General features: G+C 46.9%; 107 protein-coding genes and 4 pseudogenes (1 of these 111 running past the window's edge). 75 read left to right on the forward strand and 36 right to left on the reverse strand.

Annotated features, from left to right (window positions below; genetic code table 11):
* The first annotated feature begins 91 nt into the window (after window positions 1-91).
* The 4 genes from P364_RS36790 to P364_RS0108210 all read left to right on the forward strand — a co-directional run bounded on the left by P364_RS36790 (window position 92) and on the right by P364_RS0108210 (window position 2,311).
* Window positions 92-262, forward strand: a complete 171-nt coding sequence (locus P364_RS36790; RefSeq protein ID WP_081717937.1) for an aspartyl-phosphate phosphatase Spo0E family protein — start codon at window positions 92-94, stop codon at window positions 260-262.
* A gap of 98 nt (window positions 263-360) precedes the next feature.
* Window positions 361-741: a GntR family transcriptional regulator gene (locus P364_RS0108200; protein WP_024629656.1), complete on the forward strand. Its 381-nt coding sequence runs from the start codon at window positions 361-363 to the stop codon at window positions 739-741.
* Window positions 738-1,613, forward strand: coding sequence for an ATP-binding cassette domain-containing protein (locus P364_RS0108205; RefSeq protein ID WP_024629657.1), 876 nt, complete (start codon window positions 738-740; stop codon window positions 1,611-1,613). The genes P364_RS0108200 and P364_RS0108205 overlap by 4 nt, the downstream gene beginning before the upstream one ends.
* Window positions 1,610-2,311 (forward strand): hypothetical protein, encoded by a 702-nt coding sequence (locus P364_RS0108210; RefSeq protein WP_024629658.1) that lies wholly within the window; start codon window positions 1,610-1,612, stop codon window positions 2,309-2,311. Before P364_RS0108205 ends, P364_RS0108210 begins: the two co-directional genes overlap by 4 nt.
* 95 nt (window positions 2,312-2,406) lie before the next feature.
* On the opposite strand, the gene P364_RS0108215 is transcribed toward P364_RS0108210, so the two are convergent.
* The 4 genes from P364_RS0108215 to P364_RS0108230 form a co-directional block, all read right to left on the reverse strand.
* Window positions 2,407-2,922, reverse strand: a complete 516-nt coding sequence (locus tag P364_RS0108215; protein ID WP_024629659.1) for a hypothetical protein — start codon at window positions 2,920-2,922, stop codon at window positions 2,407-2,409.
* A gap of 32 nt (window positions 2,923-2,954) precedes the next feature.
* A complete protein-coding gene (locus tag P364_RS0108220) occupies window positions 2,955-3,734 on the reverse strand; it encodes an isocitrate lyase/PEP mutase family protein (protein WP_024629660.1) in 780 nt (259 codons plus the stop codon).
* Window positions 3,735-3,819: 85 nt separating this feature from the next.
* Window positions 3,820-4,866, reverse strand: a complete 1,047-nt coding sequence (locus tag P364_RS0108225; RefSeq protein WP_024629661.1) for a bifunctional transcriptional activator/DNA repair enzyme AdaA — start codon at window positions 4,864-4,866, stop codon at window positions 3,820-3,822.
* A gap of 114 nt (window positions 4,867-4,980) precedes the next feature.
* Window positions 4,981-5,856, reverse strand: a complete 876-nt coding sequence (locus tag P364_RS0108230) for a DMT family transporter (RefSeq protein WP_024629662.1) — start codon at window positions 5,854-5,856, stop codon at window positions 4,981-4,983.
* Between the two features lie 231 nt (window positions 5,857-6,087).
* On the opposite strand from P364_RS0108230, the gene P364_RS0108235 reads away from it, so the two are divergent.
* Window positions 6,088-6,669, forward strand: a complete 582-nt coding sequence (locus P364_RS0108235) for a hypothetical protein (RefSeq protein WP_024629663.1) — start codon at window positions 6,088-6,090, stop codon at window positions 6,667-6,669.
* A gap of 203 nt (window positions 6,670-6,872) precedes the next feature.
* On the opposite strand, the gene P364_RS0108240 is transcribed toward P364_RS0108235, so the two are convergent.
* The gene (locus P364_RS0108240; RefSeq protein ID WP_024629664.1) at window positions 6,873-7,790 is read right to left on the reverse strand and encodes a phosphatidate cytidylyltransferase; all 918 of its coding nucleotides are present in this window, start codon (window positions 7,788-7,790) and stop codon (window positions 6,873-6,875) included.
* Window positions 7,791-7,887: 97 nt separating this feature from the next.
* On the opposite strand from P364_RS0108240, the gene P364_RS0108245 reads away from it, so the two are divergent.
* The 3 genes from P364_RS0108245 (at window position 7,888) to P364_RS0108255 (ending at window position 11,275) form a co-directional block, all read left to right on the forward strand.
* Window positions 7,888-8,448 (forward strand): hypothetical protein, encoded by a 561-nt coding sequence (locus P364_RS0108245; protein WP_024629665.1) that lies wholly within the window; start codon window positions 7,888-7,890, stop codon window positions 8,446-8,448.
* Between the two features lie 359 nt (window positions 8,449-8,807).
* A complete protein-coding gene (locus tag P364_RS0108250) occupies window positions 8,808-10,103 on the forward strand; it encodes a GntP family permease (protein WP_024629666.1) in 1,296 nt (431 codons plus the stop codon).
* 23 nt (window positions 10,104-10,126) lie between these two features.
* A complete protein-coding gene (locus tag P364_RS0108255; RefSeq protein WP_024629667.1) occupies window positions 10,127-11,275 on the forward strand; it encodes a glycerate kinase family protein in 1,149 nt (382 codons plus the stop codon).
* 107 nt (window positions 11,276-11,382) lie between these two features.
* On the opposite strand, the gene P364_RS0108260 is transcribed toward P364_RS0108255, so the two are convergent.
* Both P364_RS0108260 and P364_RS0108265 read right to left on the reverse strand, forming a co-directional pair.
* Window positions 11,383-12,429: a CdaR family transcriptional regulator gene (locus P364_RS0108260; RefSeq protein WP_024629668.1), complete on the reverse strand. Its 1,047-nt coding sequence runs from the start codon at window positions 12,427-12,429 to the stop codon at window positions 11,383-11,385.
* A gap of 181 nt (window positions 12,430-12,610) precedes the next feature.
* Window positions 12,611-12,988, reverse strand: a complete 378-nt coding sequence (locus P364_RS0108265) for a winged helix-turn-helix transcriptional regulator (RefSeq protein ID WP_024629669.1) — start codon at window positions 12,986-12,988, stop codon at window positions 12,611-12,613.
* Between the two features lie 237 nt (window positions 12,989-13,225).
* On the opposite strand from P364_RS0108265, the gene P364_RS0108270 reads away from it, so the two are divergent.
* The gene (locus tag P364_RS0108270) at window positions 13,226-13,969 is read left to right on the forward strand and encodes an SDR family oxidoreductase (RefSeq protein WP_024629670.1); all 744 of its coding nucleotides are present in this window, start codon (window positions 13,226-13,228) and stop codon (window positions 13,967-13,969) included.
* Between the two features lie 270 nt (window positions 13,970-14,239).
* The gene (locus P364_RS36090; RefSeq protein ID WP_024629671.1) at window positions 14,240-17,830 is read left to right on the forward strand and encodes an S-layer homology domain-containing protein; all 3,591 of its coding nucleotides are present in this window, start codon (window positions 14,240-14,242) and stop codon (window positions 17,828-17,830) included.
* 239 nt (window positions 17,831-18,069) lie between these two features.
* Here the strand turns inward: P364_RS36090 and P364_RS0108280 are convergent, their stop codons facing one another.
* Complete coding sequence (locus P364_RS0108280; protein WP_024629672.1) at window positions 18,070-18,636, reverse strand: GbsR/MarR family transcriptional regulator; 567 nt, start codon at window positions 18,634-18,636, stop codon at window positions 18,070-18,072.
* A 194-nt stretch (window positions 18,637-18,830) separates the two neighbouring features.
* On the opposite strand from P364_RS0108280, the gene P364_RS0108285 reads away from it, so the two are divergent.
* The 7 genes from P364_RS0108285 (at window position 18,831) to P364_RS0108315 (ending at window position 26,044) form a co-directional block, all read left to right on the forward strand.
* Window positions 18,831-19,706 carry a carbohydrate ABC transporter permease gene (locus P364_RS0108285; RefSeq protein WP_024629673.1) on the forward strand — a complete coding sequence of 292 codons (876 nt, stop codon included), beginning with the start codon at window positions 18,831-18,833 and terminating at the stop codon, window positions 19,704-19,706.
* Complete coding sequence (locus P364_RS0108290) at window positions 19,706-20,620, forward strand: carbohydrate ABC transporter permease (protein ID WP_024629674.1); 915 nt, start codon at window positions 19,706-19,708, stop codon at window positions 20,618-20,620. The genes P364_RS0108285 and P364_RS0108290 overlap by 1 nt, the downstream gene beginning before the upstream one ends.
* Window positions 20,621-20,654: 34 nt before the next feature.
* Window positions 20,655-22,034: an ABC transporter substrate-binding protein gene (locus P364_RS0108295; RefSeq protein WP_024629675.1), complete on the forward strand. Its 1,380-nt coding sequence runs from the start codon at window positions 20,655-20,657 to the stop codon at window positions 22,032-22,034.
* An 87-nt stretch (window positions 22,035-22,121) separates the two neighbouring features.
* Complete coding sequence (locus P364_RS0108300) at window positions 22,122-22,889, forward strand: HAD family hydrolase (protein ID WP_024629676.1); 768 nt, start codon at window positions 22,122-22,124, stop codon at window positions 22,887-22,889.
* Window positions 22,886-23,221, forward strand: coding sequence for a DMT family transporter (locus P364_RS0108305; RefSeq protein ID WP_024629677.1), 336 nt, complete (start codon window positions 22,886-22,888; stop codon window positions 23,219-23,221). The genes P364_RS0108300 and P364_RS0108305 overlap by 4 nt, the downstream gene beginning before the upstream one ends.
* Window positions 23,221-24,228, forward strand: coding sequence for a metallophosphoesterase family protein (locus tag P364_RS0108310; RefSeq protein WP_024629678.1), 1,008 nt, complete (start codon window positions 23,221-23,223; stop codon window positions 24,226-24,228). The genes P364_RS0108305 and P364_RS0108310 overlap by 1 nt, the downstream gene beginning before the upstream one ends.
* Before the next feature lie 355 nt (window positions 24,229-24,583).
* A complete protein-coding gene (locus P364_RS0108315) occupies window positions 24,584-26,044 on the forward strand; it encodes a carboxylesterase/lipase family protein (RefSeq protein ID WP_024629679.1) in 1,461 nt (486 codons plus the stop codon).
* Window positions 26,045-26,217: 173 nt separating this feature from the next.
* Here P364_RS0108315 and P364_RS0108320 read toward each other — a convergent pair whose 3' ends face one another.
* Window positions 26,218-27,372 (reverse strand): VanZ family protein, encoded by a 1,155-nt coding sequence (locus P364_RS0108320; protein ID WP_024629680.1) that lies wholly within the window; start codon window positions 27,370-27,372, stop codon window positions 26,218-26,220.
* Between the two features lie 261 nt (window positions 27,373-27,633).
* Between P364_RS0108320 and P364_RS0108325 the strand changes: the two genes are divergently transcribed.
* From P364_RS0108325 to P364_RS0108350, 5 genes are all read left to right on the forward strand, one after another.
* Window positions 27,634-27,975, forward strand: coding sequence for a zinc ribbon domain-containing protein YjdM (locus tag P364_RS0108325; RefSeq protein ID WP_024629681.1), 342 nt, complete (start codon window positions 27,634-27,636; stop codon window positions 27,973-27,975).
* Window positions 27,976-28,159: 184 nt separating this feature from the next.
* The gene (locus tag P364_RS0108330; protein ID WP_024629682.1) at window positions 28,160-28,435 is read left to right on the forward strand and encodes a type II toxin-antitoxin system Phd/YefM family antitoxin; all 276 of its coding nucleotides are present in this window, start codon (window positions 28,160-28,162) and stop codon (window positions 28,433-28,435) included.
* Window positions 28,416-28,742 carry a type II toxin-antitoxin system RelE/ParE family toxin gene (locus P364_RS0108335; protein ID WP_024629683.1) on the forward strand — a complete coding sequence of 109 codons (327 nt, stop codon included), beginning with the start codon at window positions 28,416-28,418 and terminating at the stop codon, window positions 28,740-28,742. The genes P364_RS0108330 and P364_RS0108335 overlap by 20 nt, the downstream gene beginning before the upstream one ends.
* Before the next feature lie 428 nt (window positions 28,743-29,170).
* Window positions 29,171-29,983: a class I SAM-dependent methyltransferase gene (locus P364_RS0108345; protein ID WP_024629684.1), complete on the forward strand. Its 813-nt coding sequence runs from the start codon at window positions 29,171-29,173 to the stop codon at window positions 29,981-29,983.
* A 174-nt stretch (window positions 29,984-30,157) separates the two neighbouring features.
* Window positions 30,158-31,210: an LLM class flavin-dependent oxidoreductase gene (locus P364_RS0108350; protein WP_024629685.1), complete on the forward strand. Its 1,053-nt coding sequence runs from the start codon at window positions 30,158-30,160 to the stop codon at window positions 31,208-31,210.
* Window positions 31,211-31,334: 124 nt separating this feature from the next.
* Here the strand turns inward: P364_RS0108350 and P364_RS0108355 are convergent, their stop codons facing one another.
* A complete protein-coding gene (locus tag P364_RS0108355) occupies window positions 31,335-31,991 on the reverse strand; it encodes a TetR/AcrR family transcriptional regulator (protein ID WP_024629686.1) in 657 nt (218 codons plus the stop codon).
* Between the two features lie 193 nt (window positions 31,992-32,184).
* Here P364_RS0108355 and P364_RS0108360 point away from each other — a divergent pair, with 193 nt between their 5' ends.
* On the forward strand, window positions 32,185-33,000 hold the full coding sequence (locus P364_RS0108360; protein WP_024629687.1) for an SDR family NAD(P)-dependent oxidoreductase: 816 nt from the start codon (window positions 32,185-32,187) through the stop codon (window positions 32,998-33,000).
* A 107-nt stretch (window positions 33,001-33,107) separates the two neighbouring features.
* On the opposite strand, the gene P364_RS35175 is transcribed toward P364_RS0108360, so the two are convergent.
* Window positions 33,108-33,635 (reverse strand): VWA domain-containing protein, encoded by a 528-nt coding sequence (locus P364_RS35175; RefSeq protein WP_081717939.1) that lies wholly within the window; start codon window positions 33,633-33,635, stop codon window positions 33,108-33,110.
* 357 nt (window positions 33,636-33,992) lie between these two features.
* Window positions 33,993-34,658 (reverse strand): hypothetical protein, encoded by a 666-nt coding sequence (locus P364_RS0108370; RefSeq protein WP_024629689.1) that lies wholly within the window; start codon window positions 34,656-34,658, stop codon window positions 33,993-33,995.
* 87 nt (window positions 34,659-34,745) lie between these two features.
* Between P364_RS0108370 and P364_RS0108375 the strand changes: the two genes are divergently transcribed.
* From P364_RS0108375 to P364_RS0108395, 5 genes and pseudogenes are all read left to right on the forward strand, one after another.
* The gene (locus P364_RS0108375; protein ID WP_024629690.1) at window positions 34,746-35,693 is read left to right on the forward strand and encodes a hypothetical protein; all 948 of its coding nucleotides are present in this window, start codon (window positions 34,746-34,748) and stop codon (window positions 35,691-35,693) included.
* Between the two features lie 16 nt (window positions 35,694-35,709).
* Entirely contained in the window at window positions 35,710-36,354 is a 645-nt protein-coding gene (locus P364_RS0108380; protein ID WP_024629691.1) for a hypothetical protein, read from the forward strand.
* A 420-nt stretch (window positions 36,355-36,774) separates the two neighbouring features.
* Window positions 36,775-37,074: pseudogene (locus P364_RS35180) on the forward strand (transposase); the annotation flags it as partial.
* Between the two features lie 241 nt (window positions 37,075-37,315).
* Window positions 37,316-38,389, forward strand: a complete 1,074-nt coding sequence (locus tag P364_RS0108390; RefSeq protein WP_024629692.1) for a YrpD family protein — start codon at window positions 37,316-37,318, stop codon at window positions 38,387-38,389.
* A 139-nt stretch (window positions 38,390-38,528) separates the two neighbouring features.
* Window positions 38,529-39,680, forward strand: coding sequence for a copper amine oxidase N-terminal domain-containing protein (locus tag P364_RS0108395; protein ID WP_024629693.1), 1,152 nt, complete (start codon window positions 38,529-38,531; stop codon window positions 39,678-39,680).
* A 520-nt stretch (window positions 39,681-40,200) separates the two neighbouring features.
* On the opposite strand, the pseudogene P364_RS36795 reads toward P364_RS0108395, so the two are convergent.
* Window positions 40,201-40,371 (reverse strand): annotated as a pseudogene (locus tag P364_RS36795) (DUF4385 family protein); the annotation flags it as partial.
* 117 nt (window positions 40,372-40,488) lie between these two features.
* Here P364_RS36795 and P364_RS0108405 point away from each other — a divergent pair.
* The 4 genes from P364_RS0108405 to P364_RS0108420 all read left to right on the forward strand — a co-directional run bounded on the left by P364_RS0108405 (window position 40,489) and on the right by P364_RS0108420 (window position 44,093).
* Window positions 40,489-40,956, forward strand: coding sequence for a YfbM family protein (locus P364_RS0108405; protein WP_024629694.1), 468 nt, complete (start codon window positions 40,489-40,491; stop codon window positions 40,954-40,956).
* A 100-nt stretch (window positions 40,957-41,056) separates the two neighbouring features.
* Window positions 41,057-41,194: a hypothetical protein gene (locus P364_RS37525; protein ID WP_161634225.1), complete on the forward strand. Its 138-nt coding sequence runs from the start codon at window positions 41,057-41,059 to the stop codon at window positions 41,192-41,194.
* Window positions 41,195-41,411: 217 nt separating this feature from the next.
* Window positions 41,412-42,917, forward strand: a complete 1,506-nt coding sequence (locus P364_RS0108415; protein ID WP_024629695.1) for a copper amine oxidase N-terminal domain-containing protein — start codon at window positions 41,412-41,414, stop codon at window positions 42,915-42,917.
* A gap of 243 nt (window positions 42,918-43,160) precedes the next feature.
* Window positions 43,161-44,093: a GNAT family N-acetyltransferase gene (locus P364_RS0108420; RefSeq protein WP_024629696.1), complete on the forward strand. Its 933-nt coding sequence runs from the start codon at window positions 43,161-43,163 to the stop codon at window positions 44,091-44,093.
* A 107-nt stretch (window positions 44,094-44,200) separates the two neighbouring features.
* Here P364_RS0108420 and P364_RS0108425 read toward each other — a convergent pair whose 3' ends face one another.
* The 3 genes from P364_RS0108425 to pdxR are packed head-to-tail and all read right to left on the reverse strand — an operon-like array spanning window position 44,201 to window position 47,039.
* Window positions 44,201-44,659, reverse strand: a complete 459-nt coding sequence (locus P364_RS0108425; RefSeq protein ID WP_029880836.1) for a GNAT family N-acetyltransferase — start codon at window positions 44,657-44,659, stop codon at window positions 44,201-44,203.
* A complete protein-coding gene (locus tag P364_RS0108430) occupies window positions 44,656-45,576 on the reverse strand; it encodes a D-alanine--D-alanine ligase (protein WP_024629698.1) in 921 nt (306 codons plus the stop codon). Before P364_RS0108430 ends, P364_RS0108425 begins: the two co-directional genes overlap by 4 nt.
* A gap of 11 nt (window positions 45,577-45,587) precedes the next feature.
* Window positions 45,588-47,039 carry a MocR-like pyridoxine biosynthesis transcription factor PdxR gene (pdxR, locus tag P364_RS0108435; RefSeq protein WP_024629699.1) on the reverse strand — a complete coding sequence of 484 codons (1,452 nt, stop codon included), beginning with the start codon at window positions 47,037-47,039 and terminating at the stop codon, window positions 45,588-45,590.
* Window positions 47,040-47,712: 673 nt separating this feature from the next.
* On the opposite strand from pdxR, the gene P364_RS0108440 reads away from it, so the two are divergent.
* The 12 genes from P364_RS0108440 to P364_RS37740 all read left to right on the forward strand — a co-directional run bounded on the left by P364_RS0108440 (window position 47,713) and on the right by P364_RS37740 (window position 65,543).
* Complete coding sequence (locus P364_RS0108440; RefSeq protein ID WP_024629700.1) at window positions 47,713-48,069, forward strand: nucleotide excision repair endonuclease; 357 nt, start codon at window positions 47,713-47,715, stop codon at window positions 48,067-48,069.
* Window positions 48,070-48,331: 262 nt separating this feature from the next.
* Window positions 48,332-49,081, forward strand: coding sequence for a Bax inhibitor-1/YccA family protein (locus tag P364_RS0108445; RefSeq protein ID WP_024629701.1), 750 nt, complete (start codon window positions 48,332-48,334; stop codon window positions 49,079-49,081).
* 268 nt (window positions 49,082-49,349) lie between these two features.
* Complete coding sequence (locus tag P364_RS0108450; protein ID WP_024629702.1) at window positions 49,350-50,567, forward strand: AraC family transcriptional regulator; 1,218 nt, start codon at window positions 49,350-49,352, stop codon at window positions 50,565-50,567.
* Window positions 50,568-50,616: 49 nt separating this feature from the next.
* Window positions 50,617-51,663: an ABC transporter substrate-binding protein gene (locus P364_RS0108455; RefSeq protein WP_024629703.1), complete on the forward strand. Its 1,047-nt coding sequence runs from the start codon at window positions 50,617-50,619 to the stop codon at window positions 51,661-51,663.
* Between the two features lie 306 nt (window positions 51,664-51,969).
* Window positions 51,970-52,830, forward strand: a complete 861-nt coding sequence (locus P364_RS0108460; protein ID WP_024629704.1) for an alpha/beta hydrolase — start codon at window positions 51,970-51,972, stop codon at window positions 52,828-52,830.
* A 161-nt stretch (window positions 52,831-52,991) separates the two neighbouring features.
* Complete coding sequence (locus P364_RS0108465; protein WP_024629705.1) at window positions 52,992-53,777, forward strand: 2,3-dihydro-2,3-dihydroxybenzoate dehydrogenase; 786 nt, start codon at window positions 52,992-52,994, stop codon at window positions 53,775-53,777.
* 23 nt (window positions 53,778-53,800) lie between these two features.
* The gene (gene dhbC, locus P364_RS0108470; protein WP_024629706.1) at window positions 53,801-55,135 is read left to right on the forward strand and encodes an isochorismate synthase DhbC; all 1,335 of its coding nucleotides are present in this window, start codon (window positions 53,801-53,803) and stop codon (window positions 55,133-55,135) included.
* A 3-nt stretch (window positions 55,136-55,138) separates the two neighbouring features.
* Window positions 55,139-56,752, forward strand: coding sequence for a (2,3-dihydroxybenzoyl)adenylate synthase (locus tag P364_RS0108475; RefSeq protein WP_024629707.1), 1,614 nt, complete (start codon window positions 55,139-55,141; stop codon window positions 56,750-56,752).
* 78 nt (window positions 56,753-56,830) lie between these two features.
* Window positions 56,831-57,880, forward strand: coding sequence for an isochorismatase family protein (locus P364_RS0108480; RefSeq protein WP_024629708.1), 1,050 nt, complete (start codon window positions 56,831-56,833; stop codon window positions 57,878-57,880).
* A complete protein-coding gene (locus tag P364_RS0108485) occupies window positions 57,877-65,115 on the forward strand; it encodes an amino acid adenylation domain-containing protein (RefSeq protein WP_024629709.1) in 7,239 nt (2,412 codons plus the stop codon). The genes P364_RS0108480 and P364_RS0108485 overlap by 4 nt, the downstream gene beginning before the upstream one ends.
* Before the next feature lie 12 nt (window positions 65,116-65,127).
* Window positions 65,128-65,364: an MbtH family protein gene (locus P364_RS0108490; protein WP_024629710.1), complete on the forward strand. Its 237-nt coding sequence runs from the start codon at window positions 65,128-65,130 to the stop codon at window positions 65,362-65,364.
* Window positions 65,361-65,543 carry a hypothetical protein gene (locus P364_RS37740; RefSeq protein WP_024629711.1) on the forward strand — a complete coding sequence of 61 codons (183 nt, stop codon included), beginning with the start codon at window positions 65,361-65,363 and terminating at the stop codon, window positions 65,541-65,543. The genes P364_RS0108490 and P364_RS37740 overlap by 4 nt, the downstream gene beginning before the upstream one ends.
* Before the next feature lie 127 nt (window positions 65,544-65,670).
* Here the strand turns inward: P364_RS37740 and P364_RS0108500 are convergent, their stop codons facing one another.
* The 3 genes from P364_RS0108500 to P364_RS0108510 form a co-directional block, all read right to left on the reverse strand.
* Window positions 65,671-65,985, reverse strand: coding sequence for a hypothetical protein (locus P364_RS0108500; protein ID WP_024629712.1), 315 nt, complete (start codon window positions 65,983-65,985; stop codon window positions 65,671-65,673).
* A gap of 240 nt (window positions 65,986-66,225) precedes the next feature.
* Window positions 66,226-66,912, reverse strand: coding sequence for a 4'-phosphopantetheinyl transferase family protein (locus P364_RS35185; RefSeq protein ID WP_081717943.1), 687 nt, complete (start codon window positions 66,910-66,912; stop codon window positions 66,226-66,228).
* A gap of 80 nt (window positions 66,913-66,992) precedes the next feature.
* Complete coding sequence (locus P364_RS0108510) at window positions 66,993-67,865, reverse strand: arylamine N-acetyltransferase family protein (RefSeq protein ID WP_024629714.1); 873 nt, start codon at window positions 67,863-67,865, stop codon at window positions 66,993-66,995.
* Between the two features lie 242 nt (window positions 67,866-68,107).
* Here P364_RS0108510 and greA point away from each other — a divergent pair, with 242 nt between their 5' ends.
* Entirely contained in the window at window positions 68,108-68,584 is a 477-nt protein-coding gene (gene greA, locus P364_RS0108515; RefSeq protein ID WP_024629715.1) for a transcription elongation factor GreA, read from the forward strand.
* A 75-nt stretch (window positions 68,585-68,659) separates the two neighbouring features.
* Here greA and P364_RS0108520 read toward each other — a convergent pair whose 3' ends face one another.
* Entirely contained in the window at window positions 68,660-70,009 is a 1,350-nt protein-coding gene (locus tag P364_RS0108520; protein WP_024629716.1) for a hypothetical protein, read from the reverse strand.
* Window positions 70,010-70,290: 281 nt separating this feature from the next.
* The gene (locus P364_RS0108525) at window positions 70,291-70,545 is read right to left on the reverse strand and encodes a hypothetical protein (RefSeq protein WP_024629717.1); all 255 of its coding nucleotides are present in this window, start codon (window positions 70,543-70,545) and stop codon (window positions 70,291-70,293) included.
* 190 nt (window positions 70,546-70,735) lie between these two features.
* Here P364_RS0108525 and P364_RS0108530 point away from each other — a divergent pair, with 190 nt between their 5' ends.
* The 10 genes from P364_RS0108530 to rlmN all read left to right on the forward strand — a co-directional run bounded on the left by P364_RS0108530 (window position 70,736) and on the right by rlmN (window position 81,340).
* Entirely contained in the window at window positions 70,736-71,392 is a 657-nt protein-coding gene (locus tag P364_RS0108530) for a response regulator transcription factor (protein ID WP_024629718.1), read from the forward strand.
* Window positions 71,393-71,395: 3 nt separating this feature from the next.
* Window positions 71,396-72,838 carry a sensor histidine kinase gene (locus P364_RS0108535; RefSeq protein ID WP_024629719.1) on the forward strand — a complete coding sequence of 481 codons (1,443 nt, stop codon included), beginning with the start codon at window positions 71,396-71,398 and terminating at the stop codon, window positions 72,836-72,838.
* Complete coding sequence (locus P364_RS0108540) at window positions 72,835-73,581, forward strand: hypothetical protein (RefSeq protein WP_024629720.1); 747 nt, start codon at window positions 72,835-72,837, stop codon at window positions 73,579-73,581. The genes P364_RS0108535 and P364_RS0108540 overlap by 4 nt, the downstream gene beginning before the upstream one ends.
* Window positions 73,582-73,898: 317 nt before the next feature.
* Window positions 73,899-75,323: an ABC transporter substrate-binding protein gene (locus P364_RS0108545; protein WP_024629721.1), complete on the forward strand. Its 1,425-nt coding sequence runs from the start codon at window positions 73,899-73,901 to the stop codon at window positions 75,321-75,323.
* A 24-nt stretch (window positions 75,324-75,347) separates the two neighbouring features.
* The gene (locus tag P364_RS0108550; protein WP_024629722.1) at window positions 75,348-76,250 is read left to right on the forward strand and encodes a carbohydrate ABC transporter permease; all 903 of its coding nucleotides are present in this window, start codon (window positions 75,348-75,350) and stop codon (window positions 76,248-76,250) included.
* Between the two features lie 18 nt (window positions 76,251-76,268).
* A complete protein-coding gene (locus tag P364_RS0108555; RefSeq protein ID WP_029880841.1) occupies window positions 76,269-77,138 on the forward strand; it encodes a carbohydrate ABC transporter permease in 870 nt (289 codons plus the stop codon).
* Window positions 77,139-77,165: 27 nt separating this feature from the next.
* Entirely contained in the window at window positions 77,166-78,278 is a 1,113-nt protein-coding gene (locus P364_RS0108560) for an efflux RND transporter periplasmic adaptor subunit (RefSeq protein ID WP_236642138.1), read from the forward strand.
* Between the two features lie 200 nt (window positions 78,279-78,478).
* Window positions 78,479-78,613 carry an ATP-binding protein gene (locus P364_RS38590; RefSeq protein ID WP_328285953.1) on the forward strand — a complete coding sequence of 45 codons (135 nt, stop codon included), beginning with the start codon at window positions 78,479-78,481 and terminating at the stop codon, window positions 78,611-78,613.
* 88 nt (window positions 78,614-78,701) lie between these two features.
* A complete protein-coding gene (locus P364_RS0108565; protein ID WP_024629725.1) occupies window positions 78,702-80,066 on the forward strand; it encodes a sodium-dependent transporter in 1,365 nt (454 codons plus the stop codon).
* Window positions 80,067-80,245: 179 nt separating this feature from the next.
* A complete protein-coding gene (gene rlmN / locus P364_RS0108570) occupies window positions 80,246-81,340 on the forward strand; it encodes a 23S rRNA (adenine(2503)-C(2))-methyltransferase RlmN (protein WP_024629726.1) in 1,095 nt (364 codons plus the stop codon).
* A gap of 342 nt (window positions 81,341-81,682) precedes the next feature.
* Here rlmN and P364_RS0108575 read toward each other — a convergent pair whose 3' ends face one another.
* Window positions 81,683-82,123, reverse strand: a complete 441-nt coding sequence (locus tag P364_RS0108575; RefSeq protein ID WP_024629727.1) for a GNAT family N-acetyltransferase — start codon at window positions 82,121-82,123, stop codon at window positions 81,683-81,685.
* A 208-nt stretch (window positions 82,124-82,331) separates the two neighbouring features.
* Between P364_RS0108575 and P364_RS0108580 the strand changes: the two genes are divergently transcribed.
* The 3 genes from P364_RS0108580 (at window position 82,332) to P364_RS0108590 (ending at window position 84,396) form a co-directional block, all read left to right on the forward strand.
* On the forward strand, window positions 82,332-82,772 hold the full coding sequence (locus P364_RS0108580) for a MarR family winged helix-turn-helix transcriptional regulator (RefSeq protein ID WP_029880842.1): 441 nt from the start codon (window positions 82,332-82,334) through the stop codon (window positions 82,770-82,772).
* Window positions 82,773-82,953: 181 nt separating this feature from the next.
* Window positions 82,954-83,502, forward strand: a complete 549-nt coding sequence (locus tag P364_RS0108585; protein WP_024629729.1) for a hypothetical protein — start codon at window positions 82,954-82,956, stop codon at window positions 83,500-83,502.
* Window positions 83,503-83,667: 165 nt separating this feature from the next.
* Complete coding sequence (locus P364_RS0108590) at window positions 83,668-84,396, forward strand: class I SAM-dependent DNA methyltransferase (protein ID WP_024629730.1); 729 nt, start codon at window positions 83,668-83,670, stop codon at window positions 84,394-84,396.
* A gap of 307 nt (window positions 84,397-84,703) precedes the next feature.
* Here the strand turns inward: P364_RS0108590 and P364_RS0108595 are convergent, their stop codons facing one another.
* Both P364_RS0108595 and P364_RS0108600 read right to left on the reverse strand, forming a co-directional pair.
* On the reverse strand, window positions 84,704-85,483 hold the full coding sequence (locus tag P364_RS0108595) for an ABC transporter ATP-binding protein (protein ID WP_024629731.1): 780 nt from the start codon (window positions 85,481-85,483) through the stop codon (window positions 84,704-84,706).
* Window positions 85,484-85,566: 83 nt separating this feature from the next.
* Window positions 85,567-86,793, reverse strand: coding sequence for an MFS transporter (locus P364_RS0108600; protein WP_024629732.1), 1,227 nt, complete (start codon window positions 86,791-86,793; stop codon window positions 85,567-85,569).
* Between the two features lie 118 nt (window positions 86,794-86,911).
* On the opposite strand from P364_RS0108600, the gene P364_RS0108605 reads away from it, so the two are divergent.
* The 5 genes from P364_RS0108605 to P364_RS0108625 all read left to right on the forward strand — a co-directional run bounded on the left by P364_RS0108605 (window position 86,912) and on the right by P364_RS0108625 (window position 93,159).
* On the forward strand, window positions 86,912-87,805 hold the full coding sequence (locus tag P364_RS0108605) for a helix-turn-helix domain-containing protein (protein ID WP_024629733.1): 894 nt from the start codon (window positions 86,912-86,914) through the stop codon (window positions 87,803-87,805).
* An 83-nt stretch (window positions 87,806-87,888) separates the two neighbouring features.
* Window positions 87,889-88,041 (forward strand): hypothetical protein, encoded by a 153-nt coding sequence (locus P364_RS37300; protein WP_442952275.1) that lies wholly within the window; start codon window positions 87,889-87,891, stop codon window positions 88,039-88,041.
* Window positions 88,038-89,117 (forward strand): pectinesterase family protein, encoded by a 1,080-nt coding sequence (locus P364_RS0108615; RefSeq protein ID WP_024629734.1) that lies wholly within the window; start codon window positions 88,038-88,040, stop codon window positions 89,115-89,117. Before P364_RS37300 ends, P364_RS0108615 begins: the two co-directional genes overlap by 4 nt.
* 370 nt (window positions 89,118-89,487) lie before the next feature.
* Window positions 89,488-91,059 carry a chitinase gene (locus P364_RS0108620; RefSeq protein WP_024629735.1) on the forward strand — a complete coding sequence of 524 codons (1,572 nt, stop codon included), beginning with the start codon at window positions 89,488-89,490 and terminating at the stop codon, window positions 91,057-91,059.
* Window positions 91,060-93,159 (forward strand): glycosyl hydrolase family 18 protein, encoded by a 2,100-nt coding sequence (locus P364_RS0108625; RefSeq protein ID WP_029880844.1) that lies wholly within the window; start codon window positions 91,060-91,062, stop codon window positions 93,157-93,159. It abuts the gene before it with no gap.
* A 219-nt stretch (window positions 93,160-93,378) separates the two neighbouring features.
* Here P364_RS0108625 and P364_RS0108630 read toward each other — a convergent pair whose 3' ends face one another.
* Together P364_RS0108630 and P364_RS0108635 are read right to left on the reverse strand one after the other, a co-directional pair.
* Complete coding sequence (locus tag P364_RS0108630) at window positions 93,379-94,224, reverse strand: aldo/keto reductase (protein WP_024629737.1); 846 nt, start codon at window positions 94,222-94,224, stop codon at window positions 93,379-93,381.
* Window positions 94,225-94,427: 203 nt separating this feature from the next.
* Window positions 94,428-95,627: an MFS transporter gene (locus P364_RS0108635; protein WP_024629738.1), complete on the reverse strand. Its 1,200-nt coding sequence runs from the start codon at window positions 95,625-95,627 to the stop codon at window positions 94,428-94,430.
* A 162-nt stretch (window positions 95,628-95,789) separates the two neighbouring features.
* Between P364_RS0108635 and P364_RS0108640 the strand changes: the two genes are divergently transcribed.
* The 3 genes from P364_RS0108640 (at window position 95,790) to P364_RS0108650 (ending at window position 97,419) form a co-directional block, all read left to right on the forward strand.
* On the forward strand, window positions 95,790-96,185 hold the full coding sequence (locus P364_RS0108640) for a winged helix-turn-helix transcriptional regulator (RefSeq protein WP_024629739.1): 396 nt from the start codon (window positions 95,790-95,792) through the stop codon (window positions 96,183-96,185).
* The gene (locus tag P364_RS0108645; RefSeq protein ID WP_024629740.1) at window positions 96,182-96,859 is read left to right on the forward strand and encodes a TIGR00266 family protein; all 678 of its coding nucleotides are present in this window, start codon (window positions 96,182-96,184) and stop codon (window positions 96,857-96,859) included. Before P364_RS0108640 ends, P364_RS0108645 begins: the two co-directional genes overlap by 4 nt.
* Before the next feature lie 98 nt (window positions 96,860-96,957).
* Window positions 96,958-97,419, forward strand: coding sequence for a MarR family winged helix-turn-helix transcriptional regulator (locus P364_RS0108650; protein ID WP_024629741.1), 462 nt, complete (start codon window positions 96,958-96,960; stop codon window positions 97,417-97,419).
* A 151-nt stretch (window positions 97,420-97,570) separates the two neighbouring features.
* Here the strand turns inward: P364_RS0108650 and P364_RS0108655 are convergent, their stop codons facing one another.
* On the reverse strand, window positions 97,571-98,545 hold the full coding sequence (locus tag P364_RS0108655; protein WP_024629742.1) for an aldo/keto reductase: 975 nt from the start codon (window positions 98,543-98,545) through the stop codon (window positions 97,571-97,573).
* Window positions 98,546-98,655: 110 nt separating this feature from the next.
* Here P364_RS0108655 and P364_RS0108660 point away from each other — a divergent pair, with 110 nt between their 5' ends.
* From P364_RS0108660 to P364_RS38595, 4 genes and pseudogenes are all read left to right on the forward strand, one after another.
* Window positions 98,656-99,690 carry an LCP family protein gene (locus tag P364_RS0108660; protein ID WP_328285954.1) on the forward strand — a complete coding sequence of 345 codons (1,035 nt, stop codon included), beginning with the start codon at window positions 98,656-98,658 and terminating at the stop codon, window positions 99,688-99,690.
* A 193-nt stretch (window positions 99,691-99,883) separates the two neighbouring features.
* Window positions 99,884-102,472 carry a DUF2339 domain-containing protein gene (locus P364_RS0108665; protein WP_024629744.1) on the forward strand — a complete coding sequence of 863 codons (2,589 nt, stop codon included), beginning with the start codon at window positions 99,884-99,886 and terminating at the stop codon, window positions 102,470-102,472.
* Window positions 102,473-102,677: 205 nt separating this feature from the next.
* Window positions 102,678-102,824: pseudogene (locus P364_RS38680) on the forward strand (peptidoglycan DD-metalloendopeptidase family protein); the annotation flags it as partial.
* Window positions 102,825-103,403: 579 nt separating this feature from the next.
* Window positions 103,404-103,560, forward strand: a pseudogene (locus P364_RS38595) (maturase); the annotation flags it as partial.
* On the opposite strand, the gene P364_RS0108675 reads toward P364_RS38595, so the two are convergent.
* Window positions 103,535-103,840: a hypothetical protein gene (locus P364_RS0108675; RefSeq protein WP_024629745.1), complete on the reverse strand. Its 306-nt coding sequence runs from the start codon at window positions 103,838-103,840 to the stop codon at window positions 103,535-103,537. The pseudogene P364_RS38595 and the gene P364_RS0108675 overlap by 26 nt on opposite strands.
* Before the next feature lie 92 nt (window positions 103,841-103,932).
* Entirely contained in the window at window positions 103,933-104,301 is a 369-nt protein-coding gene (locus P364_RS0108680) for a hypothetical protein (RefSeq protein ID WP_024629746.1), read from the reverse strand.
* Between the two features lie 615 nt (window positions 104,302-104,916).
* Here P364_RS0108680 and P364_RS0108690 point away from each other — a divergent pair.
* Window positions 104,917-105,261, forward strand: a complete 345-nt coding sequence (locus P364_RS0108690; protein ID WP_024629747.1) for a DUF3221 domain-containing protein — start codon at window positions 104,917-104,919, stop codon at window positions 105,259-105,261.
* A gap of 60 nt (window positions 105,262-105,321) precedes the next feature.
* Here the strand turns inward: P364_RS0108690 and P364_RS0108695 are convergent, their stop codons facing one another.
* From P364_RS0108695 to P364_RS37530, 3 genes are all read right to left on the reverse strand, one after another.
* The gene (locus P364_RS0108695; protein WP_024634549.1) at window positions 105,322-106,371 is read right to left on the reverse strand and encodes a hypothetical protein; all 1,050 of its coding nucleotides are present in this window, start codon (window positions 106,369-106,371) and stop codon (window positions 105,322-105,324) included.
* Window positions 106,372-106,478: 107 nt separating this feature from the next.
* Window positions 106,479-106,877: a hypothetical protein gene (locus P364_RS0108700; protein WP_152532685.1), complete on the reverse strand. Its 399-nt coding sequence runs from the start codon at window positions 106,875-106,877 to the stop codon at window positions 106,479-106,481.
* A gap of 169 nt (window positions 106,878-107,046) precedes the next feature.
* Window positions 107,047-107,202: a hypothetical protein gene (locus tag P364_RS37530; RefSeq protein ID WP_161634226.1), complete on the reverse strand. Its 156-nt coding sequence runs from the start codon at window positions 107,200-107,202 to the stop codon at window positions 107,047-107,049.
* 221 nt (window positions 107,203-107,423) lie between these two features.
* On the opposite strand from P364_RS37530, the gene P364_RS0108710 reads away from it, so the two are divergent.
* Together P364_RS0108710 and P364_RS0108715 are read left to right on the forward strand one after the other, a co-directional pair.
* Window positions 107,424-108,095 (forward strand): FHA domain-containing protein, encoded by a 672-nt coding sequence (locus P364_RS0108710; protein ID WP_024629750.1) that lies wholly within the window; start codon window positions 107,424-107,426, stop codon window positions 108,093-108,095.
* Window positions 108,096-108,252: 157 nt separating this feature from the next.
* Window positions 108,253-108,831 (forward strand): class I SAM-dependent methyltransferase, encoded by a 579-nt coding sequence (locus tag P364_RS0108715; protein ID WP_024629751.1) that lies wholly within the window; start codon window positions 108,253-108,255, stop codon window positions 108,829-108,831.
* Window positions 108,832-108,876: 45 nt separating this feature from the next.
* Here the strand turns inward: P364_RS0108715 and P364_RS0108720 are convergent, their stop codons facing one another.
* The gene (locus P364_RS0108720; RefSeq protein WP_024629752.1) at window positions 108,877-109,422 is read right to left on the reverse strand and encodes a TetR/AcrR family transcriptional regulator; all 546 of its coding nucleotides are present in this window, start codon (window positions 109,420-109,422) and stop codon (window positions 108,877-108,879) included.
* Between the two features lie 223 nt (window positions 109,423-109,645).
* Here P364_RS0108720 and P364_RS0108725 point away from each other — a divergent pair, with 223 nt between their 5' ends.
* Window positions 109,646-110,551, forward strand: a complete 906-nt coding sequence (locus P364_RS0108725) for an alpha/beta hydrolase (RefSeq protein WP_024629753.1) — start codon at window positions 109,646-109,648, stop codon at window positions 110,549-110,551.
* A gap of 86 nt (window positions 110,552-110,637) precedes the next feature.
* On the opposite strand, the gene P364_RS0108730 is transcribed toward P364_RS0108725, so the two are convergent.
* From P364_RS0108730 to P364_RS0108740, 3 genes are read right to left on the reverse strand one after another with little or no spacing between them, the layout of a single operon-like run.
* Window positions 110,638-112,965 carry a carbohydrate-binding domain-containing protein gene (locus tag P364_RS0108730; RefSeq protein ID WP_024629754.1) on the reverse strand — a complete coding sequence of 776 codons (2,328 nt, stop codon included), beginning with the start codon at window positions 112,963-112,965 and terminating at the stop codon, window positions 110,638-110,640.
* 22 nt (window positions 112,966-112,987) lie between these two features.
* A complete protein-coding gene (locus P364_RS0108735; protein ID WP_024629755.1) occupies window positions 112,988-113,671 on the reverse strand; it encodes a DUF4956 domain-containing protein in 684 nt (227 codons plus the stop codon).
* Window positions 113,664-114,482, reverse strand: a complete 819-nt coding sequence (locus P364_RS0108740; RefSeq protein WP_024629756.1) for a polyphosphate polymerase domain-containing protein — start codon at window positions 114,480-114,482, stop codon at window positions 113,664-113,666. Before P364_RS0108740 ends, P364_RS0108735 begins: the two co-directional genes overlap by 8 nt.
* Window positions 114,483-114,737: 255 nt before the next feature.
* On the opposite strand from P364_RS0108740, the gene P364_RS0108745 reads away from it, so the two are divergent.
* Window positions 114,738-115,343, forward strand: partial view of a response regulator transcription factor gene (locus P364_RS0108745; RefSeq protein WP_024629757.1) — the 5' portion only. Its footprint extends 72 nt past the window's final position; only the first 606 of its 678 coding nucleotides appear in the window; it begins with the start codon at window positions 114,738-114,740; the stop codon falls past the right edge of the window.

Raw genomic sequence — 115,343 nt, forward strand, 5'->3', positions numbered from 1 at the left:
TTTGCGTCTAGTGGAAGAATAAGTATGTCGTACCCCTTGCGGCCTATCGATTGGCATAATAAACTAAAATATGACAAAAAGGAGGGGTACTATGGATTGCCTGGAGTTAATGTCACAGATCGAAGAAGCCAGACAACAGCTTCACCGCTTGCAGTCGGAATACGGCAGTCTGCTTCATCCTGAAGTCATCCAGCAATCTGTAGTTCTCGACGGTCTTATTAATCAATACAATCGAGCCAAAATGAAAAAAATGATCAATTAGGGGTGCGCCTATTTACATATTGGTTTCCATGCACTATAGTTAGTCACATGAGTAACTAACCGACTAACTAATTAACGATGAATGAAAGTTGGAATCGCATGAAATCGAATTTGGATGAATCTCAGCCCATTTTTCATCAGATATCTATGATGATTATGGATGACATTGTAGACGGCAGATTGAAGGTGGAGGAACAGGTCCCTTCAACCAATGAGCTCTCTCGCTTTTACAATATTAATCCAGCCACGGCACGCAAAGGGCTTCAAACGCTCGTGGACAAAGGCATCATTTACAAACAACGAGGTGTTGGCATGTTTGTTGCAAAGGGAGCCCGGGAAGCATTGCTTGTTGAACGAAAGCAGCATTTCTACGAAGAATATATCAAGCCTTTACTTGAAGAGGCCAGACGGATTCACATGAATGAGGACATGATTATTAATTTGATCCGAGGCAAGAAGGATAAGGAGAGTGAGTTATGATTCAGATTGAACAGGTAACCTACAGCTATCAAGAGACGCCCGTGCTTAACAATGTGACTTTACATGAGAGTGAGCCGACCATTAGTGCAATGTGGGGAAGAAACGGTGCCGGCAAAACAACCCTGATGAGTCTGCTCGCAGGCCATAACCGACCTGATGCTGGGACCATCCAAGTGATGGGCCAGGACCCATACAACAATTTGGCTGCGCAGGAGAACCTGTGTTATATCCAGGAGAATCATCCCCTGGGTAGAAATTGGACGATCAACGACATGGTTCGATTCGGTCAATACTTCCATCCTCAGTGGGATCAGACCTTTGCGGAGCAATTAATTGATATGTTCGAATTACCCGTGAAGAAGAAGATCACCAAATTCTCAAAAGGCATGAAGACCGCTGCCCAGATGATATTGGGTCTTTCCAGTAATGCAAGAGTAACGATTCTTGATGAGCCCACCAATGGACTTGATGCTGAGAAACGTAAATACTTCTACAATGCTTTACTGGAGACTTATGAAGATAACCCGCGGCTAATTCTAATATCAAGCCATCATATTGAGGAGATTCAGCCTTTATGTGAGTCCCTCATCGTTCTACAAGCGGGAAAAGTGTTACTTAATCAGCCCATGGAAGAGATGCGTGAAAAAGGAGTTCTTCTAACAGGGGGAATGGATGACATCAAACGTGTCACAGCTGACGTGGAGGTTATAGAATCTTCCCAGATGGGATCGACCATGAGAGTGATGATTGATGAGCCGTACTCCAAAGTGTGGAAGGACATTGCTCATGAACAAGGGTTTTCCATTGAGAAGGCGACACTACAAGATTATTTGATTAACAGGACCCGTAATCAAGAGGGGGTTAAGCGATGAACGCAACGAAAGGTACGAACCGGCTGATTCTGGATGATATGCGCTGGTATTTAATGATTTTCTCGTCGATTACACTCATGCTTACAGTCGTCTATTTAGCTATTGGATTCATATTTGATGTGACATATACGACGCAATTATTTGGTCCAATGTATGGAGGGATCTGTGCTTTTGCAATCGCGGGGATCATCACGTTGTTTCCGGTTGCGATAGGTATGGGCAGTACACGAATTCAGTTCATGAAATCCTTCTATATCATTTCGGTATGGATGGTCGTAGGAACAATTACGATACTGAATGTCATCTATTTCATCATGCATCTTCTCCATGAATATGGAACGCTTGGCGTAACCTTTTATCAACCAGGCATGCTGTATTCAAGTGAGTATCATTTTTTTTCCTATCTATGGCTTGATCTGATGATTGGTTTCCTGGTGTTGGGATTATCCATCTTTTCAACTGTCTGTTGGATTAGATTGGGGATGCGTAATTTTTTCGTCCTGTTCTTTGGGGTTAGCTTAATCGTCACGCTGGTAATTGTTCTATCAGATCTGAGCGTCTGGTTCCAGTGGTTTGCGAATGTCAATCTCATCGCATTGTTCACTGCTCTGGGGGTCATTGGAGGTGCTTTGCTTCTGAGCACATACCCCATGATGAAGAATGCCCCGCTTACAATGAAAGGCAGAAAAGAAGGATAAGAGACGCTTTTGATGAAGGGAAATCCAGGCTGACTATCCATTGAAATCAAAGAAACACGAGTGAGTATAACACGCCTCGTGTTTTTTTGTATAAGTTAAGCTTGAGCTTGTGGTTTAAATCCTTCGTCTTTGAGATACTCGCCAGCTTCGCTACGAGATTCAAAAGCCATATCCAGATTAAGACCGGAATACACATACCACATGTCATCTTCATATTTTAAGGTAAGTGTATGTCCATCTTCATCGACCCATGTTCCGCCACCAACAGAGGTTGTAGCCAATGTAGGAGCAGCTTTTACTTGTTCTGGTTCTTTGTATTCTTCTGCGTTGGGGTTGTAAGACATCGCTTTGATCGTTTCATCTAACAATGTGCGTAGGTCTGCTTCGGAGTAATCACGAATATTGACGAATCCTTTATCATCGGTCTCATAGTTGGGCAGTAGCCCTGCATAGATATAACCGTTACCGTTAGGATGAATATGGAAAGCAACAATCTTTTTATCATACGCGCTATCTTCGTAGTGAAAATTAACACGACCGAGAGAAACATCTTTGCGTTGCAGTTGGGGATACGATTGTAGCACTTCAAGCTTTTGTTCAACGTTAAGCATATTTTCCTCCTGTTAGTGTTGGGTAGTGGTGATTATAACATAGTTCCTAATAGAATACTTTGCCCCAGTTCTTTCAGGTGTTCCATCGCTTGCAGATAAGGATAAGGACCATAGCTTACGCGCGCCACACCCAGCACGCCAAGTTGTTTTGGTGAAGGCTCATGTGATGTAACCATCACGTTGACCGGAAGCGACGAACGCTCACATAATTCCTGAATCAGTTGTTGATTCTGTAAGCCTGGAACAAACAGGCCGCTGGCCCCTGCTTCTGCATAAGCTTTGGAACGAATAAGCGCTTCTTCCAGGAGAGTGTGATTGTGTCGTTCAGGTGCATTTTGCAAAAAGATATCTGTGCGGGCGTTAATGAACAGTGGGATGCATGCCTGCTCCGCAGCCTCCCGGGCGGCCGATAGTCTTAGACATTGCTCCTCCACATCGTAAAGTCCTGCGCCATCCGGAAGTTGATCTTCGATATTTATTCCTACCGCACCGTAATGGATCACGTGGCTCACATTTTCCTTCACTTCTGACGTGAACCTGCCATACCCTCCCTCAATATCGAGCGTTACAGGCAGTTCGACGCTCTTGGTGATTCGCGCCAGATTGGCGAGTACCAGTTGGAAGGGCATTGCTTCTCCATCTGGTTCACCATGGGCGGCAGCTACAGACCAGCTTCCGGTAGCGATTGCTGTGGCGCCGGTGGACTGGATGGCTTGTGCGCTTCCGGCATCCCACACATTGACCAGCACCAATGGATTGCCTTTCACATGGGCTTGGTGGAATATCGCTGCTTTTTCTTGTAGGGTATTCATATGGTTTCGCTCCTCGTTATATTGCTGTAAACCGCTTCACAATACTTGCGTCCGTTCTTTTTTTTGCTTCTTGGGAACTAGATGCTCAAATCTCTTGCTTCTCATGAGTTAAAAGCCAGTTTTTGCGCGTCAGCCCACCGCCGTATCCGCCGAGTTCACCACTGGCATTGATCACACGGTGACAGGGAATAACGATAGCTAGCTGATTGGCTCCGTTAGCCTGTGCTACCGCTCGACATGCTGTTGGTTTACCCAGTGCATTCGCGATATCCTGATATGACCTCGTCTCTCCCGCCGGAATTGCAATCAATTGCTCCCATACACTCTTTTGGAATGGTGTTCCTAACCAGAACAACGGGGTGAGGAATACATTTAATGTGCCTTCGAAATACTGCCCAAGTTCCCGTTCAATGGAACGAATCGGCTCTGTTATTCCGGGTACAATGGCTGACTTCGTTCGTTTGCGTAATCGTTCCACTTCACGCTCCAGACCTCTGCGGTCTACAAATTCAAGCAGATATAATGCTTTCTCATCGGCTACAGCCATCATGGGTCCTAGACGTGTGTCGATCCAGGACGCCTTCAATACATGCTCTTCATCCACTTGTGTAGGCGCTGCGCCCATGATTCGCGAGAAGGCATCCCGGAACCCGCTGCCGGATTCGTAACCGGTGGACAGCTGGGCATCAATGACGGTGCGACCGGAGCGAATATTTTTCAGGGCCAGCCCCATGCGACGGGCGCGGGCATACTCCACAAAGGTCATACCAAATCGCTTCTTGAACTGACGTCTGGCCGTGGATTCATCGATGGATAATGCCTTGAAGTCCTGACCTTTCCAGCGTTTCTCCGGGTGGTTTTCTACGGCTTCCACCAAAACACGCACGACATCCGACACCTGATTGGGATGGGATAACGGACGGCAGCGCTGGCAGGGGCGATACGAAGCAAGCAATGCCTGCTGCGCCGTCTCGTAGAATTCACAGTTTTCGAACTTCGGCTTTCGTGCAGGACACGTAGGGCGACAGAATACACCCGTGGTCTTGACCCCGACATAGAATAATCCTTCGTATTCCGAATCCTTGGCAACCAGGGCCTGATAGTATTGTTCTTTCAGTTCAGCAGAAATCATTGGGCGCGCGTCCTTACTTCAGTAGAGTTAACCTTACCGATATTATAAAAAAACGATGCACAGGGCATCGCCGAAAATCAGGCATGAATATTTTTATTTTAGTATGAAGCATGCTCATATGGATGATGTTTTCTTTTGATTTTTCCGTCCACTCCAGTTTACCAAAAAGATCCCCAGGAATATGCATAGTCCACCGATATATACGTAATTCTGAATGACTTCGCCCAGAAGCAGCCAGCCGGATAAGACACCGAAGAATGGCGCGAGAAACAGAAATGCACTTGTCTTGCCCGGATCGCCCTTGCTTAACAGGTAATACCACGTAGCGAACTGCACGATGGAACCGAGGATCGCCAGATACAGAATCACCCCTATGGACGTGGCATTCAAGATGAGTTTTGTTGATTCCAAGGTGAAACTGAGCAATAACAGCGTCACCCCGCCGAATAACATCTGATATGCCGTTAACACCCAAGTGCTGAAGCGTGATCCCCATTGTTTGACCAAGAGGGTAGCGATGGCCCATGACAAGGCGGAGCCTATACCCAGCAGCGTTCCTTCCGAGAATTGAAGATGGAATCCAAGCGTGATGAAGACCCCCGTTATTCCGATAAGTACCCCAAGCCACTGATATGCCCGATATCTGAGACCCACAAAGACACTTCCAAGAAGAACTACCAATAGCGGATTCGTAAACGTGAGAATGGATGTCTGCCCGGACGGAATGGTACGCATGCTTAGGAAAATACAGGCCATCACGCCAGTCGTCTGAAATAGACCGATGACGAATAACCGGAGCCAGTCAGGCACGGTGGTCGGAAGGTTTTTATTTCGCACCCATAGCGCCATTAGTCCTCCAGCCAGAGTAAATCGAATGCCGACCAGCAGAATGGGAGAAAGATAAGCCAGCCCAATTTTGCCCACAGCAAAGGATGAACCCATAAGCGAGGTGGCGAGTATAACGAGCATCATGAAAGCAAAACGATTCAACTTTTTTCCTCCCCCAATATAGCGTATTTTTTGACCCTTTCAGGGTATCACGCCAACGTTTCAGGGTTCATCGAAGTGTAATAACGAATAGGATTTATAACTCATTTACATAATATGGAGCTTAATGTGAGACGATATGGTGTAGTAATTACTATAGAAGGTGCTGATTGGAAAGTTCTCTTGGGATGAATGCATCGTGCTTGTTACTTTAGATAAATGGAGGGAGTTCCAATGATGAATATCAATAAAAATAAATCTATACTCTGGGTGTCTGCTCTGTGTATTCTGCTGCTGACCAGCGCATGTGGGGCCAAAAATAACAATGAATCCGTACAGGAACACGCCTATCCGCAATCGAAGCAGCCCATAGAAGATGCGGGAAAGAGTTCCGTTCCTAATATGGAGGCGAAGAATAACAACGGTCAAGCGAACGAAAGTGGGAATGAGGGCAAACCTACCGCCCAATCGGAATCCTCTGCTGATGCAAAAGGACAGGTCATGATCGTGATTGACCAGACGGACAAGCCTTCCGAAGGCAACAGCTTTGATTTTGCGATCAAACAAATTCCTGAGGGTTACGCTTTAACCGAGATGCGTTGGACGTCCAACACGGTAACGATTGTGAATTCTTATAAGGAAGCAATCGAACATGGCGCGAATGGGAAAGAAGGATTTTACATCAGTGGTGACGGGCAATTCTCCGGATTTATTTATTCGGATGAGATGAAGGGTGAACGCGGCAAAGCGACGTTTGTCTTTACCAATGATGAGGGGAAGGAAGTCACCTCGGAGAAGGAAATTAAATTAAAATAAGCAGACGAATTATTGCTGTGTGGCACTTCTACTTCTGTTGATTCAAATGGAGAATGGAACAGGCGCATTGTGCGTGCGTATTCAATTCAGCCCCTAAATATGTAAAGCAGCCTTCATGGCTGCTTTTTGGTGATTCCGTAATGTCATACCACATACTGGTCGATCGTGCGGCGTTCAACTTTGTGACTTAGCGGGTACTGCTCCTACATAAAGTCGAAGAAATAACGTACCACATGGAACATGACCGGAGAAGTGTACGTCAGGCTGTCGACCCGGCTCAGGTAGCTTTTTTTCAGCGCATCGAACTTATTGTCATCCCCGATTAACAAATCCCGTTTCAGAACAGAAACCGTCAGACTCCCGAAGAACCCAGCCAGAGCGATTAACACACCGATGAACAGCGCGAAACGTGCATCAAACGGGGTCAGGTAGGGATGAATGTAATAAGAGGCAGCGGTGGTGACAACGAATGCACAGGCGAACCCTTCCCATGTCAAAAAAGGATTGGCGGTCGGCACCACTTTGCGTTTGCCCAGATAGAGCGAGGCCAGATAATGCACGACATCATTCAACTGGGTTAACACGACCAGGAACAGGACCAGCTTTGCGCCATATTCCGGTGTTGCAAACGGAAAGTAGGCCAGATGACTAAGTCCAAATACCATCAGCATCAAGCCCCACTGCGTCGAGCTGACACTGCGAAGGAAACCGACCGTGCCTTTATTAATCAAGCGTGGCAGAGGTAGTACAAGGAAGACATATAGCGGAATAAACACGATAAACATCCCATACCATCCAATATAGATCCAGTAGAACTGGACCGGAATCGCCAGATATGCCCATAGAAACAGCCTGCGGTCTGCTTTGCGGGTGCTGCGGATCATGGAGAAGTACTCCTTCAGCGCGAAAAAGGTAAGTACCATAAGGGAAATCAGGGAGACAACCGGATTGAAGAGAGTGGCGAGACAGAAGATGACAAGCATGCCCCACCAGGTTTTGATTTTGTTGCCAATGCCCGAATAATCCTTGCCCGGCTGAAGCTTCGTAATAATTTTATATACGATATGTATGACCAGTAAGGCGATGAAAATCAGTGTTAAAGTAAAGAGCGAACTGCTCATGTACAGACCACCTGCTTATCTAGAAGTGAGATTCCAATATAGGGTACCTATGTTATTATGAAGGAATAGTGCGAACTTGATAAGGGGAAATTTCGTTATGACAGCTGAACGCTCGATCTACATCCTGCTTACGAACACAGGAACATTGTTTACCAAAGTTATTCAGAGTTACACCAGAGCGCCATACAATCATGCCTCCATCTCATTTGACCGGGAACTATCCGAGCTGTACAGCTTCGGTCGCAAGCATCCGAGTAATCCGCTGAACGGCGGGTTCGTGAAGGAAGATATTCAGACAGGTACATACAGTAAATACCCAAATACCACATGTGTCATTTATGAGCTTCAGGTGACGGAGCGTGAAGTGGAAAAAATGAAGCGGGTGCTGCATATCTTCATCCGCAGCCGCCAGAAATATATGTACAATCTGCTTGGTGTGATTGGCATTACATTGAAGGAGCCGGTGGAGTTCAGCAACTCCTACTTTTGCTCACAATTTGTTGCCGAGATTCTGCAACGCTCGGGCATCAAGCTGTGGAACAAGCTGCCTGCGCTGGTGACCCCGGATGATTTTCGTCAAAGTGAACAACTACAGCTGGTGTATGAAGGGAAGTTAAGTGCGTATAAGCCAGAAATTGAAGGGCAGAAAGAAGAGTAAAAGGGAGAGGCGTCTGAGACCTCTCTTGGCCCTGGTTTGGATTTCAAGAAATAAAACCATGAAACAGCCTGTTGCCCCGGATTCCGGGTTAGAGGCTGTTCCTTTTGTGTATTGTTAGATCGATGGTGTGGATGAACGGTCCAAATTAACCTCTTCCAGAAATTCGATTACTTCACCATTCGGACTATGCACTACCGCATTTCGAACCTGGAGCGGAGGCTCACCAAGTGAGATCCAATCGGGCTGAACATAAGGTTATGCATATGCACAATGAATTTCGTCTGTTCATCAATATTTATTTAGCTCGCCAGCAACTATAATGAAAGCGTGTTCAACAAGTGCATGGGGGGCAATGGACAATGGAACTTTTTACAATTAGCTGGATCGGCGCACTGGTAGGACTCGCAATTGCGATTATACTGATTCTGAAGAAGCTGAATCCGGTCTACTCTTTATTTCTGGGCGCAATTGTAGGCGCTTTAATTGGCGGAGCTAACCTGGAAGAGACCGTAAATATACTGGTGAACGGCACGCAAAGTGTCATGGGTACCGTGCTCCGCGTATTGGCTGCCGGGGTACTGGCTGGTGTCATGATGGAGTCGGGGGCGGCAGAGACAATTGCCCAGGCCATCGTACGAAAATTTGGCGGCAGCAAGGCCATTCTGGCTTTGGCGCTGGCAACGATGATTATTACAGCCGTTGGGGTATTTATTCCCGTGGCCGTCCTGATCGTAGCGCCAATTGCGTTGTCTGTCGGTAACAAAATGGGCATATCCAAGGTGGCTCTTTTATTAGCTTTATCAGGCGGAGGCAAGGCGGGCAATATTATTTCCCCGAATCCAAATACCATTGCTGCGGCGCGGGGGTTCGAGCTGGATCTCAGCAATGTCATGCTGGCTGGTGTGATTCCAGCCATCTGCGGATTAATTGTAACCGTTATCGTAGCTTCAATGCTCAAAAACAAGGGTGTAATGGTAACCGATCAGGAAGCAGAGCAGGGTGAAGTGGACACGTCACAATACCCACCACTGAAGAAGGCGATTGTGGCACCGTTGGTTGCGATCATCCTGCTGATGATTAATCCGATCGGCTCCATTACAGGTATCGAGGCATTGTCCACATTCAAAGTGGATGCGATGTATATTCTCCCGATTGCAGGTATTATCGGCATGCTGGCAATGGGCCAGGGCAAAAACATTGTGAAATACACAACTTCCGGATTAAATAAAATGACTGCCACCGTGCTTATTCTGATCGGTGCCGGAGGCATTGCAGGACTGATCTCTGCATCCGATCTGTCTGGTCAGGTTGTTGGACTTATTGAAGCGTCCGGGATATCCGGCACCTTCTTGGCACCTATTGCCGGGATTCTGATGGCAGCAGCGACGGCTTCCACCTCGACAGGGGTTATCCTTGCCACAGGTTCTTTCGGCGATGCAATTCTGAACATGGGGACTGCGCCACTCGCAGCGGCGGTCATGGTGCACACGGGTGCGACAGTTATCGATTCCCTGCCACAAGGCAACTACTTCCACGTTTCAGCAGATAGCATGAAGATGACGATCAAGCAGCGGATGGGCGTTATTCCTTATGAAGCGATTGTGGGTGGAACGATGGCAATTGTAGCAACGTTAATTTACGGATTTATCCTTTAATAACACGGATAGGGTGGGAGAAGATGAGAGAGACGACATTTGTACTGGCACCGGATTCATTTAAAGAGAGCATGACAGCGAAAGAAGTATGTGTGGCTATGGAAAAAGGATTACGCAAAATCTACCCTACCGCCAGCTATATTCATGTACCGATGGCAGACGGGGGCGAAGGTACAGTCCAGTCGCTGGTGGATGCTTCTGGCGGTGTGATTTACCAGAAAGAGGTGAGCGGTCCATTGGGTCAGCCTGTAACTGCGCAATATGGCATTCTGGGCGATGGGTTAACGGCGGCGATTGAGATGGCATCGGCGAGCGGCATTCATCTAGTGACGAGGGAGACCCGGGACCCGCTTCGCACGACAACCTATGGCACTGGAGAGCTGATTCGGGCGTGTCTGGATCAGGGCATTCGCAAAATCATAATCGGAATCGGCGGCAGCGCGACCAATGATGGGGGTACAGGCATGGCCGAGGCCCTTGGTGCGAAGTTTCTGGATGCAAACGGCCAACCGCTTGTGCGTGGAGGCGGAGCGCTTGATCAGTTGGCTCATATCGATGTCTCCGGCCTGGATGAACGATTGCAGGATGTAGAGCTCATTGTGGCCTGCGATGTAACGAATCCATTATGCGGAGAGCATGGCGCCTCACGGGTGTTTGGTCCTCAGAAGGGGGCAACACCGGAGACGGTGCAGCTACTGGATGCGAATCTGTTCCATTATTCGGATGTGGTGAAGCAGCAGCTGCACAAGGATATACGTGATGTGCCGGGGGCAGGTGCAGCAGGCGGTCTGGGCGCAGGGCTTTTGATTTTTACACAGGCTGTGTTGCGCAAAGGCATTGAAATTGTCATTGAATATACAGGTCTGCGTGACAAGCTTGAACATGCGGATGTGGTGTTTACAGGCGAAGGCGGAATTGATTTTCAGACGAAATTTGGCAAGACACCATACGGAGTGGCGAGGGCAGCCAAGGAAGCAGGCAAACCGGTTATCGCCATCGCGGGGTACGTTGGTGAAGGAATAGATACGTTGTACACAGAAGGCATTGATGCGGTGTTCGGGATTGTACCGGGTGCGGCTGAACTGGAACGACTTCTGGACGAAGGTCCACAGAATGTGGAACGTACAACCGAGAATATTGCAAGAGTGCTGAAATTGGGTCTGATTTCTTAAAATTTGGTTGATGCGATGATGAGGGAATTCGCAGCATAAAGAGACTGAGTGGGACGCCGTCCGCATGGATAGGGGCATTCCTGTGCAGTCTCTTTTTGTATTGGGGTCTACTGATATGATGCTAGTAGTCCGTGGGTAAGTTCAATGAGCTCCAGCCAATTGCGTGGGTCCTTGCTTGTAAGGGTTTGGATCCGTTTGAGCCGATATTGCAGCGTATTGCGATGGATGTTGAGCTCTTCAGCAGTCGTTGACATGCTGCCATTGTGTTGAATGAAGCTGCGAAGGGTGTCCAGCAGATCCGCTGTGTCCTCCAACTTACTGACGATGTTGTTATGACGGGTCAGGTTGGTACTGCTGAAGCGCACCAGAAACTGGACATCATCATAATGGATCAGTGGTGCAGCAGGGCGGAGCGCGAGCAAGATGTTCATCGCAGATCTCGCCTGTTCATAACAGACGGCAATGCTGGCTTCACGTTTGCTAACAGAGATGAAAGCTTGAGGCTGCTCCTGATGTACAAGCTGAGCTATTGAATTAACGTCCGATTCGCTCTGAATCAGAATGATCTGCGCAAGACCATCCTCCTCTACAGAGAAAGAAGGCAGCTGTAGTAATATCCGGCTGGTCTCCGGGCTAAATTCAGGGGATTCATGGGGAAAGCGGATGTATAGAAGAACCGTCGGCAGCTGCAGATCGATATGGTATTGCGCCGCTTCCTTCCTGATCTTCTGTGAATAGGAACCGGAGTGGGCAAGCAGCCGTTCCAAAAAGGCTTTTTTTCGAGAAGCCTCATGAGCCAGATTTTCCAATTGATTGCGTTGTTCGATCAGAAGAGATACGGTTGTGCGTACAATGTTGCAGAACGGACGGACTTCATCCGGATGCCCGGATATACCGATGACTCCGACATGCTGATGATTGATCCTGATCGGCTCGTTGGTGCCCATCTTCTCCAGTCTGCCATCCTGCCAGACTTCGACGCGGTCCCCGGTGGTCAGGGCACGGACTGCTCCCTGATGTACCGTACCTACGCGTTCTTTCTGTCCACTTCCAATGATAACGCCCTGCTCGTTCATGATGTTGATGTTGTAGGGAATGTCCTGCATCATTTTATCGACAATATCCTGTGCCTGTTTTTCCGAAAGCTGCAGCATTAGAGGTCCTCCTTCTTCGGCTGTCCCAACAAGGTGCAAGTATTTTGGTCTAATATGTCTGTTCAGTCTTGTCTATCCTATTGTGCATCTGAACGAAATTATAGCTGACGTGCTTGTCTTAAACAAGATTGTCCTCCGGTACGGAAGAAGATAGCCCAGTTATTTTTATCGTTTCTGCTGTTTATTTATGAAACTCCCCGGCTAATTTCTCGGCAGTATCTGTGTGCTTCGTTCCGTTTAAGTATTCCACATGTGCCTTCCCCCAGCCACACATGCCATCCAACAGCGTGGCAATGGTCTGCCCGTGTTCCGACAGGCTGTATTCCACCTTCGGTGGAACATCGCCATAGAGCGTGCGCACAATAATCTGATCCTGTTCCAGCTCCCGCAGTTGTTTTGTTAACGTGCCTTGCGCTACATCGGGAATCATACGTCTTAACTCGCCAAAACGCTTTGTGCCTTCCTTCAATAAAATAAACAGGATGAGTGGTTTCCATTTTCCGTTAATGGCTTCCAGCGTAACCAATACCCCTTGTAAACGTGGCTCCTGTAAATTCATAGTATTCACCTCGATTTATTCAACTATATGTAATTCCATCATACTTGATTTTTTCGCTTTTCGCTTGTTTGATCTATTGAAATTGGGCGGGGATAACCCTATCGTTGGGGTCCATTAGTACGAATTTTAGTACCTGGTACGATTCAATTGCGTACTGTTCAGCACCGTCCATTTCAATAATAATGAACAAAACGCTGGTACAACGAAAGTTCTGGCGATACGAGGGGAAGATGCAGAATGAGTCCATTTACATTAGAGAATCAACGTGTCGTTATCATAGGAGGAAGCTCAGGAATCGGACTTGCAACAGCCATACAGGCTGCGGAGGCAGGTGCACATGTGGTTATCGCTGGCCGATCGGAAATCAGACTGGAGGAAGCGAGGGAACAGATTGCTCATGTTGCAGGCAAAGGCAAGACTGGGGCGGTGTCCGTCGAAGTCCATGTGTTGGACAATCAGGATGAACAGCAAATTGAGCAATGTTTCAATCAGGTTGGCGAGTTCGATCATCTGTTCACCCCTGGTGCTGCATATACCCGTGGTCCGTTAGCCTCAGATCGGGCGACGGCCGAGAGCTGCTTCAAGGGCAAGTTCTGGCCACAGTACTTTGCTGCCAAATACGCGGCTACGTATCTGTCGACTTCGGGCTCGATTACATTAATGTCTGGGGGCTTCAGTCAGCGCCCGCTGGATGGTGGTGCTTCCTACGCTGCGTGTAACGGTGCAATCGAAAGTCTGGGCAAAGCACTTGCGGTGGAGCTGGCACCTGTTCGCGTGAATGTCGTATCACCCGGAACCATCTGGCGAGAGGGGCAGGAGGGCACACCTCGCGGTGAACATTTCAAAGACTACGAGAAACTCTCACTTTTGAAGCGTGTTGGTTACAATGAGGAAATTGCGCATACGGTCACGTATCTGATGACGAACACGTTCACGACAGGCAGCACGTTATTTGTGGATGGCGGATACACGATGATTTGATACGTCTATCTGTTGTTGTCCAAGGAGAACGGTGAAAGAGTGCAGCGAACGTACAGGTATCTATATTGAATTTTGTAAAATGTAGGTCTCTGTAATTACTCGTACATGTAAAATGATGAATTATGACGAAAAATATTTGAGATCCGGCCTGTTTTTCACCTACAGGAAGGGTCTTTTTCCATTTTATAGAGCGATTGTTCAGAATCCGTTCAGAGTTGCGTAATACACTAGGCCTATATTTCGAGAAGCGAGATGAGGGAGGAAAGATTAATGCAATACAGGAAATTAATTAGCATGTTGCTCATATTGGTGTTGGTAGGTCCTTGGTTGGCAGCACCAGCAGGAAAGGTAAATGCAGGGGCATCGTACCCAGTTCCAGGAAATAATGGTCTATTAACAATAAAGTATGTGGACGAGAAATCAGTTGAATTACAATGGAAGTACGCACAATCCGAATCTTCTACCCCACCTGATGTAAATTACCAGGTTTACATATCCAATGCTCCTGATATTGCAGACATGCAACAAATCAGCGGAACATCAGGTCATCCCTACAGTAATTGGATTAATAGTTCAGCTTCTACTACAAATGGGACATTTTCAGAAATAATCACGGATCTAATCGAAGGCGATACGTACTATTTCAATGTCGTTGTTAAAGATAGATATTTGGAAGCTGCGTATCAAATGCAATCTATTGAATTTACAGTGCAGCTGAGTGAGCTGGATCAGTTCAACGATATTAAAAAAAGAAATGATCGTGAGAATGCCAATTTCATACCAGCAGTGATTGAGTTGCTTCGTCATGAGCAATTCATAGCCGAGCCAGATTTCAAATCCTTGTCTGAAGAAGATCAGTCGGATATCGCATTTTATTTGCTGAGTATTGATCCACCGACTAACGATGGATACGAGAGCAAGGAGCAAGTTCAGTTTTTGGTGCAATTAGCTCTTAAAGCCCTTGAAGTGACTCGGCAAATCGGAGGACAGAATGCATTAGCTGCGCTTGATGACCTATATGCGAAGCAAGCAGAACGAGTGCCGTTATTTGAGTATCCTGCCGCTGGAAGTCAATTCTATCAATTGATTGATTTGTACCTTAGATCATCAGCAATTGAAAAACGAATGACGGCTTATTTATATGAGTTTAAACTAAAAAGAAGCCCTTCTATTTCACGTGTTCTGTCTTATATGGATACAGCAGTAATGGAAACACCTTTAATCAATAATAAGGTGGAGACGGCAGAAGAAATGTTGTCATCGTTGCAGGAGTTGCTTGAGCTTCAGAGGGATATCGAGTCATATAATACGGCTAACCCGGAAAACCCGATGGAGAGCTTGCCTCTGGATATAAGCAAAATGGATAACCTGACGTCAGATGAGCAGGAGCAATTGACAGATCATATGCTTAGTGAAAGACCGGTTAATGGATATGCAAGTTTTGAAGCGATCCAGATTGTATTCAATCAATTTTTTCCTGGTAATGAAACTGATGCGTTGGATGCCGTAAATGCTGCAAGGGTTAACAAAAATATAGACGCTATGCGTCTGGCTATGGAGAACCCTGATTTGGGTATTACTTTACCAAATGAATATGGTTCTGTATCTAAGCAGGTCAAAGAATACGTGGCTGAGTTCCTGATTGATAATATTAAAAGGAACTATGAAAATAAGAAACAAGTTCAATATATGATCGAGCTTGCTGTACAAGCTCAGTTGATCTGGGAGCAAAGAGAATTAGGCGTACTTCAGAGCAAGCTGGACCTATTTGCTCAGAAGCTGTCTGAAGGACCCAATTATTTTGATGCCCCCGAGACAGATATGCTTCGTCAAGTTGGGCTGCACCATCTGGAACTCAGCAAGGTGAACAAACCAATATTCGCATTTAAGTACCTGCATTTATTAGGGGTGGAACGAAATTCAAAACAGGCCGTAGTGGAGATCGCTGATCCACGCTTTGTCCTTGGACTCCTATCCATACCATTCGAACCTATTGAGAATGCAACCACTATAGACCAAATGAATCACTGGCTTGATACCACCATGATTGAGCAGTTCAATGGACACAATTTCTTTGATAATTACAAATTCAACCTTTCAGGTGAACTTGATTTATCCAAAAGAGCAGAACTCAGCCCGGAAGGCCGCAAGGAACTGGCTGAATGGGTGCTTAATGAACAAGACAGATATGAGGATGTTGGAAATCTACAATATGTAATCAACCAATTCTTCACGGCCCCGAATGTAACGGGAAATGATATCGCCAATACAATAACTGGCTTGGATGATACGATGGAGATCTCCTTTGATGGTAAACTGAACTGGCTTGATGTTGCCTCCATTCAGCGTCTTGATTTTAGCGGTGACAAAACGGTATGGGTTCGTTACAAAGCCATCAGTGATGAATTGCCAGGACGCGCCGTGAAGATTGTTTTTACAGCAAATGGCGATAGCAACAACGGCAATGGTTCAACTCCTAACCCGGGTGGAAGCACAGGTGGTGGATCGTCAGTGACGACACCTGTTACGACTACACCAACAACCAAGCAGGAACAAATCGTCGTGGATGTGAACGGGGTTAACGGAACTAATCTGACCAAAACGCCAATTACACGTACAACCGAGGCGAATGGTACGATTAAAGATCTGGTGAAGATGTCTGAGGCAATAGCCAAGGAATCGGTGGAAAAAGCAAAACAACTGGGTCTGAATACGGCACGTATTATCATCCCGGATGCTAAAGATGCCGTGTCAGAGACACGCATAGAATTGCCAAAAGCAGCGGTGAAACAACTGAATGATGGTGAGCTTAATCTTGAAATTTCTACAGAGAACGCCGTCATCTCGGTTCCAACGAAGTCGATTGCCGGATTCGACCAAGACTTGTACTTCCGCATCGTACCAATGAAGCAGGAGTCGGAGCGCAAGGAAGTGGAAGAACGTGCGAAGAAGGAGCAGCTGATCCAACAAATTGCTCCAAATACCAACGTAAAAGTACTGGCCCGTCCAGTTGAAATCGAAACAAATATGCAAAGCCATGAAGTCACACTGACATTGCCGCTGCGTGACAGCCTTCCAACCGATCCTGCTGCCCGCCAGCAAGCATTGGATAACTTGGCTGTTTACATTGAACACAGTGACGGCACAAAAGAGTTGATTCAAGGTAAACTCGTGAAGCTTACCGACTCCAGTGAAGGCATCGAGTTTACAGTCAACAAATTCAGCACGTTCACCCTGGTTGTGGTGGATGGACTGAAAGCATCGCAAAGCTCACACAACCCGTATATCAACGGCTTCGGTGCTGATTTCCGCCCGGATGCATTTGTAACCCGTGCGCAAATGGCAGCGATGCTGGCTCGTAATCTGACTGATGAAACGGGAGCCGCATCTGCGAACGCTGTAAACTACACTGATGTATCTGCTAGCCATTGGGCAGCAAGTGATATTCAAAAAGCGCAATCCGCAGGCATCATGAATGGCATGAGCGCCACTCAATTTGCACCTGAGGGTCCGATTACGCGAGCACAAATGTCAACCATTGCGTACCGCTGGATGCAGCAGCAAAGCGCAGACGTGACAAGCAACACATCGCAATCAACGGATGGTGCTGTATTTACTGATGTATCCGCAGATCAATGGGCTTCCGCTGCGATTGCCTACGTGCAATCCGCTGGTCTGATGACCGGATACAATGACGGAACGTTCAAACCGGACAGCAAACTAACTCGTGCTGAAGCCGTGAAAGTATTAAATGTACTATTCAAACGGACTCCGGCAACAGGCGTAACTACGCCATCTTTTACAGACGTACCTGCAACACATTGGGCATATGCAGACATTGAGGCAGCGGCACAGAAATAAGATAATAGTATCTATAACAACAAAGGGGAGCCCCAACCATGAAAACATGGTGGGGTTCCCCTTTTTGATCAAAGCCAGCATAAGTCCTGCAACTTTCGTCGCTCGCTGAGCTGGCTTTTTTAGTTTAACGAACGTAATGAATACTATTCATAATAAGACGTATATGATTCCCTAGCGAGCTGAACATAAGAATATAAGTGCTAAAGTGAAAATCCCTCTACAGTCCCCGCAAACGTGCATTAATCACTTTCATGTGGGGCGTCTTTGTAAAATACACCATCCCGCAGTTGGTTTACAAATCCCTGCAACCACTCGTAATACTGGTCGGCATGCTGAAGCTTATGCAGATCACGCAAAGCTTCCTCCCTCTCTTCAGGCGGAGTTGTTTTGGCAAGAATGATCTCCGATAACTCCGGAATGACCTCGCGAAGGCTTTCTTGCATCACATCAATCTCCCGTTGGAGCTTAGCCCCGAAGAAGTTCTGAAACGTAGTGAAAAAGTTGGTTTCTGCCAAATACAGATCCTGGCGTTCCCGCTTTTCCTCCAATTTATAAATCATCTGAGATTCGGTAAGAGAACGTACGGCGTAACTCATATTACTTTTGCTCATATTCATGGACGTTTTCATCTCTTCCAGCGTCATGGGTTGATCCTCGAAATACATAATGCCATACAGTTGGCCAAATGAATGATTGACCCCGTATAAGTCCATTGTATTGGCAATCGCGTCAATTACTTTCTCCCTCAGCTCAGGCCGATAGGACAACGAAGAATGATTTTGGTCCTCGGCAGCTTCTTTTCCCACAATCTCACCTCTAGTATATGGATGGGACTCCCTGTTTCATATTTTACATGACATCCCGTTATTTTAACATAACCCGGAATTAGTTTTTTCAAATGTATTATACAATCATTTTTGTACGGAAGCGAAAAACAAATAGATTTAAGGGGATTATGCAATATCGTTAAAAAAAAATTGAACAATGAGGAGTGTGCGAATTGCGTGTGAAACTATGGAGGGAGACAGAAGCAGTTCTGTTCACCCTACCTGCCCTTATCCCATTACTCATTTTCTGGTTGGGGCCCTTGGGATACATTGTATATCTGAGTTTTACGGATTGGGACTTCATGAGTCCTGACAAGTTGTTTGTTGGTTTGGACAACTACAGCTATCTGCTAACTAACTCGGAATTTTACCGTTCATTGAAAGTTACACTACTGTTCGGTCTTGGAAGTGTCGTGCCCACGATTGTTGGTGGATTGGCGCTGGCGCTGCTCATGAACAGCAAGATTAAATCGTCTGGTTTGTTTCGGACATTGCTGTTCTCACCATGGGTCACACCGACGGTTGCTGTCTCCATTGCATGGTCCTGGATTTTCGAGCCGGAAGTGGGGCTTGCCAATCTGTTTCTTGGCTGGGCTGGGATATCCCCGATTGGCTGGCTGAGAGATGCAAACTGGGCACTTGTGGCTGTTCTCATCGTTACGCTGTGGAAATCGATTGGCTGGTCCATGGTATTCTACCTGGTCGCCTTGCGCAACCTGCCATCCGACCTGCTTGAAGCAGCATCCATTGATGGTGCAGGCAGTTGGGACAAGTTCCGGAGTATTACGCTGCCGTTGATCTCACCAACCACGTTCTTCCTGTCCATTATTCTGACGATTCAGTCGCTTCAGGCCTATGACCAGATCAACGTGATGACCCAGGGGGGACCGGCTGGATCAACAAGGACGCTGCTCTATATGTATTATCAGTCAGCATTTGAATCCTTCAATGTGGGCGAGGCTTCTTCCATCGCCGTTGTTATTATTCTGATCTGCGTTCTGCTGTCAGGGGTATCCTTCCTGCTCGGCCGACGCCTGGTGCACTACTGATGAACATGACCGCTCTAAGTAAACAAACAAGAAAAGATAATAGTCGTGAGCAAGCACAAAAACGGAAGTTCCCTGGTGGAGGAAAAGGATTTGGTACCGCGCTCCGATATCTGCTGCTTGCCCTGATCAGTCTGACAATGGCATTTCCGTTCTACTGGATGGTTATCAGCGGTTTCAAGACCAATGACGAGATTTGGCAGTTTCCGCCAACCTTCTGGCCCGAAACGTTCCGATGGAGCAACTATGTGGATGCGTGGCAGTCTGCACCATTTTTCCGCTACATTTTGAACAGTTCAGGGGTAGCGGCAGCAATCTGTCTGATCCAGGTCATCAACTCCAGCATGATGGCTTATGCACTTACCCATATGCGTTTTCGTATGAAAGGGGTGCTCACCGGATTGATCCTGGTAGGCTACATGATTCCGAGTACCGCCGTTTATCTGCCCAGTTATTTGGTGCTCAGCGAGCTTAAATTACTGGATTCCTATACCGGACTAATCGTGTCCAACTGTGTCAGTGTGTTCTCCATCTTCCTGATCCGTCAGGCATTCATGCAGGTGTCTCACGAGCTGGTGGAGGCTGGGCAATTGGATGGAGCGTCACATTTCCGCATTCTGTGGACCATTATGACGCCGCTGGTTCGCTCATCTTTTGCCGTGATGGTGCTGATTACATTCATCGACCAGTACAACAACTATTTCTGGCCGATGCTCATTACCAAAGACCCGAATCTGCAATTGGTATCGGCAGGCCTGCGCAGCTTTTTCGTGGAAGGTGGAGCCTATGGTCTGGCATGGCCGCAGATTATGGCCGCCAGTGCATTTACCATCGCACCGCTGCTCATTCTATTCCTGTTTACGCAGAAGACAATTATGCAGAGTGTAAACATTACTGCAGGCGTAAACAAAAACTAATTTTTACAACACACTTTATATAGGAGGAATCAAAATGAAATTGAGTCAAGCGAGTATGAAATGGCGGAACAAATTAAAGCTCAGGTGGAGAGGCGGCATGTCACTGGTACTGGCCGCAAGTTTTGCCCTGATCACAGCGTGTGGTTCCTCAGCAGATAGCGGCTCAGGCACAGGTTCAGACGCAGCTGCAGCCAATGGATCTGGTTCTGCGCCAAGTAGTCCAGTGGAGATTGAATTCTGGTATGGCCTGGGTGGGAATCTGGGAGATAACATGAAGAAAACGATTGATGCCTTCAATGCATCCCAGAGCGAAGTCGTTGTGAAAGGCATTGTACAAGCCGATTACACGGAAACCGAACAGAAACTGCAGGCAGCCATTGCCTCGAAAAAAGTACCGGCCGCTGTACTAAGCTCCAATATCGACTGGGCGCGCAAAGGGTATTATGCACCGCTCGATGAGCTGATCGCTGGCGATCAGAGCTTTAACAAGGAAGATTACGTGCAGACCTTCCTGGAGCAGGGAAAAGTAGACGGCAAGCAGTATTTCTTGCCAATGTACGGAACAACTCAGATCATGTATTACCGTATGGATGCCCTGAAAGAGAATAATATTGATCCTGCCACTCTGACGACGTGGGAGGCACTTGCTGAAGCGGCAGCGAAGATGAGCAAGCAGGAAAACGGCAAAACAACCTTCTATGGCTGGGAGCCGATGTGGGGTAGCGATAACATGATCGACGCTGTGCTTGGTAAAGGCGGGAAGATCCTGAGCGATGATGGTAAGACCGTAACGATTGATTCACCGGAATGGGTAGAGACATGGGAATTGTTCCGCAAGTGGATTAATGAGGACAAGACCATGGGTATTCATTTTGGTGGTCAAGGCTGGGAGTACTGGTATAAAACAATTGATGATGTCATGAAAAATAAAGCAGCGGGATACACCGGTTCGAGCGGTGACCAGGGCGACCTGGACTTTAGTATTGTCGCAGCGATGCAACAGCCTGGTTGGGAAGGCGTCGGTGAAGGCAAACCTGTAGCGAGCGCAATTATGGCAGGTATCCCTGCTGAAGCAAGCCCGGAACAGCAACAGGCAGCCTATAAGTGGCTGACGTATTTCTCAGAAACTGCGAACACGGCAGCTTGGTCCATGAACACAGGTTACATTGCGGTTCGTCAATCTGCCCAGGAAGATCCTGCATTCAAAACGTTCAGTGAAGAGAACCCTCAGATCACGGTTCCACTGCAGCAGGCTTCCCATGCATCCGCTCCGTTCCAGGACCCTACTGGAGGCAAAATCAATGATGCGCTGAAGGATGCAGCCGATCAGGTACAGATTAATAACATTCCAGCGGCACAAGCGCTGAAAGAAGCTAAAGAAAAAGCCCAAAAAGAATTGGATCGCGTGAAATAACAAGTGAAACAAGCTGAACTTGGAGGAGCGGTGCAGTCATGTACCGCTTTTCTGACATAGTAATTCAGCAGACAAGGAGCGTAACCGATGCCTGAATTGAACCAAGGGAACCTGTCTACCCCGATAGAGGCTATTTTGTTCGATAAGGATGGAACTTTGCTTGATTTTACGGCCATGTGGGGTTTCTGGACCCATTGTGTGATGGATAATTTTCGGGAGGAGCTGACCGTCCGTGGCCTTCAGTTCAATGCCGCAGACATCCCTCATATCTGGGGAACATTCCATGATGAGCAGGGACGAATGAACGGCTATGATGTGCGGGGACCCCTCGCCATGGGGACGATGGAGGAAGTCTACGCCGTATTAACTTGGCATGGCTATCGTGCAGGATTAAGCTGGGCGGAAGCGAAAATTATCGTGAGGGAATGTTTGCTGCAGGCTGAGTACGCGATGAATAAGGAACGCCCAGCCCAGCCTCTTCCCGGCGTCCTTGCCTTTCTTGAGCAGTGTCGCAACAAGGGACTGAAAATGGGTGTCGTCACAGCGGATGAGACGGAAAATGCTCTAAGCCATCTAAAGTGGATGGGTATTGAATCCTTTTTCTCCGTAGTTGTAGGAACAGATCAGGTTGGAAGGGGAAAGCCGTTTCCTGACATGTTGTTGCTGGCGTGTGAGCGTCTGGGTGTACCTGCTGCAAGAGTTGTCGTGATCGGCGATACGGATGGTGATATGGAGATGGCTCGCGCTGCGGGGGCTGCCTGGAAGATTGCTGTCGGTGACCCTGCTCATATCAAGCTTGCGGACCTAACGGTGCGTTCGTTTCATGAATTGTTGGAAGTCGAGGTAACCCGATGACGAATCATTCGTATGCCGGATGGATATTGCTTGCCCTGGCGATTGGATTAGAGCTGAGCGGTACGATTCTGATGAGGGTGTCGGATGGTTTTACCCGATTGTGGCCTTCCCTTTTTATGTTTCTTTGTTATGGAGCGAGCTTTACCCTGTTGAATTTTGCTGTGAAGTATATGCCGCTGGGTGTTGCTTATGCCATCTGGTCGGGCGTAGGCATTACATTAATTGGTATCGTGGGACATTACTTTTTGGGAGAACGTCTGAAGGCGATGTCGATCGTCTGGATGGGCTTCATTCTGATTGGCATTATTGGACTGAAATGGAGTGATTCCTGATGCAAAATGAAAATAAATTTGAACAGCCGATAGTCAGCTTCCAGGTGATTACAGACACACATGTACGGGATCAGGCGGACCATATCCATAACCGTCATCTGGAGAAAGCGCTGGAAGACATGGCAACATATAGCCGTGGCAGCAGCGGAATCATGCATGTAGGCGATGTTACCGATCGTGGCCTTTCGCAAGAATATCAGGAGTTACAGCGTATATTGGAGGCTCAAGGCAATTCACTGCCTCAAATACGTTATACCGTAGGCAATCATGATATTGGAGCGATTCTATGGGGAGACCCGCCGTTGAACTTGACCACAATGACCCAGCATGAGGTGGGTGAGGTGCTAGGGTATTCAGATGAAGTAGGCCAAAGAGAAGCTCAAGATATCGAGAAGCAGGAATCAGTTTCAATTGAGGAGTTATGGCAGAAGCGGTTAAACGATTTTACAGCAATCACAGGTATGAGCGGATCGTACCACGATCACTGGATCAACGGTTATCATTATATCTTCCTGGGTACGGAGCAGCCTCATCCGAAAGATTGCGACATGTCTGCCGAACAACTGGATTGGTTGGAAACGAAACTGTCGGAACAAGCTTCTTCTGAGCAGCCCATTTTCGTCTTTCTCCATCAACCACTGATGGATACAGTGGCGGGTTCCATGAAGGAACAGGGCTGGTATGGCGTGAATCAGGACACCACATTAAAGGCTGTTCTGAGTCGTTATCCGCAGGCAATCCTCTTCTCCGGGCACACCCATTGGCAATTGGAGGCTCAGCGCACCATATACGAAGGTGGCGGGCAGATGCCAACGATGTTTAACGCCTCTTCCGTGGCTTATCTCTGGACAGACGAGGATGAGCATCTGGAGGGCAGTGAGAGTTTACATGTAGATGTGTACCGTGACCGCGTTGTCGTTAAGGGTCGTAATCATGTGACGGGCAGCTGGATTGAAGGGGCAGAATATACGGTTCATTATCCGGTAAAAGTAAACGGCGCTGATTGATCCTGACATCGGGAAAAGTATTGATGGGATACAGGGAGCAATGTCATCTTTTCTTTTCAGCGTTGGATATTTTATACACGGCAGAATAGTAGACTTCGCTCGTTAATTGAAGCGGAGTCTTTATTATGGCTGTAAAAGTTCCACGTGAAACGTAGCTGTGGCGGGTGAATTTGGACAAACTTGTAAATGGGTCTTGCTGGGATTTATACTCAAATAAGTGGAAACGCGCCTACCATTACGTAACAAAAAGGCGTTGAAGCAGTACAAGTTATTTTTCGTGAAAGTTACATTCGGATCTGAGCAACACCAGTCGTAAGCTGGAACTATCGATCAGTAGAGAGGATGTATAGAACGCATGAGAGAACTTCAAGTGAACACCCGATACGGTACGGTTCAAGGAGAGATTCTGCATGGAGCGAGCGTATGGAAAGGTATCCCTTATGCCAAGCCCCCCGTGGGTGAATTGCGCTTCCAGGCTCCCGTTCCACCTGAGACTTGGGATGGAGTCAGAGAGGCGAAGCAATTCGGTCCTGAAAATATACAGCCAAGAAATCCTCAAACTGAGGGCATATCGGGACAGCCTCCGGTGGAATCGGAAGATAGCCTTTACCTGAATATCTGGGCACCTGAACAAGAAAGCAAGGACCCACTTCCAGTTATGGTATGGATTCATGGCGGATCATTCGTATCAGGTGCTGGCAGCCAGCCGATGTACGATGGAACTCAACTCGTCCTCCGGGGAGACGTTATCGTCGTAACGATCAATTACCGCCTGGGGCCACTTGGTTTCTTGCATATGGCTCCGCTTGGAGAGGGTTTTGCATCCAATGTAGGTTTACTGGATCAGATTGCTGCACTGCAATGGGTGCAGGACAACATCGAGGCTTTTGGCGGTGACTTGCGTAATGTCACTGTATTTGGAGAATCCGCGGGCAGTATGAGTATTGCTGCTTTGATGGCGATGCCGGCTGCCAAGGGATTGTTCCATCGGGCCATTATGCAAAGTGGAGCTTCACAAGTTGTGCCAGCAGAACAGGCCTCGGCCATTCGCGATGGCATGCTGAAGGTTCTGGGTGTATCGGCAGACGAGCTGCAAAAACTCAAAACCATTCCCGTGGAGCAAATCATTGCTGCTGGCGAGGCGGTGAAACAACAAAGCGGTGCTGGCATGGCCCTGTTGTTCCAGCCGGTACTGGATGGAGTTACACTTCCGAAGGCACCACTTCAGGCGGTAGAAGAGGGCTCAGCACAGGATATCCCTGTACTTATCGGAACCACTTTACATGAAGGATCGTTGTTCATTCAGCCTCATGTGCCTTACTCTGAAGAGATCAACATGGTGAAGGCTGTTGATTTTATGACACCTGATCTGGAGAACCGTGCTGCGATTGCGGACAGTTACCCCAAGACTGCAGATGGTCAAGCCCAAGTGATGACCGATCTTTTCTTCTGGCGCTCGGCAGTGCAATATGCGGCTGCGCAGCAGAAACATGCACCTGTATGGATGTATCGGTTCGATTGGGTCATGCCGGAGCATCCACTGCTGCAAAAATCAATTCATAGCATTGATATTTTCTTTGCTTTTAATACATTGCCTGTGCTGAAATTTATGAATGCGGAACCGGATGTCGCAGCAGCAGAACTGGCGGGTAAGGTCCAGGATGCCTGGATTTCATTTGCCAAGCAGGGCAAGCCCGAGACGGCGGGAGTGAATTGGCCTGCCTACGAAGACGGTCGTGCTACGCTTATTTTCAATCATGAAGTGCAGTTGGTTCACGACCCGGAAGCTTCCAAACGGGAGCTGCTAGGGCTATAGTTTAATCCCATCGGAACTTCATTATTCAATAATTAAAAGGTGTGGCTCGTCATTGGAGGACGAAGCTACACCTTTTTTTATGATGGATCGAACCTGTCGACTTTAACGGCGATCTGCTATGGTACTATTTTTCGCCCTTACCTGCTGTGTTGTAAGTTGTGTGAGTCCAAAATCTATTTTCGAGATGCTCTTGTATTGGATACATCATCACAATAGAAGGCTCGCTTTCCGCGAGAGAACAGCACCAGCATGACATGAACGAACAATACCAAGAGAATAAGTCCATGTAGACCAAAGATCCCGACAGAGATCCATACCTTATAAGGTTCCAGCATCGCGTTTTCGTTCAGAAAGGCATAATCCGTTATGAGTTGAGCAAAAGTGACAAAAAGCCAAGGGACGTAAAGGGCCAGCAACCTTTTGAACAGGGATGTGCTGGAAGGTTCGCCAGTCTTCCGGTTAACATATCTGAATCGCATCAGAGCTGACCCCGGAGTTTTGCCATTTCGCAATGATGGAATAAAGAAAAATACAAACAGCATGGCAATCATCGTATTTAGCGTGCTGATGATGGCATTTGTATTACTCCAGTTAAAAATGGACATCAGATTGGACAGGAACACGACAACTACACCGTCAATAATAAGCGCAATCAATTGAGGTACGGGATAGACCTTGTTTTGTTCCAGGATCTGCTCGCTCTTCGCCTGAATGCTTGCACGAGATGGGAATAAGGCAAGTATGATGGGTGCCGCGAAAAATCCGAGTACCGTTCCTGAAGTATTCAGCAGCAGGTCATCCACGTCAAACAGCCGATACGGGCAATCGTAATAACCGTAGAAGCCGGTGATCTGGGTAACCTCAAAGAACAGGGACAAGCCGAATCCGCTTAACAAAGCCTGTTTCCAGTAGGATCTCTTTTGCCAAAAATACCGGATGTACACGCCAAGTGGCATGAGAAGCATGACGTTGAACAGAACTTGCAGAAAAGCTCTGCCCTGAATCATTCCAATATAGCTAGCAGGCTGAGACCACACGATCGGTGTTTCTTTCATAATATCTTTCACAAAGGTGAATGGAACAAGGTTGTAATATACGGTATCCGCTGCCTGCTGCGCACATGTGTTACGAGTGGTCGGGAAAGGAAGAATAACCAGACAGTATGCAGCCAGCAGATAGAAAATAAATGAAAAGCTGACGGCAAATCGCGACCAGCTAAAAAATCCATCTTTCCGATATCCGTAGATTAACCAAGGTGCCAGCAGAAACATGGCGATGATGACAAAAATCAGGAAAGCTGTTTGGACAGGAAAAACATAGGGTGACATGAGCAGAAACTCCTTTTATCGGAAATGTATATGTGTATGTGTACAATTCGTGTGAGATATGACTTTGAATCGTATTATTTTCGTGGTGATACTCCAGAATGTTTCTTCTTAGACTTCAGTATAAGGAGCCTTCCTTAAATCAGGGGGCGTCGTAATCTTAAATTTAGTTTAAATTCATTAACCTCTTCCTATGTGGAAGAATGGACTGTATTCCCGTATACTTGCGAGAAAGCCACAAAATGAATGGAGAGTTTAATACATATGTCTAATTTGCCTAACTGCCCCAAATGTAATTCCGAATATACTTACGAGGACGGTAATTTGTTGGTGTGTCCAGAGTGTGCGCACGAATGGGCGCCAGTGTCTGAACAAGAGCATGCGGAAGAAACGAAAGTAGTACGCGATTCGAACGGTAATGTCCTGAATGATGGCGATAGCGTTACAGTCATTAAGGATCTAAAGGTGAAAGGCAGCTCGCTGGTAGTTAAGCAGGGCACCAAAGTCAAAAACATCCGTTTGATTGACGGTGACCATGACATCGACTGCAAAATCGACAGCCTGGGTGCGATGAAGCTGAAGTCCGAGTTTGTGAAAAAAATCTAGCAAACCTGGTTTAGGTAACGCTGGCTAGCCAGCTACGGCCTGATCTTAAGCCATGAAGAACGTTCATTTCTGCAATGTTGTGGAAGTGAAGGTTCTTTTTTGTTGTGTGGAGAAAGAAGCAAGATGAATAAAGTAGTACTATAATGTTATAATTAAGTGATTATAATGATATTGGAGGGAAGTTATGCAGATCAAACCATCAACTACAATACGCAAGGACTATAACGGGTTCTCTAAATATTGTCATGAGCTGGATGAGCCCGTGATACTTACCCGCAATGGAGAAGCTGATTTAGTCGTGATGAGCCATGAAGCGTTCCGGAGAATGGAAGCCAGAAACGCGTTGCAATCCAAACTACTCGTCGCAGAGAAACAGGTGGCTGAGGGTGAAGAGTTGCCCAGTCACGACCAAGTGATGACACGATTACGGAGAAAAATGGATGCTTCCAAAACAGAGTAGCATCCGATATACTCCTGCTGCTGTTGATGATCTGGACGAAATTTTCTCTTATATATCTAAGGATAACGTGGAACAGGCAGAGAAAATGCTTAATAAACTGGACGGAAAAATAAGAAACATTGCCGATTTTCCTAATATAGGCTCTATTTTGTCAGAGGACGATTATCACCTGATCCAGAGAGGATACCGTTTTATCGTCGTTTCTCCCTATCTGGTTTTCTACCGCATTGTTGGAGAGGATATTATCATTTATCGCATCTTGCATGGGCGGAGAGATTACCTCCGGGATTTATTTGAATTAAATTGACAGGAAATATTTAGAAGTACTATACTGGATAAAATTTAACAGTCAAACGCAATGATCAGGAGTAATAAGGCTCAAGGTTTGGTCCAGAGAACTGTCGCTATGGTGCAAGGCAGTCCAACCTTTCCCCAACTCACCTGTGAGCAGCAGGATCGAATCGTAGTTACGTAAGTAGCATTTTCAGCGCACGAAGGGCTGGATGTTGAAAATGATGCTATACGCTGACTTCGTGTAGATTCTGACGGTTAACCTCCGTCATCAGGTCCTGAGATGCAATGGAAGGATAGGTTGGAGAATGTTGTTTCCAATCCTGTTCATGGATCAAGAAGAGTGGTACCGCGAAGGTCAGACCTGTCGCCTCTTAGTTGAGGTGGCAGGTTTTTTGTTTTTTTATATGGCCTTTAATGTTGAGAAAAGGCAGGTGCAGAATCATGGAAAGATCGCGTGTGATTGACTATTATTCCAGATTTGACGAGTGGGGAAGGTTGGACCGGGAACCGCTGGAGTTCATCATTAACATGCATTATATCCGAGAGTCACTCCCGGCAACCGGACTTGTGCTGGACAATGGTGCAGGGCCCGGAAAATATGCGATGGAGCTTGCCAAACTCGGATACCGTGTCACGCTGTCAGACCTGACCCCTGGATCTGTGGATATAGCTCAGCAGAAGGCGAAGGAATTGGATCTGACACAGCAGTTTGACGGATTTCACGTATTGGATGCGACCCATCTTAACGGTATTGCAGATGAGACATATGATGCCTCTTTGATGCTGGGACCGTTATATCATTTGCAGGTGGAAGAAGAACGAGTGGCTGCGGTACGGGAGCTGCATCGGGTTACCAAGCGTGGAGGAATCGTCTTTGTAGCGATGCAGAGCCGAACGCGAATGGGTATTACTTCTTTGCAATTCCCCCAGCAATGGAAACCACATGACCACATGGAAGCCATCCGGTCTTTTGTGGAAAAGGGGACGTTCGATCATCCGGATCAGGGACGGTTTACGGGGGCGTACTATTTTAACATTCAGGATATTAACCCATTTATGGAGCAGAACGGATTTGAGACGGTAGACCTGATTGGATCGTCCAGTCTGAGAGCTATGCTCACGGAAGAGCAGCAGCAATATTGGATAGAACGCGGGGAATACGATGAGCTGATCCAGTACATGATTGAGGCGGCCAAAGACCCGTCGATATTGGGAATCTCGTCGCATCTGCTGTACATCGGGAGAAGAAAATAATCATGAAATCAATGGATTATGAGAAGAATATGTCGAGAAAGTGCCCTCTGGAAAACAGGGGGCACTTGTATTTTTCATCGAAATAGTTCAATATTAAGATAAATAACAAAAGGTGATCTACTTACAATAGGTTAGACGAGGAACGGATCGCTTCATAACAGGGAGGAACAGGGAATGGAAATCGGAATTAGTACTTTTGTAGAGACAAACCCGGATGTAAAAACAGGAGAACTTATAAGTCATGCGCAGCGTATTCGCGACGTCGTTGAAGAGATTGTTTTAGCAGATCAGGTGGGGCTGGATGTATATGGCGTGGGTGAGCATCACCGTTCAGACTATGCCGCTTCATCACCAGCGGTCATTCTGGCCGCCGCAGCTTCACAGACCAAACGCATTCGCCTAACCAGTGCTGTAACGGTGCTATCTTCGGCTGATCCGGTACGGGTATTTCAGGATTTTGCAACACTGGATGGCATTTCGAATGGGCGTGCGGAGATTATGGCAGGACGGGGTTCGTTTATTGAATCCTTCCCTTTGTTCGGCTATGATCTGAACGACTACGATGAACTATTCGACGAGAAATTGGATTTGTTACTCAAACTACGCGATTCTGAAAAGGTAACTTGGGAAGGCAAGCACCGCCCTTCCTTTAACAATCTGGGCATTTACCCGCGTCCGGTACAGGAAAAACTTCCGGTATGGATTGGCAGTGGCGGTAACCAGGAATCGGTTGTCCGCGCAGGTCTGCTTGGATTACCGCTGGTACTCGCCATTATTGGTGGTCGCCCCGTTCAATTCGCACCATTGGTGGAGCTATACAAAAAAGCAGCGGCACATGCAGGGCACGACGCATCCAAACTGACTGTGGCTTCCCATTCTCACGGTTTCATTGCGGATACAACTGTTGAAGCGGTAGAGAAATTCTTCCCGCCAGCTCAGGCTACAATGAATATGTTGGGCCGGGAACGTGGCTGGGGACACTATAGCCGTGCAACCTTTGACGCGGCACGCAGTCTGGAGGGCGCACTGTATGTGGGTGATGTGGATACCGTTGCTCAAAAGATTATCTATCTGCGCAAAGAAGTCGGTATCACACGCTTCATGTTACACACTCCCCTAGGCACGATGCCGCATGAGGATGTAATGAGAGCTATTGAGCTGCTCGGCAAAGAGGTAGCGCCGAAAGTGCGTGCCGAAATTTCGCGTTGGGAAGCTGAGAATCAGTAAACATGTTAAATCGGCTGAAATCCGATACAGAAGATAGATTAAAGCAAGAAAAGGAGCATGCCAGGTATATTACGCCTAGGCATGCTCCTTTTCGTTTGTTTTATAAGACTAGATTCAATGCTTATCATTTCGCAGATACTCCAACAAGGGAGAGAACAACCATGGACAACGTATGATCATATAGCCTTTTGGCGGCTTCTTCACTCTCAATATGGCCTCCCAGATATAGATGGATAACACCATGCAGAGGGGCCCAGATCATACGGACTGCAAGCAGGAGATCGTTCTCCTGAAGCATTCCCTGCTCCATTGCGGCTGCAACTAGGGACGTGATTTGTTTGAGGGCAGTTACTGTTCCTTGCAAACTCTCTGCATCTGGTTTGAATTCTGCAAAAGAACCTCCAAACATCAGCTGATAGAAGCTGGATTGTGTGATCCCGAAATCCCAGTAGGCATAAGCGAGATCGCGAAAATAATTCTCGAATGATGCTTGCTGTGGCACGGATTCAAACGATTGGGATAGGAGGGAGCAACCCTCCAAATATAGATATTTAGCTAACCCTTCTTTTTTGCCGAAGAGGTTATATATGATTTTGGTGGAGCACTCCATTCGTTCTGCCACGCGCCGAACCGTGACGGCTTCTGGACCGTGCTCTTGCAGCAAGGATGCGGCGGCATGCACAATATTTTGGCGCAGGTTTTCGGAGTGCTGAAGTCTGGCTTCCTGAAAGGTAGTGACCGTGTGAGCGGATTGTTTGGAACCCGAATTGTGATCTTTCATCTATCTCATCCTCATACATCCATATTGTTGTTTAACGGAAACCGTGTTTCTTATCGTCATTCTACTGTTTTACGCTGGAAATCGTCAAATGATCAAAAGAAGTTGACAGTAAGAAGACAAGGGAGTACGATGATTTCATTAGGAAACAGTGTTTCCAATAAAAAACGATTGTTCAAAAAAGGATGGATGAGATATGAAGCAGGTTAAAAATCAATGGGTACTCATTACGGGGGCTTCTTCAGGCATTGGACAGACTTTTGCATTGGAAATGGCGTCAAAAGGCAAACATGTGGTCTTGGTGGCTCGATCGGAGTCCAAATTGCGTCAATTGGCAGAACGGATTGAGCGAATCTATCAAGTGAAGACGGAAGTGATTGTAGCGGATCTGTCCCAAGCGGATGCACCACAACACGTTTATGAGGAATGTATGAATCGGGGCATACAGGTCAATGTATTAATCAACAATGCGGGATTTGCCACGCATGGAATGTTTGAGCAGGTGGATGGTGCACGGCAGCAGGAAGAGATTATGCTGAATGTACTCGCAGTCATGAACATGACCCATCTTTTCCTGCCAGGTATGCTGCAAAAACGGAACGGTACGATCATTAACGTTTCTTCAACGGCTGCTTTTCAACCTGATCCATACATGGCTGTATATGGGGCTACGAAATCTTTCGTCCTTTCTTTTACAGAGGCGTTGTATGAAGAGAACCGGAAGCGAGGCGTTCAGTTTTTGGCTCTATGCCCTGGCTCAACCGATACCTCATTCTTTGACGTAGTAGGAGCCGAAGAGGCCTCGGTAGGCAAACGGGATACGCCCGAGCATGTTGTGGAAGTGGCGATGAAGGCGTTGGAGTCAGGCAAGCCGTATGCTGTGCCAGGGGCCTCCAATTACTGGACGGCCCAGTTGGCCCGCCTTATGCCGCGCAGACAAATGCTGCGGATCGTAGGGGGCATGCTTCAACCTCGTTCGAAGAGTGGTAAACCGCAAAAGGCAAAGGCTTAACCGTACCCATCGGAAATAAGCTGCCAGCGAGAATCCTTACTGGCAGCTTATTTAAAAGAAAAGAGAGACTATGATTGCATATAAGGCATGCGTAACAAATTGACAGTTTAGACAAGAATACCTTTGGATCGTGCTTCCTTAATCCAATCTGGAAACTCACTAAGAAGCCGATCATATAATTCTTCATCGCTGATCTTGGATATATCGTCCAGAGCAAAAAAGTTCGCGTTATCAATAAAGCGTCCAGACATGTCATCGAGCTTTTCAAGGATTCCGTAATTTGCTTTTCCCAAGCCAACAAATTGCCAGAACAAATTTTTGTATGAACTTTCAGTGATTAGCCGCATAATTTTCCCTTTTTGACTGACTCCACCATCGCTAAAAAAAATAATATACGTAGGAATCCTTACATTAGGCTCCTCAATCGTGTATTTACGAATAACATCCTCCATTACTGGAGGTTCATTATTTGTACCCCCTTTACTTCCAAGAGTGTACGTGCGAGCAATATAATTTTCAAAATCTCGGGCAGTGACGCTTGTTGCACGTAAAAAGTCTTTTGCAAAAAACCGTTGAGCAGGCTTTGAATAACCTTTGGAACAAAGTCTTGTGAAAAAACTATAGAACGGATCGATGCAGCATAATCGTCTAAAGCTTCACATTTCTCCATTGTATGAGAAGATGAAAGCACTGTTTTTTATATCTAACGGACAGCCAGGGTATCATCATTCCGAAAAGGGCTGTATCTTGTGAGGAAACTAAGCGAAAATTTCCAATTCATTCGTATCATCTCAAAAGGAATGATGGGGGTGACTGTTTTTTCGGATTGACGAGCACTTCATAAGAGAGCCTTCATAACATTAATGGAAAATCTCTTGTAATCTATTACTGTAGCTCGGATGCTTAAGTCCAAACTAATCTGCTACATAAGGAAAACCCACTAATTAGGCCATAGACCGTAACAGTGGGTTTCCTTTGCCATCGATTTGAATTTATTTAATAGCATTTAGAGAACTGCGTTTGAAAACTTGATCAAATTCCTCAGTAAATAGAGCGTAATATTGAAGGGCAGTCTCTCGCTTTGCATAAAACTCTTCTAATTGTTCTTTTTCCCCACTTTCAATGTATTTTTTTAGTAAGTCAATGGCTTCTTTGTAGACATTAAAACTTTTACTAGCACTGGCAAAGTCAAAGGAGGATGAATAATCTCCAACCGGTGTGAAATTAGCATTATCAAAACTATTAGAATCAAGATCTACAGTTTTGACTAACTCCGATAACTTAGTGGTATCAACATCTTTTTCTAACAACAAGTTACCAAGTATGTTGCTTATTTCCTGATCGATTTTTTCGAAATTATTGATAAAAGTATAATGAAACGCATTTAGAACATCTAAGTTTCGGATATACAAGAGATTTTTATTGATCATCGTAAGTTTCGACTTTTTATACTCAACTGAAAATCCAGCATCTCTAAAAATACTTGCAGGAACATATACACGATTGTTGATCATAGTTGCCTCAGCACCTGCTGTTGTTTTTATTTCTTTGTTGTTTACCCAAATACCAATCTTTTGTGACACGCCTGATGCTGCAAATGCTGCAACAGGAATACACAAAATCGACAAAATAATTACATAAATGAATATTTTTTTCATTTTCTTACACCTCTCTATTGATAAATTTTGGATGATAATCTATATTATATTTTGTTGTTACAATACATTCAATAGGAGGAAGTGTTTATGATCATCTTGTTACGAAGTAAATTTTTCTACTCTTTTTTAGTTATTTTGTTTGTTTTATCACAAAATGCATATGTGCCACCAGCAAGCGCTGCCACGGTTGAAGAAATTGACCTGCGCTCAAGCAATTATCCAAATAACTACGTTGAAGGTGGAAGATATTATGATCAACTTGTAAAAGTATCTCCTACAATCACCAGCTACAGGCTGCATTTTGCTAGAATTGGTTTAGCTAATGGAGACCGTGTTTCCGTTTCATCCGCATATAATTCAACAACTCAAGAGGCAGGAACGATATACTATTCTTCTAACGGAGGATATACGACTGATGTTTGGACTCCTTGGATTACCGGACAAGCTTATGTAAACCTAATCACAAACAAAGATGGGCTTACTAGTACTGGATATGTAATCGATAAAATTGAATTTAATGGAACATCATCAGGACTTGTTAATTCAGCTGCGTTTGTGCCAAATTCGTTCACTTCTGTAAGCAATATTTCAGTTTATCAGGCAGCTTCGGTATCTACATACGGCTATTCATCATTTGTTTCAAATGCATTAAATCAGTTAGATAATATAACTAATGCAAATATTGGTTTTACTAACACTTCTTCTACAACAGCTCAAGTTAGGATTTCTGTGAACACTAATCCTGATCTGGATTACTTTGCAGTGGTTCAACCCTACGACTCAAGCGGGAAAGCTATAACTAAACAAGAGTCAAAAACGTGGAGTTATGCAACAATGATACTTAATCATGGTGTAATGAATAAATGGGGATTTACATCTTCTAACAAGCAAGGTACTGTAACTCATGAAGTGGGACACCTTGTTTCTCTAGATCACCAAGAGTATTTAGATGTATCCTCCATAATGAAACCTGGCAAAAAGAACATTACTACATTTACCCCACTTGATATAGCAAATATTCAATACAGATGGTAGAGGAGGACTAAAAAATATGAATACTACTAAAACTTTCAAAAAACCATATTTCATTTTTGCATTGATCGCTTTCTCTGCATTGGCTTGCATCCTTTTTATCCCTAAGAGTATTGAAGCGTCTGAAACAGTTCAGAGTGAGAAAAAAGTTTATTCTGCTCATGCAGACTACCCTGTCGTTAATACAGTTAATGAGCTTGAAGAACATGCAGATCTAATTGTTTCTGGAAAATATACTGGCAATAGAAGTGCATACTTTCAAACAGATGACCAAGGAGAAGTCGTTGTTCGGGCAAGTAAATCTGAGTTTCAAATTGAGCAAATTTACAAGGGCAATCAACCAGACAGTGTAATTACAGTGGCGGAACCTGCTTATGAAGACGAAGAGGCTATTTACACAATTGAAGGATATAACTTAATGAACACCTTCGATAACTATGTTCTCTTCTTGGGAGCAACAGAAACTGGAGCTTATAGAATTGTAGGAATGTATCAAGGCCAATATCAAATTGATTCCGACCTTAATACACAAAGCCTTACTAGCAATAGTATTGAAACTGTTCATTTTGAAGATGAACAAAAGGACCACTACTCTCTACTGAAGGAACAAGTACTTGATTTTTTAGTGGAGGAAAGCAATCAATCTGATATTATCACTGAGTAATTCTCATCTACTCAACTTCAACATAATTTAGATGGGGGAAGTCTCAACTGAAGTGATTTGTCTTAAAAGAAATCGGACACTGATAGGATAACAGTGTCCGATTTCTTTCTGGTCTTTCATTATGTCAGAAACTTAAGCTCCTCCGCCATCAACGCCAGCAAATCTAGATGCGAAGAATGCAATAATTGCCGTTGCAGTTCGCATACAGCCCCACCTATCCCAATAGAGGGGGCAAATATGACTGCTGTAATAACAACAGCTAAAAACGCAGCCCCACCAAAGATAAGTGAGTGTATCATAATTTGGATCTGGCTCAGTAGGTACATGCTTATTGTTTAAAGTGCAGGCCCAAATAAGGATGCTGCTCTGGTTTCACGCGCCCTTGCTACGGTACAAGGCGATTTGCGTCAAGTTCAATAGTTTCATACCGACCGTGGCAGCGAGTTTAAGAATCACAAAATGGATGAGCCTTTAGAAACTTTTGAGATCGGTCGATCACTAGGCATGAAAGGCTGTCCGTATGACAATGCCGTGGCCGAAGCCACCTACAAAGTCATGAAAACCGAGTTCATCCACCAGATGAGCTTTCAGGGCCTTCGCCATCTGGAATTAGAATTATACGATTACGTTAACTGGTTTAACAAACATCGGATTCATGGAACGTTGGGATATCTGACACCTGTTCAGTATCGCCAAGAAGCCCTTAAAAAAGCTGTCTAATTTACTGTTGACAATCCAGTTAATTCCCTATGAGAAGACATATAAAAAGAACATCGCATCATAGTAGCGTGTTTTATGTGGATTTTTTTACAGCAAGTGGATTGAGCGAAAATAAAAAAATGTAATTATTTCAAATAAAAACATTTATTTTAATTTATTGAATATTCTTATTGAAAATTACAAACTTCATTGGTATACTTCTATATGGAATCTAACAAATAATGGTATCGGGGGGCTGTTTATGAGAATTAGAAAGGTTTTATTAACTTGTTTATCCATTCTTCTAACAACTAGTTTTAGCGCATCTGTGTTTGCCGAAAGCACAGAGTATAGTACAACTACTTTTTCTTTGAGTTCGGTTGAAGTGACCAACCCAGATAATTTAAGTCTCTCTGAAAATGTGCTCTTAGATGTCATTAATAGAGCAGAAGGAATTGCTTCTGATGAGAAAGCATCATATAACTCGAGTTCTACAAGTTTTAAAACCAGCTCAACAGAGGATGTTGTAATTAACTATTACTTTGATGATGACAGCCATTATTACTTCTATGAAGAAACGAAAAATGGTAAAAGTTTATTTGTTGAGGAGAAGGATCAAGTTGATAATCAATCCCTAACAGAGATCAAACCATTTTCAAATGATATTGATGATGGAATTGGTGGGAGAATTTTAGTTAATAGCACCACTGGTAATTTGCTAGAATCCAAGTGGCAGCTTCCTACTGCCAGTCAACTTACAGGCGCACCTAGTGAAGCTACATATATTTACACAGGTTTAAGAAATTCATCTATAGAAGTCGATGCCAATGTTACTTACAACAACGCCAGCGGAGAGGCTAGATTTAGACCTCGACTTTGCGTGAAACCTAACTCAACGAAGCAATGTATGGGTGCAGTAACGCAGCCTGGATATGATAAAGTCCATTCAAGTAATGGTTATAAGTTGGGTTCAACCATAACTACGGCATTTTGGAGAAGTTATAGTGATGAGGCAAGAAATATCAGCAAAGCTGTACGTTTGAAAACAACTGGGCTAGCTATTTGTGCAAATGCTGGTTGTTCAGATTCAACGGATACTACTCTGATTAATATCATTGAGACAAACAATGTTAATATGACTAATCAACAATATTTTAAATTACTGGTCACAATTGCCGGTGGTGAACAACCTCCAGGTAAAGTACGTGCTACATTTAGTGGCATTACTTTGGATGGAGTAGCCAAAACCCCGGTGTTGGGGGCGACGGATAGAGCAACTGTAAGTATAAGTGGAAATAGTGCAACTATTATTGTTGATTCAACGCTACCTGAGTAATTACTCATGTTCTAATATGGCACTAAATCTCTGCTCCATTATGGGGCAGAGGTTTTTTATGATCGAAGCAGTTCAAGATGTAACTTTTAATGTAGAAAGTTCGTTAAGTAAGAGTGCTGGAAAAAAAAGGAGGATGGTTATGTTGAAAAAACAAGGTATTGTATGCTTCTTATCGATGTTATTCCTTGTTGGTATTGGTTTTGCAAAGGAAGTTGAGGCGAAGGATATTACAGTGAAGGATGTTGTTGTAGAGTCAGGGATAGATAAAGAACTAAGTGAATTAAACGAACCTGTAATTGTGAGCAACGGAAGGGTACTATTGCCTATTCGAAAAGTTGGCGAGGCGCTAAACCTAAAAGTTTATTGGGATCAGCCATCAAAAACAGCCTATTTATATGGGGTTAATAAAGAAATCAAAATGACAGCAGGTAGTAAAACAGCCTTTGTAAACAACAATCCAACTTCTCTAGAAGTAGCAGCCAAAGTAATCAACGGAAAAACATATATTCCTTTAAAATTTGTGGCTACTGCCACAGGAGAGTCTGTTGTTTGGAATTCTTCATTGAAAACATTGACTGTGTCAAGAACTTATGCGATGGGCAGCGATAAGACAATAACTTATTGGATCAATCTCAAAACAGGTGAACTGAGTAAAGCAGAATCAAGAGAGGCTGGAGCAAAAATAGGGAAGTTAGATACTAAGTTATCTGTTCTAAAAGATTTCTACGTTTCCCAGTTATCCGACTCTTCGTCGTACATTGCTTATAACCAGATATCGGGACCATCCGGAACGGTTAAGGTTTCGGGACAGGCAATGGTTGTTAATGATAAGTTAATCGATCAAGCTAATTTTTCAGTCATGGGGTACTACCCCGTATCAAACAATAAAAAGGCACAAGACAATGTATTAATTACTGATGGCAAACATGCTGAATTGCTTAATAAGGAGGGGAAAGTTCAAACTTCTATTGATTTGACAGAGATCATGGGAATAGACCAAGTCTATATGATTGAAGAATACAATAAAGATTTCATGATTTTAAGGGAATACAATTCACAGCATCTTATCGTGTATGATTTTAAGGAAGAAAAAGGAACATATGTTCATCAGGCAATTAATCTTCCAGCATATGAAAAAGACTACTTAATAACAGCGGGACTAGATCGAAATAATGAAATGGAATACGACCACATCATTTTGTTTGATAAAGTGGACAGCAATGGCGATCTTTTATTCAAATATAAAAGTAAACAAACAGATAAAACTAACACCTATAAATTACCCCGGTAAAATTGTCAAAAAGCATTCTTCCTAAAATGAGAATCTATAATAATTGACTAACATACGGCGGCTTCATGTTAATAAACTGTTGTCATTTACTCCGGTCACTGCAGTGGGTGATAAATGACAACAGTTTTTTAGTTTGAGAGGTTATGCTGGTAACGGAAATAACAAGCCATAAGTATATGAAGGGTATCCCGTGTAGATAATACAAACAAAACTGAATAGTACAAATAATTGGACTCCTTGCCTATGAAGGTTCAAAGCTACATTCACCAAGCCTGGACTTATGGAGTAATACAAAGGAGGTTTGAATTATGAAACCATCTGATCAAGTTTGGAACGTTATTAGTAAGTATGAGGATTCTGGTTTTCATCAAATGAGAGGAAAGGCTTTTACATATAGATTTGTCCAGAATGCGGTTATACCCAGCACAACGAACATAAAAATCCCGAAAAGCCATTTCGAGAAAGCTTGGGAGCGCATGACGGTGACTGGACCGGGCGCACTCCAAGATCTGAGAGGTCACGAGGATTCTTTCGCAATTTCAGGTGTTTTGAACCGCCAGTGTGGTAGAATCTCGCTTTTGTAGGGCTCCACCATTAATACGCCTTGCTCTCCCCGGCCAACGGTATACAGTTCAGGCTGCTTGCGCAGATCAAGCTCCTCGTAATTGAGGCTGTAATCAAACTTTTTCATGGATTCCGCTCCTCCTTGAAGATTATTGTTCCTTTCCACCTCTTTACCCCGATTCTTGTACAACATGCACGGTTAATGGGAAAGAAGAGAAGTATATACATAGGAGGGATAAGGGGTATGGGCATGTCCGGCAGATATCTTGTTGTCACCAATGAATTGGTTGAATCCATTAAGTCAGGTGAGGTCAGTGTTCATGATTGTTCGGTCGAGCTGGATATCGATAAAATGTGGCAGATGATTCAGTTTACATTAACCGGTGACATGGTACACGGAGAACCTCCTCTGGGATATGTGGTCCCCATGGCAGGAGAACAATATTTGGGGAACTATTCTGATATGGATCTGTTTCTGTTGACCAATGAGCAGGTGCTTGAAGCGTACATGGCTTTAGAGCAGATGACACCCGATAAATTGAAGGAACGGTTTAGCCTGGAGCAAATGGTGGCTGAGGGCGTGTATCCGGTCATGGAGGATTGGGATGCAGACGAGACTTTCCATGAAATCGTGCAGACACTGGATGGTATTCAGGCTTTATATCAGGCAACTGCTTCAAGCGGGAACGGGATTGTCTTTTATATTTTCTAAGCTCCCACCTTCGTCTGTTTAATTCGTCATTATTCCGGTTATTGATAGAAACAAGGCAGAGATTATGCTCTAAAATCCGGTAGAAGAGAGGGAATACGATATGACACAGGACCAGAATGAAGAGAACAAAGCCATTCAAGACGACGAGCCGGACCAATTTGAAACCCCTACACGTACCGATGGGAAAGAATCGGATGAGGATAGTGACAACGAGGCAGGAGGCAAAGAACGGGAATAAACCACAGTTGTTTATGATTCAACTAAGCATAGTGTTATCGTATTGAAGCCAACCACACTAATGCTAAATTATACGTCATATCCGAGGTCGGACATTTGTTCGGCCTTTTTTTGGTATTTATTTATCGATCAGGTTTACAACAATTACCTATACCCCTCATAATAGAAGTGAACCACATTTTTCCTAAGGAGGAGATCGTATCAAAAATCACAAGCTAATGAAGTGGATTGCCGTACCACTCGTTTTGATGATGGTTGCGCTTACGGGATGTCAGGCCGTAGGTGGTGTAGATATTGGCAAGGCCGTTGTCAACAGTACAACCGTCAAGTCCGGTGAATCCAAACAGTCCATGCATATAAAAATTGAACCTACAGCAAACCTCGTCGAAGAGGATGCGCTTCAAATGATTGAACTCATTAATTCCATTTCATTGAATATTGAAGATGCCAAAGTGAAGGACTCCAGCACGGCGTCTGTCAAAGGTACACTGAGTATGCAAGGAAAGAAATTGCCTTTCCATTTGTCGATGGATAAATCGGAAATGGTTATTGATGTGGACGGAGCGCAGAAGCCTCTATACATATCTTTGGAGGATGACACACTTCCTATGCTAGATACAAAGGCGTTGGAGAAGCAGATCGAGGAGCTTTCCCCGAAATTGCTGACCTTTGCGCTGAAGCATTTGTCCAACCCGAAAAATATTTCCGTAACCCCGGTACAGGAATCGGTTAACGGTGAATCACTCAGCCTCTCCAAGCTGCATGTGGAGATCAGCGGTGAAGAGCTTCTTGCCATGGTTAAACCGTTTCTGACCAGTGTTGCTCAGGATGAGCAAGGGCTCAAGGATCTGATTGGAGATCTGTATGATGTGTTCTATCCAGTGCTCGAAGCAGTTAATGAGGTCGAGGATGCGGGTGATGACACTCTCACTTCCATGATACCTGAATCCAAAGAAGCTGCTGTTAAGTCGTTGTATGAAATGATTAAAGGTGGCCTTGACGAGATTCTTGCCAATTATGACAAGGAACTCAATAGTTTGTTGACCGAAACGCCTGAACTGAAGACGGTGTTCGGAACAGAGACCAAGCTCCAATTGGACTTTTATCTCGACAGCGCACTGAATATTCGCAAACAGAACTATGATTTCAAAGTAGCGTTGCCTGCCTCGGAAGATCTGCCGATCAAATCGGTCTCCGTATACGGTGACAGCGAACTGTGGAATATTGGTGGACCAGTGACTGTGGATGCCGTGGACAAAACGGGTGGCGTCATTGATCTGATGCAGGGAGATATCACGCCAGGTCAGATGTTGCGCAATTTTGATTCCAATTCACTTTTGTATCAATTGTTAAAAGATGAAGCAGGCATCACGCGCAAAAATGTCATGCTGTATCCGGACGACGAATCTTATGGCGCAATCACCGTTAAAAATACGACCTTTGTTCCTCTTCGCTACCTGTCCGAGGAATTGGATGCAGAAGTGAAATGGACCAAAGGGTCGGAGAAAATCGTCGTCATCGACGATATCACCGGCAATGAGATTGTCCTGACTATAGGTTCGAAGAAGGCAACCATTGCAGGCAAGGAAGTAACGATGGTTGAACCCGCTTATGTGGGCAAGAACGGTAAAACTTACGTACCGCTGCGCTTTATGGCAGAATCTCTTGGGGCTTCCGTAGATAAGGAAAAAGAAACAGGCTGGATTTTCATCGACCGACCTTAAGTAAGATTTGTATGTAAGCCGTAAGTTGAGAGGGGATTTCAGAGTATGCCAGATTTCTCGTAATGTTCATGAAAGAACACCGAAAAAATTCCGTTAGACCATTAACGGGATACGTGTGTCCTTTTTGACCCATTACGAGGAGCTTCGGCGTTTCTGAAATGATGAAACGAACGAGGAGTGCCTCTAATTGGAGGTGCTCCTTTTTGTCGTGTCATCCCAAATAAATCCTCAGAGGTGTTACATATGGAAACTCAATTAAACATCCAATTACGGCGTGCTCAACAAGAAGATGCGGTTATGCTGGCAGGGATATGCACCCGAGCCTTCGATCATGCGATTCAAGTCTGGGCTAAGGGAGTGGAAGATCTGGACAGCAACATTTGTCCACCCGGCTATTCTTCTGTTCGCATGCACAGTTACGTGATCCGCGAATGGGATTATTACGTTATAGAATTTGAGGGTTGCGCCATTGGTGGAGTCAGTGTAAATGTGTTGGGGAGTAGGCATGTGAGGCTGGATAAAATTTTTATTGACCCCATCTGGCAGGGGCGGGGCATGGGCTCACAGGTCATCCGGCTTGTTGAGGCTGAATTCCCGGAGATTCGGATATGGAAGCTGGAGACCTCGGGAAGACAGAGGGATAACCATCATTTTTATGAGAAAATGGGTTATGTCTGTCTCTATGCGTCTGAAGATGAATATGGATATGAGAAAACCATAACAACAGATTCTATAGTCCAGCTCCCATCCGAAGAATTATCCAATGTTAGAGGGGAGTTGGTTAATGAATTTTATCAGGCTAATTTGGATTCAGTTCGCTTCAGCACCAGCAATCTTCAGAATATCCGGATGACTGATTGCAACCTGAGTGGAGGCAAATTCACCAATCTGAATATGACTCACATATTATTGGCTGACTTGCGATTGACGGATAGCAAGATTGAGTTCTGTGCTTTGGACGGCGTTCATTTTGAGGATACACATCTCGGCCCAGGCAGAGTGCCCATGCGTTGGGAACATTGTGACCTCAAAGGCAGTCGTTTCAATAACTGCGACCTTTCTGGCGTACGGTTGGAACAATGCGAGGTAGCGGGGATGAAAATCAATGGAGTGGCTGTAGAAGAGTTGCTTGCTGCTTATGAGACCATGAAAGCCAAAGCTGAATTACTCGCATAGTAATATGAAAAGCCCGTTTCCCGCCTTTGTGCTGGAAATGGGCTTTATTGTTATTACTTTATAAGAATAGTGAATTCCATCTGAAATCCGTCATGATGCCATCAGAGTCAGTTATGCTGCAAAGCCTGCGGCTTTTTGCTAAACCCGGTACTACCAGCGGTAAAGCCCATCTGTTGGTAGAATTGATGTGCAGCTTCACGATCTGGTCGATTGCCGCTGTTCAGTGACAAGGAATCCACACCATGAGTGGCAGCCCACTGCTCCGCTGACTCAATCAGCTGACGGCCTATGCCGGAGCCTCTGAACTGGTCATGTACGATCAAGGCCATGATGCGGCAGTGTCTTCCGTTTTTTTCATAAAGGTAAGATGTTTGCAGTCCAATTAATCCAACGACACGGCCACGGACTTCGGCAACCAACGTTGCAAAGTTTGAATCCGCAGCGATGTGTGAATAACGCTCCTTCATCTCGGCATACGTGGTTGGGTAACCGAGTTGATCCATAAGAATGACCATATCCTGCAGATCTTCAGGGGAACTGTTACGAATCGTTACATTTAGGCTCATGAGCGAGTGGCCTCCTTTTGGCGTTCTTTTAACGAGAGATCAATGATGGAATCCAGCAAACTGGCAAAGGAAATACCCGCGGCGGCTGCACTTTTGGGCAGCAGGCTGTTCCGGGTAAGCCCCGGCAGCGTATTCACCTCAAGCACATAAGGCATGCCGTCCCGAATCATCATGTCCACGCGGGCATAGACACTGCATTTTAGCACCCGGTAACAGGTGAGTGCGGCAGCTTCTACTCGTTTATGCAAATCTGCAGGCAAATGAACGACCTGCTCTTCAGCGCCGCCGTCATTATATTTGGAGGTATAATCGAAAAAATCAGCATTTGAACGAATCGAGATAACAGGAAGCATCTTACCATCCAGAACAGCGCAGGTAATTTCTTCGCCCTCAATATATTGTTCGATCATAACAACTTCATCCCAGACGAGGGCCGCTTCTACAGCCGCATGAAGAGCCGAGGGTTCCTGCACCACTTGCGTACCGATGCTGGAGCCACCTGAATTGGGCTTCACTACAACGGGATAGGTTAATTGCTGCACAGTGGCTGACGACAGTTCATCCAGACTGCTCACCTGAAGCCACTCGCCGGTAGGTACACCCGCATGCTGGATGAGTCGTTTGGACATATCTTTGTCCATGCATACGCTGCTCGCGAGTACACCACAGCCTGTATACGGAACGCCAAGCGACTCCAACGTGCCCTGAATTGTACCATCCTCGCCGTATTTGCCGTGTAGAGCGAGCAGTGCCACATCCAATCCTGCGGCTTTCTCAATGAGATCACGTTTGCTGTTGACCTCCACTGGAATAACCTCATACTTCTGTATATCCAGATGGTTGATCATCTCCTGTCCGGTGAGCAGGGAAATATCCCGCTCCGAAGATGTGCCACCCATAATCACGCCAACTTTCATGTGTATCCTCCTCATTTCATTTGAGCAACCGTCTCGCCAATAATGCGAATACCTTTGCGAATATTCTCATCGCTAACTCGGGAGAAGCCCAAACGCATTGTATGTTGTCCCTGCCCCGGTTCGAGATAAAAGGTATCGCCTGGCATGAAGGTAACGCCTTTAGCTTTGCAGGCCGTCAGTAGATCTCTCGTCCGGTATTCGGGTGGGAATTGTACGAACAGGTGAAGCCCGCCTTCGCCGGAGACCCGGCACATCGGCAGATATTGCCGCAAGCAGCGGACGACCAGCTCATATTTTCGCTTGTATTCCGTGCGAGCCCGCTTCAAATATTTCTCGAAATTGCCGTTGCTTAGATACTGATAGAGCAGGGACTGATCCAGGGTCGACGTATGAATGCTGCGCGCCCGTTTCATGCTTTCCAGATAATTAATCAATGCTGCATCCGCAATGACCCAGCCTACGCGCAGACCTGGAAACAGTACCTTCGAGAAGCTGCCCAGATACACGAGTCCGTTCCCTTTGCCTACACTGGCAATCAAGGGGGAGACGTGTGAGCCGGAATAACGTAATTCCTCGTTAAAGCCGTCTTCAATAATGGGCACCTGGTGCTGGTTCATCAACCGAATGATCTCTGCCCGTTTGGCAGGTGATGTGACGATCCCGGTTGGATTATGATAAGAAGGTACGAGATAGGCCAGATCATATGGGTTTACTGCAAGTTCCCGTTCCAGCTGCTTTAGATCCAGACCATCTGACTCCATATCTACACCGGTCAGGTGAAATTGATGAAGCCTCAAATTTTTGACGGCTGTATGATGTGTCGGGTTTTCACATAAGGCTCTACCGCTTTTTTTGCGCAATGCGCCCAATACCAGATCGAAGCCTTCTGTAAATCCATTGGTAATCAGAATATCTTTGCCGCTCAGATCTACACCCTTATTTTCCATATAACGCAACAAATACTTCATAAGAGGCCTATAGCCTTTCGCATATCCGTAATTCAGCAGCACTTCGCCTTCAAGCGACATCCGGTCGAGGAAGGCTCTTTTAACGTTGTGCATGTCGAACAGCTTCTCATCCGGCGCGATGCTGGTAAAAGAAATCTCACCACGCTCCGAACCTGAGCCATGCTTCATCAGATCATACTGCTCTGCCTGGATGGCGTAGTCGCTGACGTGTTCATTCCAGTCCAGCTGCCACCCGGATGTAGGCTCAGGTGCATCAATGGCGGAGCTAACGTAATTGCCTTTGCCTTTGACCGCATAGATCAGGCCCTCCTCCTCAAGTTCAGCATAGGCCAGCAGAATCGTGCTTCGGCTTACTTTCATGAGTGTACTGAGTTCGCGGGTGGAAGGAAGTTTTTGTTTGGCTTGCAGGCCGCCTTTGAGCATCAATCGCTTCATATAATCTTTGACTTGTATATATACAGGGCGGTCCTCCGTCAATTGCAGATCGGAATACATCCCATCACTCCCTTATTTGCTATCTTGCCATATTATAACCCCAGCTGAAAGAACCACGATACCTCTGTTTCCCCGCGGGTGTGGTTGACTGTTTGCGCGCAAATGTAAAAAAGCCCTGGCAACATGCCGGGCTGGGGTGAAACATGATCCATCTTGTATAGTGCTGCTGCAATAACTTTCTAGGTTGGCGTTGCTTGACTAGTCTCTCTAGGATCGATAGCTACCTGTCCTTCTACGTGTGTCTATTTACTCTCGTACGGCTATAATTGCATGCTTTCTAGGTGAATCCAATTCTATACTATCTTCGTAAAACTAGGCTCTTTCTACGTTTGCTTGCTGCATGGGTCGAATAGATGATGAATCAAAATTCTATAAGGCTAGGTTCTTGCTAACTGTACTCTTGTCATGCGCGCGTAACAGAATTCAGTATGAAAAAGATGATCAATCATAGGGTACAATAGACTGAAGTAGATATAAAGACATATGTCTTAGTGCCCAAATTCTTCCTCATACCCCTATAGTACCACTTTGAATCAGGGAAGTTAACCTTTTTTTTGAAATATTTGTCGTAATAGTTGAAAAAAGCTTGAATCTTGCTTCTTATTAATGAAATGGTTTCCCTTTATAATATATGATAGGATGTAAACCTATAGATAATGAGGAAGTGAGCCTATTGATTAATATTACTGTGCCAACACCAGATGTCACCATCACGAAGCAGGCTGATCCACAGCTTAGCCACATTTATGGATTCACCGATTTCCACCTGATCACGCGGGAAAAAGGCGGTATTTTCATGTTTTACAATGCCGCTGGTGAGTTGTTATTTGTCGGGAAAGCACGAAAGTTAAGACCGCGCATCAAAAAACATTTTGAAGATACCGTATCACCAATGAAGGCACATCGTGAGGAAGTGACCACCATCGAAGTGTGCGTTATTGAAGATCCGGTGGATCGCGAAATTTACGAGACCTATATCATCAACACGATGCGTGCGAAATACAATGTAGATAAAGTACTGTACAAATAAGTATCTCGAATACACCCCAAGAGCGTTAAGATTTGAAATCAATGGATGGAATTCGCCGAAATAAAGTGTGAAGCATACTCCGTAAAGTTTGGGCCATATAGCCTATACCTTGCGTCAACAGACAAGGATGTGATCTGCGGATTGCATCCCAGGTCTGCTTGAAAGATTTAGAATTTTTCTGATATGTAATTCGTAGAATTGTCAATGTAGAACGTAGAGATGGTATTACAGGATGAACAAATACATAGAAGAGGTGATTGTTGTGATCGGTCGTAGCGGTAACCCCACACTCAAAGATAGTACGTTTGAAGACTCCAGAGGATATGGAGATGATCGCTATCAGAGTAGCATGACGATTAACGGCACGGTAAACAAGGCGTTTATTACGCTGGTGATCCTGCTGGGCAGTGCATTTGCATCCTGGATGATGTTTTTCAATGGGCAGGAAGTGCTTCCTCTTGCAATCGGAGGGGCCATTGCGGGATTCATTCTGGCCCTGATTATCTCATTTAAACCTGTGGCCGCGCCTTACCTTGTGCCAATTTATGCGGTGGCAGAAGGGATGTTCCTGGGTGCACTCTCGGCCTCGTATGAGTATTTGTATAATGGTATCACGCTGCAGGCAGCTTTGCTGACCATGGCGGTCTTTATTGCTCTGTTGATGGCATACAAGACAAGACTGATCAAAGCTACGGAGAACTTCAAGCTGGGGGTTGTGGCCGCAACCGGAGGCATCATGATCATGTATCTCCTCAGTTTCGTACTCGGTTTCTTCGGGATTACCGTTCCCTATCTGCATGACAACAGTCTGATCGGCATCGGCATTTCTGTTGTCATCGTTATTGTGGCGGCGCTGAATCTGGTGCTTGATTTTGATTTTATTGAAAGTGGTGCCGACAACGGTGCTCCGAAATATATGGAGTGGTACGGTGCATTTGGATTAATGGTGACGCTGGTATGGCTGTATATTGAAATTATTCGACTGCTCAGCAAGCTGCGGAGCCGTGATTAATTCGCTTCAACCTTTTCAAACCTAATCATGTAATTCGTCATCAAAAGCTAACTCGTGCTCAAACACACAGTTAGCTTTTTCGACGTTTATTGGAGAGTCTTAACACCGAACTGTGCACTTTCTTCCATATATGGATTGACTGAAAGGAAAAGAATGTGATATTTTAATTGATAATGATTATCATTTTCGATAAGTTAATATGGTGCCGGCTTTATTGCACTGTACATTTCATAATAAACCGATCAAGCAGATCGAAAGGAGTGGCCTTATGTTACTGGAAAATGATTCGCAGACCTCTGCGCACTTGCCCGTTACCGGCCGCAGTCCCAAGACGGATCTTGCCAAGGTAAAAGGATATATGGACGAGCACTATGACGAACCATTGTCTATTGCGGATCTCGCCCACAAAGCCAATATCAGTGCGAAATATTTCGTGGATCTGTTCAAGAAAACCTACGGACAGAGTGCAATGGAATATCTGACTGATCTTCGCATCAATCGTGCCAAACGATATCTGAAAGAAACAGGGTACAAACTTCGTGAAATCGCGCTGAGAGTAGGCTATAGCGATGAGTATTATTTTAGCCGCAAATTTAAAAAGGAAGTGGGCGTATCTCCTTCGGATTATGCCAAAAATGTAAGAAAACGCATCGCCACCTGCTCCTCCAGCATCATTGGACAGCTACTGGCGCTTAATGTCATGCCTGTCGCTGCGCCGATCGATCCCAAATGGACCGCTTATTACTATAACGCGCACCGTACCGAGATTCAGTCACACTTGAGACTGACAGACCCGTATACTAGCTTGAGATTTGAAGCCAACGTGGAAAGACTGATTCATATCCGGCCGGACGCTGTTGTGGGTACGGATCAGATCAGTGATCAGGATCAGGCCAAGCTGGCCGGGATTGCACCTTGTTGTTTTGTACCGAAGTATCACTTGGATTGGCGTGCGCAGTTACGTATGATTGCTGCTTTTTTGGAACGGGAAGAACAGGCGGAGCAGTGGATTAGTGTATACAATCAGCGAGTTGAGAAGGCGCGGAATTCCGTGCAGCAGAAGGTAGGCCGGGAGAAGGTCATCGTTGTCCGAGTGTATGGTCAGCACCTTTATCTGTATCGGAATCCGGGTATTGAAGAAGTATTGTTCAATAATGGCTTGCAACTGGAAACCTACCCCGATGTTCAGACCAATACCCCATTAACGTTGGAACAATTGGCTACCCTAAATCCGGATCGAATTCTCGTTATGGTGTGCCCTGAGGCTGCATCGCGAGCATACTGGCTCAGTTTGCAGCATTCACCCGTATGGCGTCAGCTTAAAGCAGTAAGGCAATATCAGATCCATCTGATTACAGGTGATCCCTGGTTTGATTACTCTGCCGTAGGTGTGATGCGCATGCTGGATGAAGCTTTGCTGATTTTCACGGGATATTGTCCAAATGTATATCTGGATAACGTCCATGGTGATTCCCGGGCTACATGACATATAATCCATCTATCTAAATGAGAATGTTTATCAAGGGGGATATGTCATGTTTAAACAGAAAAAAGATAACGGACTCCGTTCCGTTCGTCCATTTCGTAGCGCCGGTATCTCGGCCATGCTCGTACTGATAATGATTACGGGTCTGCTGTCTGCCTGTGGCTCAGCATCAGAAAATGCGGGAGAAGCACAGAAAGAGCAGCCAACGACGGAGGCATCGACCACGGCATCATCTGGAACGTCAGTGGCAGAAGAGGCACAGGAAGAAACCACAGGTGAACGAACGGTAAAAGACGATCTGGGACATGATGTCATCGTTCCTGAGCATGCAGAGCGTGTCTTTGCACCGTATCTGGAAGACTCTCTGCTGACACTGGGTGTCAAACCGGTAGCCCAATGGGCGAGTGGTACGCAAGGGCATGTTTATCTCCAGGATCAACTAAGCGGGATACCTACCCTCGATTTCTCCAGTGGGCTGCCTTCTCCAGAAGCGCTGATGGCGTATAATCCGGATTTCATTATTTTACACACGGCCCAATATGCCGAGAACGGTGTATATGAGAGTTATTCCAAAATTGCACCAACCTACGTATTTACGAATGCCTCGGGTGATGTAGAGAAGTCTTTGCAGGTAATCGGCGATTTGCTGGGCAAAACGGCTGAGGCTGAAAAAGCCATCGAGACGTACCATGCGAAGGTAGATGACGCGAAAGCCAAGCTCGCAAAAGTGACCGAGGGCAAGAAAGCAGCCATTATTCGTTTTGCTCCTCGGGGCATCAGCATGATGGGCGGTAACTATTTCAGCGGTTATGTGGTTTATCAGCAATTGGGACTTGGCAAGCCCGCACTGGTGCAAACGGAGAACAGCGCAACAGTATCGACTGAGGTATTGCCTGAGATTGATGCCGACTTTATTTTCACCGTGGAACAGGGTCCAGGGAGCATGAAGGAAATGACGGATACCAAAGTATGGAATAGCATGCCTGCAGTGAAAGCCGGACATGTGTACGCCGTGGAGCCAGCTCCGTGGCTGGGCGGCGGATTGATTGCTTATGGTCATGTCATTGACGATACGCTGAAGGCGTTAACGCAATAATCGAGGAAATTCATCCATATGTATTGATCGTAATATGAGAACTGCAGCTCCCCGCGGAGTACCAGAAACCGGATAAATTCCAGCGTTTCAGGTATACCGTGAGGGAGTTTTTTTAATTTCACGGGTAACTAATTCAGTTACAGAAATGTGGAAATATGGAGATAATCAAAAACATTTCTGGATATCGTCCATGGGACAGCCGGATCGACTCTTCTATAATTGGTAATGAGAATCAATCTCATATAAATCATGTGTAGTTCAGTATTCAACTTATATACGCAGAACAACGAGGAGGAACCATCCGTAATGACGTTTCAGCCCAATCAACCCACATCTCGTACCCTTGAACATATTGCACGCAGTACCGTACAGATTCCACGTGCCGAACAGTGGACCATGAAATCACGCAACGGCAATCATGCCTATCAGATTATGGTGTTCCAACCAGCAGAAGCGCCACCGCCTTCGGGATATCCGGTGATCTATCTGCTGGATGCCAACTCTGTGTTTGGAACGATGGTGGAAGCCGTTCGTGTACAGGGCCGCAGACCGGAGAAGACCGGAGCACTTCCGGCCATTGTTGTTGGCATTGGATATCCAACGTCGGGCCCTTTTTCGCCGCACCGATATTATGACTTTACCCCGCAGGCCACAACGGAATATACCCAGAAGTCGGATGGAACACCTTTACCGGAACAGGGTGGGGCGGATGAGTTCTTGCAGTTTATTGAAGAAGAGCTGAAGCCGGATATGGAACAGCAGTTCCGGATTGATCGGAACAGACAGGCCATTTTTGGACATTCTCTTGGTGGATTGTTCGTGCTGCACACGCTGTTCAAGAAACCGGAAGCCTTTCGTTATTACATTGCGGGCAGCCCGTCACTTCACTGGAATCAGACCGTCATGCAGGCAGAGGAACAGGAATTTGTCGCAAAGTTGGAGCAGCATCCCGTGAACGTCAAGGTGTGGATTGGTATGGGTGAACAGGAGAAGACGCATCCTGCGCGCAACAATGATAAGGCTTCGAGTCTTACAGAACGGTTATCCGCGCTGAAGAAGCCGGGTCTTGATATTAAATATACCGAGTTCGAAGAAGAAAACCATGTATCGGTACTGCCGTTTCTGATTAGTCGGACGATGCGGTTTGCCTGCAGCCCGGAGTCGTAGGAGGAAAGAGCCGACAGCAATTTCAATCAGGGGTCTGGGGAGATTGGGCGAGAGACAGATGGATAGAAATGTTACAAATTCACGGATAATCCAATTGGGTTCAGCAGGATCACATATCTCTCCAACAGGAGAGGGAGCAGTAATGCAAGGGAGGAACAGGAGTGAGTTACACAGGAATTCATGGAAAAGTGGCCGTGGTCACCGGTGCTGCGCAAGGGATCGGTGAAGCCGTGACGAGATTGCTTGCCCAGCAGGGGGCTATTGTTGCTGCTGTTGATATACGTGAAGATCAGTTGGACCAGTTGGTCACGGAACTGCGAAATCAGGGACATCAGGCAGCAGCCTGTCCTGTTGATATATCCAATCATCAATCCGTCGAAGATGCAGTGCAGCGTATTGAGGAGACATTAGGTCCCATTGGCATTCTGGTGAATGCAGCGGGTGTACTGTACACGGGGGCAGTGAGTGAACTCCGTGATGAAGAATGGACAAGGACTTTTGACGTGAATACGCATGGTGTATTTTACATGTCACGTGCTGTGGTACGAAACATGGCCGAACGTCAATCGGGAGCGATCGTTACTGTAGGTTCTAACGCTTCAGGTGTGCCCCGGATGCACATGTCCGCCTACGTAGCCTCCAAAGCAGCTTCAACCATGTTCACCAAATGTCTGGCGCTTGAATACGCCTCAGACCATATCCGCTGTAATATCGTATCTCCAGGTTCCACGGATACGGATATGCAGCGTGCATTGTGGGCGGATGAACAGGGAGCAGAGGCAGTTATCGCGGGTTCCCCACAGGCATACCGTCTGGGCATTCCTCTGAACAGACTGGCGTTGCCGTCGGATATCGCGGATAGTGTGCTTTTTTTGGTATCGGATCAGGCTAGACATATTACGATGCATAACTTGTGTGTGGACGGAGGCGCCACGTTAGGTGCCTGAATCAAGATAAGGAGATGATAATCATGTCAAAAGCGGGTACGGTTGCTGCAACTTCCGCCTTACACCTTCTGGAACAATATCGGGAGGGGACGTCCTTTTTCTGGTCTTCACCGCAACATACCCTGTTAGCTCAAGGGGAACAGATTCGATGGTCCGCCATGGAAGTACCGGAGGCCAGTACACGGGATTCCACGGGCGCGGTAATTGTTACCGAACAAAAGCGTAATGAAGAAACGCAGCTTTTTATTAAACGGATGGAACAGCTGATGGAGAAGGCGAGAGCCTTGGGCCAAACGAAACCGATTGTGGTCGGCGCCATTCCATTTGATCCCATTCATTCTTCTGCGGAGCTATTCGTACCAGAGAAGATACAATGGGCTGAACCTCTATCCCCGGATTCGAGGGCATTGGTGGAGAAGCATCCGGCCGCAGTGGGTTGTGAGGTGTGTGAAGTGCCTGCCGGAGCAGTATATCAACAAAGCGTAAACAACGTTTTGGTTGACCTGAATCAAGGCATTCTCCACAAAGTTGTGTTATCCCGTACACTGCATGTGACTTCACAGAGCTTTGTGGACACACATCAGTTACTCCGTAATTTGTTCAGGGATAACACACACGGATATACATTTGCTGTTCCGATGACGAAGCTCTCCACATCAAAATGTAATATAACAACGAGTAAACGCAATATCATTGAGGTGGAAAAAGAAACCCATCGGACATATATCGGAGCAAGTCCCGAATTACTAGTTACACGAAAAGGATCCAAAGTGAGAGCCAATCCACTTGCCGGGTCTGCTGCCCGGAGTGAGGATCCTGCGGAGGACCGCCGCCGTGCAGAAGCGCTGCTGGCTTCAGCTAAAGATCGCCATGAACATGCCGTAGTCATCGAGGCTGTGGCAGAGGCACTGCGTCCATTGTGCAAGCAGCTATCGGTCCCGGCAGAACCTTCCTTAATCCAGACACGAACCATGTGGCACTTATCTACGGAAATTCACGGGGAGCTTGCTGATGTTAACACATCATCACTGGAACTTGCATTTGCTCTTCATCCTACACCGGCGATCTGTGGGACACCTGTACAGGCCGCTCGGGAAGCCATTAGGGAACAGGAGCCATTCGAACGGGGATTATTCACCGGTATGGTGGGCTGGTGTGACAGTGATGGTGACGGCGAGTGGGCTGTAACGATCCGATGTGCGGAAGTGGAAGGCAAAACACTTAAACTGTTTGCTGGAGCGGGTATTGTAGCAGGTTCTACAGCAGAAGCGGAGCTGGCAGAGACCTCGGCGAAATTCAGAACAATGCTGCTCGCCATGGGTTTGGATTCATCTGTGTCCAGTATGAAGGAGGAATGAGTGATGCTTTCAGGATTTCAGGCCTGGCCTGAGGAAGTTGCCGATCAATATCGTCAGGAGGGCTGTTGGGAAGGAATTACGTTTGGAGAAATGCTCCGCCAGCGCGCTGATCTATATGGCAATCGGGTAGCCATTATCAGCGGTGAACAGCAATTAACCTATGCGGAGCTGAACGACCGGGTGGATCGTCTGGCCGCCGGTTTATATGCCAAGGGAATACGGCAGCATGATCGGGTGATTATCCAGCTGCCCAATATCCCGGCGTTTATCGAGGTATGTTTTGCTTTATTCCGCATCGGTGCACTGCCTGTATACGCATTACCCTTGCACCGGAAGAGCGAAATTACGTATTTTGCCCGGTTCTCTGAGGCCGTAGCTTATGTGATACCTGATCAGGATGGCGGATTTGATTACCGAACGCTGGCAGAAGAGGTTCAGGCAGAGGTTCCCGGACTTCAGCAAGTATTCGTGGCGGGAGAAGCGGGGCGGTTCACGGCTCTGGAAGATGTCTATGCAGATCCGATTAAACTGCCGGATGAGCCGGTTTCTTCCGACGTTGCTTTTCTACAGTTGTCTGGTGGAAGTACCGGGCTGTCCAAAATGATTCCCCGCACCCATGATGACTACATCTACAGTTTGCGGAGAAGTGTGGAGGTCTGCGGGCTCAGCCCGGAGAGTGTCTATCTGGCGGTGCTGCCTATAGCACATAACTATCCAATGAGCTCACCGGGCTTCCTGGGCACGCTGTACGCGGGTGGAACCATTGTACTGTCACGCGGGTCCAGTCCGGATGAAGCTTTTCCACTCATTAAGCGTCATCAGGTGACCATTACGGCTCTTGTACCACCACTCGCACTCATATGGTTGAACGCGGCGGCTACCCGGGGAACTAAGCTACCCTCACTTGAGGTGCTTCAAGTTGGCGGAGCCAAATTCAGCGCCGAGGTGGCTGCACGTGTCCAACCCGTCCTGGGCTGTACCTTGCAGCAAGTGTTCGGCATGGCCGAGGGTCTGGTGAATTACACCCGTTTGGATGATCCGTTGGATGTCATTGTTAACACTCAGGGCAAGCCGATGTCTCCGTATGACGAAGTACGAATCGTGGATGACGAGGATGTTGAGGTGGAACAGGGACAATCGGGACATTTACTGACGCGAGGTCCTTACACGATTCGTGGTTATTACAAGGCCGATGAACATAACGCCAGATCGTTTACCACGGACGGTTTCTATCGTACCGGAGACATTGCAAGTCTTACGGCGGATGGATATCTCGTTGTGGAAGGACGGGCGAAGGACCAGATTAACCGCGGTGGCGACAAAGTGGCTGCCGAGGAAGTGGAAAATCATTTGCTGGCCCATCCTGCCGTACATGATGCGGCATTGGTATCCATGCCCGATGAATATCTGGGCGAGCGTTCCTGTGCATTTATCGTGCCGAGCGGTGAAGCTCCATCAGCTGCCGAAGTCAAATCTTTTCTGCGTAATCGAGGCCTAGCGAGCTATAAAATACCGGATCGGATTGAGTTTGTACAGTCTTTTCCCAAAACTCAAGTTGGCAAAGTCAGCAAAAAAGCATTGCGCGAGATGATTACAACTAAACAGCCCATATCCTGATCGTGATTTCTTATAGATAACATTACAGCACAACGATGAACATGATTGTAATAAATAAAGCTGAAAAGAGGGATATTCATGGCACTTCCAAAGATTCAACCCTATGCAATGCCTGTAGAGTCGGAGCTTCCCGTCAACAAGGTAACGTGGACGCCGGATGCGAAGCGCTCGGTACTCCTGATTCACGATATGCAGCAATATTTTATGAACGCTTTTACGGCAGGGCAATCCCCTGTGGTGGAGCTGATCGATCATATTTCACAACTTCATTCGAAGTGTCATGAGCTTGGCATTCCGGTGGTCTACTCCGCACAACCGGGCGGACAGACACCGGAGCAGCGCGGACTACAGCTGGATTTTTGGGGCGCGGGGATTGATGGAGGACCTGTGCAAAAAGAAATCATTGAAGCACTCACACCCGCTCCGCAAGATACCTTCATGACCAAATGGCGATACAGCGCCTTCCAAAAGACAGAATTGTTTGAACTGATGCAGCAGCATGGTCGCGATCAACTGATCGTCTGTGGCATCTATGCTCATATCGGATGTCTGATGACCTCTTGCGAAGCCTTTATGAGAGATATTCAGGCGTTTCTGGTTGCTGATGCAGTGGCCGATTTTTCGGCGGAAAAACATCGCATGGCTCTGACGTATGCATCAGAACGGTGTGCGGTGACATTGACAACCGGGCGTCTGCTTGAGGCGCTAAATGATTCTTCCACAGGCGGAATTGGAGGAGCCGTAACGTCCGAGGCAGGTGAGCAAGGTGAACAATCCTATGCTACACCCGCTCATCTGGCTGGTTCAGAGACTGAGCATCAAACGGCATCTGCTGCTAAGAAGCCCCAGAATGGTCGTGATGGCGTGAACCAAGCGACGCTGGAAGCATTGAGAAATCAGGTTGGAGAGATGCTGCAGGAGCAGCCTGCGAATATTGGGGAGCATGATGACCTGATTCAGAACTGGGGAATGGATTCCATTCGTATTATGAGTCTGGCTGAGCGCTTTCGTGTGGAAGGAGCGGGGGTAACTTTTGTGGATCTGGCGGAGCTGCCTACATTGGCTGCATGGGCAGCGTTGCTGGATAAGGCCTATAGGAATGTGCTCCCGAACGGAGACTACTTTTGAGCGGGGCCGTGCATACGTCGCACAGTCGGAACACGGCTTGGCCCCTGTCCTCTGCCCAGTCCGGTATCTGGTTCGCTCAGCAGTTGAATCCGGACAATCCGATGTACAATACCGCCGAGTATGTGGTCATTCAGGGCAACGTAGACGCCAGACGATTCGAAGAGAGTGTGCGACAGACCGTTTCGGAAGCAGAATCGCTGAATATGGTTTATGGAGAAAATGAACAAGGTCCGTGGCAGTCTGTGAACAGCAAAAATGATCATTGGACATTCCATGTCATCGACGTGAGCAAGGAAGCGGAGCCCCATGCAGCAGCACTGGCTTGGATGAAAAGGGATCTGGCCCATCCCGTCAACCTGGCGACAGGCCCACTTTTCACGGAGGCATTGTTCCAGGTGAGCCATGAGTGTTATTACTGGTACCAGCGTATTCATCATATTGCGATTGATGGATACGGCGTTTCGCTGATTACCCGCAGGGTAGCCAGCCTATACTCTGCAAGTGTAAGAGGAGAAGCAGCAGATCAAGCACAGCAAGTAGCGTCGTTCGGGTCGTTGACGGCCGTACTTCAGGAAGACGAGGATTATCATGCTTCAGTAGACAAAGAGCAGGATCGCCAGTTTTGGATGGATCGATATGCCGATGAACCGGATGTTGTCAGTCTGGGGGAACGGGCGCCACGAACATCTACCTATTTCCTGAGACGGAGCGGTCTGCTTACACAGCCGCAGCGCGAGCAAATGCAGGCGGTAGCGGCAAGGTTCGGTGTGACTTGGCCGGATCTGTTCATAGCGGCAACTGCCATCTACGTACACCGGATGACAGGAGCGACCGATGTTGTGCTGGCTCTGCCCGTAATGTGCCGGTTGGGATCAACATCCCTGCGGGTTCCGGGTATGGTCATGAACGTGCTTCCGCTGCGTCTCCACGTGGAGTCGGCTCTGACTGTGTCAGAGCTACTGAAACAGGTTGTGCAGGAGATTCGGGCGTTACGCAAGCATCAGCGTTATCGTCATCAGGATCTGCGGCGTGATCTCAAGCTGCTTGGAGAGAATCGTCGTCTGTTCGGACCCATGATTAATGTGATGCCATTCCACCATGAATTGAACTTTGCGGGGCAGAGCGGCATGATTCACAACCTGTCCACTGGTCCGGTGGACGATCTGTCCATTCATGTCGTGGACCAGGGACATGGTCATGGGCTGAGTATTGATTTTGATGCTAATCCGTCCATCTACAGTGATTCCGAACTGCTGAACCATCAGTTGCGTTATATGCAGCTTCTGAACCTGGTGATGCAGGAAGGGATGGAGACGGAGATTGTTGGAAATCTTGATGTGCTGCTCCCTGCCGAACGTGAGCAAGTATTGGTTACATGGAATGGAAAAGGAGAGGTGACGGGCGGCAGCAATTCGGCAGCACTGTTTGAACAGCAGGTCCGCCGCACGCCTTCTGCAACGGCTCTGACATTCGAAGGGGAATCCCTGACGTATGCGGAGCTGAATGAACGGGCAAATAAGTTGGCTCATGAATTGATACAACGATATCAGGCAGGGCCGGAACAGATGATAGCCATCGCTCTGCCACGTTCACTGGAAGTGATCATTGCGATTGTGGCTGTCCACAAAACGGGGGCAGCCTATCTGCCACTTGACCCTGACTATCCCGAAGAGCGGCTGATCTACATGTTGGAGGATGCCAAGCCTGCTTGTGTGGTGACGGTGATGAACCATGTTTCCAGTCTGCCAACCACAGCCAGTGTACCCATTATGGTAATGGATGAACCGATTACTGCTCTGGCAGTGAGCCGCCAACCTGGAAGTAATCCCGAAGCTGATGACCTTACAAGTGAAGCTTCTCTACTCAATCCTTCATATATCATCTACACCTCAGGTTCCACGGGTAAACCCAAAGGTGTAGCCACAACCCATCTGGGGCTGGCGAATCTGCTTGAGGATATGAAGAGGAGATTACAAGTTGGTCCACAGGACCACTGGCTGTCGGTGACTACGATTGCTTTTGACATATCCGTACTGGAAGTATTCCTGCCGCTCACGACGGGTGCGCGGCTGGATATTGCACGCAAAGAGACCATTCTTGATCCGGCAGCCCTGGCTGCGAAGATGAGGGAGCAGGGGACAACCATCATGCAGGCTACGCCTACGTTATGGCAGTCCTTGGTGACGAGCCGCCCGGGCCAATTCGATGGGCTAACTGTGATTACCGGAGGAGAGGCACTGACGGAGGAACTGAAGCTTTCTTTGCAGGAGCTGGGGTGTCACGTCAATAATCAGTACGGTCCAACCGAGACGACTATCTATTCCACGGCTGCATCACTGGAGACAGGAGCGACGGGGAAACCGTCGATTGGTGGGCCAGTTCGCAACACGCAGCTATATGTGCTGGATCAAGGGTTGAAGCCAGTCCCTCCGGGTGTAGCAGGGGAACTGTATATCGCAGGCGAGGGGCTTGCGCGCGGGTATTTGGGCAGACCTGATCTGACCGCAGAACGTTTTGTAGCCAATCCCTTCAGTCAGCCAGGCAGTCGGATGTACCGTACAGGGGATTTGGCGAAATGGCTGCCGGATGGTTCCATTGATTATTTAGGCCGAGCAGATCACCAGATCAAAATTAGAGGCTTCCGGATTGAACTGGGTGAGATTGAATCAGTAATCTCCAGATATCCTGGTGTAGCTCAGGTCACGGTCATGGCTCGAGAAGATCAACCGGGAAACCAGCGACTGGCAGCGTATGTAGTGGCTGAGTCTGAACAGGAGAATCGTATGGATCTGGCAGAACTAAGAGCATTCGTGGCTGATGTATTGCCGGATTACATGGTGCCTTCTGCATTCATGCTGCTGCCCGAGATGCCGCTGACACCGAATAAAAAGATCGATCGCAAACGGCTTCCGGTGCCTACTTTGATGTCAAATGCCAATGGACGGGAGGCGCGCACACCACAGGAGGAAATTCTGTGTTGTCTATTCGCTGAGATTCTGGGTGTTGGTCGCGTGGGCATTGACGATGATTTCTTTGAACTGGGTGGACACTCCCTGCTGGCCGGGCGAATTACATCACGTATCCGTGATGTGTTTGGTGCAGATCTGACCATTGGCAGTGTATTTGAAGCCCCAACCGCAGCAGGACTGGCCAAACGATTGGATCAGGCGAAATCGGTGAGACCTGTTATTCAGCCTGTTCCACGTCAGGGTGAGCTTCCGCTTTCCTTTGCCCAGCGGAGATTGTGGTTCATGTATTGTCTGGAAGGCGCCAATCCGACGTATAATATTCCGCTGGTTGCCCGGTTGGCCGGGAAGCTGGATACAGATGCTCTGGAGAACGCCCTGCAGGATATTGTAGACCGTCATGAAACATTACGAACGCTGTATCCGCCGGAAATGGGCTCTGCGAGCCAGCATATTCTGAATTCCGCTGACGTCAGAGTGAAATTGAATGTAACCGCTGCTGCCGAGCAGGAGCTTCCCGAGCTTCTGACAGAAGCGTCACGCTACAGCTTCCAGCTCTCCACTGAACCGGGCATCCGTGCCGAGTTGTTCAGAACCAGCATGGATGAGTATGTGCTGTTGCTGCTTCTCCATCATATTGCCGGAGATGGATGGTCATTGTCGCCGCTCATCCGCGATCTGTCGGAGGCTTATACGGCACGCTTACAGGGTTCTGCCCCTGCTTGGGAGCCACTTCGAATTCAATATGCCGATTATGCAGTATGGCAGGAGAGATTGCTGGGGGATGAGAGGCAGCAGGACAGTCTGATTGCCAGACAAATGGAATTCTGGACTAACCAGCTGACGCATTTACCGGAGCAGGTTACGTTCCCTGCTGACTACGCCCGTCCAGTCGTGTCCAGTTACTGCGGCGGGTCAGTTCCTTTTACGATCAGTCAACGTCTGCATGAGCAATTGATGGTAACCGCACGTGAGAATAAAGTCAGCCTGTTCATGGTGCTGCACTCGGCACTGTCCTTGCTGCTTACCCGAATGGGAGCAGGAACGGATATCGCGATCGGAACACCGATTGCCGGACGGAGTGATGATGCGTTAGATGAAGTCGTGGGCATGTTCATTAACACCCTTGTGCTGCGTACCGACACTTCAGGTGATCCAACATTCCGCGAACTGCTGGCCCGTGTGCGGGAGGTCGATCTGGCTGCATATGAACATCAGGATCTGCCTTTTGAGCGATTGGTTGAAGTGTTGAACCCGCCTCGATCCCGTTCCAAACATCCACTCTTCCAAGTGATGCTTGTACTGCAAAATACACCGGATATTCGTCTTGATCTGCCGGGTGTTACAGCGGAAACCCGCATGCATGGTGTGGGTTCATCCAAATTTGATCTGACACTCGAGCTGACAGAGCAGCGTGAGCATAACGGATCTCCGGGTGGAATTGAAGGTGTGCTGGAATATAGTGCGGACCTCTTCCGGGAATCTACCGCAGGCGAACTCGTGATCCGGTTGATGCAGGTGCTCGAGGATGCCGTGCAGCAGATGGATGAACCGATCAGCAGATTCCGTGTCGTGACTCCGACAGAGCAGGCGCAGCTTGAACAAGAATGGTCCTTTAAGGTAAGTGAAGATGCGCAATTGACTATAGCTGAGCGCTTTGAAATACAAGCAGCAGCTCAACCGGAAGTGACTGCCTTGATCTACGAGGATATCACTTTGAATTACAGGGAACTGAATGCAAGAGCCAACCAGCTTGCCAGATTACTGATTGCTCAAGGCGTGGGACCGGAACAGATGGTAGCGCTGGCCTTGCCTCGCTCCGTTGAAATGGTTGTAGGCATTCTTGCTGTGCTAAAAGCAGGGGCTGCCTATCTGCCGCTGGACCCCAATTATCCGGCAGACCGCTTGACACATATGCTGACAGACGCAGCACCGAAAGTCATGGTAACGAGTACAGAGGTATACACCTTGCTTCCGCAGGTAGCGGAGATTCAGTGTATTAATATGGACGATTCGCATACCCTGCAGCAATTGGGGATGATGGATGATCGAAACCCTGCGGATAGTGAACGTAATGGGCGTGTAACAGCTCTGAGCCCGGCTTACATGATCTATACCTCGGGTTCGACAGGCAAGCCCAAAGGGGTTGTTATTCCGAATGCCAATGTCATCCGTTTGTTGGATGCTACGCAGCACTGGTTCCATTTTGACGCGAGTGATGTGTGGACCTTGTTCCATTCCTATGCTTTTGATTTCTCGGTCTGGGAAATCTGGGGACCACTGCTGCACGGAGGACGGCTGGTTGTTGTTCCTCATGAGATCAGCCGTTCACCGGGATCGTTCCTGCAATTGCTCGCTGAGCAAAAGGTGACCGTATTGAACCAGACGCCATCCGCGTTCTACCAACTCATGCAGGCTGACCGGGAAAATCCGTCCTGGGGACAGCAGCTTGCACTCCGTTATGTGATTTTTGGAGGCGAGGCGCTGGAGCTTGGCCGCTTGGATGACTGGTACGAACGGCATGCTGATGATGCGCCAAAACTCATCAATATGTATGGCATCACCGAGACGACGGTTCATGTCAGCTACCAGGAACTGCATGCTGGCAGTTCTACGGAAGGAGCGAGCAGCTGGATTGGATGCGCCATACCGGATCTTAAGGTATACGTGCTGGATGATCACCTGGAGCCTGTACCGACAGGAGTAACCGGAGAGATGTATGTAGCCGGAGCGGGTTTGGCCCGTGGTTATTGGAATCGGCCTGATCTTACAGCTGAGCGGTTCGTTGCTGATCCATACGGTCCGGCGGGCACCCGCATGTACCGGACAGGAGATTTGGCGAAGCGTCTGCACGATGGGTCGCTCGATTATTTGGGCCGGGCGGATCAGCAGGTGAAAATACGGGGATTCCGTATTGAGCTTGGCGAGATTGAAGCAGTGCTGGCAAGGCATTCAAGCGTAGCCCAGGCTGCTGTAATCGTCCTTGAAGACCAGCCAGGGGATAAGCGCCTTGTAGCTTATATCGTTCCGGCTTCGGAGATAGGAACGGTGCCCGAATCAGCTAGTTTGCGTCGTCATGCGTCCGCCAGCCTTCCGGATTATATGGTTCCATCTGCGGTTGTGGTGATGAAGAGCCTGCCACTCACACCGAATGGCAAGCTGGATCGCAAAATACTACCCGCACCGGAGATGCAATTAACGACAGGTGGCAGAGCGCCTCGCAACCCGCAGGAGGAGATCCTCTGTGATTTGTTTGCTGAAGTATTAGGCATGCGGAGTGTAAGCATTGACGACAGCTTCTTCGAACTGGGTGGGCATTCGCTGCTCGCTGTGCGCCTGATGAGTCGCATCCGTGAGGCTATGGGCCGGGAGCCGGGCATCGGCATTTTGTTCGAGACAGCCACTGTAGCGGGACTGGCGGAGCGATTGGAGATGGATTCAAATTCCGGGAAAAGCTCGCTTCAAGTGTTGTTGCCCCTCAGAACGCATGGGGAGCATCTGCCTATATTCTGTGTCCATCCAGCAGGAGGACTTAGCTGGTGTTATGCCGGTCTGATGAAACATCTGGGCATGGATTATCCGCTCTATGGGTTACAGGCCAGAGGCATTGCCGAAGTTGAGGAACTTCCATCTACACTGGAAGATATGACGGCAGATTACATCCGCCATATCCGCTTGGTACAGCCTGAAGGACCTTACCGTCTGCTGGGCTGGTCTCTTGGTGGCAACGTTGCACAGGCTATGGCGGTGCAGCTGCAATCCGAAGGAGAAGAAGTAGAGTTCCTCGCCATGCTGGATGCGTATCCGAGCCATTATCTGCCTATTCGCGGAGAACCGGATGAGGAAGAAGCGTTAACCGCATTGCTTGCACTGGGTGGCTATGATCCGGACAGTATTGGGGATGGACCCTTGGATATGGCAACAGCTATGCGCATACTGCGCAGTGAAGGTAGTGCGCTGGCGAGTTTGGACGAAGAGACGATCATGAAGCTGCGGAGGACCTATGAAAATTCCGTACGGATCTTGGGGGCCTACACGCCATCCCGATTCGAGGGGGATCTGATCTTCTTCCGTTCCACCATTATTCCTGATTGGTTCGACCCGATTGAACCGGAAATGTGGAATGCGTACATTGGAGGACAATTGGAACGTCATGATATCGCTTGCCGTCACAAGGACCTTTGCCAGCCTGGACCGCTGGAAGAAATCTGCCGAACACTTGCTGCCAAGCTGGAGGTTCTGAATAAGCGTAATATTCAACATAAATAGGAGGATAAGGCGATGAGCAACCCTTTTGAATATGAAGACAGCAATTATCTGGTGTTAATCAATGAGGAGGGTCAATACTCCCTCTGGCCTGCTTCCCTTACAGTACCCTTGGGTTGGACCTTAATGCTGGGCAAAGCCAAGCGTCGGATATGCCTTGATTACATCGCCGAGCAATGGACAGATCTGAAACCTCTAAGCCTCTGTAATGAAGCCGGCATGCCTGGAGCCATTCATGAGACTAGCAGATGAAAATAGGTCTGAATCCCAAGGTAATTGTCAGCATCGTCTACGTTCTGGCGATGTTTATGGTGGCCATGGATGGAACGGTCTTGGACAAAGTACGACGAATTATCAGTGAAAAGCCGGGGATTCAATCAGTTGACCAAGATATCCATTCAGATCAGGAGTATACAGAGGCAGTCCATTGAATATCAAAAATCCCTGGCGGGGTTCGCCAGGGATTTTCCATTTTACAGGTAGTTGCTAGTTCATAAATCTACAAGAAGAATCTAAAATATCAATTTTTGCTATGTTCCCTACGTTCGTTTCTATGGCTTACGCTGCTCGAGCAATAATTTGATTTCTCTCAAGAACCGCTTGAGACTCAGCATTTGCGGGACGGTAGCCTTTTTCCAACAATTCTTTAATGTAGATTTTGTTGTATACGAAGGAGAATACGATTCCACTAACCCAAGCTCCAATGCCTACCGTGAAGACTCCAAGAGCCACGCTAATCAAAAACATGATAGCAGCCCATTTCAAATCACCACGGAAAAGCGCAGGGAAAAAGCCAAAAAAGAGTGTTGTCCAGCTGAAACCAACTTTAACGTTTTTGGTTACACCTGCATTGTTTTGCAAAAAGATATGCATTTGTCCACTTCCTTCTAAAATAATGAATCGGTAGAGAGAATCGAGCATTAACAAGTATGTACTGTAGAATCTAGTTATAAATACCTGATCTTTAATACCTATTTCTCTTCCTTTTGGTCCTATAGTACCATTAACTGGACAGAATGTTAATCATTTTTTTTTGAAAATTATGGTTTGGAAAGGGATAAATGCACTTATTGATAAAATGTAAAAAGGAAGGAGAGGTTTGTAACCCCTCCTTCATAATAAAGCCTGATACAACTCTTCAATTGTGATGAAATCCGGCTGGGCAGGCAAACCTTCGCCTGCGGAACAAGCTGCCAACATATGCTCGTGATCCAGTCGCATGCTGAGGAATGGATAAGAGGGTGCTTCCGGCGAGTGCCAGTGCCCATCAGCATTGCGGATCATGGAGAATGAATCAAGTGGCATAGACAGGCCCATGCCGACGGCCTTGATGTAGCTCTCCTTCAGCGTCCATAGACGGTAGAAGGTCTCCAGCTGTATCTCGGCGGGCTCTGCAGCCAGAAATTGGCTCTCCGTCATAGAGAAGAAGCGCTCCGCAATCTTCATGTCGATGGGCGATATTTTTTCCACATCCACACCCAGATCAGTATCACCACCAGAGATTAGAGCAATCCAATCGCCGGAGTGCGAGACATTAAATTGAACATCAGCATAGTTGCTGAGCGAAGGTTTGCCGTATTGGTTACGGGTAAACGAAAGCTCTCCCGGGTTTAGGCCAGTTAACTTACTCAGCGTCACACGGGTCAACACTTCACCCAGAACGGAGCGATATGCGTCCGCCAGGTGCACAAAGCGTGAAGCTTGTGCTCGTCTTTCCTCGGATACGTGCAACAGAAAATGGTCCCAGTATGCCTCCGGCAATTCTGCCGGAACTTGTAGAACATGAATCGTTATCATCATTTATCACCTGACGATGTATTCGGCATCCATTGCAGACTTTCCTTTATATTCTTCGGTTTCTCCGGTCTCTCCATACCGCTTCATGCCTGCTGTGTTCTTTTCCATTCCTCATGTGCAGCCTGTACCCGACCCCACATTTGTTTGCGTTCCAGTTCCGTATAATTCAACAACGGTTCATGAAACCGCTCAGCTAATACGTCTTTCCAATCGGTGTAGGTTTGTATCTCCGTTTTGCGGATCCCTTCGCGGTCATGCGTCCGGAGCATACATCCACGCAGCTCGGTGCTTTGAAGAGCATCCCTCTGACGGAGCAAAAACGCGTTATGCCAAGGTGAATCGGCTGACTGGCTGTAGAATTGATGCTTCGGAATGAACTCTTCCAGACTGGTAAGCACTTCGGGATCATAGTCGACCCCTTCACTTGGCCCGTTGGGCTCATATTCAAGTCTCCATCCGCCAGGAGTAACGGATGAGGGCATTAATGTATATGTGAACGGTGCTGATCCATAGGTTCCGTAACGAAGAGGCAGCGGTTCGAAGGGCATGCCACCCAGACCGACATCCACAATCCAACGTTCCACATTGGGGTCTGCATCTGGCAAAGAGATCGACAGACCGAGATGGAACGAGTTCACACGTGGCTGCTCTCCATGTGGCTGAACTCCGGCACGATGCCATTGCACTGTATATCCCAGAGAGCGAAGCAGAACGCTGAATGCGCCATTTAGATGAAAACAGTAACCACTGCGCCCTTGCAAAATAAGCTGAATTGATTCTTGAAGATCGATGCCGGCAGGCCGACCCGCAAAAATATCGACCGTCTGCCAGGATAGATGCTGTACGTGTGCCTGCTGGATTTCGGACAGGAATTCCAGTGTGGGCTCCTTGATATCGTTAATGCCTATCCGTTTCAGGTAGGCCTGTATTTCAGGTTGAGTCAATGTAACATTCATCCAGATCACCTCGAGTCATGTAGTGGGCGTGATATATACTGCTGTTGCCCTGAATTCATTGTAAAAGTGATCGACTGAAATGAATATACAAGTTTGCTTCAATTGTACCGGTACAATTAAGAGAGACACATACACATCTTTCCATGACTGGGAGCGTTATTTCTTTTTCTTGGTATGTTAACCGTTTGGAGTGGATATAGGTTAGAATATAGATAGAAAGCAGGATTAGGAGAGATGGAAAAATGGCTAATGATGAAGTGATTTTGACACAGGAAGGCTTGGAAAAGCTGGAGGACGAACTGAGGGATTTAAAGACGGTGAAGCGTAAGGAATTGGCGGCGCGTCTGAAACTCGCGATCAGTTACGGTGACCTGAAGGAAAATAGTGAGTATCATTCAGCCAAAGATGATCAGGCTTTTATGGAAACCCGCATTTTGATTCTGGAGAAAATGCTGACCAAAGCAAGAGTCATCACTTCGGACAATATCGACTCGAACAAAGTAAGCATTGGCTCAACCATTCTGCTTAATGATATTGAGTTTGCCGAGAAAATTGAATACATGCTGGTTGGTCCGGCCGAGGCAGATGTTGCTGATAACAAAATATCCTACGAAAGCCCGCTTGGCAAGGAACTGATGGGCAAAGAAGTAGGCAGCGTCATTCATGTCAATGCGCCAATGGGCGTTATCAAATATGAGTTGCTTGAAATTAAAGTTTAATCGGAATAGAGGTGTTTCGACAACCATGGGAGTGGCTGTTGCAGCACCTCTTTTTTTGTTCATATAGGTTGATATTCAGCTGCGTTTCTTCCGTCCATTCAGAACCTCAAAGGTCATAACATACACGACCCAGAACAGGATCACGATATGGATCATCGCAATGGAGATGCCGATGCCGTATATCCAACCGTTGGTCAATCCAGATCCGTGCATGTTAAAGCCTGCTCCATGTCCTCCGCCAAAACCTCCATGCCCGCTACCCATAAGGGATTGTCCTTCCTCTGCGCCAACGTCACCGCCAGAACCTGTGCTCATGATCATGGCAATATTTACGTAGGTAGTCAGGGAGAAGGCGATTGCTGCGTACATCCATTTACGTTCAAAGAACGGGACCAGAACAAAGAATAGCAAAGCAGGTATGCTGTAACGCTCATGAATTTCCGTTGGCAGCATAAAGAAGGCGAGATTCACCGCTGCACCTGCAATGAGCAGAGATGAGATGCGAATTTCCTTGATTAACAACAGATAGGCTGATACGCCAACCACAGCAATAGCAAGCAGCAGCAGCCCCAACATTTTGTACGTCACTATGCCAAACAATACCGTAGCATCGTTTGTTGCCGGATCACCTAGCAGGTGATACCAGATATTCATGGCATTCAGGGAAAGCTGCGGGTACATATAAACGGCGCTTCCGTATGCATTGTTCAGCATGGCACTGAGGGTTCCGTTTGCTGCAAAATAGAGAAACACAGGCAGGGTAGCAATCATTAATCCTGCTGCAAATAGAAGCATGCCGCGAAATTGCCTGTGATAAAGCTGGCGTAGTAATACAATACCGATGACCGGGGCAATGACGATTGCCTGAAACTTCGCTAGCAGGGCAACCGAGAATATTACACCCGCCAAGAGAGGATTACTTAGAAGCAGAACGGTAGATAATACCATCAATGTACTGTGCAGGATGTCGATCTGTCCCCACATGGCGCTGTCGACCAAAAGACCGGGGTTGAAGGAAAGGACTGCAAGCAGCAATAAACATGCGCCAGAGCCCAGTCGTTTGAAGGTGAGGGTTAAGACAGCCATGGACAGGACGTCGAAGGCGATAGGCAGTATTTTCATGGACAGATTGCCAGCTGAGGCGGTTATGCCCAGGCCATCGAGTATCCAGCGATACAACCCCAGAATGACGATAAACAAGGGGGGGTAGTTCTGATCTTTGCCAAACAGGTATGATTCGCGAATACCGTACTGGTGAACAGTATTCATCCAATCAACGAACAGGGACTGATCTCCGACATAACCCCTGAATTGTGTTCCAAGGTACAACCGAAGCAGCAGACCTCCGGTGAAAATTAGAACGGCATACAGCCAGAAACGCCTGTTCCATCGGGTTTTTGGATCTGTGTAGCTCAGTGTGTTCATGATTCTCCTCCTCAGCATGGGCGATTGAGATTGGTGCAAGTATAGGCGACCAAGATGAGAGAGGCATTAATTTTCGATCGTATGTGTGTGGTACGAAGCTTAAAGTTTGCTGAATGCCCATGAATTGAAATGATATTTCATGCAATAGACGAAGGGAGGGCCCTGTGAACAGGACCCTCCCTCTTGATGTTTTTCTTTAGCAATTGCCGTTAATGTTTTTCCGTTTTTTAGTTGGGTTTGCAGCTCATCTACGGATGTGCCGGACAATTGGGCAGCCTTCGCTAAGCCGAAGCGGTAGTCGTTTTGGCCGTTGTTGAAGTGGTCGTTACCGTCGTCACCTTTTTGGTCAGGGAATTATTCAGCTGTTTGGTCAAATCCGTCTTGATGGAAACCACTTTGGCTTGCGTGAGCTTGCCAGACTGGCGTATTTTTAAAAATGCAATGGATTGGACACGGACCATCCTGAAGTGCGAGAATGTTTGAATCAATTGGGGCTTTTGCCCCGAGAATTTCTCGATCTCAAACTTATGCTTCAAACCGTCAGCCTGAAGACCACAGACGGGTAGCCGCGATCATGACCCGGTGGGTCACATAAAAATTCCACTCGCAATTGAAAAGGGACTTATTAGATAACCCCTTGTTGCTATGCAATTGCGTTCCTAATTATATATAATTACATGATTATTAAGAATTACGACGATATGATTGTTCAGGAGAATGATGCGGATGAATAAGAAGATACTGATCGTTGAAGACGATGTTCATATATCTCGAATCATCAAGATGAATCTGAACCTCATGAATTATGCCACCACCGAGGTGTATGATGGTCTGGCGGCATTCGAGATGCTCAAGAGGGAGAAGTTCGATCTTATTTTGCTTGATGTGATGATCCCCCGTCTGAACGGGTTTGAGTTGATGGAGAGAATTAAGCCTTACGGCACCCCTGTAATCTTTTTGACGGCGAAAAACTCGGTCTACGATAAAGTAAACGGTCTGAAGCTGGGTGCTGATGATTATATGGTCAAGCCCTTTGAAGCGATTGAGCTACTGGCTCGTATAGAGACAGTGCTGCGCAGATATGGTCATGAAGACAGGGTGTTGGAATTTCAGCATGTCCAAGTGGATCTTGATAAAAGAGAAGTCGTGATTCAAGGAGCGCCAGTGGAGCTGACGCCGAAGGAGTATGATCTGCTAGTGGTCCTTCTCAAGAACAAGAATATCGCCCTGACGCGGGAACAATTCCTGGATAAAGTATGGGGCGGCGATTATTATGGAGAGACCCGAACGGTAGACATGCATATCAAATCGCTGCGCAAGAAGCTAGGTTTGCAGGAGCAGATCAAGACGATTTACAAAATCGGGTACCGGCTGGAGGACTGATAGATGAAATTTTGGCAGAAAATATATCTGTTCTCGATTCTCGTATTTGTCATTATCTTTAACATTGCTTCCATTTTGGTAATTGAACGCAGCCACAACAAGATGCTGGGCCAGGCAATTAACGTGGCTCTAAGCCAGAACATAAGCATTCATTCCAGCGTGGATGCCATCGTGCCGATTCTGAGAATCTATGATTCGATTGATTATGAGAAGACGGTCCTGACGCGTATTGCCAATGAATTTGTGGATAAGAACAGTGATCAGTTGGTTTATATGGATATTACGGATGATTCGCAGCGTACGGTATTTAATAACTCCGATTTCCCAATGCCCGTGGCGCGGAGCGAACTGGATAATCTGGATGAGGACAGCATTCATTCTATTCTGCGGGAGATCGGCGCCCGGACGATTCTGTTTACCTCGAACATTACAGATATTAATCATAAAAAATATGTATTCACCTACATGAAAGATGTTACCGCGGTATATCAGGACCGGATAGACCAGTACAGCTTTTTTGCCAAAGTCGATCTGGCGGCCTGTCTTTTGTTTATGGTGATTATGTTCTTCGTGAGCAGAGGGCTGACAAGATCCATTGACCGCCTGAACCGCACAGCGAAAGTCATTGCCCAAGGGGATTTCTCGGAGCGCGTCACTCTGAAATCAAAGGATGAGATCGGTATTTTGGGGTCCAATTTCAATGAGATGGCGGAGGTTGTCGAAGATAAAATCAACGAGTTGGAGCGTAATAACGAGGAAAAGCAACGGTTTATCAATAATTTTACGCATGAGCTAAAAACGCCACTGACCTCGATTATCGGGTATGCCAATTTTTTGCGGACGACCAAATACAACGAAGAGCTGTTCGTGGACGGTCTGAATGTAATTTATTCCGAAGGGAAGCGGCTGGAGTCGCTGTCACTGAAGCTGATGGATTTGATTTTGTTGCAGAAGGAACAGTTTCAGATGGAGTTGCAGGATCTCGGCGAGATGATTACGGAGATAAAGCCAGCGGTAGAGATCATGGCTAAGGAGAAGAACGTGGCGATAGTGCTGGATTGTGAAAAAGGGGAGCTGCCCCTGGAGCGCGATCTAATCAAGGTACTGATTTTCAATCTAGTGGATAATGCGCTCAAAGCCTCTTCACCGGAACAGACGATTGCACTGCGTACGTATTGGCGGGGCGGGAATTATATTTTTGCCGTTATTGATCAGGGTATCGGAATTGGCGTGGAGGATCAGGGCAAAATATTCGAACCCTTCTTTATGGCGGATAAATCCAGGACACGAAGCAGTAACGGCGCAGGCCTGGGTCTGGCGATATGTCAAAATGTTGCCGGTATACACGGTGCTGTCATAAGGGTAAACAGTGTTGTGCAGCAAGGGACAACGGTGGAAGTTGTCTTTGCGTCGAACCATGCTGCGGAAAGCGAGTTACGTACATGAGAAAATATAGGATGCTTTTGCTGTACTCAGCGATACTGGTGCTTGCGACAGGATGCCAAGGCTGGTTCAACAGTATTCCCAAGGATACCGTAATGATCAAAAAAATAGTACAGGAGCATAAGAACAGTGAGATCGAGTACGAAGGGGTTCTGTCCCAGGATGCGGTGAAGACACTGAGCGTACAAGCGGTGGACAAATTTTTGAACATAAAGCTGGCTGTGGATCATGCGCAGTTCGAGATTATGGCTGTCGATCAGAACAAACTCAAGGAGCTGCTGAAAGAGACCAGTCAGATTGCCGGGCAGGTGACCTTGGAAGGCATGTCCCAGCAAAGAATGCAGTTCACCAGCGATATCCAAGCGATTACTGGCGGGCTGTATTATGTAACATTGACGTCGTCGGAGGTTCCTGAGGAGTCTTATGATATTGTATTAAATGCCAAGGATGGCGACGTGTTGAAGATTTTGCGTTCCTACCGGGGAAGCAGAGCTATGCCGCGTAATTCGGAAGAAAAGGTATTTGATCTTGCCGATCGGTTTGTAGAAGAACATGGAAGCTATCCGTTGACTGAGTTAACCCCGCAGCTCGATATGACCCGCTGGGGTTCTAATGTGGAGCTGTATTATACGAGCAAGGATAACAAGACCCTGAAATATTGTGTCGTGGTTAATTTCAGCAGTAATAAAGTCGTAGGCTTCAGCAAGGATATCATGGCGCTGCTAAGTTATAATTCCAAACGGTAGAGGGTTTAAACTTAATCTATATAGAAGGTTGGTTCAAAGTCATGAATATGGCTTGGAATCAACCTTTTGTGCGCTTGGCAGCGCAATCGACTAAGGAGTGAAAGGAGCCGGATGCGATGACCCGCACCGGATCTGTGAGAGGCCCATGCACTTGCGCATGGGCCTACTCGATTTTGCGTACTGCCACCTGCACTCCAAACTTTACAACTTCTATATAACTCTATCTCACTTATGATATATCCGTTCTCTATACTGTTAAAGTACCCGGCAAAGGGGAGCCAAGAATACGATCAAAGAACCGAAAGGGAGATTACGTTATGAAAAAATTCATGCTGATGATATTGGCAGCGATGTTCGTATTAACCATTTCTGCTTGCAGTGCGGGTACTGGAAACAGTAACGCCGGCGGCGCTGTTGAAGTGAAGACGGGCCAGCAGCCAACGGATCAATCGGCGTCTACATCAGGTCAGCCGGGAGGCTTGGGCGCACCCTCCGCTACGGAGAAGAAAACCGTGGTGTTCTCTACCTTTTTCCCGAGTGATTACTTTAAAGAAGCTAAGAAAAAATATGAAGCCAAGCACCCTAACATTACAATTGATCTGAGATCGGTTGAGACGGATGATGCACATTTGGAAGAGAACCTGGAGAAATTTGTGAAAACAACGGGCACGGCGATGCTCTCGGGACAAGGTCCCGATTTAATCGAGATGGATCAGCTGCCGTCTGGCGACTATGTGAAGCAAAAGATGCTGGCCAATCTTGGGGACATCATGGCCCATGACCCTGATTTTAAACAAGAACAGTATTTTACTAACATTCTGGAAGGGATGAAAGTTAACGGTGGAATGTATGGCGTGCCAATCGGGTTCTTTATCTATGGTCTGGTGGGCAATGAAGATGCGATTAAGAAGAGTGGCGTGACATTCGATGACAGCAAGTGGAACTGGGAGCAGTTCATCACGACAGCCCAAGCTATGACGAAAGGAGCCGACAAGGACCACCAGTATGCTTTGGGCAGAAGCGTGCCAGAGTATATGACCACGCAATTTGTGAATGAACGATATGCAACCTTCGTCAATCAGGAGCAGAGGAGCGCCAATTTTGTATCCAGCGATTTTACCGACCTGCTTCAACTGGTAAAAACGTTGTTCGATAAAAAAGTAGTCGGTACAGATGCACGCTTCCCATTGTTCAACACCGCCCAGATCAACTCACCATCGGATTATATCCGGGAGTTGCGGATCAGTGAATTCATTCCTGATGGCAATGCCTATACCTCGAAGCTTTATTTGAGTCCAAATGCCGATCCGCAGCATCCGGGTGGTTCCTTCCGAACCTATCAGACGATTGGGCTGAATGAGCGTTCAGCAGTAAAAGCCGAGGCGTGGGATTTTATGAAGTTTCTGCTCTCAGATGAAATGCAGAGCACACCCGACGGTACCGGATTTCCGCTGAATAAAGCCTCTTATGCGAAAAAAGCGCAAGCGTTGGTTCAAAAAGGGTCCATCCAGTCTGATCAACCGATCGGGCCGTTGAAAGGCAAGAACTTCAAAATCACACAGCAGGATATTGATGATTTGGACAAATTCCTGAACGGGGCGACGTACCCGCTACAATTCAAGCCCTCCAAGATTGACGAGATCATCACCGCAGAGGCACAGGCTTTTTTCACCGGTCAGAAGTCGGCTGACGAAGTAGCCAAGCTCATTCAGAACAGGGTAACTACTTATCTGAATGAGTAGCAGCAAGGGAAGGAGGAGTGACAGATGACAGGAAAGCATGAAGGGATCAAGAGTTTCAGAGGAATCAGGATGCTACGTAAAGAGTGGATGGCTGCGGTACTTTTCCTGGCACCTAGCTTGATCGGATTTTCCGTATTTTATCTCATTCCGTTTGCCGCGGGGCTGCTCTATTCCTTCCAGGATAATACCATCGACGGTACGTTTGTAGGCCTCGACAACTATCAGGCGGTGCTCTCCAGCGGCTCGTTCCGCAATGCAGCCGCCAACACGCTGCTCTTTACGGGAGTAAGCGTTCCGCTCATTATTGCGCTATCCCTATGCTTTGCGCATTTGCTCAACCGGAGATTGTTTATTCGGAACTGGCTCCAGACTGCGTTTGTACTGCCGCTGGTGGTCCCGGTAGCCTCGATCGTGATGATGTGGCAAATCCTGTTCGATTGGAATGGAACCCTGAATGTGTGGCTGCAGCATTTGCATATGGGACGGGTGGATTGGATGAAGTCGGGGTGGTCCATGGTGGTATTGGTGGTGGTGTATGTATGGAAGAACATCGGCTACAACATTATTTTATTTCTCGCAGGCCTGCAAAGTATTCCGAAGGATTATTATGAGACTGCGGATATAGAAGGGGCGAATGGGCTGCATAAGTGGCTGCATATCACATGGGTCTATTTGACACCAACGATGTTCATTGTGGTCCTGATGTCGATCATTAACTCCTTCAAAGTGTTCCGGGAGACGTACCTGATTGCTGGCGATTATCCGTATGATCGCATTTATATGCTTCAGCATTATATGAACAACATGTTCATGTCACTGGATGTACAAAAGCTGACGGCGGCAGCTGCGCTCATGGTAGCTAGTATCCTCCTCTTCGTAAGCTTCATGCTGATGATAGAACGCCGCTTCCGGAGCTTTATGGAATAAGGAAGGACCGTGGGCATAATGGCTTTATTTCGCAAAGTAGTGTTGACCGTAGTAATGAGTATCTTGGCGTTGGCCATGCTATTTCCAATCCTAATCACATTCTCAAACTCTTTCATGACGGAGAGCGAAATTGACTATAATTATCATCTTATTGGGAAAATGGTCAACGTTGCTGCAGGGGAGAAGAACGGTTTTATTAACCTGAAACTGATTCCCGACTGGGTTTCTTTCAACCAATATGGGGAAGTGCTGTTGCATAAACCTCTCTTCCTGCACATGTTCTGGAATTCTGTCTTTATCGTGCTGCCGATCATCATCGGGCAGGTAGTTGTAGCTTCACTGGCAGCCTATGCCTTTGCCAAGCTCCGCTTCTGGGGAAGGGAGAAGCTGTTCGTTGTATACTTAATGACGATGCTGATGCCGTTTCAGGTGACGCTTGTCCCCAATTACATTATTGCGGACAAGATGGGGCTGATGAATAGCACATCTGCGATCATTTTGCCGGGAATATTCAGTGCGTTCGGTGTGTTTATGCTGAGGCAGTCCATGCTGCATATTCCATATTCTTACCTTGAGGCAGCCAAGATGGACGGGGCCGGACAGTTGAGGATTTTCTACTCGATCATGCTTCCGCTTATCAAGCCGGGCATGGCGGCCTTGACGGTACTGCTGTTCGTGGATAACTGGAATATGGTGGAGCAGCCGCTGATCTTTTTAGAGGATGCTTTCAAACAGCCGCTGTCCTTATACTTGTCGCGAATTAATGAGGGGGCCCGCGGTGTGGCGTTCGCTGCATCTGCGTTGTATATGGCTCCCATGGTATTGCTGTTTTTATATGCGGAGTCGTATTTTATTGAAGGTATTCAATTATCGGGCATTAAAGGGTAGTTTATTCACGGGGTGATCACATTGGAAGTGCAACATGCAGGGCGCAAGAAAACAATCGCTGTAATCGCAGGCGTGTTTCTCGGGCTGCTGATCTTATTCACCTTGTTCAGCAATACGTTAATGTCGTTAACCTTGCCGAAGGTAGCGCTTGTCACGGTGAGCCGCGGCGTGCTGAGTCATGAATTTCAGAGCATTGGCGTTCTGAAATGGAAAGCGGAGACTGAACTAAGCAGTACCTCTGGCTGGAAAGTGAAGAAGGTGGCGGTCAAGAAAGGCGATGTGGTGCAAAAAGGACAGACGCTGATCACTTATGACAGCAAGGACATCAAACTGCAGATTCAGGATGAACAAGGAAGCCTCGCCAAATTAAAGCTGTCCACGGGCAGTTTGCAATATGCCTTAATGGAGGCCATGCAAGGCGGGGATAAAAAAATAATCAATGACGCAACAACCGCCTATAAAAGTCATGAGATTGATATCGAGACCCAGCAGCGGCACATTCAGAAACTGCAGGACAGCCTAAAGGAGAATTCGAAGCTGGTCGCCCCCTTTGCGGGAATAGTAACCAAAGTTAACGCAATGGAAGGTTTTCCTTCCAGCGGACCGGATGTGATGATTTCTAATCGAGATCTGGGCTTGATGTTAGAGCTATCATTGCCAACTCCGGCAGTTGCCCTGCTCAAGGCCGGGGATGAGCTGGATGTGCAAGTGAATGGCAAGGAAGCCAAACAAATGAAGGGGCAGATCGAGAGCATTCAGGATGGTGATCCTGTGAATTCAGATATCGGGGAAAGTGCGAATGGGAATTCCACGGTTCCCATGAGGAAGCTCATCCTCTCCATTCAAGACCCTGCTGCTAAGGAAGGTGATATAGCTCAGGTTGATCTGACCCAAACGCTGGAGGATGTGGTGCTTGTACCGAATGCGGCCATTCATGATGAAGGTGGCAAGAAATATGTATTTGGCATTGAGCAAAAGGACGGGCCGCTCGGCAACGCCTTTTATGTTCGTAAAGTTTATATCACGGTTGATGATGACAATGCGTCGTTATCTGCCGTAACCGGCGGACTGTTTGACCAGGAATCTATCATTATAGAGAGCAGTGAACCCTTGCAGGAGGGCAACAAGATTCGTATGTAGACATTCTGGAACAACATGTTTTGGTAGTCACAGTACCACCCGTTGAACGGGTGGTACTGTGACTTATTTTTTTCTGGAATTATGTCTTGGCAAATGGGGGATAATGTAAGTTTAGTTGTTTTTGGTATAGTAGAGCAGGCATCAGCCCAAAGGATGTGGATCGGTTCTTCGTCCCTTTTATCGTGCGATAAATCACGTACATGCGGTCCGGGCGGGCATGGTCTGGGCTTGCGATTGCGAAGTGGATTGTCGAGGCGCATCATGGTCGGATTGCTTTGTTAAGCGAAGAAGGCAGGGGGAGTACATTTAGTGTAGATATTCCTGTAAATAAATAACATTTCGATTAATTTCGATTTTCGAATGACCTGAGTGGATGACTGTTATATAATAACGGAAAAACTTAGAACAGATGGAGTAGATATAATGAATTTTAGTAAGTCCAATGATTCCAATTTGAATCAAGACGGTCCAAACAAAGGTGAACGCTTCTCACAAGCCGGATTCATTATGGCTGCCATTGGCAGCTCGGTTGGTCTGGGCAACATGTGGAAGTTTCCTTATATTACGGGAGAGAACGGGGGCGCTGCCTTTTTCCTGCTCTTTATCGTTTGTCTTCTGTTGATTGGTCTGCCTGTATTGCTGGCCGAACTTGCGATTGGCCGCAGCGGCAGAGGAAGCGCAGCAACGGCTTTTATTAAAGCAGGTGGACAAAAGGGGTGGCTTGCGGCTGGATTGCTGCAAGTACTGACGCCGTTTATCATTCTTTCCTTTTATGTCATCATTGCAGGCTGGACGCTGCAATATGCAGTGACGTCCTTCAGCGGTACTTTGTATAACAATACCGACTTTGCCGGACAATTCGATGATTTTGTGGGCGGTTATATGCCTTTGGTGTGGCAAGTGGTTTCAGTCCTGATCACAGGCCTGATCGTAGTCAAAGGAGTCTCCAACGGCATTGAGAGGTTTAACAAGATCCTTATACCGGCGATGCTGGTGCTGCTCGTGATTCTGATGATTCGTGCGGTAACTTTACCGGGAGCTGGAGCGGGAGTATCCTTTTTCCTGAACCCCGACTTCTCACAGCTTACGACCGAATCTGCCCTGGTTGCGCTTGGACATGCCTTCTTCTCCCTGTCGCTTGGTATGGGTATTCTCGTGACATACGGTTCATATGTTGATAAAAATCAATCGCTCGGTGCAGCAACCGTTGCTGTCGGTGCGGGTGACCTGATATATGCGTTCATTGCTGGTCTGATCATATTCCCAACGACATTTTCCTTCGGGATTGCACCGGATCAGGGTCCGTCGTTGATCTTTGTGGCACTGCCTGCTGCGTTCTCGGCCATGCCGCTTGGATTCCTGTTCGGCGGATTGTTCTTCGTGCTTCTGGCGATAGCGGCATTAACATCAGCTGTATCCTTGCTGGAGGTTCCGGTGAAGTATTTCATGGAGCGATTGTCCTGGAGCCGTAGTCGTGCGGTATGGGTCATTTCACTTGCAGTCTTCCTCGTGGGCCTTCCTTCGGCACTTTCCTTGGGGTTGATGCCTGATCTGAAAATTGGCTCCAAAAATGTGTTTGACTGGATGGATTTTGTGGCGTCCAACATCATGCTTCCAGTTGGTGGATTGCTGGTTACTATTTTTGCCGGATACTTCTGGAAAAAGGCTGCCGAAGCATCCGGCCTGCGTGCAGGGTGGTTCAGGGTATGGCTGTTCATGCTGCGTTACGTAGCACCTATCCTGGTGCTTCTGGTTCTGCTGCACACCTCCGGTATTATTCACTTCTAAAACGGTTGGGAATGGAAGTGAAGAAGTAAGGTACTGTGCAGATTTGCCATTGATAAAACCTCTTGGAAGAAATGCAAAAGCCCTTGTGTTCCCTCGTCAATTTTGGGACAATACAGAGTAGAGGTTTTTTGGGTAGGACCGATGAGCCATATGCTTTTTTGCGAAAAGAGGACAATAACATGATTAAATCATCCATATATGGATTAACATTAGAGCAATTACGTGCCTGGCTGCCGGAGCATGGACAGAAGAAATCCCGTGCTTCCCGCATCTGGGAATGGTTATATCAGGAGCGTGTGAACGATTTTACCGAGATGACGGATGTCCGTCAGGAATGTCTGGATGTTATTTCCGAGCATTTTACAATGAACTCGCTGAGTGAACATGTGAAGCAGGAATCGGCAGACGGCACGGTGAAATTTCTGCTGCGTATGCAGGACGGCAATCTGATTGAAACCGTCTTAATGCGACAAAAATATGGTCTCACTGTATGTGTAACCACTCAAGTGGGATGTAACATTGGCTGCAGCTTCTGCGCGAGCGGGCTGATCAAGAAGAGCCGTGATCTGTCCGGTGGCGAAATTGTAGAACAGATTATGCATGTACAACAGTATCTTGATGCAGCTGGCCAAGGCGAGCGGGTAACTAATGTGGTCGTGATGGGAATTGGCGAGCCGTTTGACAATTTCAAGAACATGACGGACTTCATCGAAGTGATTAAGGATCGTAAAGGATTGGCGCTTGCGGCCAAGCGGATCACCGTATCGACGAGCGGACTGCCTGACAAGATCAAGGAATTTGCCGACAGTAATCTGCAAGTCAATTTGGCGATTTCGCTGCATGCACCGAATAATGAACTGCGTACACAGATTATGAAGATCAACCGCGCCTTTCCGATTGAGCAATTGATGGACGCGGTGGATTATTACCTGACGACAACGAACAAACGCATTATGTTTGAATATATTTTGCTTCGGGATGTCAACGATCAGCGGGAGCATGCCGCCGAACTGGCTGAACTACTTTCGAGCCGGAAGAGCATGGTCAGCATCAATCTGATTCCGTACAATCCGGTGGATGAGCATAGCCAGTATCAGCGGAGTACCGAAGAGTCTATTCTGGGCTTCTATGATACATTGAAAAAGAATAATATCAACGCCACTGTACGCATGGAGCATGGTACCGATATCGATGCCGCCTGCGGACAACTGCGTAGTAAACAGATGAAAAATAATACCGATGAATCGCAGCCAGGTCGTCTGGCTTTGGGATAAAGAGGTGAGAGAAGAAGTCAGGTTAACGCCCGACTTCTTTGTCATGATAATGCTAATTAAACGCTCTCCTAAGTGGAGCACTCCTAACGAACACACCACACCTTATTGTGGGAAATTACTCGAATTAGAAATGCTAACGAATCTCAGCCACTTTATTACGATAAAACCGCAGAAAAAGGTGCATTGTAGGCTGCAAAATAGTAAATAAGGTGTATACGATTCATTACATTCTCAAAATGGCTGGATCTCCAATAATAACACTTGCTGGGCTCCTTAGAACCCAAAAAGAGCATCCAAAGTCTTGTTCTTGACCTTTGAGGATGCTCTTTATTCTTTTTGTAGTTATTTCAGTTTTTTGGTCATCAGCAGATGAGGAATGCCATCTTCCATAAATACGTCCGAGGCAGCCGTATATCCGAGACGTTCGTAGAACCCGGAGGCTTGTACCTGTGCGTGCAGCTTGGCTTTGTCCAGCCCTTGGTCGAGGGCCATCTGTTCCAGCTTATCGATTAGTACACGACCAAGTCCAAGTTTTCGATAATCGATCATGACACAGATCCGTTCCAATTTGGCAACATTTTCAACTACACGCAGTCTGGAAGAGGCAGCTGGCGCACCGTCCACGTAAAGAAGGATATGACGAGCTTCTGTATCCAGTGCATCGTAAGCGTCAAATTCATCCTCCGCAGGCACCCCTTGCTCTTCAACAAAGATGGCGGTACGTATGGCGAAGCAGGCGTCGAGCAAATCTTGGCGATTAGCTTCAACAATAGTTGTATTCATGAAATATTCCCCTTTAGTCAATAGTAATCCTATCCTGACATGGTAAACTGGTACATAGCATGAACGTGTACCTGTCCCATGTGTTATCATGGTTAAAATTTGAACTGATTCAATTTAGTTATATCATCAATTATGTTGCGAATGCAACAATTCTAGATGGAGAGTGGATACATTGACTGAAAAAAAAGAAGTGCTGCGTGAAATCGGCATGATTGCCCGCTGTCTGGATTCAATCAGCAACGTGGAATTCCAGCATCTAAACCTGTCTCGTGGACAGTATTTGTATCTTTATCGCATTTGCGAGAATCCCGGCATTATTCCCAACCAGCTGGCTGAACTAATCAAAGTCGATCGTACCACGGCAGCCAGAGCTATCAGCAAACTGGAATCGGACGGATTTATTGTCAAACAATCTGCATTGGATAATAAGAAGAATAAGCTGTTATATCCGACTGATGCTGGTCTTGAAGCCTGGGAGTTTATCCGCAGAGAAGGAGTTCACTCGGACCAGGTGACGCTTCAAGGCTTGACGGAAGAGGAGGTTGAGACAGCCGTGAACCTATTGCGCCGGATGCGCCACAACATCGAGGTGGATTGGAAATTTGTCAAAAAGGGCGGCCGGCGGCCTTATATGGATCAATCTGAATAAATCCTATCTCTGTCCTTGACTGCTATAACCCATTTCATTTACGCCTGCGTGTCCTATTTTACGTATGGCTTCTTTGAAGCATGTCGATAGACGCTTTTCTTAGTAAATTCACAGAAAGTGATGCTATACTTCTTCTCATCAGGAATAAACCATTCATTGTGGAGGGGAGGGGACAACGATCATGAACAAAGCAGCCGTAAAGAAGAAATCGTATATACCGAAGAAAGACCGTAAATGGGTATTGCTCAGTCTGGTGGTGACAGCAGTTATTTTGGCTTACGGCCTGTGGAGTATGCTGCATCTATATAACAGTACGACGAACTGGAACGACCACCACATCCGCGAGGCTTATAAGGGTTATGGCTCTCAGGCCCGGATATTGCTCTTTATCGTGCTGGCTTATTACGTGATCCTGTTTGTGATGAAACGTAAATGGCTTGACGCCTGGGCGCAAATCAGGAAACTAGCTATAAAGCTGCTGGGTATTGCCCGGCGAGTACACGTCCCGGTTGCCCTGGTTGCGATGGGTTTGATTGCCCTTCATGTGGTCGGAGCCTTTTTGTTCGATTTTAGGCTGGACTTTAACCATATTACGGGTCTGCTCGCCGGTCTGGCTCTGCTTCCTGTTCCGATTGCCGGGATTTTCCGTTACAAGAAGCTAGATCGGCAGTGGCATCTGAGATCGGGTCTCGCTTTTGCTGTATTGTTCCTGATCCATGCTTTTCTATAAAAAAGAAGTACAGTGAAGCGCCAAGATGGCGCTCGCTGTACTTTTTTGGTTTTAGTTTGCCGAGGTTGAATCAGGCAAGGGTTCCAACTATAGCTTCCAAAGGTGTATAATCTTTCAGGCTGAATAGGAGAGTTGAACTTCATCATAGGACCGGAGGGGTACGCAATGAGCGAACGTGGATCTGATTTTTACGAAGATGAAGCTAATTTTGAGAAGTATATGGAACGTCGGCAGTGGCAGGAGAATGCCAATGATACGCTGGAGAAGCCTGTGATGCTGGAATTGATCGGAGACGTTGGGGGCAAGAGCATATTGGATCTCGGCTGTGGGGATGCGAGGTTCGGAGCAGAACTGCTGGGCCCTGGCCACCTTGGTGGCAGTTATACCGGAGTTGAAGGTTCAGTGAATATGATTCAAGCTGCACATGAAACGATAAAGGGCCAGAACGCGCAGATTGAGCAAGCTTATATGGAAGACTGGAGCTATCCCGCGGATACATATGATCTGGTCATTTCCAGACTAGCGATTCATTACATTGAAGATGTGAATAGCTTGTTCCGCAAGGTATATCACACGTTAAAAGAGAATGGTACATTCGTATTTTCGGTAGAACATCCTGTGATCACGTCGACATTGCAGCCTTCAGGGACCCGAACCAACTGGGTGGTTGATCAGTATTTTGTGGAGGGATTCCGGGAGCAGCAATGGCTTGGAGGTACGGTGAAAAAAATGCATCGCTCCATTGAATCCTACTACATGGCATTACAGCAGGCAGGATTTCAAGTACAGCATCTGCGGGAATCGACGCCTCAGCGTCCGTATTTTGTGAACGAGGAGACGTACCTGCGCAGACAGCGCATTCCGTTGTTTTTATTCCTCTCTGCCCGGAAATAGTACACAGAAAACTGTGGATAATTCATAATATAACCAAACAGCCCAAGAACCTGTCCACATGTGGATAAGATTCTGGGCTGCTTCGAATGTTCTGACTGTGAATAGATAAATTGAACTAAAGAATATTTACACTTGCCACTCCGATGACAGAACAACCTTCCGATCGCTGTTATCCCCAGATTTTTTTGAATCCCTTATTTAAAAGGGAAAATCCGGGGATAAAGGCGAACGCTCCGCTTCTTCAGGTTATTTCTGTCCTCTTCGTTATCGTGTAAATGTTTAGTTCAATTTATATAGATATAGAAAATTATTTATCCGATGCTCTTACATAGACACGTTCTCCATGCCGATCCACATCCACAGGTGATTCAAAAAAGTTACTCAGTACGTCTTTATTCATCAACTCGCTGGTTAATCCGCTATTCACGATCTCGCCCCGACGAAGCAGCAGGCTGTGACTGAATACAGGCAATATTTCCTCCGTATGATGAGTTACATAGATGAGCGAAGGGGTATCCGGCTTCTGCGTCAACTCGCTGATACTTTCCAGCAGCCGCTCTCTGGAGAACAAATCAAGCCCATTGCAGGGTTCGTCCAGAATGAGAACACGGGGGTTAGCCATCAGGGCTCTGGCGATGAGCAGCTTCTGCTTCTCCCCCTGGGAACAGGTGCGATATTCGCGATCCCACAAATGCTGACAGCCGAGCGTATGCATCAATTCACGTGCCTGATCCAGATCCTCGTCTGACAGTTTATCGTACAGTCCGATGGTGGCGTGTTTGCCGCTGATGACAACATACTGTGTGCGATCGGTACCATATAATTTCTCCTGAAGGGAGGAGCTGACCCAGCCAATGGACTTCCGCAGCTCGCGCAGATCTACATCCCCGTAACGGTGTCCAAGCACGGATATCGTACCTTCTGTCGGCCAGAGATATCCGGTGATCATGTTCAGGAGTGTGGTTTTGCCGGAACCATTCAGGCCAAGCAGTGCCCAATGTTCGCCTTCGTTTACACGCCAGCTGACATCGTTCAGCAGGGTGATCGGTCCCCTTTTCCAAGTAACATGTTGTACATCAATGATCATGGGTTATTCCTTCCTTCTGTTAACCTCTGTCTCAATTATCCTGATTTATTGTAGTCACAAAACGACTGACGTTTCAATGCATATTAGGCGTTTCGTGGCCGATCCCGGCGCAGGAATACAGCACACACCCCAAGCAGCGGCAAAAAGGAACACAGCTTGATGACGAATGAAATGCTGGTCACATCAATCAGGGAACCGAGCACAACCGATCCAAGTCCTGCCATACCAAATGACAGACCGAAGAACAATCCCGATACCGTCCCAATATGACGTGGGAGCAATTCTTGTGCGTAGACAATGATGACGCTGAAGCCGGACATCAGAATCAACCCGATGATGCCGCACAGCACTATGGATAGAGCAGGCCCCGTATAAGGCAGCAATAGTGAAAATGGTGCAGTACCCGCAATGGAGAACCAGATCATCGGTTTACGTCCATAACGGTCAGCCAATGGGCCGCCGAGCAAGGTGCCAACCATGCCTGCAAATTGCAGAACGAACAGGCAGATCTGAGCCTGCGAAAGAGGCAGGTTATACGCATCGGCGTAATAAAAAGCATAGTATCCGGTCATGCCAGCAATATATACGAATTTGGAAAACAGCAGCAGGATGAGAATACCCATTGTAAACGCGATAAATCCCCGACTTACAGGCTGGGCAGCAGGCTGCACAATGCCGTTTACCTGTACAGGCTGTTGCTGACGGCTGCGATTGTCCGCCAATTTGTCTCTATACCAGCGGCTAACGGAAGACTGGATAAAGATCCCGATTAGGGCAAAAGCCATCAGCCACAGAAAACTAAGCTGCCCATGCGGGAGCAGGATAAAGGCAACGAGCAATGGGGCGAGAGCCTGACCGGTATTACCACCGACCTGGAAGATGGACTGTGCCATTCCGCGACCGCGACCTGCCGCCAGATGGGCGACGCGTGAGGATTCGGGATGAAGAATGGATGAGCCTATGCCGATCAATGCTGCGGAGACAAGCAGCATCCATAGCTCTGACGACAAGGCAAAGCCGAGAACACCGATCAGGGAGAATAACATGCCGCCAGGCAGCAGAATTGGCATTGGCTTGCGATCAGACATATAACCTACCAGCCGCTGAAGGACCGATGCGGTAATATTCAATGTGAAGGCAATCCAGCCCATCTGGGCGAAACTGAGCTGCATGGTTTGCTGAAACAGCGGGAAAGCAGACGGGACAACGGTCTGCATCGCATCATTCAGCAGATGGGCGAAGCTGACCCCGGCAAGCGCCCAATTGGCGGAGTGATTGATTTGCAATTTGCTTACAGCGGTTTGAGCCACGGGAGATCACCTCGAATTATTTTTTTACCATGATAAAAGATACAGACAGCTATTGTCTTTGTGAAAAGTGCTTGGAAAGTGAGCACGATTTGCTATAATGTCAGCAGGTGAGGAAACGATGGAATTAAACATGATGCTGAATGGATTGGAATTGTGGAAAGCTTCTGGCGGATTCGCCAATGAACCCCATGTGCACGATGACTGGTATCAGGTAACGATGCCTGTAAGAGGCGAGTGTCATCTGGTGCAGGAACAGCAGACATATCCTCTGCAAGCAGGATTGGGGATTATTGCCCATCCCCGGATGGAGCACTTTTTCGAGATTGGTGCGGATTCCGCGGTTATCGTTATCAAGTTTCGCAATCCGCCAATTGGCGGCTTGGAGGATTCAGATCAACAAGGAGCGCAGACTGAGTTTCGGACCACACAAACCTTCGATCCGGCTGAGATCAGCAGACTGTTTCGAGGCTGGAACGCCATTTTGCTGGACGATGCGCCCGAACCATTGCAGATACAGGAAACGGAGCTTGCGGTAGAGACATATCTTGGACGGATGCTGTCTGCTCAACCAAATGGGAGTAATCTGAAGCTGGCAAACACAGGAATGGGTGGGGTAGTGAGTGCGGGCGGGAGCCTGGTTTACGGGCAGCTTCAGAATCTGCTTCAGCGAACAAGCGGCAACGGCGGCGCGTTCATCGACCCCCATCTACGGCGCGTGCTGGAGTATATACACAGTGACTATACAAGTCCAATGGACATCGAATCCATGGCGGCGGTTGCGCACCAGAGCAGATATCATTTTATGCGTTCCTTTAAGGCACTGACAGGTTCAACGCCGTATCAGTACGTACTGAATTTGCGTGTGGAGGAAGCGACCCGACGACTGCGCCATACACCAGATTCTGTGACCACCATCAGCTTTGGGCTGGGGTTCTCCAATGTCAGTCAATTCTACAGGGCGTTTCAGCGAGTGACGGGTGTAACACCGATGGAGTATCGGAACCAGATGTAGAAATCCGAAGACGTTGGGCCATAAGTACACGTTTCAAAAATAAAACAATCCTGCGCTGCGCCAGAACGCTGGCGGAGGCAGGCGTGAAGCTGAACGCGATCTGTCACGGGGCAGGACTGAGTCTGGATCGGGATGGTTCGTACAGTTATTATGTCAGCGAGCAGATTGTGAGTGACTCGTTCATGGGCGTGGCGCCGCTCCTGCTGGCTGCGCTGGAAATGGAGCGATTGCTATGAACAAACCTCTGTCACAAGGAGCGAATCTGGATCTGTACAGGAATGGCTACCTAGTTGCTGCGGACGGAAGTGGCGATTTTCCCACTATTCAGGCTGCGATTGATGCGATTCCGGCCGACTGCACTGAAAAGTATACGATTCGTATAAAGCCAGGCACCTATGTTGAAAAACTGCAGATCGAGAAGCCGATGGTCCACCTCGTTGGTGCGGGAGCCGATCAGACCATCATCACGTATGATGATTACGCGCTCAAGAAGTTCCCGAACGGGGAGTTGTATCATACCTTTCATTCCTACACGGTCTTTATCGGTGAAGATGATTTTACCGCAGAAGGGCTTTCCTTCGTAAACTCGGCTGGACCTGGTGGTGAGGTTGGTCAGGCGTTGGCCGTCTACGTGGATGGGGATCGGGCAGCCTTCCGGCATTGCCGATTTATAGGTCACCAGGACACGATCTTTACCGGGCCGCTGCCTGAGCAGCCGATGGACCGGAGTTTCTTCGGGGGGCCGCGTGACGGGGCGGAGCGGCGGAAGCTGCGTCAATATTATGAGGACTGTTACATTGAGGGCGATGTCGATTTTATTTTTGGTTCGGCTACGGCGGTGTTCCAGGGGTGTGAGATCTTTGCAAAGAACCGTTTATCCGATTCAGCGGCGGAGGGAGACGTGAACGGATGGATTACCGCTGCCTCTACACCCGAGGATGTACGTTATGGCTATGTGTTTATCGATTGTGACCTAACCAGCAATGCCCCCGCCCAGTCCGTATATCTGGGCAGACCGTGGCGTAACCATGCCAAAGTCTGCTTCCTGAACTGCTGGATGGGCGCGCATGTGAAGCAGGAGGGCTGGCACAATTGGAACAAGACCGATGCGGAAGCGACGGTTGCGTACGTTGAATATCATAGTGCGGGGCCTGGGGCCGGAAGTGTGATGGGGAGAGTTCCATGGGCGAAAATACTCAGTGAGCAGGAAGCGTCCGAATACACTGTGCCTGTTATTTTATCCGGCGAGGATGGGTGGCAGCCTTTCGAAGGTATGCTGTCATATGAACTAGCTTCCTCGAAATTAAAATAAACGTGGTAATACATCCGTTACTTTAAAATAAAAAAAGGCCGTCTATCACGTCTCTTAATGACGTGGTAGGCGGCCTTTTTGTGCGGTATATTACATTTTTCGCCCCCTATAGAAATAATTTATCCCTTATCTCAATTGCATTTTACTGATTAAATACAGGGTGAGGATCTGTAAATTCCCTGTAAAATTTGGTTGATGCCTGCAAAAAGAGAAAACGAGAGGGAAGGTCCATTTTGATAAGGAAAGGGAGTGAAGCGACGCTCATCGTAAGACGGTTTTACATGCTCTATAGATCGCGGATCACATGTAAGTGCACCATTGAAGCTTTGTTTGCAAGGTGAAAATAACCTTAATACAGGAGGGATTTTGCTTGAATCAAGCTGTTCGATTCCGCCCGGTCATTACATTCGCTTTGGCATTTCTTCTGATTATTACGTGGTTTGCACCAAGAGCAGATGCCGCTGCCCAGTGGCAGGCAGGCACCGCATACAAAAAAGGAGATCTAGTAACCTATTTAAATAAAGATTATGAATGTATTCAGCCCCATACGGCTTTGACCGGATGGGAGCCCTCAAATGTGCCCGCATTGTGGAAATACGTCGGGGAAGGTACTGGAGGGGGGACTCCAACTCCGGATACGACACCACCTTCCGTTCCTGCAGGTTTAACCTCATCCTTCGTCACGGATACATCGGTCAATCTTACCTGGAACGCATCCACGGACAATGTGGGTGTAACCGGATATGAAGTGTACCGGAACAGTACTCTCGCGGCGAACACTTCAACAACTACGGCTGTAGTAACAGGACTGACAGCCGGCACCACATATGTTTTTACAGTCAAAGCAAAAGATGCGGCAGGCAATCTGTCCGCTGCAAGTACCTCTCTAAGCGTTACGACTTCCACCGGACCTTCGAATCCTGGGCCAACCGGCAGTAAATGGTTGATCGGCTACTGGCACAATTTCGACAATGGCTCTACCAATATTAAACTTCGCAACGTGTCAACAGCCTATGACGTTATTAATGTCTCCTTTGCCGAGCCGATTTCACCCGGCAGCGGAACGCTTGCTTTTACGCCGTATAACGCTACGGTAGAAGAGTTCAAGTCGGACATTGCATACCTTCAGAGCCAAGGGAAAAAGGTACTGATTTCCATGGGAGGAGCCAATGGCACGATTGAGCTCACGGATGCGACCAAGAGACAACAGTTTGAGGATTCTCTAAAATCCATTATTTCGACTTATGGATTCAATGGCCTCGACATCGATCTTGAAGGAAGCTCCTTGTCTCTAAATGCGGGGGATACCGACTTCCGTAGTCCGACGACTCCGAAGATCGTTAACCTGATTAACGGCGTGAAAGCGCTTAAATCACATTTCGGTGCCAATTTTGTTCTAACTGCTGCACCGGAAACGGCCTATGTACAGGGCGGATATCTGAACTATGGTGGTCCTTGGGGAGCGTATCTTCCAGTGATTCATGCCTTGCGCAATGACCTGACCCTGCTGCATGTGCAGCACTATAACACCGGTTCGATGGTGGGATTGGACGGCCGCTCATACGCTCAAGGGACAGCCGATTTCCATGTCGCCATGGCCGAAATGCTGCTTCAAGGCTTTAACGTAGGCGGAAGCTCGGGTCCATTCTTTAGTCCTTTGCGACCGGACCAGATTGCGATTGGTGTACCCGCTTCCCAGCAGGCTGCTGGAGGCGGCTATACGGCGCCAGCTGAGCTGCAAAAAGCATTGAATTATCTGATCAAAGGAGTATCATACGGCGGTTCTTATACATTGCGCCAGCCTGCAGGTTATGCCGGTCTCAAGGGCATTATGACCTGGTCAATCAACTGGGACGCGTATACGAATAACCAGTTCTCGAACGCACATCGTCCATTCCTGAATGGGCTTAGCACGCAAAAGACAGAGGAGGTTGTGTATTAAATGATAAATTTAAATAAACACACTGCTTTTAAGAAGACTGCAAAGTTTTTCCTTGGTCTTTCCCTGCTCTTATCCGTTATTGTCCCTTCTTTTGCACTCCAACCTGCTACGGCCGAAGCAGCAGATTCTTATAAAATTGTTGGGTACTACCCGTCCTGGGCAGCGTATGGCAGAAACTATAATGTAGCCGATATCGATCCAACCAAAGTGACGCATATCAACTATGCGTTTGCTGATATTTGCTGGAACGGCATTCATGGAAATCCAGACCCTTCGGGACCCAATCCTGTAACCTGGACCTGTCAGAATGAAAAAAGCCAAACGATCAATGTACCAAACGGAACGATTGTGCTCGGCGATCCATGGATCGATACGGGCAAGACCTTTGCAGGGGATACGTGGGATCAGCCCATTGCAGGCAATATCAATCAGCTGAACAAGCTGAAACAAACCAATCCTAACCTGAAGACCATTATCTCCGTCGGAGGATGGACGTGGTCCAACCGCTTCTCTGATGTAGCTGCGACTGCTGCAACTCGAGAGGTCTTTGCGAACTCTGCCGTCGACTTCCTGCGGAAGTACAATTTTGACGGGGTAGATCTGGACTGGGAGTACCCGGTATCCGGCGGACTTGATGGTAACAGCAAACGTCCTGAAGATAAGCAAAACTACACTTTGCTCCTGAGCAAAATCCGTGAAAAGCTGGATGCAGCGGGAGCTGTGGACGGCAAGAAGTATCTGCTTACGATTGCAAGCGGTGCGTCTGCGACCTATGCTGCCAATACGGAGCTTGCAAAAATTGCTGCCATCGTCGACTGGATTAACATTATGACATACGATTTTAACGGGGCTTGGCAAAAAATCAGCGCACATAATGCGCCATTGAACTATGATCCTGCGGCTTCAGCCGCTGGCGTGCCAGATGCCAATACATTTAATGTGGCTGCCGGAGCACAAGGGCATCTGGATGCAGGCGTACCGGCTGCTAAACTCGTGCTTGGTGTTCCATTCTACGGCCGTGGCTGGGATGGATGTGCACAGGCAGGCAACGGCCAGTATCAGACGTGCACGGGTGGTTCATCCGTTGGAACATGGGAAGCAGGCTCCTTTGACTTCTATGATCTGGAAGCCAATTACATCAACAAAAACGGATACACACGTTACTGGAATGACACGGCCAAAGTGCCATATCTCTATAATGCGTCCAACAAACGCTTTATCAGTTATGACGATGCAGAGTCTGTTGGATATAAAACGGCTTATATCAAGAGCAAAGGGCTTGGCGGAGCGATGTTCTGGGAGCTCAGCGGTGACCGTAACAAAACACTCCAAAACAAACTGAAAGCCGATCTGCCTACGGGAGGTACAGTGCCACCAGTAGATACGACGGCACCAAGCGTACCAGGGAATGCCCGTTCGACAGGCGTGACGGCAAACTCGGTGACGCTGGCATGGAATGCTTCAACAGATAATGTAGGCGTGACAGGCTATAACGTCTATAATGGCGCTAATCTTGCGACAACAGTAACCGGAACGACCGCAACGATCAGCGGACTCACAGCGGGTACGTCATATACCTTCACGGTAAAAGCAAAAGACGCGGCAGGTAATCTGTCTGCAGCCAGTAATGCAGTAACCGTAAGCACAACAGCTCAGCCGGGAGGCGATACACAAGCGCCAACTGCGCCGACAAACCTTGCCTCCACCGCGCAAACGTCCTCCAGCATAACGCTTAGCTGGACGGCATCCACAGATAACGTGGGTGTAACGGGTTATGACGTATACAACGGGACAACACTGGCGACAACAGTAACCGGAACGACGGCAACAATCAGCGGGCTTGCGGCCGATACCTCGTATACGTTTACGGTAAAAGCAAAGGATGCAGCAGGCAATGTGTCTGCAGCGAGCAACGCGGTGAGCGTGAAAACCTCAGCAGGAACGACGAATCCCGGCGTTTCCGCTTGGCAGGCCAACACAGCTTACACTGCAGGACAACTGGTCACATATAACGGCAAGACGTATAAATGTTTGCAGCCCCACACGTCCTTGACAGGTTGGGAACCATCCAATGTACCTGCCTTGTGGCAGCTGCAATAGTTAAAAATTTAATTACAACATTTTAAATTAAAGCGAGCAGTGTTCGTGTAGATTGTCTTGTACCGCTAAACCGAAGAAGATAAGAAAATGGAAGACGAAAAACCACCGGATCAAGAGCCGGTGGTTTTTCGCTATAGTATGTCAAAGCAGGCTCCTAACAGGTTTTGCCCTACTTATTTTTTATCTGTATATCAGTCTCAAGAAATCAGAAACCTTCAATTAGAAATCAAAGTTGTCCGGGTCAGGTCCAACGCGAACGTCTTCGTTCAGGGCGCTAATGCGATCCATCTCATCATTGGACAGTTCAAAGTCAAAGATGGAAGAGTTCTCGACAATACGTTTTTCCTTGGTGGACTTCGGAATGGTGATGACACCGTTCTGCAAGTCCCAGCGCAGGATGACTTGTGCTACCGATTTACCTTTCGCAGTGGCAATCTCGGTCAGGACCGGGTTGTCCAAAAGTTGACCCTGCATCAGCGGGGACCATGCTTCGAACTGAATTCCATTGTTTTCACAGAACGCTTTAAGATCAACTTGAGTCAGACGAGGGTGGTACTCCACCTGATTGATCATTGGTTTCACTTCGGCATCCTGCATCAGATCTTCAAGGTGATGGATCTGGAAGTTGCTGACGCCAATGGCTTTGACGCGTCCTGCTTTGTACAGCTCCTCCATCGCTTTCCATGCACCTTTATATTTGCCTGCTTTTGGCCAGTGAATGAGATACAGGTCCAGGTATTCCAGTCCCAGTTTGTTCAGTGATGTCTCATAAGCAGCAAGCGTCTCCTCGTATCCGAGGTCTTCGTTCCACACTTTGGATGTGACGAACAGATCTTCACGCTTCAAATTATTTTCTTTTAGCGCCTCGGCAATCGCTTGACCTACACCCGATTCGTTGCCATAGATAGCGGCTGTGTCAATGCTGCGGTAACCGTGAGCAATGGCTTGTTTAACAGCCTCGATTAATTCGGCTCCTTCTTCTACCTTAAATACGCCAAGTCCGAACCAAGGCATATGAACACCGTTATTTAAAGCTACTGTGGATTGTAAATGTTGTGCTGTCATGTGAAGTCCTCCTCATAGTATGAACCAAAATAGTAGTAATGATGTAAAACGATAAATCCTGTTGTCCTTCATTAAGTCATAGTAGATTAAATTCGAATTAACGTATTATACTAGATTTACAATAAAGGGGAAACCGGTTCCGGATGATTGCTTTAACACTGGAATGATGCATGGTTAAGCCTGTTGCTCTGACTGAACCTGTCTTACGTCTCGGATGGAGAATAGGGATCTTTACGATCAAGTGCTCTTGCCCAACCCGTCAGAAGAACGGCAACCAGGACCATAATTGCACCCACCCATGTGGTATGAATCAGACCGATGGAGTCCGTGATTACACCGCCCAAATAGGCACCGATGGCGATCCCTGCGTTAAATGCCGCGATGTTGAAGGCGGACGCCACGTCTTTGGCCTGCGGTGCATAACGTTCTGCTAGCGTCACGACGTACATCTGAAGCCCTGGCACATTCATGAAGGCAAGCAGACCCATCCCTAGAATGGTGATTAATGCTGCAAACTTGAATGGAACGGTGAAATACAGGATGCCCAGAATGATGGTCTGAATGATAAACATATAGAATAGTGCTCGGAGCGGATTGCGGTTGGCCGCTTTTCCTCCGATAATATTACCGATCGCAATGGCGATTCCGTACAGCAGCAGAATTCCCGCGACTGTTTTGTCGGAATAACCGCTGATGTCATGCAAAAGTGGGGACAGGTAGGTAAACACAACAAACGTTCCGCCATATCCCACAGCGGTAATGGCTAAAGCCAGCAGCAATCGTCCGCCTGTTACCAGCTTCAACTGTTCGCGGAATGCAGTCCGCTTTCCGCGTTGCAGCGTGGACGGTACAAGAATCATGTTACCGATGAAGGCAATAACACCGACGACAACGATAAGAATGAAAGCTGCACGCCAGCCCCAGTTCTGACCGATGAGTGTTCCCAGGGGTACACCGGTTACCGTAGCGATGGTCAAGCCGGAGAACATAATGGCAATGGCGCTCGCCCGGCGGTTTGCAGGAACCAGGTCTGCCGCAATGGTGGAACCAATGGACATGAATACGCCGTGTGCCAGAGCGGAGACAATTCGCGCAATGAGCAGCATGGTAATTCCGCTCGATAGCGCAGCCATGGTGTTACCCGCGATAAAAACGACCATAATGGCAAGCAGCAGTGTCTTGCGTGACACCGTTGACGTTAGTGAGGTCAGAATCGGTGCCCCGAAGGTTACACCTAATGCATATAAAGTAACGGTCAGTCCCGCCGTCGTTACGGAAATGCCCAGGTCATCTGCAATAAGGGGCAGTAATCCAACGCTGATAAATTCAGTGGTGCCGATGGCAAACGCACTGATTGCCAGTGCCAGCAGTGCCCAGGTACTGCGTTTTGAATCTTGAATCATTTTTTGTTCAACTCCTAGAATGTAGATTTACTTACCGGCAAATGCTATTATGAGTTATTCGACATAAAATGAATAGTACGTACTTTTTAGTACCCTACGTACTTTTTAGTGCCTGTATAGCATTTGTTTCTATGAAATAAGAATTCCGGGAGGACATTCAGCATGATCAGAAAGAAATATAATATTTCCGTTGAAGCGACGCTTGAAGTCATCGGTGGCAAGTGGAAATGCGTCATTCTCTGCCATCTGACACACGGGAAGAAACGGACCAGTGATCTGAAACGTATTATGCCCGCAATTACGCAGAAAATGTTAACACAGCAGCTTAGGGAGCTTGAGGATGACGGGATCGTGAACCGTATTGTCTATAACCAGGTTCCTCCCAAAGTGGAGTATGAACTGAGTGAATATGGCCGAAGTTTGGAACCGATTCTGAACGCCCTATGTAACTGGGGAGATCAGCATATTATTAAGGAATACGGAGACAAATCCTCCGTGTTGGAGGATAATGGGCTAAATGATTTTAACACGGACAACAAGGAGCTGATGAAGCCATGAACTATGAAATTCTATATGATGGTGCATTTGCGATGCTTAAGGTGCAATTGCAACGGGGAGAACGGTTCAAGGCGGAAAGTGGGGCCATGGTATCCATGACACCAACCGTTGATTTGAAGGGATCTGCTGAAGGCGGCATGTTTGGCGGAATCGGACGGATGCTCAGCGGCGAGAAATTCTTTTTTCAGGAATTGACGGCTGCAGGGGGATCTGCGGAAATTCTGCTCTCGCCGTCCAGCATGGGAGATGTGGAGGCGGTTGAACTGGATGGTTCTTATTCGCTCTACGTACAGAAGGATGGATTTCTGGCTGGAACGGAAGGCATTCAGGTGAATACCAAAATGCAGAACCTGAAGAAAGGTCTTTTCTCTGGAGAAGGTTTCTTTATTATAGAAATCAGTGGTCGAGGAACCGTGTTCCTGTCTTCCTATGGTGCCATCCATGCCATCAATCTGGCTGCGGGTGAAGAAGTGATTGTGGATAATGCTCACTTGGTCGCATGGCCGAGTTATGTGGATTATCGCATTGAGAAAGCATCCCAAGGCTGGTTATCCAGCGTGACGAGTGGAGAAGGATTGGTATGCCGATTCCGGGGTGAAGGTACTGTTCTAATTCAGAGTCGTAATCCGCATGGATTTGGCCAATGGGTGAAGCAATTTATTCCTTCACGCTAATGTTTCCCATTGCAAATGTACAACGTTGAAACACATCGGTTCCAACATTCGTTATAAGATAGATGAAGCTTAAGGTGTAATGATGGAGGTATATAGAAATGGAAAGCTCACGGTATAAAAATGCTCAGGAAAGCCCGGGGTATCTGCTATGGCAGGTGACTACGATGTGGCAAAAGGAAATACGCAAGGTGCTGGAGCCTCTGGAATTAACCCAACCCCAATTTGTATTATTGCATGCCTGTGTGTGGCTCAATGAACGCGACACTGAGGGCAAGGGAGTAACCCAGGTCCAGCTAGCGCATTTTGCCAATGTGGATGTTAATGTTACTTCTCAAGTCCTCCGTGCTCTTGAAAAGAGAGAGTTGATCACTCGCAAGCGTCATCTTACAGATACCCGTGCGAATATTATTACAACAACGCCGGAAGGAACCCGCTTGGCACTTGAAGGTATTCATCTAGTTGAAGCCGCCGACAAGTTGTTCTTTGATGTGTTAAGTGATCGTAAGGACGAATACATGGAAATCATGCAGGAATTTATCCGACATAAAACAGATGTTTAATTCATAGAACGATTTTTTTCTATGTTTTTTAGACTACAGTGTGTAGTGAAGTTGGAAGTTGTTTTGTCAATTTAATTCTAATTTTCTTATACAAAAGTTGAAATAACCTCCCTGACTTTTTAGCCGGGAGGTTATTCCTGTTGCTTCAATTTCAATCTATCCGATATGTGGCAAACGGCTTACCATAGCGAAATGAGTCGCTGAGTTGATCGAGCTCGGCGATCATGTCATCGCTTAGTTTCATGTCCAGGCTGGCCAGATTATGCTCCAGCTGTTCCGTACGAGTTGCCCCAACGATAACCGTCGAAACAGCAGGGCGTGATAGTAACCATGCAAGGGACAGGACGCTTGGGGAGCATCCGTACGACGATGCCTTTTCACTGACCTGCTCCCCCAGTTGAATATTGTGTTTCAGTAGAAAACGGTTGAAGGCTGGATCGGTATCTGCTCTGGAACCGGAAGGTACGCCAGCTTCGCCGTTGTATTTCCCTGTCAGAATGCCGCCTGCCAGCGGGAAATACGGGATGATGCCGACGCCCTGATCAAGGCACATCGGTACAAGTTCAAGCTCAGGTGTGCGATCCGCCAGAGAGTAGCTGGTTTGGGTCGAGATATAACGTACATATCCTTTCAGCTCGCTGGTGCCAAGAGCTTTCATCAGCTCCCAGGCTGCATAGTTGGAAGCACCGATATAGCGGACTTTGCCGGAAGTGACCATATCATCCAGTGTGCGCAGCGTCTCATCCAGCGGTGTGTGCGGATCAAAGGTATGGATCTGATACAGATCCACATAGTCCGTCTGCAGACGCCGCAGGCTATGCTCAAGCTCTTGCTGCAGATGATAGCGCGAGGAACCGCGCCCATGGGGACCGTCATGCCGGGGGAGTCCGGCTTTGGTAGCAAGCACAGCGTTTTCCCGTCGACCTGTGAGGGCCTGTCCGATAATCCGCTCTGATTCCGTTCCGGCGTAGATGTTGGCGGTATCGATAAAATTAATTCCCTGATCCAGTGCCGCATGAATAATGCGGATCGAAGTCGGGTCGTCCGACCGTTTACCAAAGGCATTGGTGCCGAGTCCAAGTGCGGAAACGCGTAGACCGCTATTCCCCAAACGTCGATATTCCATCGCTCATCGCTCCTTCTGTGTCACTTCTTGTATAGCAGATTATAACGTAATCTATTGAAAACGTGTTATTAATATAGTTAAATGATTCTAAGACCGTTATTAAAGGAGATATGATGGAAAACAGTGCCGCACATTTAACTAGACGGAAGCCGAAGAAACCGAAGAAGAGATGGAAGAAACCTTTAATTATCATCCTGAGCACGCTCATTGTGCTAGGGGGACTCGGATTTATCTATCAAAAGCAACTCGTCGTGTTTGCATTTAACCTGTTTGCTTCGGATACCGTAAAGGAAACGCTCGATGAATCCTTCAAGCCGGTTGGCGATAAGGATGCACCCGTTGTAGAACACACCGATCCATTCTCGTTGTTGTTGCTAGGGATTGACCAACGGGATAACGAACCAAGCCGTTCGGATACCATGATCTATTCTGTCGTTCGTCCGGAAGAAAATAAAGTGCTGCTGCTGTCCATTCCGCGTGACTCTTATACCGATATTGTCGGCCGGGATGTGAAATCGAAGATTAATTCAGCCTATGCGCATGGTGAAGCCAAGATGGCGATGGACACTGTGGAGCATCTGTTGGAAAACAAAGTTGATTTCTATGCCGCGATTAATTTTAACGGACTCAAGGATATTGTTGATGCGGTTGGCGGTGTTGAATTGCCGATCAAGAAAAATATTGAGAACAAGATGAAAGCGCATGAGAAGCTGTTTGTGGAAGCGAACAAACCGATCTATAGCGGCGAAGAAGCGCTGGGCTATGTGCGTTACCGGGAAGATTCCGATTTCAATCGGACGATGCGTCACCGTCTTTTCCTCAGTGCATTCATGAATCGTGCACTTGAGGTCAAAAATCTGACCAAGATCCCGGACGTGATCCAGATTGCCGGATCGAATTTTACAACCAACATGAACTCGGATTTCATCGTGAAATTTGCCGAGTCTCTATATATGAAAGACACCACACCAACAATCAGCAATTATATGCTGAAGGGTGAGGGCGCAACGCGCAGCGGAACATGGTACTATGATTTGTCAGAGAGTGATCTGCATTATGTGCGGACCCTGCTTGCTAACTGGCTGGACCCGGATGCCACCGAAATTATGGAGCCGGAGACGACGGATACGAAAGATCCTGCGTAAGCATCGGAGGTACAGTAAGATTACCCCAAAGCTAAGTACCTATGCAGAATCAATATATTTTCTATGAATGAGAGCCCGGGAAGATGATGCTTCCTGGGCTTTTTGTTGTTATCTATTCTGTAAACCCCATTTTATGGCATACATATAGTAAAATATAGGAAATAGATTAAACATCAACCAACGGAGGAAGCTCATGAACGAGTTCAAGGATCGGCTTCACCAGGTTCAGGAGCAGCAGAAGCAGCTGGTAAAGGAATACAATGCGCTGCTCCAGGAGTATCAATCCGATGATCTGATCGTGCAGAATGAACAACTGCGAGCGCAATATGAAGCGCATCAACTCAAGCTGCAGGAGCTTGAAGCACGCACCCGCAAGATGGAGGAAGAGAATGCGCGTCTTCGCATGGCGTTGTCCGAACAGATGCTGGATGAGAAATTGAATCTCATTCGTGTATCCCAGGAGAAGATGGAGACCTATTTTCAAGGAAAGACGAGTGTACATAATGATCGGCTGGCGGCGCATGAACATCGTGCCAAAGTGAATTTGAATGCCATATTCAACAGGGCTTCAGAGGAACTTCAGAGCGACGCCACCGAGATTAAGGAGAGAATTGATTATCTGGCTGCTGAGGTGCAGGAACGAATTGAGCAGCACAGACAGGCCTTGTGGGAGAGAGAAGAGGCGCTGCGCAGGCAGATGCAGCAGGGATACGAGCATATGGCGGAAGAAGGCTTAAGCGAAGAGACCATTCAGCGGCGTATTCGCCAGAACCGGATGGAGATGAAGATTGGCCTAAGCTGGATCAATAAGGTCGCCATTCTGCTTATCATTCTTGGCGTTGGAGCGGCGTTTCAGTACTCCTACGCTACCTGGTTCAACGATGAGATGAAAGGCGGAGCATTCTTCCTGCTCGGTGCACTTATGCTTGCCGGGGGTGAATGGCTGTTCCGGCGCAAACGGCAGACGTTCGCGATGGGGCTGCTGGGAGGCGGGATTTCTGTTCTGTTTGGCTCGATCTTCTATAGTTACTTTTTACTGCATATTATCGGGTTATATACGGGACTTGCCTTGTCGGTGTTGGTTTCAGCCATATCCGTGCTGTTATCGTTGAGGTATCAGTCCAGAACAATCTGCTCACTTGGGTTGGTTGGAGGGTATCTGCCGTTAATCTCCTACATGGCCTATTTCGGCCTTCAAGGTTCGGCTGTATATGTTGCGATGATCTATCTGCTGCTCTTAAACGGGATTATTGTATGGATTTCATTTGGCAAACGGTGGCCGGTTGTGCATTATATCAGTTTTCTGTTCAACACACCGTCCATGCTCATCCTGTTATGGCTCTCGCCAAGTGAGAAGATCGGCATGGTGTATTCTATTGTGACATTTGCATTATATCTCGGCATTACACTGGCGTATCCCTTCAGACATCGGGTGAAATTAACGTGGTGGGACTTCACACTGCTGGCCATGAATACAAGCATCAGCTGTCTGATGTTGTATGTATTGTTCGATGCAGCGGGATGGAATGACGCACAGGGCTTGCTTGCTCTGATTTTCGCTCTGGTTTATCTCGGGCTCGCCCGATTTGTACAGCAGAGGATGCCGCAGGAGAAACAGACTCTTCTATTGTTCTACGTGACTTCCCTGACCTTTGCCATTCTGATTATACCGTTCCAATTTGGGGCAAAGTGGCTGTCCATGGGCTGGCTGATTGAAGGGGTTCTGCTGGTTACGCTCGGACATCTGAAGCGATTTAAGCTGGTGGAGCTTGCCGGATGGGGCATCGTGCTGCTGTGCATGTTTACCTTTGTGTACTATGATGTGCTGGTGCTGTTCATTATGGGGGAGCAATCGTATTTCATGATAAAATACTCCTGCATCACGCTGGGCGCGCTGCTCATTACACTGTATTACGCCTTGGATCGCAATGGCTCCTTGTCGCAAAAGAAACACCACTATGGCCTGACAGAGCTCGGTTTTCTGAATGCATTCAAGTACGTCACACTGGCGAATCTGTGGTTATACGTGCTGTACGAGTCGAATGAATTGTATATGAAAGCCGTCGATGACTCATTCCTGTTATACCTATTCTACAAGTGGCTGATGTTCGCTGCGCTAACCATTGCCATGGCCTATGGGCTGGGCAAAGTGAAGCTGCTGCGTGACCGGATCGTACAATATTATGTCATCTTCCTGCATGCGGTGGGTTGTTGTATTGCACTAGCGGTAACGTTATCCATGCCGGCACTTCAGCCGGATGTTCAGCAGCATACAGCGGCTGAAATCGTAGGTCTGCTTGTGTTGATTATCTTTAACGTGGGTGTGTTCTTTGCAGGAAGGGATCTGCTGATCGCGGCAATCCGCGGGCAGTTTAAGAGCATTGAGTGGTATCCGGTTATCGCAGGGGTCTATCTGCTGGGAGTCATTACTGTGTTCTTGACGATTCAGTTCCATTGGGGAGATGTAGGGCTGCTGTTCAGCCTGATCTATCTGCTGCTTGCGATCCTGTACATTGCCTACGGGTTCCGAAGAAAATATGTAATGATTCGGCGCCTTGGTCTGGGCTTGACGTTGTTCTCCACCGGGAAGATGGTGTTCTATGATGTCGGATTGCTCACATCGGGCAGCAAAATCATTGCCTATTTCAGCTTTGGTGTACTGCTGCTGGGCATTTCCTACCTGTATCAGAAGGTGTCGAGCCGGATGGAGGAAATACAGGCCAGAGAGACCGAACAGCCTAATGAATCGGATCTGCCGGAGGATGAAAAGAACCAATTTTAGGATAGTCGACGGAGCATTTACCATCTTTTGGGGAGGGTACAATATGGGATTTGACCTGAGTATCATGTTATGGCAGTTAGTATGGATTGCTGGTCCTATATCTCTCATTGTGTATGGTTGGAGGAAATTTGGCATCAGGAAAAAGCGGCGTTGATGGCATGTAATTCCGCAGTAGCATCACTTTTGAAAGTAGACATTATCGGATTATATCCCAATCTATCAAGCTGCCGTAGAGAAATATGGAGTTCCTTGGAATCTATTGGCGGCGGTACACCGAATCGAAAACCGGTTCTCTACGTTAGATTCCATGATTAAATCCGTTGGGGCAGAAGGGCACATGCAGGTGCGCCCATAAGGGCATAAAAGAAATCTCCCTTTGACAAGGGAGCAGATCAAACCACAATAATCTGTCACCAACCAACTTATCCGTGAGGGAAACCAATATCGGGGAGTGTAGCATGTTGGGAAAAGCCATAAGTTGCTTAGTTGCCAAAGCACGACTGAATGGCGAGGTGAGATGTTGTAAACAAGGATGAAAGCTAAACTGCGTAAATGATAGTCCGAGGGAGCTAATGGTCCGCTCGTATCGGAAGGTAACTACAAACGATACGCAACCCGATCTTCAACTAAGAAGACACAGCTCATCGAGTTAATTTCATGCTTGGTGAGAGTGGTTCTGGGTTGACCAACCTCAATAAGAGGAAAAGGGCGAACGTCACATTCGATATTACAACAAGTCGGTTCTTTTATGTCTAAATGGGGATTGCCTAAGTTGGAGCGCTCAAATAGAGCTATGACGAACGAGTCTGAATATCCAATAAGGTAACGGAGTTCTCGTAGTAGTCCGAGGTAGAGAGAGAAAGCCTATCACATGGCGAAGGAGAACAGTTTTTCAAGTCTAGCAACCTAATGGAAAGGAGTGTGAGGCTCAATGAGAAGTCCAGAAACCCGTGCTAGACAATCTAGCAAAGCAAGCATTACGTCCAGATTATAAGTTCCAGAGGCTATATAGGAATCTTTACAATTTAGATTTCTATCTAATGGCTTACTCAAAAATTTACGCTAAAGAAGGAAACTTGACTCCTGGTTTTTCGTTGTGTCTGCATCGTGGCTGATCCGCATATCATATCCGAGAAAACGAGCCGATTTACTGGAGTGAGCAGCCCGGCGTTCTGTGTCATTTGAATAAATAGGTTCTAAAGAATTTTTTATCCTGCCCTCGATATCCTTAGAAATATAGGATTTGAAATAGTCTGTAGCGACCTGGGTTGCTTCTTCCAGTACCTGTGATGGTGACTGAGAAGGAGAGGCACTAGCGGAGGGAACAACAGCAACTGTTAAGAGCAAAGACATAGTAAAGATCTTCATTTTTTGCGACCTTCAATATAATCCCTCCAATACTATAATTTGTAATTAAAAATATAGTATGTACGATACTTTTGTAATTGAAAAAAAAACATCTATTCCATATATTTTCTTTCGTGAACTGGTGTTCCTTTAGTGACTTCACCTGTCGCTGTGTTGATTTCGAAAGGTTCCACCAAAACCTTCCACCCATTGTCGCTTTTGAAAACTTTATAAGGGAGTGGTGGTGACTGTTCGTAGCCTTGTCCTGCATATTTTTCGATCACTGAAATCTCTACTTCATTACTGTTGATTTGTTTGATTCCCACAATTTCATACTCAGTAGTAGGATTAGTTTTAAAATCCTTTTCATACCCTTTTTCACGACTTTTCTCATTCAAATAGTTTATATCTTTTGAATAGAACATCATTCCCTCTGCATCCTTAGCAATGTAAGCATCAAAGTACTCAGTTGCTGCCTCCATCGGAGTTTGGGCAACGACTCTTTCTGCGGTTGTTATGGATGCTACTAAAATTGATCCAGCAACAACTCCAGCAAGTAAAAGCGATACTAATTTTTTCCCTTCATGGATCGAGACTCCTTTTCAATGTTATATTCCTAAAGAGTGGAATCTTTAGGTCTACTAAGTATAACGTGTTCGATTATTGGAAAGTTGTAATATGTCTGAGAAATATATTCAGAAGGAGGACATAACTACTGATGGATAAATTTCGAGTTGTTGTTTCAGTACTACTGGTATTAATCACCGTCTTACTGAGTCTTATCTATTTTGAGATGAGACATAGCAACAAAGTACAAGACGGTATTCATAGATATTTGTATAATGCAGATTAAAGCATAATCCCAATAAATCGCCGTTTTCAAAGATGTAAGATATTTGAGGTTAGGGCCGGACACAGCTCAGTAGAAACAGACTCTATATATTTCAAAACAGACAATTCTATTTTCTGGCATGGGTGCTTATAAGAGGAGGGGCAAGACAGAACTAAGCAGATACAGATACAATTATGAAGCAACATTCAATGGGTGGAGAGCGTCAATTAGTAAGGAAGGTACAACAGTTTTAGGAGGAATATTAATGAAAAAGTGGAGTTTGCTTGTAGTACCTTGTCTTTTCTTATTTATTGTTGGTTGCTCTGGCAACGAATCAACCAACCCTGAGAAATGGGATCGTTCAAATGGCTATGTCATTGCAAAAGAAGATCAGAAAATATTGATAGTCAGGCATATACCTGAAACTGGCAACATCTCAGTATCAGAACTTCTCGAACAAAACAAACCTGATGCAATCTGGATAACGCTCAAAAATCCAGAAGTGTATGACACTATAGCAATAGGTGATAATGTTGAGTTAAGTATTGAAGGAGCAATTAAAAAATCCTATCCCGCTCAAGCCAATGCTACGGTTAAAGTCAAGAAATAGTGTCATTTACAATGTTAAAAAACGCTTTTGTGGATTGATTATCCACAAAAGCGTCTTTATTTAAAACGATGAATCAGTATAAACACCGGACATTCCTAAACCATCAAATACACGGCTATACTTCGAAAAGTAATCGTAAACTTCGATGCCATTTTGCTCTAACGATCCTGCATAAACTCCTTCTATACGAGCATAGTTTTTTGTTCCATTGTTAGCGATAGAGTAAACTAACCCTCCACTATCTCCATCAATTGCTCCGGATAGCGTAGTGACAACTACATCTTGTGTATCTCCAGGGATGTTAAAGGAGTTATCAATAACTTGAACTGGACCGAAGCTGGAACCATTACCGGACCGTGCATGGACTCTTACGTAATCTCCTTCTTCTCGGTAATAGCCTGCATAATCCGTTGTACCGATTGTCATAGAATTCCCATTAAGAAAGACGCTTGGAGTCACAGTTACATTAGTTGTATAACGGATATATCCAGCATCAAAGTTACCAAGCAAACTTCCATTAGACATGTTCCCGATAGCGGCAGTTCCATCCGATTTATCATACCAAGTACCATTTCCACAATGCCCTGCTATAACGCCGACATCGTTCCCATTGGCACGCCCATTGAAACCAAGGCTACACTGATATTCACCGCCCGTGACAGTTCTCTCAACTTGTTCACCAGCGTAAAGATTGTAGGCTTTTTGCTTAATAGCAAGATCGCCAAATACCCAATTAACCATATCTTCATCAATATGTTTAAGTATTGTTTCCTTATTGTTTTTGAAATTTTCCTCCGTGATGTAGACATTCACTTTATTCTTTTCTGCACTAATTCCGACTCCTTCAAGACCTAATTCTACTGCTAAAGCAGCTAATGCTTCCTTAGAGGAATACAATTTCTCCTTGGAATATTTCACTTTCTGAATTTTGGTTTTATCTTTGAACTTTGCGATACTTTTGATTTTTTCTTCATTAGCAAGTGACGTGTCTGTCAGTAGAACAACATTATAGCCATCTTCATCGGTATATACTCCACCGTAGATGTCCTCCATATTAGAGGTGACAAATGCTTGTACCTGTGCACGATCATCAAGTATTTCAGTTTTCACGTTGTTGACCTCTGAAAAAGTTTGCATTACAGCATTTTGTGGTGCAGGGCCTGCCTCAATGGGGATTTCCCTTTAATCCAGGAACGCCCTTGCTTCAGAATTAATTTTCAATTGTATATGGCTGGAGCTTTCTTCCACGATGGTCCACCATATGCGTGTTTTTTGGCATCCCATTGCAACGTGACTTCCAGACTTTGATCATGCGAAGTATCCCCTACGCTACTGCCTTTAGAGAATAGATGTTGTTCAATCCAACGTATGCTCTCTTCGGGAATAATCGGCTTGTCCCAATGATTTTCATAGAAGATTCGATCAAAGAACGCCAGACGAATTTTCGTTGCAATGTGTTCAATTGAATTTTGAACACCTGGTGGAGAATAGGATGTAATGATGATTGTAACTAACTTACCCTCACGTAAATCATCATCCTGCCCGACTCGTATTTCTACATCGCATTCATAAACCTTGACTTCCCCTGCATCATTTGGGAACTTATCAGTATCCATATCATAGAACTGCATTAAAATGAGGCTCTTGAGCGCTACTTTTTAGCGTCCAGGGGCCTTATTCTGATGAACGGATTAGGATCTAATCCTCATCTAACATGGCATGATCCAGCATAAGATGACATTCGTGAAACGTTTTTTGTGGTGATCACGTTATAATAGAGTATACTTACGGCTGGGTGTTCAGTTGCAACCATGAAGTTTCGGTTGTGGTGGTGCCTTTAAGTGACTCTTCGGGATTATCATTGATGCGGGAGAGCACTGTTAATGTAATGGACAGGGTGAAGGCGAGCAGCACATATATGAAAATGTTTTTTTTATTCATGGTGAGGTACCTCTCTTGTTGATGGGCTAAGGCGTGCATACGACGGTTATGAGAAAAAAGGCACAACGTCTGGTATAGTAGAGAAAAGCATATAACGATGCCTGTATACACTATATAAATTATTATGACTGCAAACAATGGAACAAATCTGATGAATTTATCATTATGTATGAACGGAACGCTCATAGAGATCGAGTGATATTTGAAGGTGGGAGAATAACATGCGGGAGACGGCAAAAATCGTCATTCGTACGCCAGGGCAGGAAAGTGACGGTTCGTTCGCTTATGTCAGCCAGGGGCGCTCCATTACAGTGGGGCGTTATACGGGTGGAGATGAATTGGACTTGTCTGTCTACAATCAGTTGATATCGAAGCGGCATTGCCGCATTCATTATGATGAGCAGCATCAGCTGTGGATTGAGGATCTGGATAGCAAAAATGGAACGGAATTGAACGGGCAGCGCCTCGTTCCCTATGAGAAATACCCCTTTGCCGAGGGAGACAGCCTGACTCTGGTCAACGGCTTGATCCAGCTTCGCACAGAGGGAGATCTTGAAGAAACGAGAGAATATCGGATATCCGATCTGCTGGGCGAGGGTGTGCGTTTGCAGGATCACCTGCAAACCGTGCAGATTGGCGAGGTGGAGATTCCACTGTCCAAGAAGGAGTACCAGCTGTTCAAGCTGCTCTACAGTCAGTTGGACCACTTTGTGACCCGGGAGCAGATTGTCGGGCAAGTGTGGCCGGAGCGAAGCATGCTGGAGAGTGAGTCGGTAGGCATTGACGAGATTAACTCGCTGATCTACCGGACGAATCGCAAGCTGGGGGTTCATTTTACAATCAAGTCGGTCTACAAAAAAGGGGTATACATGAAGTCCCATGTACCGGATTGAATGCGTGGAATGAGCAGCAGGATGGAATAAGAGTAAGCCATAATGGAATAAAAAGAAGGAAGCTTCTGCCAGGTCTTGTTTGGACCCGGGGAAGCTTCTTTTGTTATGATGAAGGTGCGATTACCACTTTTTTTATTAAATCCAAAGGGTTGAGGTTATGTTCATATTTCAATTTATACCATGGCTGATTGCTGTGGTGACACTTATATCTGTGATATCTATCGTGCTGGTCAGTTGGAAAAACGGAATCTCGCCGATGCCGACTTCCCGCCTTGTCAGGCATACGGTCATCCGAGAGGTTAATCGTATTCCAGGCTACGGCGATGTTATTGAAGCGGGCTCCGGGTGGGGAACGTTGGCACTGGACGTGGTTAGGCATTGCCCTGGTAAACGGCTTACGGGTATTGAGAATTCTATCGTTCCCTTGTGGGCTTCCCAACTGTTTGCTTTTCTAAGTGTCCGCTTGCGGAGAGTGAAGGGAAAACGCCATTCTCTGGAGGGACGGCTGCGATTTGTTCGTGGCAACATCTATACCCGTTCATATGAACATGCAGATTGCGTTATCTGTTACTTGTTCCCTGGTGCGATGGATCGGCTCGTGGACAAATTCAGCCGTGAGCTGCCGCCAGGAGCAAAGGTAATTAGTGTCTGTTTTGCACTTCCAGGCAAGGTGCCCCTACGGACAATCACGTGCCGGGATACGTTACGGACCAAGGTGTATGTGTATACGTTCTAAGCGCTAACGGGCCAGAACAAAGACACTCGGTTAGAGGTGAATATGTTAAATATTATTTTTAACTAATAGCCCAACTTGGATTGCTACTGTTTCAGTACTTCCTGTTAATTCTTCCAAAACAAAAGATTCCATAACCCCAACAACAGCCATGCCTAAAAATTTCAAAACAATATTTTTATCGAATTGTTTATTCTCAGTGGATGAAGCATCTAGCCTTTTTTCAATATCATTCATAACAAACTTTAAAAGTTTTTTTCTAAAAGAAAAGGTACTCGTGCTTTTAAAGAGCGATGCAAAGAAATTTTTATGTGTTTCAAAATATTCAAACCATGTTACAGAACCTTTATAAAAATCAACATTCTGCTTATATTCACATATCTCCTCGAGTTCTTTCAAATGACAATCTACAATGTGGTCTAATAAGTCATATTTATCTACATAGTGTAAATAGAACGTTTTTCTACCCAGATCAGCTTTCTCTGCAATATCTTTAACGGTAATATCATCAAACCCTATTTCGATTAACATTTCTAAAAAGGCTGATTGAATAGCTTTTTGTGATTTTAGTTTTCTACGATCTATTGTACTCATAAATAAAACTCCCTTTATTTAATACACAGTTTTTAAATCGTGTGTATTAAAACTCAAAGTTGAGAATGTGGTCATTGATGTTTTCAATTATGCACCTTAATATTATACATCTGGTCATTAATACACACAAGAGTAACAGCGGTAGTAACAAAAAACAATAGATAAGTAAGGGCATCAAACAAAATATAATTTCCAATATTTTTTTACAAAAAGGAGAAAAAACATGAAAAAATCAGTAGCTTTTAAAAATGGTCAGTTAAACATGGCGGGTAACCTTTACTTGCCAGAAGGATTCGATGAAAGTAAAAAATATTCTGGGATTGTTGTTGTACACCCTGGTGGAGGAGTAAAAGAACAAACGGCAGGTCTATATGCACAAAAACTTTCTGACAAAGGTTATGTTGCATTAGCATATGATGCATCTCATCAGGGAGAAAGCGAAGGAGAACCACGTTTGCTTGAAGACCCGTATGTCCGAGTGGAAGATGTACGCTCTGCTGTGGATTATGTAACAACCCTTCCGTTTGTTGACCAAGAAAAGATTGGAGCACTTGGTATTTGTGCCGGTGGCGGTTATGCCGTAGTTGCAGCCCAAACTGAACGTCGCATCAAAGCATTAGCAACGGTTAGTGCAGTTGATATCGGTGCTATGTTCCGGGAAGAAACAGGCAGCATTGAAGCACAATTGCAAACACTTGAAGCGGTTGCGAAACAGCGTACTGCAGAAGCAAATGGAGCAGAATCCGTGTTCCAGAATTATGTGCCCGATTCCCCTGAAGCATTTGATGAACATACACCATCGTATTTACGGGAACGTTATGAATACTACAGAACACCAAGAGCCCAGCATCCAAACTCAAGTAATCGGTTTTTGTTAACTAGCGTTAACAAAATCTTGTCATTTTCTGCAATAGACGAAAAAATCAGTAATTTCTTAACACAACCGCTTTTGATAATCGCAGGTACGGAGGCAGAAGACACACGAGATTACAGTAAACAGGTTTTTGAATTATCGAACGGATCAAAAGAATTGTTCTGGGTTGAGGGTGCGACACATATCTCTCTGTACGATAAAGATGTGGATCGAGCTGTACCGAAGTTAACAGAGTTCTTTGGCAATAATCTTTAAGAAGATATTATTCATAGAACATATAAAATGAAGAAACCCAGCAATCTTCGCATGAAGGTAGCTGGGTTTTTGACTGAAGTTTTAACTTACTTCGCGGTATCCGTAGTGCCCGTTGTTCCTGTGGTATCGGTTGTTGTGCCCGATGTACCGGACTCTGTTCTGTTTCTTCCGCCTCCGAAACCACCTTGGCCACGGCCTCCGCCTGGACCACCCATACCTGAATTGGCAGTTGTTACACCAGATTCATTCACCCAAGTTACGTTGCTTGTGGATTGGAAGGCAACGACTTTGGTTCCGCCACTATACGTTCCGTCTGTATAGAGTCCATCCACTGCTTTGCCAGTCGATGTTCCGCCGGAGTAGATCACATAAGAACCGTCTTTTTTCAGATCCGGGGAGCTAATAACTACCGTTTGATAATCTTTCGCTGGAGCAAAGGTCAGGATATTGTTGCCTTCGCTATCTTCCACATGCACTAGTGTTCCTGCTTTTAGCGTTTCAGGGAACGTCATGGCAATGGTATTTTGAGTCGATGCTTCAGATGTTGCCTGAGCCATACCTGAGCTTCCCGCTGAGACAAGATATCCGCCGCTCAGCTCGAAGTTACCGTCATAATCCAGTGCTCCGTTGCCATTGTCTGTTGGACCGTTCACAATGACGGTTCCGTCTGTCATATAGATGGAGCCATTTGAATCCAGTCCATCGCCGCCAGCATTGACGGTGAGAGAACCGCCGTTGATATGAAGCGCACTGTTGCTGGCAGATTCACCCGGCATACCACCTGGAGCACCGCCTTGTGGGCGAGTATTGCTATTCGCGTCTGTACTTTGATCTGCTTGATTCGTAGTTGATGTTGTGCCAGTCGTCTCTGTAACAGAAATGTTGGAGACTGCAGTTGTATCGGCTCCTTGAGTGCTATCATCTGCAGTGGTTGCTGCATCCGCATCAGCGTCAGTTGCAGTTATTTCACCGGAAGCATTCACGCCATCATCTGATGCAGTTACATCCACATCCCCATCGTTCAGGGTGATGATTGCACCTTCAAGGCCTTCATAACTCTTGGCAATCACGATCGTTCCGCCGTTAATGGTAAGCGCCTGATCTGCATGAATGCCGTCATCACCGGATTCAATGCTGAATTTGCCGTCGTTCACCGTCACATTGTTGTTGCTGTGCAGGGAATCATCCATGGAATCGATCGTATACGTACCGCCATTGACGGTAAGGTCAGCCCCGGCTTTAAGTGCTTTGGCACTCGTTGTTTCTTCTTCTGTTGTTGTTGTGCTTGTGTCTGCATCTGCATTGGAATCAGCAGGTGCTGTTGCATTGGTCGAGCTGGATGGAGCTGCGCCTGTTGCGTTCGTTCCATCATTGCTTGGCATACCGGCAGGTGGTTCTCCATCCGGTGGTGTGCCCATATCGGTTGGAGGTGTACCGCCACCCCATCCACCGCCACCGCCGCCAAATGGTCCTTCTTCTACTTTGGCTGGTGCATTGGCACTGCCGCCTCCGGTTACGATGTTATATGTGCCGCCATCGGTAACCAATGCGGTCTCCGCTTGAATGCCGTCGCTACCGCTGTTGATGTTGAATGTACCTCCAGAAATGGCAACGAAGCCTTTGGTCGTATCCGTATCGTTTGTGGATTTGATGCCGTCACCTTCTGAATTAACGGTAATTGTACCGGCTTGAATCGCTACCATATCTTTACCTTTGATGCCGTCATCGGCAGATTTGACGTTGATTGTGCCACTGATGATTTTCAAATCATCCTTGCTCGTAATACCTTCATTGTAATTACCTGTAACCGTCAGCTTGCCTGTACCATTGAACGTCAGATCTGCCTTGCTGAAGAAGGCTGCATCCGGCTCATCCGTTGTATCGTCTGCATATACGTATGTCTTGCCATCGGAGACAGCATTCTCGGTTCCTTCCTCCAGCGTAATGATGGCTTTGCCCGCTTTCTGGATATAGATGGCTGCACTGTCGTTATCATTGATGGTTGCCCCGTTTAATACCAGATGTACGGTACCCTTATCTGCAACATTGACTACAATCTGTCCATCCGTAAGCTTGCCGCTAAGGACATAAGTACCCGCTGCGGAGATGGTTACCGATCCGTTTGCTGCTTTTGCACCTGATCCTGTGATGGAAGCGGTCGTACCGTTCAACTTGATCGTTGTGGAATCCGTTGCACTCCAGCTAACATTGGTATCATCTGCATCCAGAGTGACCAGATCGGCATACTTCACCGAGGTTTGTTCACTAACGGATACGGTTTTGGTTGTCCCTGTCGTTGACACTGCGGCATTTGCGGTGCTGCTGGTTGCTGCCGGAGAGCTGCATGCTGTAACCATTGCCGTAATCATCGCGACGGACCACAGTTTGCTGCCAGTTATAATTTTCTTTTTCATATTATATCGTTCCCTTCGAATTTTAATATTCAGTGGTTGTTGGACTCATGGTTAACGAGATATCCAGATTACCGTTACGGGTACGGATCATATCGAGAAATTCTTTTTGATTGACACTTTCATGAATGTTGACGTTGTAGACCAGCTCGTACAGACTGCCAAGCTCGGTTGTTCTGATTTTTTTGAGCTCATGAACCACATTGAATTTGTGGAATACTTCGTCGAGCGCTTCTTCGTAACTCAGATTCTCGGGAATGGTCACTTTCAATGTTTTTTGCTGGCTTTTCTTCGCTCCGAAGTTGAAGCGGCTCAGGACAAACATCAGTACACACAGGATGATGGTAAACAGTACAGCATAACCGAATGCGCCTACACCGCAGGCAAGACCGGAAGCCATGGTGAACAAAACGTAAGCAATGTCTTTCGGGTCACCAGGCGCACTTCTGAATCGGATGATGGAGAAGGCACCGGCCAGGCTGAATGCACGGGCAATGTTGCTGCCGATCAGAAGAATGATAATGGCTACGATGACGGGCAAGACAACCATCGTTAGCGTAAAGCTCTGGGAGTATGTGCTTTGATTCGTCTTCATGTATGTCAGGCTGATAATGGCCCCCATAATGATGGCAAGGCCGATGGTAACGATGGCATTGCTGAAGGTCAGAGTTGTATCGGTTAGTGCAGAACTAAAGATGGAATCAAGCATACAGGACACGCTCTCTTTCTGTGATTGTTTTTTCTTGTTGGATGGATGGGTTGAAATCGGTACCCGGCAGCAATTCTCGTTCAGTCTGGTAGTTCAGATTGGTTGTTCTGGCCAGATGTCTGTACTCATTGCCGTATTTCGAGAATCCGGTGCGATAAAGACCGTGTTCGGATAACAGTTGGGAGAGCCACATCGGAACGGTTTTCTCGGCTTTGACTTCCATCAGCCAGCGCCCGTCTTTCACCAGCGGCTCACCGTAATCTCCCTGCTCCAGCTTCAGATCGTATCTGCGACTGCGGATGTTGGTATCAAAGGTGATGCGGAGATCGCGGCTGTTCTTATCGAATAGAGCCTTGCGTTCATACGCCAGATAGACCTTCGGTTCGAGATCGTACAGCCGTAGGAAGTATTTGATCTCTTCGAGGACCTGTTTGTTCATGTAATCCGCCAGATCAGGTGCCTTGCCTGTCTGAACGAATTCGTATGCCTCGTCCAGCTTCAGGGCAGTTCGGCGTTTGTTCACCAGGCCAAATACTTTCTTTTTGATCTCCAGATAGACCTTCGCATTTTCTTCAGGTACTCCGTATGCCCGCAGTCTCAGCTTCTCCTTGTATTTGGGCTTGGAGAGACTGGCGCGGATCAGGGAATCCTGCGGAGTGTCGAAGTACAGGTTGCTGATGGAGTAGAACTCGTGTTTCTTGTTAAAGGCATCCAGCTCCATATATTTCAGCAGGTCGGTGTAAAAGTTCTCGTATTGCTCATCCGTCAGGAGATACTTGCTCTCATATCGGTTGAATACTTCAATTGCCATTGGGATTCAGTCCTTTCATCCATGTTTTGTATGTTTTGATTCCTCGTGTATTGCTTCCATGTCTGTATCTTAGAGCGCCAACCTTGAATGAATCTTAAATGAATGATTTTACATTCCGTTGATCTTTTTTTACTTTCCTTTAATAGTCCGCGAAAAAAGTTGAATTAAGATTGATTCAAGGTTCGGTTGCTACAATCGTTGGTATAATAGATTGACATATATCGAAACCAATTCATGCAGAGGAATGAAGAACCGATGAGAATACTTATTGCGGAAGATGAGGTTCATTTGGCAGAAGCCGTATCGCAAATATTGAAAAAACACAATTACTCTGTAGACATGGTGCATGACGGGAGAGCGGGTCTGGATTATGCGTTGAGCGGAATCTATGATCTATTACTGCTCGACATCATGATGCCGGAAATGGACGGGATTACCGTGCTGAAGAAACTGCGCAGCGAAGGCAATCATACGCCCGTCATTCTGCTCACAGCCAAAGGAGAAATTTCAGACAAAGTGACCGGGCTGGATTATGGAGCCGATGATTATATAGCGAAGCCCTTTGCGACGGAGGAATTGCTCGCCCGGATTCGGGCCGCTCTGAGAAGGAAGGGAGAAGTTGTTCCGGAGGATGGACTGAAGTTCGGTGACATCGAACTGAATACGACGCAGCTGAAGCTGAGTGTGCAAGGCAAGGAAATCAAGCTGAATCTGAAGGAAAATGAGCTGCTGGAACTGCTGATTACGCGCAAACAGGCCATTACCTCCAAAGAGCAGATTATTGAGAAGTTATGGGGTTTCGATTCGGAAGTGGAGTATAACAATGTGGAGGTGTACATCTCGTTTTTGCGCAAAAAATTA

This window comes from Paenibacillus sp. MAEPY2 (assembly GCF_000499205.1).
Classification (GTDB): domain Bacteria; phylum Bacillota; class Bacilli; order Paenibacillales; family Paenibacillaceae; genus Paenibacillus; species Paenibacillus vandeheii.

What these genes read in the sequence shown, in the direction of transcription:
- P364_RS0108310 (WP_024629678.1), top strand. Translation starts at nt 23,221, where the DNA reads ATGCAAAATGAAAATAAATTTGAACAGCCGATAGTCAGCTTCCAGGTG.
- P364_RS0108615 (WP_024629734.1), top strand. Translation starts at nt 88,038, where the DNA reads ATGAACAAACCTCTGTCACAAGGAGCGAATCTGGATCTGTACAGGAAT.
- P364_RS0108330 (WP_024629682.1), top strand. Translation starts at nt 28,160, where the DNA reads ATGCAGATCAAACCATCAACTACAATACGCAAGGACTATAACGGGTTC.
- P364_RS0108325 (WP_024629681.1), top strand. Translation starts at nt 27,634, where the DNA reads ATGTCTAATTTGCCTAACTGCCCCAAATGTAATTCCGAATATACTTAC.
- P364_RS0108500 (WP_024629712.1), bottom strand. Translation starts at nt 65,985, where the DNA reads ATGCATATCTTTTTGCAAAACAATGCAGGTGTAACCAAAAACGTTAAA.
- P364_RS0108660 (WP_328285954.1), top strand. Translation starts at nt 98,656, where the DNA reads ATGATGGAAAACAGTGCCGCACATTTAACTAGACGGAAGCCGAAGAAA.
- P364_RS0108700 (WP_152532685.1), bottom strand. Translation starts at nt 106,877, where the DNA reads ATGGATACTGATAAGTTCCCAAATGATGCAGGGGAAGTCAAGGTTTAT.
- P364_RS0108510 (WP_024629714.1), bottom strand. Translation starts at nt 67,865, where the DNA reads ATGAATGTTACATTGACTCAACCTGAAATACAGGCCTACCTGAAACGG.
- dhbC (WP_024629706.1), top strand. Translation starts at nt 53,801, where the DNA reads ATGTCAAAAGCGGGTACGGTTGCTGCAACTTCCGCCTTACACCTTCTG.
- P364_RS0108605 (WP_024629733.1), top strand. Translation starts at nt 86,912, where the DNA reads ATGGAATTAAACATGATGCTGAATGGATTGGAATTGTGGAAAGCTTCT.
- P364_RS0108490 (WP_024629710.1), top strand. Translation starts at nt 65,128, where the DNA reads ATGAGCAACCCTTTTGAATATGAAGACAGCAATTATCTGGTGTTAATC.
- P364_RS0108265 (WP_024629669.1), bottom strand. Translation starts at nt 12,988, where the DNA reads ATGAATTTACAGGAGCCACGTTTACAAGGGGTATTGGTTACGCTGGAA.
- P364_RS37530 (WP_161634226.1), bottom strand. Translation starts at nt 107,202, where the DNA reads ATGAATAAAAAAAACATTTTCATATATGTGCTGCTCGCCTTCACCCTG.
- P364_RS0108245 (WP_024629665.1), top strand. Translation starts at nt 7,888, where the DNA reads ATGACAGCTGAACGCTCGATCTACATCCTGCTTACGAACACAGGAACA.
- P364_RS0108210 (WP_024629658.1), top strand. Translation starts at nt 1,610, where the DNA reads ATGAACGCAACGAAAGGTACGAACCGGCTGATTCTGGATGATATGCGC.
- P364_RS0108545 (WP_024629721.1), top strand. Translation starts at nt 73,899, where the DNA reads ATGAAAAAATTCATGCTGATGATATTGGCAGCGATGTTCGTATTAACC.
- P364_RS0108380 (WP_024629691.1), top strand. Translation starts at nt 35,710, where the DNA reads ATGAATACTACTAAAACTTTCAAAAAACCATATTTCATTTTTGCATTG.
- P364_RS0108315 (WP_024629679.1), top strand. Translation starts at nt 24,584, where the DNA reads ATGAGAGAACTTCAAGTGAACACCCGATACGGTACGGTTCAAGGAGAG.
- P364_RS0108250 (WP_024629666.1), top strand. Translation starts at nt 8,808, where the DNA reads ATGGAACTTTTTACAATTAGCTGGATCGGCGCACTGGTAGGACTCGCA.
- P364_RS0108360 (WP_024629687.1), top strand. Translation starts at nt 32,185, where the DNA reads ATGAAGCAGGTTAAAAATCAATGGGTACTCATTACGGGGGCTTCTTCA.
- P364_RS0108270 (WP_024629670.1), top strand. Translation starts at nt 13,226, where the DNA reads ATGAGTCCATTTACATTAGAGAATCAACGTGTCGTTATCATAGGAGGA.
- P364_RS0108235 (WP_024629663.1), top strand. Translation starts at nt 6,088, where the DNA reads ATGATGAATATCAATAAAAATAAATCTATACTCTGGGTGTCTGCTCTG.
- P364_RS0108425 (WP_029880836.1), bottom strand. Translation starts at nt 44,659, where the DNA reads ATGAGCCTAAATGTAACGATTCGTAACAGTTCCCCTGAAGATCTGCAG.
- P364_RS0108200 (WP_024629656.1), top strand. Translation starts at nt 361, where the DNA reads ATGAAATCGAATTTGGATGAATCTCAGCCCATTTTTCATCAGATATCT.
- P364_RS0108655 (WP_024629742.1), bottom strand. Translation starts at nt 98,545, where the DNA reads ATGGAATATCGACGTTTGGGGAATAGCGGTCTACGCGTTTCCGCACTT.
- P364_RS0108540 (WP_024629720.1), top strand. Translation starts at nt 72,835, where the DNA reads ATGAGAAAATATAGGATGCTTTTGCTGTACTCAGCGATACTGGTGCTT.
- P364_RS0108730 (WP_024629754.1), bottom strand. Translation starts at nt 112,965, where the DNA reads ATGAAAAAGAAAATTATAACTGGCAGCAAACTGTGGTCCGTCGCGATG.
- P364_RS0108645 (WP_024629740.1), top strand. Translation starts at nt 96,182, where the DNA reads ATGAACTATGAAATTCTATATGATGGTGCATTTGCGATGCTTAAGGTG.
- P364_RS0108665 (WP_024629744.1), top strand. Translation starts at nt 99,884, where the DNA reads ATGAACGAGTTCAAGGATCGGCTTCACCAGGTTCAGGAGCAGCAGAAG.
- P364_RS0108720 (WP_024629752.1), bottom strand. Translation starts at nt 109,422, where the DNA reads ATGAGTACAATAGATCGTAGAAAACTAAAATCACAAAAAGCTATTCAA.
- P364_RS36090 (WP_024629671.1), top strand. Translation starts at nt 14,240, where the DNA reads ATGCAATACAGGAAATTAATTAGCATGTTGCTCATATTGGTGTTGGTA.
- P364_RS0108205 (WP_024629657.1), top strand. Translation starts at nt 738, where the DNA reads ATGATTCAGATTGAACAGGTAACCTACAGCTATCAAGAGACGCCCGTG.
- P364_RS0108260 (WP_024629668.1), bottom strand. Translation starts at nt 12,429, where the DNA reads ATGCTGCAGCTTTCGGAAAAACAGGCACAGGATATTGTCGATAAAATG.
- P364_RS0108710 (WP_024629750.1), top strand. Translation starts at nt 107,424, where the DNA reads ATGCGGGAGACGGCAAAAATCGTCATTCGTACGCCAGGGCAGGAAAGT.
- P364_RS0108225 (WP_024629661.1), bottom strand. Translation starts at nt 4,866, where the DNA reads ATGATTTCTGCTGAACTGAAAGAACAATACTATCAGGCCCTGGTTGCC.
- P364_RS0108305 (WP_024629677.1), top strand. Translation starts at nt 22,886, where the DNA reads ATGACGAATCATTCGTATGCCGGATGGATATTGCTTGCCCTGGCGATT.
- P364_RS0108370 (WP_024629689.1), bottom strand. Translation starts at nt 34,658, where the DNA reads ATGAAAAAAATATTCATTTATGTAATTATTTTGTCGATTTTGTGTATT.
- P364_RS36790 (WP_081717937.1), top strand. Translation starts at nt 92, where the DNA reads ATGGATTGCCTGGAGTTAATGTCACAGATCGAAGAAGCCAGACAACAG.
- P364_RS38590 (WP_328285953.1), top strand. Translation starts at nt 78,479, where the DNA reads ATGCGGTCCGGGCGGGCATGGTCTGGGCTTGCGATTGCGAAGTGGATT.
- P364_RS0108395 (WP_024629693.1), top strand. Translation starts at nt 38,529, where the DNA reads ATGTTGAAAAAACAAGGTATTGTATGCTTCTTATCGATGTTATTCCTT.
- P364_RS0108355 (WP_024629686.1), bottom strand. Translation starts at nt 31,991, where the DNA reads ATGAAAGATCACAATTCGGGTTCCAAACAATCCGCTCACACGGTCACT.
- P364_RS0108675 (WP_024629745.1), bottom strand. Translation starts at nt 103,840, where the DNA reads ATGAAGATCTTTACTATGTCTTTGCTCTTAACAGTTGCTGTTGTTCCC.
- P364_RS0108300 (WP_024629676.1), top strand. Translation starts at nt 22,122, where the DNA reads ATGCCTGAATTGAACCAAGGGAACCTGTCTACCCCGATAGAGGCTATT.
- P364_RS0108520 (WP_024629716.1), bottom strand. Translation starts at nt 70,009, where the DNA reads ATGAACACACTGAGCTACACAGATCCAAAAACCCGATGGAACAGGCGT.
- P364_RS0108345 (WP_024629684.1), top strand. Translation starts at nt 29,171, where the DNA reads ATGGAAAGATCGCGTGTGATTGACTATTATTCCAGATTTGACGAGTGG.
- P364_RS0108590 (WP_024629730.1), top strand. Translation starts at nt 83,668, where the DNA reads ATGAGCGAACGTGGATCTGATTTTTACGAAGATGAAGCTAATTTTGAG.
- P364_RS0108555 (WP_029880841.1), top strand. Translation starts at nt 76,269, where the DNA reads ATGGCTTTATTTCGCAAAGTAGTGTTGACCGTAGTAATGAGTATCTTG.
- P364_RS0108740 (WP_024629756.1), bottom strand. Translation starts at nt 114,482, where the DNA reads ATGGCAATTGAAGTATTCAACCGATATGAGAGCAAGTATCTCCTGACG.
- P364_RS0108335 (WP_024629683.1), top strand. Translation starts at nt 28,416, where the DNA reads ATGCTTCCAAAACAGAGTAGCATCCGATATACTCCTGCTGCTGTTGAT.
- P364_RS0108725 (WP_024629753.1), top strand. Translation starts at nt 109,646, where the DNA reads ATGAAAAAATCAGTAGCTTTTAAAAATGGTCAGTTAAACATGGCGGGT.
- P364_RS0108240 (WP_024629664.1), bottom strand. Translation starts at nt 7,790, where the DNA reads ATGAGCAGTTCGCTCTTTACTTTAACACTGATTTTCATCGCCTTACTG.
- P364_RS0108420 (WP_024629696.1), top strand. Translation starts at nt 43,161, where the DNA reads ATGGAAACTCAATTAAACATCCAATTACGGCGTGCTCAACAAGAAGAT.
- P364_RS0108650 (WP_024629741.1), top strand. Translation starts at nt 96,958, where the DNA reads ATGGAAAGCTCACGGTATAAAAATGCTCAGGAAAGCCCGGGGTATCTG.
- P364_RS0108640 (WP_024629739.1), top strand. Translation starts at nt 95,790, where the DNA reads ATGATCAGAAAGAAATATAATATTTCCGTTGAAGCGACGCTTGAAGTC.
- P364_RS0108475 (WP_024629707.1), top strand. Translation starts at nt 55,139, where the DNA reads ATGCTTTCAGGATTTCAGGCCTGGCCTGAGGAAGTTGCCGATCAATAT.
- P364_RS0108350 (WP_024629685.1), top strand. Translation starts at nt 30,158, where the DNA reads ATGGAAATCGGAATTAGTACTTTTGTAGAGACAAACCCGGATGTAAAA.
- P364_RS0108735 (WP_024629755.1), bottom strand. Translation starts at nt 113,671, where the DNA reads ATGCTTGATTCCATCTTTAGTTCTGCACTAACCGATACAACTCTGACC.
- P364_RS0108690 (WP_024629747.1), top strand. Translation starts at nt 104,917, where the DNA reads ATGAAAAAGTGGAGTTTGCTTGTAGTACCTTGTCTTTTCTTATTTATT.
- greA (WP_024629715.1), top strand. Translation starts at nt 68,108, where the DNA reads ATGGCTAATGATGAAGTGATTTTGACACAGGAAGGCTTGGAAAAGCTG.
- P364_RS0108630 (WP_024629737.1), bottom strand. Translation starts at nt 94,224, where the DNA reads ATGACAGCACAACATTTACAATCCACAGTAGCTTTAAATAACGGTGTT.
- P364_RS0108565 (WP_024629725.1), top strand. Translation starts at nt 78,702, where the DNA reads ATGAATTTTAGTAAGTCCAATGATTCCAATTTGAATCAAGACGGTCCA.
- P364_RS0108320 (WP_024629680.1), bottom strand. Translation starts at nt 27,372, where the DNA reads ATGTCACCCTATGTTTTTCCTGTCCAAACAGCTTTCCTGATTTTTGTC.
- P364_RS0108455 (WP_024629703.1), top strand. Translation starts at nt 50,617, where the DNA reads ATGTTTAAACAGAAAAAAGATAACGGACTCCGTTCCGTTCGTCCATTT.
- P364_RS0108215 (WP_024629659.1), bottom strand. Translation starts at nt 2,922, where the DNA reads ATGCTTAACGTTGAACAAAAGCTTGAAGTGCTACAATCGTATCCCCAA.
- P364_RS0108715 (WP_024629751.1), top strand. Translation starts at nt 108,253, where the DNA reads ATGTTCATATTTCAATTTATACCATGGCTGATTGCTGTGGTGACACTT.
- P364_RS0108530 (WP_024629718.1), top strand. Translation starts at nt 70,736, where the DNA reads ATGAATAAGAAGATACTGATCGTTGAAGACGATGTTCATATATCTCGA.
- pdxR (WP_024629699.1), bottom strand. Translation starts at nt 47,039, where the DNA reads ATGTATTCCGATCTGCAATTGACGGAGGACCGCCCTGTATATATACAA.
- P364_RS0108290 (WP_024629674.1), top strand. Translation starts at nt 19,706, where the DNA reads ATGAACATGACCGCTCTAAGTAAACAAACAAGAAAAGATAATAGTCGT.
- P364_RS0108580 (WP_029880842.1), top strand. Translation starts at nt 82,332, where the DNA reads ATGATTGCCCGCTGTCTGGATTCAATCAGCAACGTGGAATTCCAGCAT.
- P364_RS35185 (WP_081717943.1), bottom strand. Translation starts at nt 66,912, where the DNA reads ATGATGATAACGATTCATGTTCTACAAGTTCCGGCAGAATTGCCGGAG.
- P364_RS0108535 (WP_024629719.1), top strand. Translation starts at nt 71,396, where the DNA reads ATGAAATTTTGGCAGAAAATATATCTGTTCTCGATTCTCGTATTTGTC.
- P364_RS0108415 (WP_024629695.1), top strand. Translation starts at nt 41,412, where the DNA reads ATGAAGTGGATTGCCGTACCACTCGTTTTGATGATGGTTGCGCTTACG.
- P364_RS0108255 (WP_024629667.1), top strand. Translation starts at nt 10,127, where the DNA reads ATGAGAGAGACGACATTTGTACTGGCACCGGATTCATTTAAAGAGAGC.
- P364_RS0108460 (WP_024629704.1), top strand. Translation starts at nt 51,970, where the DNA reads ATGACGTTTCAGCCCAATCAACCCACATCTCGTACCCTTGAACATATT.
- P364_RS0108680 (WP_024629746.1), bottom strand. Translation starts at nt 104,301, where the DNA reads ATGGAGGCAGCAACTGAGTACTTTGATGCTTACATTGCTAAGGATGCA.
- P364_RS0108405 (WP_024629694.1), top strand. Translation starts at nt 40,489, where the DNA reads ATGGGCATGTCCGGCAGATATCTTGTTGTCACCAATGAATTGGTTGAA.
- P364_RS0108585 (WP_024629729.1), top strand. Translation starts at nt 82,954, where the DNA reads ATGAACAAAGCAGCCGTAAAGAAGAAATCGTATATACCGAAGAAAGAC.
- P364_RS0108635 (WP_024629738.1), bottom strand. Translation starts at nt 95,627, where the DNA reads ATGATTCAAGATTCAAAACGCAGTACCTGGGCACTGCTGGCACTGGCA.
- P364_RS0108575 (WP_024629727.1), bottom strand. Translation starts at nt 82,123, where the DNA reads ATGAATACAACTATTGTTGAAGCTAATCGCCAAGATTTGCTCGACGCC.
- P364_RS0108625 (WP_029880844.1), top strand. Translation starts at nt 91,060, where the DNA reads ATGATAAATTTAAATAAACACACTGCTTTTAAGAAGACTGCAAAGTTT.
- P364_RS0108450 (WP_024629702.1), top strand. Translation starts at nt 49,350, where the DNA reads ATGTTACTGGAAAATGATTCGCAGACCTCTGCGCACTTGCCCGTTACC.
- P364_RS0108295 (WP_024629675.1), top strand. Translation starts at nt 20,655, where the DNA reads ATGAAATTGAGTCAAGCGAGTATGAAATGGCGGAACAAATTAAAGCTC.
- P364_RS0108550 (WP_024629722.1), top strand. Translation starts at nt 75,348, where the DNA reads ATGACAGGAAAGCATGAAGGGATCAAGAGTTTCAGAGGAATCAGGATG.
- P364_RS0108390 (WP_024629692.1), top strand. Translation starts at nt 37,316, where the DNA reads ATGAGAATTAGAAAGGTTTTATTAACTTGTTTATCCATTCTTCTAACA.
- P364_RS0108375 (WP_024629690.1), top strand. Translation starts at nt 34,746, where the DNA reads ATGATCATCTTGTTACGAAGTAAATTTTTCTACTCTTTTTTAGTTATT.
- P364_RS0108430 (WP_024629698.1), bottom strand. Translation starts at nt 45,576, where the DNA reads ATGAAAGTTGGCGTGATTATGGGTGGCACATCTTCGGAGCGGGATATT.
- rlmN (WP_024629726.1), top strand. Translation starts at nt 80,246, where the DNA reads ATGATTAAATCATCCATATATGGATTAACATTAGAGCAATTACGTGCC.
- P364_RS0108595 (WP_024629731.1), bottom strand. Translation starts at nt 85,483, where the DNA reads ATGATCATTGATGTACAACATGTTACTTGGAAAAGGGGACCGATCACC.
- P364_RS0108480 (WP_024629708.1), top strand. Translation starts at nt 56,831, where the DNA reads ATGGCACTTCCAAAGATTCAACCCTATGCAATGCCTGTAGAGTCGGAG.
- P364_RS37525 (WP_161634225.1), top strand. Translation starts at nt 41,057, where the DNA reads ATGACACAGGACCAGAATGAAGAGAACAAAGCCATTCAAGACGACGAG.
- P364_RS37740 (WP_024629711.1), top strand. Translation starts at nt 65,361, where the DNA reads ATGAAAATAGGTCTGAATCCCAAGGTAATTGTCAGCATCGTCTACGTT.
- P364_RS0108220 (WP_024629660.1), bottom strand. Translation starts at nt 3,734, where the DNA reads ATGAATACCCTACAAGAAAAAGCAGCGATATTCCACCAAGCCCATGTG.